Source organism: Rhodobacter sp. NTK016B (genome assembly GCF_017303295.1).
Lineage (GTDB): Bacteria > Pseudomonadota > Alphaproteobacteria > Rhodobacterales > Rhodobacteraceae > Pararhodobacter.
On sequence record NZ_JAFKOK010000001.1, the window covers coordinates 224,965 to 336,118 of the forward strand.

A 111,154-nucleotide genomic window follows, 5' to 3' on the forward strand; every position below is an offset into this window, starting at 1 on the left:
GAACGAGGTCCAGAGCGAGGAACGTGACCTTGCCGCGACAGAGATTGCACTTGAGCTCGATAACCATGCCGCTTCGAGCCGCATCCGCCATGGTCCGGTGCGGGCGTGAAGGATGAGGACGGATGGGGTCGATGCGCTCGGGCATCGCGAGAACATTTCAGGAACATCCTGAGTCTGCAAGGACAAGAATGTGCAATTGTGCGGTCGAGAAGGGCGGGTAGCGGACCTTCGCGGCACGCGCAAAAAAGCAAGCGAGCCGCACTTGTTCAAACAGTCTCAGCTGTCTTCGAAACCTATTTTCCCTTGAGGTTAATGTTTATCGACTGGCAATCGCACCTCAGTTGCACTGAGCTCCCTTTTCGAGGGACGACGTAGGGTAAAGTTCCACATTTCTCGTTCGAGCAACGCATGGATTCGAGTAGAAGCTTGTATGCATTGGCGACTTTCTTGAATTCGCTGCTCTCAAAATTCTCCCATTCGTTGAAATGAACCGATGGATTGATAGCCCATTGTTCAACGTATGTTGCTGCAATCAGCGCATTTGATCTGTCGCGTTTTTCTGTGAGTTTGCACTTTTCTTCGTCGTTACCCCAATGGGCGGCGGCTTTAATCCCTTTTTCGATGCGGTTTTGCCAGCGTTTTAGGACCGGCGGCAGGAGATCGCCAAGGTCGTAATGGCCGTCCCCGCGAAACTCCACTTGAGCGCGGAGATTGTCGGCAAGGACAGTGGCGATGTATTCGAGGTAGCGGCGCAGGAGCCAGGCCGCGCGCGGCACATCGTTCTTGTCGAGCTGGTGGTCGATCTCCGTCCAGATATCCTGATCATCCCAGATGCGTGGCCCGAACTCGACGCTCCAGCCGCCGAATAGCTGGCTCTTCGTGATCAGCTTCTCGGTCTTCATATACTGCAGCCAGACCCGATCATGGGTGGTTAGGATGAACTGCGTGTTTGGGAACTTCGTCTTGAGCATGCGACACACCTCACGGCGATGGCCCGTATCGACGGACATCATCACGTCGTCGAGCACGGCGAAGGTAAACTTGTCTCCGAGCGTGTGCTGCATCAGCGCAAGATAGAGACACAGCCCCATCCCGTCCTGGTGTCCCTCGCTGTGATATGCGCCAGGCGGGAATGTGCCCCTGCCGTAGAAGTCCACATTGAAGCTCAGCTTTGCGGGTTCGGCCTTGAGTTCTCCGACGAACTTGCCCTCATCATCGTTGATGGCCTTGTAAAGCTCTGTGAATTCCTTCGCGACAGTATCGTAAATTTCCTCCAACACATCGTTCGAGGTCTGTACATAGTGGTCATAGACCTTCTCGGCGGCGGTGCTGCGCTGCGCGCATTCGTTGGCGAAGCGGTTCGCTTCGATCAGGCGGTCATAGCGTTCCTGTAGCACCGTCAGGAACTGGATCGCCTTATCTTTGGCGGAACTGTCGGGCAATGCCGCGACGGCTTTGTGTGTCTCTTCAAGCACGGCCTGAACGTCGCCGGGTAACGCCCACCAGGCATCCTGCATGGCGGTGATCGCGGGGGCGACCTGCGCGTGATCGTCGCGGAAGACTTTGATCGAGGTCAGAATCTGTTTCAGCTGCGCCGCATATGTGCCCAGCGTTGCGGTCACGACGGCGGGTTCCAGCGTCTTGGTATAGCCCGCCACTGTGCGCAGATCGGCGATGCGGTCTTTGACAGCTTGCTCGATGGTTTGGAAATCCGCGTCCAGCTTCTTCAGGATCTTGCCGATGGCATCGCTGCTGATGAGCTTTTCTTCAAGATGGGCGCGCAGCGCCTCGGCCTCCCACGGCGTATCGCAAAGCGGACACGCCTCGCTCTCGTCACTAACGAACTCCAGCCCCTTGGCAATGAAGCCATGCTGCCGCGCCAGCAACAGCGCAGCGCTGTCCTCTTTTAGCGTGTTCAGCGCAGTAACCGCATCACTGCGTGCGCCGGACAGTGCCTCGGGCTCGTCTTGCGCGGCACTCTCGGTCAGAGACTTGAGGTCAGCCAGCGCGACGGATTTGACCAGAGCGGACTGCTTGCCCCCTTCCTCCTCTTTCTCATCCTCTAATGCGCCTATGAAGATGGTCTCGCGTGTCAGTTCCGTGAGGTCGGGGAGCCCGAGCACCTTGCGGTGTTCATTGGCCTTCTCCAGCACAGTTTCGCGTTTGAGCGTGTCAACACCAAGAGCAGTTTTGAGGTCTTGTTCCGCTTTGCGCTTCGCGCCTGTCGCGTTTCTCTCCTCCTTGGCAGCATTGTTTTTGAATGTGTTCAGCACTTTACGCAGATCGCCGATGCGATCAAGGCGCAGGAGATTCTGCACATCGGTCGAGCGCTGCGACGGCGGCGTTATGATGTATTTGGCGATTTCGCGCCGCGAAAGCGCAAACTCGGGATGGGCTTGCAGGCTTGAGACGATTTCCTCCTCGGCTCCGCCGGAGGGCGTGACGCTCACCTGCCTCGGCGATTTGACCGACCGCGCGATGATCACGTCCTTGCCCAGCGAGGGAATATGCGCCGTGATCTCGACCTGGGCCTTCTCGGGTGCGGTTCGGCTATCGACATGCGGGCCATGCTTGCTGACGCTGAGTTCTCCCTGACCCTGCCCAGACAGGCGAGTCAAACTCCCCGTGAGGCAGAATTCTATAGCATCGACAACGCCGCTCTTACCCGTTCCGTTCGGTCCGCAAATTCCGAAATTCTTGCCTCCCAGATCAAGGGTGAGGTCTTTGATCCCCCGAAACTCTTCGATGCGGATTGTCTTAAGCCGGATCATGCGCCGTCTCCTGCCGCACCATTCCCCTCATCATCTGGCGACGGAAATAGCGCTGCACTGATCTCGTCCGGCTTAGGGGTTTTGCCACTCCGCAGCAGCGCATCCAGTCGGTCTGCCGCATCGTCTTCGATGGCCTCGTCGGCCTTCATCACCTCAAGAAACTTCTTCAATACCTTCGCAAGTGTGGGTGAAATTGGCGGGGCTTGATCTTGATCCATTGGCAATTGAACTCCTGGTAGAGCTAGCTCCATTCTTGTTGGACCTAGAAATAAAATACAACAATTATTGCCCCCGGCCAAACCAAGCAAAATACTGGCCTGTAGCTATACATATTTGCTCTGCGGCGCAGCATAAGGTGGTCTGACCAAGGTCCGCTCTGGGCTGCTTCCGGTCATCCGCTGCGCCTGACGCGAACGTCCAGAGAGGGCCGGGAGCGACGCCCGCTGCTGTCTGGCCGGCGCACGACCTGCTGCGCCGCCGCATGACCGCTCCGAGCCCAAGGCGGAAGTTCCCTTAAGGCATGCGACGCGAACGCATACTTTTGCCGCATTAAGAAGCTACGAAACCGCTGAGCTTTGTCGGGGCAAGAAACAATGGAAGAAGCAGTAGTAGCGGGCTTGGCGGCATTTGCCTTCATAGCTTTTGTAATTGGCGTGCCTCGATTTATCGCCATCAAATCAGGCTCTCCGCAGATAGACGATAACTTCGGTCGGATTTTCCTACCTAAAGCAACGGCGCTGTTCTTCATTGTTATGTGTCTTGGCGCTGTCGCTTTTGGTATCTTTGGCATGATTGCCGACCCGAAGACGTTTTGGGCGGGTTTTGCTTTGGTTGCCATGTTCGGCTATGGCATCTGGTGTACAGTGCAAGCGACCAAAGAAGGGGGCTCGGTGGCATGGAGCAGCAGCGGGGTAGAGGGTCCTTGCAGGATGTACCCTATCCCGTTCTTGGCAAATCGAAAGCACGTACCTTGGGAAAGGATAAAGTCGTTCCGTGAAGCCGGTCAGGGTCTCATCATCATGGAATCAAACGATGGCGTCAAGCTAGTCTGGTCTAACTACTTCGTCGGAGCGGACTTTCTTAAGGATCTAATCCGTCGAAAATGCCCTCATGTCGAGTTCACCTAAAACTAATTTGCAGGTGACCAAAGGAAGCATTTTGAGAGGCAGGTTCGTCCGCGCTGCCGACCTTCACACTCCGAAAATGCTGCGCGACGCACGAACGAACGCTTTGGGGAAGCTGCGGCGCGGCGACGGTGATCCTAGCCAAGGTCTGCTAAGGGCCGAAAGCAGCCGGCCCTCAACCCCACTTATGCCCTGACCATACTACCTCACCAATCACGCCCAGGCTGATGTCGTTCATGGCCTCGCCTGTCCGATGTTCGGGAGGGTATTTGGGGTTGTCGCTGCGCAGGATGATGGCAGCGTCGGGGATCAGCTCGAGGCGCTTGATGCGCAGGCTGTCGCCCTCGCGGACAGCATAGATGCGACCAGAGCGGATGTGGGTTTTCCGGCGGTCGATCATGACGAGGTCGCCGTCGTAGATGCTCGGCTCCATGCTGTCGCCCCGGACGTTGATCAGGACACTGTCGCCGGCGCTGATGCCGTTCTGCTCAAGCCAGCGTTTCGAGAAAGCGAGGTGGTCGATCGGCGGGCCATCGAAGTTGATCGCTCCGTTCCCGGCGGCGCCTTCGGCTTCGTACCGCGCAACGGTCGAGAACTGTTCTCCTGAAATCGTGGTGGAAGGAGCGGCCGCGTTCTCTCGCTTCGGCCCATAGTAAAGCTCGAGGTCCAGGACTTCCCCCAGCTTTTCTAGGGTTTCAACGCTGTAGCGTTTCCCGCCAGCTTTCGAGGCCTTCATGTTCTTGATCAACGAATAGTGCCCTGCCGCGAGCTTTGACGCCGCAGCAGGGCTCAAACCCTTTTTTTTCAGCGCTCTATCGATTTCATCAAGAATCGGATCCATGCGCCTCCTTAGCCTAGTTAAGCTAAATCGGCAATACTGGCTTAGTTTAGCCTTGTATAGCTGGCTTAGCTTAGCTAGCTTCACGCCATGACCCAACGAACAGCGCTCACCTCCCTCGCCGAGACCATGGCCGCGCATGCTGGCGTTACGCACTACGCGATCTCCATGCGTGCCCTGGGCAAAGGCGACTTCTTCAAGAAGCTGAAAGCGGGCGGCGATTGCCGCACGGCGACTGCCGCCCGCGTCCTCTCGTGGTTCGACGAGAACTGGCCGTCCGATCTCGAATGGCCCTCGGACATCCCCCGCCCCCGCAAGAAGAAGGAGAAGGTCGCATGAGGCGCCCCGCTCTTCTCCGCTTTGACCAGACGAGCGCCCGCGCCTCGTTCGGGTTTCAGGCCATTCAGATCGTTTCCTTTTGGTGTGTGCAGAAGGGAATGAGAGGTGTCGGGGGGCGCGGTAACGTCCTCCGGCACCGCCATCATCGCGACACCGCAGGGGCCGCGATACGCACTACGGTTTGTGGGGTATTTGCGGCGGTAGCCGCCCGTCCCCCTGCCGTTTCCTTGTCAATCAAGCCTGTGAGGTACCGCATGCGGCGGATCATTCGTGCGCTCATAGCGCTCGACGACCATTGGCTGGGCGACCTGATCGGCGCTCTGTGCCTCTTCGGTGCGCTCTGGATCGGCCTCGCGGCCGGGGTGGTGCTGCAATGAAGGACTGGAACCAGCCAGCCCCGGCTCAGGCGCGCTTCCGGGTCGAGTATGTGCCCGGTAAGGGCCACGCAGTCTTTGGCCCTGACGGCGCCATGTCGCATGACCCAACCACGCTGTCGGACGCGCGGTCGGCCTGTCAGGCATTGCAGGCTGAATGGAACCCGGCGCGCAAGATCGGCGAGCGGCCCTGCCTCTGCTGCGGCATGCCTTTCGAGAGCGAGGGCATCCACAATCGCCTCTGCACGCGCTGCCGCAACCGCGACGATGCGCTGGCCTCTTACGGCTATGTGGGCGCGAGCGGCGGTCGCAAACCGCGCCGCTCGTCGGGGGCCTGATCATGGCGGAACCGAGACTTCTCAAGATGGACCGGGTGGCGGTCGCCGAGGTGCAGAGCACCGGTCGTCTGCGCCCTGTGTCGGAGGCGGGCGTCGAAAGCCTGCTCGCGTCGATCGGCGAGATCGGGGTGATGAAGGACGCCATTCATGTGCGCCAGAAGAAGAACGGTCAGCTCTTCCTGATCGCTGGCGGCCACCGGCTGGAAGCCGCGCGGCGTCTGGGCTGGGACGAGATCGAGGCCAAGGTCTGGACGGACGTGACAGACGACTGGGCGCGGCTGATGGAGATCGACGACAACATCGCCGGGGCGGAGCTGAACGCGCTCGACACGGCGCTGTTTCTGGCCGAGCGCAAGCGAGTCTATGAGAAGCTGCATCCTGAGACCAAGGCAGGTGTCGCGGGTGGTCTCGCGCGCCAAGGTTTAGCAAGCGACATCGTGTCGTTTGCTGACGCATCGGCGGAGAAATTCGGCGTTTCCAAGCGTCATATCGAGCGCATGGTGGCGGCGGGCACTCGCCTCGATCCGCGCGACGTGGCCCTGCTGCGCAAGGCCCCGCGTCCAATCACGCTCAAGGATCTGGCCGAGATCGCGAAGATCAGCGAGCCGACCGACCGTTACGAGGTGGTTGAGGCGCTGGCTGAGGGCCGCGCGAAGTCCGCCGCCGATGCGCGGCGGAGCATCGACGCCAGCGAGGGCAGCGGGGCACCTATTGAAGACCCCGTTGAAGCCGCTTTGAAGGCGCTTAAAACCGCGTGGTCTCGCGCCCCGAAAGAGGCTCGTCGCCGGTTCTGCCGCGATCATGGCGACGACCTCGCGGCCCTTCTCTACGAGGGCGCGCCGGAATGACGAACCTCGCCCCCGCTCAGCTCTGGTGGACAGCTCAGGAACTGGCCGACGCGCGCCTGCCGGATCTTCCGCGCACGATGCAGGGCATCGACCGCTGGGTTGCGCGCGTGAACCTGCGCGGCAACCCGGATGTGGCGCGCCGCCGCTCGGGTCGCGGGGGCGGCTGGGAATATCATTGGAGCGCCTTGCCGCTTGCGGCGCGGAAATCGCTTCTGGCGGAGGCCACGGTGCCGGTCAGTCCCAACGCGGTCAGCCGGGGGCAGGCTTGGGAGTGGTTCGAGGCGCTGCCCCAGAGCGTGCAGGACAAGGCACGGATGCGGCTGCGCTGCGTGCAGGCGGTCGAGACGCTGGAAGGGCGGCTCGGTCGGGACCTCGCGGTGCGCGAAGTGGCGCAGATCGAGACGGTCAGCCCTCGGACGCTCTGGAACTGGCTCGGCCTGATCGAAGGTGTGCGCATGGACGACCGGCTGCCGCATCTGGCGCCCAAGCATCGTGCGGTGGTGCGCAAGGTCGCGCGTGCCGAGTTCGACGAGGCCTTCTTCGACTGGCTCAAGGCCGATTACCTGCGTCTCGCCGGGCCGTCCTTCTCGTCGTGCTATCGGCGCGCCGAGCGCGTCGCGCGGAGCAAGGAATGGCAGACGGCGCCCGAGCGCACGATGCGGCGCTATATGGACGCCCGCGTGAGCCAGCCGGTGCAGATCCTCGCGCGGCGCGGCATCGACGCGTTGAAGCGCCTCTATCCCGCGCAGGTCCGCGACAAGACCGCGCTGCATGCGCTGGAAGTGGTCAACGGTGACTTCCACCGCTTCGACGTCTTCGTGCGCTGGCCGGGTATCGACACGCCTGTGCGGCCCCAGATGGTGGCCTTCCAGGACGTGTTCTCCGGGCGCATCCTCGCGTGGCGGCTCGACCTGACCGCCAATTCCAATGCCGTCCTGCTTTGCGCGGGCGACATGATCGAGGACTGGGGCATTCCTGAGCACGTGGTCCTCGACAACGGCCGCGAGTTCGCGGCCAAGATGATCACCGGCGGCACCCAGACGCGGTTCCGCTTCAAGGTCCGCGAAGACGACATTCCCGGCCTGTTCGTGGCCTTGGGCTGTGAAATCCATTGGGCCACGCCCTATGCGGGCCAGTCGAAGCCGATCGAGCGGGCGTTCCGCGATATGTGCGACGCCATCGCCAAGGATCCCCGCTTCGACGGCGCCTGGACCGGCAACAAGCCAGAAGCGAAGCCCGAGGATTACGGCTCGCGCGCGGTGCCCTTCGAGGACTTCCTGCGCGTCGTCGCCGAAGGGATCGAGGAGCACAATCTGCGGCAGGGCCGGCGCTCGGAAGTGGCGTGGGGCCGGTCCTTTGCCGAGGTCTTCGCCGAAAGCTAAGAGAAGGCGCCGATCCGCAAGGCCACCGAGGCGCAGCGGCGGCTCTGGCTTCTGGGAGCCGAGGGCCTCAAGGCCGATGCGCGCAACGGGCGCCTTCGGTTCATGGGCAACGAATACTGGTCCGACTGGATGCACGAGATCGCGGGCCAGAAGGTCGTGTTGCGGTTCGATCCGGCCGATCTTCATGCGCCGGTCCATGTCTACGCCGCCGACAACCGCTATCTCGGCGCGGCCGAATGCCACCAGAAGGCAGGCTTCCTCTCGGTCGAAGAGGCGCGCAGCCATAACCGGGCGCGCAAGGACTGGATGAAGGCCGAGAAGAAGGCGCTCGAAGCGCATCGCAAGCTGAGCGCGCGCGAGCTAGGCGCGCTGCTCGACGAGACCGCGCCGGGCGAGGTCATGCCTGCGCCCGAGGCCAAGGTGGTCCGGATGGTGCAGCCTCACGCCAAGGCCCCGTCGCCGCAGTCGCGCGATCTGTCGCCCGACCTGTCGCCCGAGGTGAAGGCCGCTCAGGCCGCGCTGGTGGTCGAGTTCAGTGCGGCCAAGACCGTGGCTCCGGCCAGCGACGAGACCGCGAAAGACCGCTTTGGCCGGGCGCTCGCGCTGGAACGCGCGATCGAGGCGGGCGGGGCGATCACCGACGAGCAGTCGCGCTGGCTGCGCGTCTACCAATCCACCCCCGAATACCGCGCCGAGCGCATGCTCTGGTCGGACTTCGGGGACGCGTACTTCGGATGAATAACCGCCAGCGGGTGGTTGCAGACCCGCCAGCGGTACGAGGGCTAAGGAGAAAAACCATGGCAGACGGCCAACGCCTTTACAACAGTGTCGCTCCGCTGCGGAACGTCGCTGCTCTGACCGAACTGATCCACCGGGTCCAGAACCGCGCTTACGGGCTGCCCGGCATGGCCTGCTTCTACGGCTTCTCGGGCTACGGCAAGTCGACCGGGGCGATCTACGCGGCCAACAAGTTCCAGGCGGTGCTGGTCCAGTGCAAGAGCGCGTGGACGAAGAAGAGCCTGTGCACCGCCGTGCTGGCCGAGCTTGGTCTGCAGCCCAAGGGCAACACCGCCGACATGGTGGACCGGATCGCGGCCGAGCTGGCGATCCGGGGCGTGCCCCTGATCATCGACGAGGCCGATCACGCCGTGGCGCGGCGCATGGTCGAGATCGTGCGCGACATCTACGAGGGCAGTCAGGCGCCGGTGATCCTGATCGGCGAGGAGCTGCTGCCGCAGAAGCTCAAGGAATGGGAGCGGGTGCATGGCCGGATGCTCGATTGGGTCGCGGCCCAGCCTGCCGATATGGGCGATCTCAATCACCTCGCGCCGATCTACGCGCCGGGGCTGCAGATCGACCAGGCGCTCAAGCGCGACCTGCTCAAGCGCTCGCATGGCTCGACGCGGCGCGTCTGTGTGAACCTCGCCCAGCTCTTCGAGCGCGCGCAGGTGCTGGGGCGTGACCACATGGGGCCGGGTGACTTCGACGCAAAATCTTTCTTCACCGGTACGGCCCCCACGCCGCGCCGTTCGGAAATCGCGGGGCAAGCCTGATGCGTAGCGACAAGACCCCGCTCGAAGCCGTCGCGTGGAACGCGGCCCTCCGCCTCGTGGAGTTTGACTACCGATCGCTCTCGGACGAGGCGCAGGTGGGCTATGAGACCGCCGGCACCTGGGTGCGCCGCTGGATGCGGCTGGGCAAGGTCGAGTGCCTCGGCAAGGGCGACGGGCAGACGATGCGCTACCGGGTCGTCGGCGCGGCGCTGGAGCCGAAGCCCCCGGTCAACCGGATTGGCCCGCAGACGCCCGAGCTGAACATGTGGCGCACGATCCGGGCGATGCGCGTGGCCTTCACGCCCACCGACATTGCCGCGCATGCCACCACCGACACGGTTGAGGTCAGCCAGAAGCAGGCGCGCAATTACTGCCAGATGCTCACCCGCGCGGGCTACCTGCGCGTCGTGCGCAAGGCGCTGCCGCCCCGGCGCGAGGCCGTCTATCAACTGATCCGGGACACCGGCCCGCGCCCTCCGCGCGAGCGGCGCCTGCGCGTCGTCTGGGACGACAATGAGGGCGAGATCGCGCATCTGCCGGGTGGGGACGCATGAGTAATCCCCTCGACATCGCCTACACGCATTGGGGCGCCCCCCTGCCTGACTGGATCGAGGCGCTGGCCAAGGCCTGCGGCGAGACCAGCCAGAACAAGGTCGCGGCGCGTCTCGACCGTTCGCCCGCGCTGGTCTCGAATGTCCTGCGCAATCGCTACACCGGCAGCATGCAGGCCGTCGAAGAACTCGTGCGCGGGCATCTGCTGTCCGAGACCGTCAACTGCCCCTCGCTCGGCGTGCTGCCGCTGCACGAATGCCACGACTGGCGCGTGAAGGCGCGGAGCTTCCAGAACACCAACAGCCTGCGCGTGCGCATGTACCGCGCCTGCCAGATGTGCCCGCGCTTTGCGCGCCCCGATCATGCCCCCAAGAAAGGAGCCACCGATGTCTGAGCATCGTCCTCTTCCCATTCCCGATGGCCGCATCTCGGTCGCGGGCAAGGATTACATGCCCGACGCCAAGGGCAAGCTGGTGCCCGTGGAGCTGATCGAGGCGGCAGCCCTTCTCGAAGACGAGACGGTGCGCAAGATCGCGGGCTATGGCGTGGCGCTGTCCGAGCAGGTCGCGCGCTTCAAGGGCAACACCTTCGCCGATCTCGGCGACTTCGAAGCCGTGCTGGCGCAGGAATACGGCGCGACCAAGGGCGGGGCGAAGGGCAACAAGACCTTCCTGTCCTTCGACGGGCTGTGGAAGGTGACGGTGCAGGTGGCCGATCATATCGACTTCGGCCCGCAACTGCAGATCGCCAAGGAACTGGTCGATGAATGCCTGAACGAATGGGCGGCCGAGGCCCGTGCCGAGATCCGCGCCATCGTCACGCGGGCCTTCAACACCGACAAGGCGGGCCAGATCAACCGCTCGGAGATCTTCATGCTGCTTCGGCTCGAGATTGAGGACGCGCGCTGGAAAGAGGCGATGCGCGCGATCCGCGACGCGATGCGGGTGGTGGGCTCGAAGACCTATGTCCGCCTCTATCGCCGCGAGACGCCCGAGGCGCCGTGGCAGGCCGTCACCATCGACCTGGCGAAAGCGTAAGGGGGCGGTCATGGCGGAACAGATTTCCCTGATCGAGGCCCCGGTCTACGAGGTCACCGGCGCCGAGGTGCCCCGCATCCTGCACGAGCTGGTGCGCTTCGAGATACTCGGCGCCCCCTGCCCCGTCCGCACGAGCGCGGAGGGCGATATCCTCTTCCTCAGGCTCGGCAACCGCGACTTCGCGGTGTCGGTCCTTGATCTCGCCGCAACGGCGGCGCTGGCGATCGAGGGCCATCTCAAGGGCGAGATCCGCACGCGGATCCTCGGCCGCGAGACGCGGGCAGACCCAGCAGACCCCGTGGCCTCCGCGCAGGACTTGCCGGTTCTGGGCACGGTCGCGCCGGACGGGCGTGTGATCCCCATCCCCCGGAGGATCTGATGGCCTCGCCCCTGATCCGCAAGGTGCATGTGGGCTGTCGGCAGCTCGGTCTCGACACCGAGACCCGGCATGCCCTGCAGCGTCAGGTGACCGGCAAGGACAGCCTGACCGCAATGAGCGAGCCCGAATTGAAGGCGGTGTTGAAGGCTCTGGAGAACCGGGGCTTCAAGCCGGCCAAGAAGCCCGGCCACAAGGGCGCGCCCAGCGCCGATCTGCGCTTTGCGCACAAGCTCTGGTCCCTGCTGGGCGAGGCGGGTGCTCTGAAGCATCCCGGGCGCGCGGGCCTCAACGCCTTCATCCGCGCGCGCTTCGGCGCGAGCTGGGGCAGCGTGCCCGCCGATATCGACATGCTGCGCGACTGGAGCCAGATCGCCGACCTGATCGATGCGCTCAAGGCCATGTGCCGCCGCAACGGGATCGAGCTTGACCGGTGAGCAACTGGCCGCGCCCCCCGGCTCATGTCGAGCCCTATGTCCGCATCCTCGGCTATGAGGGTGCGGTCGCCTTCATTCTGGCCTTCGGGGGCTCAGAGGTCTACCTGCCGATGACACCGACAGCTGCCGCGCGCTCCCCCGCTGCGGCCCTCATCGGGGCCGAGTCGGTCATGGCGCTCGGCCTGGCCGGCGTCTCGCGCCGTGTTCCCACCGCCAAGCCGTGGCTCGCGCGGGTGTTTCGGACCGAGGGCCTCCGCGTGCCCGAGATCGCGCGGAAGCTTCACGCGACAGACGTGACGGTCAGGAAGTGGCTGAAGGACGCCCCCGGCCAGCGCTGGGGCGACGACCGGCAGATGCGGTTGTTCTGAGCAAAAGACATCGACGGGAGATGTGCGGCGCAGAGTGGTAAGTAGCTGAACAGATCTGCACTGTCCTGAGGTGTCGTTTGCCGAGAGTATCGATACACACAATCGCAGCGCAGACAGGTGTTTTGTCAGCGATCTCAAGGACTCTCCGCGTAAGCTCAACTTAACGTTTGAGTCCCAAGTCCAAGACTTGGTAGAAAGGTCGGTGACGGAGTAGGGAATTTCAATGAGCGAGCGTGCCAACTTCAGCGTTAGGGTAAAGCAAAGCCTTTCTGAACGTGTCGGGTATAGATGCTCATTTCCTGGATGCGACGCAATCACGATCGGGCCGAGCGCCGAGACACCGACCAGTTCATCAAAATCCGGGATGGCTTGTCACATCTATGCCGCCACGGATGGTCCATCAGCACGCCGTGTCAGTCCTGACATGACTCCTGCACAGCTAAGCGCGTTCGATAACGGTATCTGGATGTGCTATCGACACGGCAAGATCATCGACGCTGACGAATGCACCTATACGCCGGACCTTCTAAAAGACTGGCGGCGGCTGGCAGAGCGCAAAGCCGAACTACGCCATAAGCTCGGTCGAGAGCTAACTCCAGAGGATTTGGACGCCGAAGCCTTGGCCGCACAAGCCATCGTGGTCACAACCCCGGATTTTGCCAAGACGATTGCAGAGGTCATCGATGAAAGCGGCATGGAAAGCATTTGGGGCAAGGAAGCGTCGTTTGCGGCAAGAGACGCAGCGATTGAGATCGCGCGAAATGCATTGACACATGGATCGGCAACGCATGTCCGGCTCCAGGTGACCGCGCATAGCTTTGAGCTGTTGGACGACGGTATACCATTCTCGTTGTCGGACCTTGAGATGGCACGGAACCCGCGCGGTGGCGCGCATGCAGTGGCGCAATTGCGAAGGCATGCACCAGGCGTCATCCTGTCACACACTCGCCAGGACACCCACAACCGCTTCATAATGGTATCGTCGCACGCCCTCGATGAGTCACTCGAAACACACCCCTGCTCGACAATGGTCAATGGCGGGCCTTCGTCTGTGAAATCCGCAATGATCTTCATTGAAGAGCGGCCGGAGTGCGACACGATCTTTCTACGCCCCAGTTCCGGCATCCTATCCTATAGTGATTTATATAACTTGAAATCCGGCCTAACCACGCACGGCCTTACCAAACGGGACATTGCATTGGTGCTGGGGCCACACTCGGAAGGGATCCGGGACTTCTTGGCGAAGGAAATGCCCTACGTTCGGCTGATCGAGAAATGACGAGCCTTTCCGTGCCCGTGCGACGTTGGGCGCAACGGGCTAGTGGTCCACATCCGCAAAGCAATCCTGACTGACCAAGACTGATTGCAATCCTGCGTCCCCCTCTATTCCCCCACAAACCGTAGTGCGTATTTCCCGGGCTCTTAACCCGTCATCGTGTCGTTGTATCGACAGGAGACGAGCATGCGCACGAGCGAGCGGGGAATTGCGTTCAACGAGCGGTTCGAGGGCGTGGTGCTACGCGCGTACCGGGATCCGGTCGGGATCTGGACGATCGGCGCCGGGCTGACGGCCGCGTCGGGCGTGGTGGATCCCGGGCCGGGGATGGTGATCACCGCCGAGGAGGCCTCGCGGCTCATGGCCGAGGCGCTGCGGACGCGCTACGAGCCTGTGGTCAACCGGGCCATGCCGGGCGCCGCGCAGCATGAGTTCGACGGCGCGATCTCGTTTCACTGGAACACCGGGGCCATTGAGCGCGCGAGCTGGGTGCCGGCCTGGGCGAGCGGCAACATGGCCGCGATGCGCGAACGGCTGGCGCGGTGGAACAAGGGCGGGGGCAAGGTGCTGCCGGGCCTCGTGCGGCGCCGCAAGGCCGAGGCCGATCTCATCCAGTACCGCGACTATGGTGTGCCCTTGCGCGCGAAGGCCCCGCGCGGGCTGGCGCGCGTGACGCTCGATCTGTCGCGCGACGAGGTGAGGGCCGCCCGCGATGCCCTGAAGGCGCGCGGCTATGCGGTCGGCGAGGATACGCGCGGCATTGCCATTGACGCGGTCCGCGCCTTCCAGACCGATCACGACCTGACCGTGGACGGCATCCTGGGCCGCGCGACGCTGTCCACGCTGCAGCGCTCGATCGACGCGCGGGGCAAGTCGCTGGTGGGCGGCGGGCTCGTCGCCGGCGGTGGCGCGGAGACCGCCACCAATGTCCTGCCGCACGATCTGCCGCTCGCCTGGACCGGTCCCGTGGCGCTCGCGCTCGGGGGGCTTCTCGTTGCCTATCTCGCCTGGACCTACCGCGACATCCTCGCGGCCAAGCTTCAGGCCCGCCTGCCGCGCGTCGCGGCTTTCCTCAGGAGTATCAAATGAGCAGCAGCCTGACGGCCCTTGCCCTGCAGATCGGCGTCCCGCTCGTCGGCCGGGTCCTTACGCAACGCCTCGGCTCGGGCAATGCCCGGCTGATCACCGAAGTGATCGACGCCGTCGCCCGCAGGCTGGGCGTCTCGCCCGCCGAGGCCGAGGTGCTGGCCCAGACCGATGAGGGCCGCGTCATCGACGCGCTGCGCGAGACGGAAGCCGACATGCCCGAGCTGATCGCGCTCCATGCCTCGGCGCTCGAAGCGCAGACCGCGCTTTTGATGGCCGAGCAGCGCGGCCCGTGGTGGGGCTGGGCGTGGCGGCCGGCCTTCATGTGGCTGCTCGCCTTCCTGTGGCTGTGGAACGTGGTGCTGTTGCATATTGCGAACGCCGTCTGGCGCATTGCGCTGCCGCCGATCGATCCGGGCGTGCTGCTCTCGGTGACCGGGATCTATGCCGCGCTCTACATGGGCGGGCACACCGTCAAGGACTGGGTGCGCGTCACCCGAGGGGGCACGCCGTGACCGAGACCCTGACGCTCTCGCCGCTCATCGCCTGGGTGGGCGCGCTCTCGCTTCTGTTGAACTTCGGCCTGTCGGTCTACGGGCTGATCGCCTCGGGATCGCGCGCCAACAAGGTGCGGCTCGACGAGCACGAGGCCCGCCTTGCGCGCCATGACAGCCGGATCAGCGGCGCCGAGCAGACCCTGCGGACGCTGCCCTCGACGGGCGATCTGCACAAGATCGAGCTGTCGCTGTCTCGCATGGAAGGCGAGCTGGGGATCATGGGCCAGCGGCTTCAGCCCGTCGCCGCCATCGCCGAGCGGATGCAGGAGCTGCTGTTGCAGCAATCGAAGAGGTAAGCCATGGATATGGCCCAGCTGATCCGCGAACAGGCGCGGCTCATCATCCTGAAGGCGCTGGCCGAGCAGATCGACGAGACCCTCAACAGCGACTTTCTGGTTCTGGAACTGCAGCGCTTCGGGATCCGCAAGGACCGGGCGTGGGTGCATGACGAGCTGCGCTGGCTCGACGAGATGGGGGCGGTCGTCACCACGCAGGCCGGCACGCTTCTCGTGGCGACGCTCAGCGCCAAGGGCGCGCGGCACGTCCTGCGCGAGATCGCCATCGAAGGCGTCCAGCGCCCCTCCCGACCGGGCGCGTGACATGACCCAATCCCCGCGCGGCCGTGGCCGCCTGTCGTCGTTCGACCTGATGCCGCCCGAGGCCGATGGGATCATCGCCTGGGCCGCGCAGGAGCTCTCGGACCGCGAGCGCACGCAAACCGATATCTACGCCGAGTTCGTGACCCGCTGCGAGGCGCTGATGCGCGAGCATAGGGGCGAGCTCGAGTTCTCCATCCCGGCCTTCAGCTCGTTCAACCGCTACTCGATGCGGCTCGCGCGCCTCACGCGGCGGCTCGATCAGACGAAGGCCATCGTCTCGACGCTGGCGGAGAAGTTCGACCCGGCCGATGCCGACAATCTGACGGTGATGACGGCCGAGACGGTGAAGGCGCTGGTGCTGACCATGCTGTCGGAGACCGACGAGGACGGGATCGACGCCAAGAGCGTCATGCAGCTGGCCGCCGCATTCAAGCAAGCGGTGCAGGCGCAATCGATCTCGACCGACCGGCGCCGCAAGGCCGAAGCCGACTTCCAGACCCGCGTCGAGGATGCCGTCCAGACCGTGGCGAAGGCCAAGGGCCTCACCGCCGAGACCACGGAAGCGATCAAATCGCAGATCCTCGGGGTGGGCGCATGACGACCTACGACACGGCCATGCTGATCCTCGTGGCGAACGCGCACTTCAAAGGCGCCCGGTGGTGGACCCTTGCGGCCGCGTGGGTGTTCGGGCGCCACCGGATCGTGATCCATCTCGGGCGTGAGGGCCGCGTCGCCTTCTGGCGGGGCACGCCTTACCTGCTCACCTTCCGCGAGGTGGGCGCATGACGGCCCCGATCACCGAAGAGGAATGGGCGCGCCAGCGCCGGGAAGCGAGCGCGGCGATGCCGGGCGTGATCGACGCCGTGGGCCTGCCAAAGGTGCTGTTGCCGTATCAGGCGCAGGCCGTCTCGCTTCTCGACAGCGTGCGCGACTGCTCGGCGCTCTTCATCGAGAAGTCGCGCCGGATCGGCCTGACCTGGGGCCTTGCCGCCTATGCCGTCCTGCGCGCCGCGCGCCAGCGGGTCGCGGGCGGGATGGACGTCATGTACATCTCGTACTCGCGCGAGATGACCCGCGAGTTCATCGATGCCTGCGCCATGTGGGCGCGCGCCTTCAACCTCGCGGCCGGAGAGGCCGAGGAGTTCCTGTTCGATCAGGGCGACGAGGACGGCGACAAATCGATCCAGGCCTTCCGCATCCGCTTTGCCTCGGGCTTCGAGGTGCTGGCGCTGTCCTCGGCCCCGCGCGGCCTGCGCGGCAAGCAGGGCGTGGTGATCATCGACGAGGCGGCCTTCGTCGACAGCCTCGCCGAACTCATCAAGGCGGCGATGGCGTTCCTGATGTGGGGCGGTCAGGTCGTCGTCTGCTCGACCCATGACGGCGTGGACAACCCGTTCAACCAGACGATCCAGGAGATCCTCGCCGGGCGCGTGCCCTACAAACATCTGCGCATCGACTTCGACGCGGCGCTGCGCGACGGGCTCTATCAGCGCATCTGTCTGGTGAAGGGCGAGGACTGGACGCCTGAGGGCGAGGCGGAATGGCGCGCGAAGATCGTCGCCTTCTATGGCGAGGGCGCGGATGAGGAGCTGTTCTGCATCCCGTCGGCCTCGTCGGGCGCGTGGCTGGCCGGTCCGCTCATCGAGGCGCGCATGACAGTGGACCGCCCTGTGCTGCGCCTTGAGCTGCCGCCCGATTACATGCAGCGGCCCGAGGCCGATCAGTCGGCTCTTATGGCGCCCTTCCTGGAGGAACTCGAAGAGGCGCTCGGTGGCATCGATCTTGACCCACATTATGCCTTCGGCTTCGACTTCGGCCGGGTAGCGGACCTTTCCGTTTGCTCGCTTCTGGCCATTGAAGCCCGTCTTAAACGGGTTGAGAAACTCGCCGTTGAAATGCGCAACGTGCCGGGCGCCGAACAAAAGCTGGTGGTGGGCCTGATCCTTGACCGGGTGCGTACACGACTGGTGGGCGCAGCCTTCGATGCCACCGGCATGGGCTGGACGGTGGCCGAGGATATGGGGCGCAAGTTCGGCCTGCGCGAGAGCGAGGACAGCTCGGGTCTCGTCTGGGCGATCAAGTTCACCGAGGACTGGTACCGCCTGCAGATGCCGCCGCTCAAATCCGCGTTCGAGGACGCCCAGATCGCCATCCACCGCGACGAGCAGCTCCTGAGCGACCTGCGCGCCGTAAAGCTGATCCGGGGCATCCCCCGCGTGCCGCCCGTGCGCCAGGGCGAGACCGGCAAGCGGCGGCACGGCGACTATGCCATCGCGCTGGCGCTCGCGCATTTTGCCAGCCGCATGCGCTGGGTGGAGACGGATTACCGCGCTGTGCCCGACAGGATGCGGGCCGATCCGTCGCGATTGCAGGACACCGCGCCCGAAGACACCGGTGAGCGCGGCTGGTGGAAACCCCCGCTCGGGGCGGGGCTCAAGGGAGGCATTCTGTAATGGCGGGGCAAACCACGCTGCTCGACCGCTGGGGCCGGCCGATCCTGCGCAAGACGCTGACCGAAGAGGTCGCGGCGGCCACGCTGGGCGGTGTCCGCTCGCCGCTGGCGGGCTACCCCGCCGATGGTCTGAACCCGGTGCGTCTGGCGCAGATCCTGCGCGAGGCCGATGCCGGCGACCCGCTGCGCTATCTGGAGCTCGCCGAAACCATTGAGGAACGCGATCCGCATTATCTGGGCGTGATCTCGACGCGGAAACGCTCGGTCAGCCAGATCGACGTCACGGTAGAAGCGGCCAGCGATGCCCCGAAGGACGCGGAGATCGCCGAGATGATCCGTGACTGGCTGTCGCGCGACGAACTCACCGACGAGCTCTTCGACGTCCTCGACGCGGTCGGCAAAGGCGTGAGCTTCACCGAGATCCTGTGGGACACGTCCGAGGGGCAATGGCGGCCGGCACGGCTCGAATGGCGGGATCCGCGCTGGTTCCGGCCCGGGCGCGTCGATCTGCGCAGCCCGATGATGATTGACGATGCGGGACAGGATGTGCCGCTGCCGGCGGGCAAGTTCATCCATGGCCTGATCCGCGCGAAGTCCGGCCTGCCGATCCGGGCGGGGCTCGCGCGGATCGCGGCGTGGAGCTGGATGTTCAAGGCGTTCACGCAACGCGACTGGGCGATCTTCACGCAGACCTATGGCCAGCCGCTGCGGCTGGGCAAATGGGCGCCCGGCGCGTCCGAGGCCGACAAGGAAACGCTGTTCCGCGCTGTCGCGAACATCGCGGGCGACTGCGCCGCGATCATTCCCGAGAGCATGTCGATCGACTTCGTCGAGACCCAATCCGTGGGCTCGTCGATGGACCTTTACGAGCGCCGCGCCGACTGGCTCGACCGGCAGATCTCGAAAGCGGTGCTGGGGCAGACCACGACCACCGACGCGGTCTCGGGCGGGCATGCCGTCTCGAAGGAACACCGGCAGGTGCAGGAGGATATCGAGCGCGCGGACGCGAAGGCGCTCGCGGGCTCCCTGAACCAGGACTTGATCCGGACCTGGGTGCAGCTCGAATACGGCCCGCAAGAGCGCTATCCCCGCCTGATCATCGCACGCCCCGAGGCCGAGGACCTCAAGCAGCTTGCAGAAAGCCTCGGCGTGCTGGTGCCGCTGGGGCTGCGCGTGGCCGAGAGCGAGGTTCGCGACCGGTTCGGGCTGAGCGATCCGAAGCCCAGCGAGCGGCTGCTGGGCCAGACTACGGCACCGACCGGGGAGCCTCCGGAAGACAAGGACAAGCCCAAACCCGAAGAGCCGGAAGCGCGTGCGCCCGAGGATGCCAAGGATAAGGAAGGCGTGGACCTGCAGCAGGCGAGCCTGGGCGCTCCCGATCCGGGCCGCGACCTTGGCGACCGGCTGGGACAAAGCGCCGGGGCCGATATCGCGCCGATGATCGACACGCTCGGAACGATGCTCGACGCGGCCGGGTCCCTTGAGGAGCTGCGCGCCATGATCCTGACCGCCTGGCCGGCGCTCGATGTCAGCGCGCTTGCCGGGCATCTGGAACAGGGCCTGCTCACGGCAGATCTCGCGGGCCGGGTTGCGGTGGCGGACGAGGCTGATGACGACACCTGACGCGCCCCTTCGCGCGTTTCTGCGGCGCCCGTTTCCCGAGCAGATCGCGGCTTACCGGTTGCGGCTCGGCAATCTCGTGCCGACCCGGGCCTGGGATGAGCTGACACAGGCCGCGCATGATCGCGCCTTTGCCGTCGCAGGCGCCACCAAGGCCGATCTGCTGGCCGATCTCGCGCTGGCCATCGACAAGGCCGTGACCCGGGGCACCGGGCTCGAGGAGTTCCGCCGCGACTTCCGTGCCCTCGTGGTTCGGCATGGCTGGCACGGCTGGACCGGGGAAGGCACCCGCTCGGGCGAGGCCTGGCGCACGCGGGTGATCTACCAGACCAACATGCGCACGAGCTACGCGGCCGGGCGGATGGCGCAGCTGCGTGCGGCGGGGTTCCGCTACTGGATCTACCGCCATGGCGGATCGCTTGAGCCGCGTCAGCACCACCTTGCCCTCGACGGTCTGATCCTGCCCTCGGACCATCCCTTCTGGGATGTCTGGGCGCCGCCGAACGGCTGGGGCTGCAGTTGCTGGATCGCCGGCGCTCATACGATGCGCGCGGCCGTGCGCAGAGGCGGCAAACCCGACGTGGCGCTGCCCGATGGCTGGGACGCGATCAACCCGCGAACGGGCGCGCCGGAAGGGATCGACGCGGGCTGGGGCTATGCGCCCGGTGCGCGTGCGAGCGATACGATCACCATGGCGGCACGCAAGATTGCCGCGCTGCCCCCGGCCATCGGTGCGGATTACGGACGCTCCCTGCACGCGGTCATCGACCGGCACTGGCCGCTATGGGTCGCGCAGACGCGCGCCGGGCTCAGCCACGAACCCGCGCTGGCCGGCATCCTCGCCCCCCAACTCATCGAGGCGCTCAGGGCGCGCGGCCTTGCGCCCGCATCGAGCGAGATCGTCATGCGCCCGGGGGTGCTGCGCGGGCCGAAGGCGACCCGGCACGAGGCTGCAGGCGATGCGCTCACGCCCGAGCAATGGGAGGCGCTGCCCCGGCTCCTGAGAAACCCTGCGGCTGTGTTCGTCGACAACCGGACGGGAAGTCTGGTCTACGTGCTGAATGACGCGCAGGACGCCCGCCCGCAGCTCGCGATCCGGATCGACTACAAGTTCCGGCAAAACCGTGACACGCGCGTGCTCAACGCGATCGTCTCCGCGTACCGGGCGAACCCATCCAGTCTGGCCGCCCGCCTTGCCGGCGGCGTTCTCGAGCTGATCTTCGGGGCGTTCGGGTGATGGAGGGCCGGGATACCCCTCATGTGCTAGCGCTCCGCTCGCGCGGTTTACGGCATCTTGGAACCCGAATTTCCAAGGTCATCACCTGAAGGAAATGTAACCATGATCGCACTCGACTTCAACGATACCGAGATCCAGAGCGGGCTGGACCGGCTCGCCCGGGCGGTCACGGACATGACGCCGGTCATGGCGGATATCGGGGAGGCGCAGGTGGTCTCGACCCGCGATCGCTTCATGGCCGGCACGGCACCCGACGGCACGCCCTGGGCGCCGAAATCTCCGACCACCGTCGCCGCCTATGAGCGCCGCCGGGATCCGGTCGATCCGCGCCCGCTCTTCGGTCCCAGCCGGCGCCTGTCGTCCGAGATCACGTCTTACGCCAGCGCCTCCAGCGTCGAGTGGGGCACGAACGTGATCTATGCGGCGGTCATGCAGTTCGGCGCGGCGCAGGGGGAGTTCGGCGCCCGGATGGGCCGCACGAAACCCAGCGAGAAGCGCCCGCAGAGCCAGGACTACTTCTTCCCCATCCCCTGGGGGCCGATCCCGGCGCGTCCCTTCCTCGGGCTGTCCGATGAGGGCCGAAACGGCATCCTAGAGGCGCTGGAAGACTGGCTGACGCGGGCATGGGACGGCAAGTGAGCCCCAACCGCCCCGGAGAGCGCCGTTAAATACCTATTTAATACCCAACTCGCTCTCGCGGGCGGAATGGGCCGCCAGAAGTAAGGAGGCCGCTCAGCGGCGCGCTCAGCGGCTGGTGGGAATCCGGCTAAGACGGAGATTCCGGCGGTATGTACGCCGGGGCGGGTGTCAGAGGAAGACAGCAGTAGTTCATGCACTTCGCGGCGAAGATCGGCTTCGAGCGCAATCTGACCGATGCTGCACTGCCCCGAAAGCCTGTTGTGGAGACGCCGCTCAAAACGACCGTTTGGACACACCAAGCCGATGCCGCCTATGATCTATGCTACTACGACGTTGCTAGTGGGGTGCGAATCTTGCAAAAGCTAAGGGCCGCCCTAAAGGCGGCCCAGCTATAGCGTCGGGGGTCCGTCACGAACAAAAGCGCGCTGCCGACCGATTCCCGACGTTTCAAGGCAGAAAATAGTTAGAGGGACTACAAATGTCAAGATACTTGGGGGCGGCTGACGTAGAGGCGATACAGAACCTGCTCTCAACTGAAAGGCTAGCAACGTTCCAAGGTCTTACGTCTTCAGGCACGTCCGAGGATGCGATTGAACTCCATCAAACGACCATGAGCTTGGGGGTATCAATCATGGCTGTCACAGGCTTGATTGAGGTTTCCCTACGTAACGCAGTCTGCCACGCCATGAACAACAGCTTTGGCGGAAATCACTGGTTGCGAACACCTCCACCGAACACATTCAAGTGGGCGTACCTAGAAACTTCGTCCATCGCTAAGGCCACGAAGCAAGCCCAGAGGGCAGCATACTCGAAAATGCCTGGCGCGCAGAAGAACGCTTTGGATCATCTAGCTTACCCCAATGGTGTGCCGCCAAATGCAAATCACAGAGTGATTGCCCAAAAGCGGCAATCCACCATCAGCGTGCCGGACAGTCAGGTGATCGCTCAGCTAACAATACATTTTTGGAAACGCTTGTTTTCGGAGAACTACGAGCAGACCCTTTGGAAACCGGCTCTGAAAACCGTTTTCCCCAATAAAACGATCAATCGTTCAGATGTCGCAGATCATCTTGAAGTGATCTACGAAGTGCGAAACCGGCTAGCTCACCATGAACCGGTGTATGGAGCAAGGCTTGAGAGAATCCTTGAATCAATCGATTTTGTCACGCTCAATCTCTGCAGTCGGAAACCTACGCCAGAGAACCCTTTCGCCAAGCTAATCATGCCTCAACGTGATTTGCTGCACGGGCAGGTGGCAATTTTTAGGGCCACGTTCGGACGTCTTACACCTTCGTGAAGCAAACATAGAGCAGCAACTGAGGAGCTCCTCCGCGTTAGTTGGCCCGCATTAAAAAGGCCATTCTTGACGTTGCGAGATCCTCAATGCCGTCACTGGAGCACCCGCGGCGAAAGCCAGCTCCGCCACGCTGAGCGTGCGCTCCTAATCTAGCCTCGCTGCCCCGCGCCATCCCCACAAACCGTAGTGCCTATTTTGACACGGCGCTTCGGGCGATTCTGGGGATATGAACACCGCCCCCGCCATCGCCCTTCTTCAGGCTGCCACGCTTCCCGCCGATCCGATCGGTGACTGGGTGCACCTTCTGCCTGCCGGCGCCATCACGACGCAGGACGGGCGCGGCCCGTACCGCGTCGAGAATGCCGAGGCGCTGATCGCAGCGAGCCTGCAGAGCACCTCGAAACTCCCCATCGACGAGAACCACGCGATCGACCTCGCAGCGCCCCGCGGCGAAGCCTCGCCGGCGCGGGGCTGGATCGTGGCGCTGCAGGCGCGCGACGACGGGATCTGGGGTCAGGTCGAATGGACCGACACCGGCAAGTCGCTGCTCGCGGACCGCGCCTATCTCGCGCTCTCGCCCGCCATTGCCCACGACAAGTCCGGCCGCGTGCTGCGCATCCTGCGCGCCTCACTCGTCAATCGCCCCAATCTGCGCGGGCTGACCGCGCTTCACCAGGAGGACCCGATGTCCCTGCTGCACCGTCTGGCCGCTCTGCTTGGCCTCGATGAGACCACGACCGAGGACGCGCTGATCGAGCGTGTGACCTCCCTTCACCAGCAGGCGCCCGAGGCGGTCGCCCTGCAAGCACAGCTCGCGCAGATCGGCACGGCGCTCGGTCTTGCGCAAGACGCGCCGGCGGAGACCAGCCCCCTATGCTATTCGAGTTTTCGCTCATTGCTGCCCGTCCGCCACGCTTAGCCAACGCACACGGGCTCAACGGAAAGCACGTCAGCGCGCCCTGCCCCGGACAGCGGAACGAAGGCCCGGCGACCGGGGCTTTCAGACGATTTCGTCCGTCCAGACCTTGAAGTCGACCAGCGTATTGGCGCCAAACGTGTGGGTCAGGGGGACATCCGCCGCATCACGGCCAATGGCGATCAGCACCCTGCCCCGCCGGCGCGTGTTGTTGCGCGGGTCGAACAACCACCAGCGACCGCCCAGATAGACTTCCATCCAAGCGGCGAAGTCTCCGGGTCCGTAGGGTTCCGGCTCGCCGATATCGCTCACATAGCCGGTGCAATAGCGCGCCGGGATGTTCATGCAGCGGCAGAACGCGATGGCGAGATGGGTAAAATCGCGACAGACGCCATAGCCTTCGGCATAGGCCTGAGACGCGGTTCGGGTCGCGCTGGCCTTCATGTAGTCGAACACAAGCGCTTGGTGCACATAATCGCAGATGGCCTGCACGCGCGCCCAGCCCGCAGGCGTGCCTTCGAACAGCGACCAGGCCATGTCGGACAGAAGGTCGGTATCGCAATACCGGCTGCCCAGCAGGTAGACGAGCGTTTCCGACGGCAGATCCTGAACCGCGTGCTGAAACGCGTCGTGCGCCACCGGGTCGAGATCGCCACTGTCGCGGCAGATCACGTCGGTGCCCAGCTCGAACGTACCCGGCGGGGCGACGAACCGGGTGCACCAGTTGCCGAAGCTGTCGCGATAGCTTTCCAGCGGAACGGCCGGGATCGAGCGCAGGAAATCGGCCTGTTCGAGGTCGGCATAGCGCGAATAGTGCACGTTCAGCATGGCGATCATGGGGGTGGCTTGCGGCAGCTCGTAGCGCAGGCGGCAACCGAGATGGAGTCTCATCGGGCAATGTCCTTGTGGCTCAGGCGCTGTGCCCGAAAATATGGGGCGAGAAGCGTCCGGGGATCCGGTGGACCCGCAGGCCACTCTCACCGCTCAGAAAACGTGACCGTGTCAGCTGTTGGACGTTTCGTCTGCCGTGGCCGCATCGGTCTCGTCTTCGGCTGTCTCTTCGGCTTCGGCGACGACGGGCAAGGGTTTGGAATGGCGATAGCCGAATTGACGACGCGCCGAGGTCTTTGCCGGCTGGCTGAGGAATTCTTTCAGATCCAGCGGCTTCTTTGGTACGGAATAACCCATTATGTCTTCTCCCAGTTCTTTGTTGTTATCATTGAAAAGAGGCGGCAAAGCTCTGCCTCGCCGCCTCTCTCTTCCAGCAATCTGCAAGCGCACCGCGATCGGTGGTTGGGGTCTCGACCGCAATTCACGAGTTCACTGAAATGCGGATCAGGTTAGCGGACGGGCTCAAGATCCCCGCGTTGCATGTCTTTGTTGCCCGCGCCGCTGTGGGCCGGAAGCGTACCATTGCCCAGACGCACGAAGAACTCGCGCCACGAAAGGCCCCCGGCAGCCGCCATGCCGGTTGTCCGGCTTGTGTCGGTTTCGGGGCGGGCGTGATCTTGGGTCGGGTGGTGCATGGTCAATTCGCTTTCTTTCAGGCTGCTCGCAGCAGGGGCGCGGGTTCGACGTCGCTGACGCGATACCCGGCGGCGATTGCGGCAGTGACAAAGGCGCGCCGCGCGCTCTTTGCCGGCATCAGGCAATCCATCGCGGCGTCAATGGCGCCAAGGGCTGCCCGACGCGTCTCGTCATCGGCGGGCCATTTGCGCTGCAGCCAATATTGCGCTTTTTCAAACGTGCTGAAGCTCTGGCACTCGCCAGCCTTCGACACGAGGGAGACAGGGTCTCCCCAGTAAATCTCGATCAATTCTTCTTCTTTCAGGTAACGACCGACAGCCTTTGCGAACATCGGCTGCCGGCGCAGGAGCGGCCGACGAGGGATCGGCCGCTTTATCAGGCAGCGGCAGCTGCTTCAGGCGAGCGCGAGGCTCGTCGCCGAAGTCCGGCCGTTGCGATCGGTCTCAAGGTCGAACGTCACAGCCTGACCGTCATCGAGGCGTTGGATACCGCCCCGCTCGACAGCCGAGATATGCACGAACACATCCTTCTCGCCGCCCTCGGGGGCGATAAATCCGAAACCTTTGGTCTGGTTGAACCATTTCACGGTGCCTTTGGCCATCGTGATATTCCTTTTCTTGGTGCCACCCGCGATATGCAGCGGCCCGGCAAAGCTGCAGATCGAAAGCTGAGCCGAAAGGAACAGGTCCGAAAATAAACGAATGCTCTTTCTATATGGGTTCAATATCGGCGGATTGTGAGTGGCTATTTCCGTATTCCTCGCGTTCGGCCAGTTAGTGGTTGATAACGCACGGAAGTATTTTTCCGGCGCCGCTTTTTCCCCGGCAAAACAGCCACCAGAGGCCCGGCCAGACCCCTTGCGCCCAGCTGTACGTTCCCTGCCGACTTCCGTTCGCCCTCGTGTTCGTTGCGCCTGTGCAGCCTGACCCGACGCGGCCAGGACGGCAGGCGAGGCGGCGGGCGGGCCAGATCACCAGCCGCGCGGATGGCGTAATTTCATCTGTTAAAATAATTTCGCGGCGCGCCAAACACGGCCAGACAGCGTTCACGACTTCGGCATGATCCCAAGTCAATTTCATTGATTGTGGCTTTGTACGCTGGCTGACGATAGGTTGCGCCCAAGACACTGCACGGACTGTTCATGACTTTCGCACTACCGCCGCGACGCATCGTTGATACAAAATTCACTTCGAACCGACGAAATGGCGGAGACTTCGTGAAATCAAGCAATTGCAGTCTCGGGAGCACGAATTGCGCCGGATCCTTCGCTTAACCAGCCTTCCCGCCGTGGTCGCTTTGGCGGTGGTCGGCGTGATCTGGGTCACCGCCGAGTGGCACTACCGCAGCTTCTCCGAACAGAATGTGCGCCACGCCGTCCAGGACGACGTGAGCGTTCTGCGTGCCGATATCGAAGGGACGGTGTCGGCCAACATCCAGCTTATCCGCGGGCTGATCGCGACCCTCAGCACCGAGCCCGACATGGATGCCGCGCGCTTCGCCGAGCTTGCCGCCGTACTGGAAGATCAGAATTCGCTGATCCGCAACCTCGCCGCCGCACCGGATATGGTGATCCGCTTCATCTATCCGATGGAAGGCAACAGCGCGGCGATCGGACTGAACTATCTGGAAACCCCGCGCCAACGCGACGCCGCCATCTTGGCGCGCGACAGCGGCAGGCTGGTGCTCGACGGCCCTGTGGATCTTGTGCAGGGCGGGGTCGGGTATATCGGCCGCTTTCCGGTCTTTATTCCCGACGGCACGGAACAGGGCCGTTTCTGGGGGCTGGTGTCGGCCGTGATCGATGCCGAGCAGTTCTATGCCGCGACCGGGCTGAATGACGAGACGTCGCCCATCGAGGTCGCACTTCGCGACGTGGATCAAGACGGGGCTGCGGGCGCGGTGTTCTACGGCGACCCCGCGCTCGTGGACCGGAACCCGGTCGTGACGGCGGTCTCCCTGCCCTTCGGCAACTGGGAAATCCTGGCGGTCCCGCGCATCGGGTGGGATTACAGACACCCCGAGATCTGGGTCCTGCGGATGTGGCTGTTTATCGGCGCCATCCTGATCGTCGTTCCCAGCTTCACGATGGGTCGCCTTCTGGAAGAGCGCGCGGATTACGTCGAGCGGCTGCAACTGGCGCTGCGACGCCGGGGCGAGACGAATGACCGCTATCTCAGCGTCTCGCGCATCAGCCGGACATTCGTGTGGGAGCAGGATCCCCAAGGCCATCTGACCTATCTCTCGACCAGCTATCGCCACATCACCGGGCTTCAGCGCGAACCGATGATGGGCCGACCGCTCAGGGATCTGGCCGCTGTCGAGCCCCCTTTCGTGCCCGCAGCCGATTGGGACGGGATCGAAGAGCGCATTCGCAACCGCGAGACGTTCAGCGAATTCATCTGCCTTGCCGAAACCGAGACGGGCGAGGAGCTGTGGCTGCAGATCGCGGGCGCGCCTGTTTTCGACGAACACGACAACCTGCTGGGCTATCGCGGTGCGGGGATGGATGTCACCTCGGTTCAGCGCGCGCGGCAGGCCGCCGACGAATCCAGCCGGGCAAAGTCGATCTTTCTGGCCAATATGAGCCACGAGATCCGCACGCCGCTGAACGGCGTTCTGGGCATGGCGCAGGTTCTCGAAACCCAGATGAACGACCCCGACAAGCGCGCGATGGTGACGACGATCCGCGAGAGTGGGCAGAGCCTGAACAACATCCTCAACGACATTCTGGACCTCTCGAAGATCGAGGCCAACAAGCTCGGCCTTGAAAGCACCCCGTTCCAGCCCGAAGAGACGCTGCAGCGCATCGTCGCCCTGCATCAGGTCCGGGCCGAGGAAAAGGGCCTGCTGCTGAGCGTATCGGGCCTGACACCGAAAGGGGCCGCGCGCGAGGGCGACGTGCACCGTTTCGGCCAGATCCTGCACAACCTCATCAACAACGCGATCAAGTTCACCGAAAGCGGTTCGGTCTCGGTCGATGTGTCCAACAAACCCGGCCAATCGCTGATCGTGCGCATCGCCGATAGCGGCCCCGGCATGTCGGAAGATCAGCTGAAAACGCTGTTCGAGGCTTTCGTACAGGGCGATGGCTCGATCTCGCGGCGCCACGGCGGGACCGGGCTGGGCATGTCCATCGTGAACCATCTGGTCACGCTGATGGGTGGCACGATCGATGTCCGATCGGTGCCGGGCGAAGGGACCAATATCACCATCGACCTGCCCTTCCCCGAGCGGGAAATGCAGCGCGAGGCCGTCGGCGATGCGCCGGTCGCATCGGAACTGGCAGGCTTGCGCCTGCTGGCCGCCGACGACAACGCAACCAACCGGCATGTGCTGGAAGCGATGCTGCGCGGGTCGGGGGTCGATCTGACGCTGGTCACCAACGGCGAGCAGGCGATCGAGGCCTGGCGTAAGGACACGTACGACGTGATGATGCTCGACATCTCGATGCCGGTGCTCGGCGGTATCGCGGCGCGTCACCAGATGGCGCAGGAGGCGCTTGAAACCGGGCGCCCGCTTCCCCCCGCCATCGCCTTCACCGCGAATGTGATGTCACATCAGATCAAGGAATATCTCGACGAGGGGTTTGTCAGCTGCGTGGCAAAACCTCTCAAGAAGGTCCTGTTGCTCGAAGCGATCAAGGTGGCCAGCCGCTGACGCTCTGCTGGCCCCGCGGGGTCTCACGCCCGCGGGGCCAGCAGAAGGCGCGCCCGGTCTTTATTCGGCGTCGCTGGCATTCCCGGCGCTGCCAAAGGCGTTCCAGCCGCCATCCACGTTCAGAAGCGTGCCGTTGACTTAGCTCGCGCCCGGCGAGGCCACGAAATGCACGGCCTCGGCGATATCCTCAGGACGGCCAAGGTCGCCCATCGGGATCCGCCGCCGGATTTGCGTGCCGTCGACGCGCCCGTCGGCGTCAAGCGCCGCCACGCCGGGGGGCGGATATAGCCCGGCGCGACGGTGGCCGTGCGGAGGCGCTTGTCTGATTGGCCTCCCCCGCGGGACATGGGTCCACGCGCTCCGTCTACAGGAGGCGGGTTCGGCAGGATTTTGTCTAAACCCATCGCATGCTGTGCAAACAGTTTCACAAGTGTGAAACAGCGCATTTTTGAACCGCTCCTGCGCGGCCACGCGGCAGGCATCGGCCAGTGCGTCAGTCTTCGTCATCAAGCTTGGCCTCGGGCCGCCGGAGGGCCGCTGCGGCATGACCCGCTCAAAATGGAAAGCGAGCCGCCGCGCCCGTGGCCCGCGTCCCAAACGCCGCGCCCCGCGATTTCCCCTTGTTTTGCTTGGCCGCACGGCGCGTCCCGCCCCCTGCCGCAACGCGGGTTGAGAAGCTGAGCATTTGCTCGACACTTTGCACCCATACACAGCCCCAACGGAAAGGCCGCCGGATGTCTAACACCCCAATGAACCCCCTCGCGCCTGTCATCGTCACCGGGGCCAGCCGGGGGATCGGCCGCGAGTTAGTGTCACAATTGCTCGCACAGGGTCACAGCGTCATCGGCGTCGCCCGGACAGGCCCTGACCTGCCGGAAAGCCCGACCTTCCGTTTCATCCCCTACGACCTGTTCGACCGCGCAGAGGTGGCGCGGCTGGTGGACACGTTGCGCCCGTTGCGCCCCCGGGGGCTGATCAACAATGCCGGGCTGCAAACCTCAACAGACCTCGCGCGCCTCAGCCCCGGCGCGGCAGCCGAGCTTGTCGGCACCGAGATCGCCGCGCATGCCAAATGCGCGGCCAAGGCGGGGCTGGCGAATATGAGCATCGCGCTGCGCGGTCAGGCCAGAGCCGCGCCCGGCCTGCTGGTCTGCGAGGCGAACCTGCCTCTGGTCGAAACCGACATGACGCGCGGACGCGGGACGGGCAAGATCACGCCTGCGGCCGCCGCCGAAGCCATTCTGCGGGCGCTGGCGCACCGCCGGACGCGGGTCTGGATCGGCAAGACCCGCATCCTTGCCCTGCTGGGCCGGTTGGCACCGGGGATCGCCTCACGCCTGCTGCTGGGCCGCGTCGCCGAGCCCAACTAACGGTTGTGGCTCTTCGCCTCGCGGTGCTACGCATGCAATTGGCGTGATCTTTCAAGGCGAAACGCCGTGGCAGCAGCGAAAGACGATCCCCATGGCCAAGACATCCGCTTCTGCCCCTAGGGGCCGCGGCAGACCGCAAAAGGGCGAGCCCGAGCTGTCCAAGGCGCAGATCGTCGAAATCGCGTTGCGGCTGATCGATGACGAGGGGTTGCAGGCCTTCTCGATCCGCAGCGTCGCCAAGAAGCTGGGCTGCTACCCCACCGCGATCTACTGGTACACGCCCAGCCGCCACTTCCTGATCGCCGAGATCATCACCGTGGTGTTGCGCGATGTCGTGCCGACCGCGGATCTGACATGGCAGGACTGGCTGCGCGCTTTGTTCACCCGTTACCGCGAGGCCATCGCGCGGCACCCCAACGTGGCGCCGCTGATCGGGGTTAACCTTGTGTCGAACGCTTCGGTCGATCTGGATCTGGTCGAGGGGATCCTTTCCAAGCTGCATGACGCCGGGTTCGAGGGGACGCCGCTGATCAACGCCTATAACGCGGTGATCGGCGGGATGGTCGGCTTTACCACGCAGGAATTCGCGATGGTGCCGCCCGATGCCGAGGATCTGCAGGGCTATCTGAGCGACTTCCCCGACAGCATCGACGCGGCCCGCTATCCGCAGATTGCGCAACTGGCGGAGCAGATGGTCGGATCGGCCTTCATTCTGAGATGGCAAAACGGCGCGACACGACCGATGAGCGGCGCTTTCGAGATGTATGTGGATGCCTTCGTGAGCGGGCTGGAAAGCCAGTTGCACGTCAAGAAGGGCTGAAAAACAAGGCAATATTTGATGCTAGACGCCGGGCGAGCCCTCTCGCGCGGCGTTTTGCTGTTCAGTGTACAATAAATTGTTTGGCAGATGCGCCACCGCTATTGTACGGTGAACAACAGAGGTGATTCCGGCCCGCCGGTGCCACCCTGAAAGACGACAAGAGGACGACCCCATGACAGCCCCGCAAGACCCGTCTTCCGGCACCGACAGCCCCTTTCACGAACGCGGCGGCCCGATTCAGGTCTTCTACACGCCGCTCGACGCCCCGCGCCGGCCAATGATCTCGCATGCCGAGGGCATCTATATGTGGGACACGAACGGCAAGCGGTATCTCGACGCGACCTCGGGGCCGGTGGTCAGCAATATCGGCCATGGCAACAAGCGCGTTCTTGCGGCGATGGCCGAACAGGCGGGCAAGGTCTGCTACGCCTCGCGCGCGCTGTTCGAGAACGAGGCGAATATCGCGCTGGCCGAGCGCGTGGCCGGGCTGGCCGGACCGGGGCTGGAGCGTGTCTTCGTCGTCTCGGGCGGCTCGGAAGCGACCGAGGCCGCGATCAAGCTGGCCCGCCAGCACGCCGTCGCGCGCGGAGAGACCGGACGCTGGAAGGTTCTGGCGCGTAATCCCGGCTATCACGGCGCCACGCTGGGGGCTGCCGCCGTCACCGGCGACCCCGAAACCGACGCGGTGTTCGAGCCGGTGATGCGGATCATGCCCCGCGTGCCTGCGCCCTTCACCTATCGCACGCCGGGCAATATCGACGCCGACACTCATGCCCGCGCCTGCGCGCAAGCGCTCGAGACCGCCATTCTGGAAGAAGGGCCCGACAGCGTTCTGGCCTTCATCGTCGAGCCGGTCGGCGGGCTGGCCACGGGCGCGCTTGTGGCCCCCGATCACTATTACAAGGCCGTGCGCGACATCTGCACGCGCCACGGCGTTCTGCTGATCTTCGACGAGGTGATGAGCGGCGCGGGCCGGACCGGGCGCTTTCTTGCCGCCGAACACTGGCCCGAGGCACGGCCCGACATGGTGACCTTGGCCAAGGGCGTGGCCGCCGGCTACACGCCGCTGGGCATGGTGCTGGCCTCGCGCGAGATGGTGCAGACCGTGGTTGACGCGGGCGGCTTCATGCACGGCCATACCTACAGCGCCAACCCGCTTTCCTGCGCGGTCGGCGACGCGGTGCTGGCCGAGGTGATGGAGCGCGACCTGATCGGCAATGCCGAGCGGATGGGCGAGCTACTGGGCGAACGGCTGAACGCGCTGGCCGAGCATTCGGGCATCGTCGGTGACGTGCGCGGTCTTGGCATGCTGCGCGCCATCGAGATCGTTGCCGACAAAACGACGAAGGCCCCCTTCCCGCCCGCGCGCAAAACCATCGCCCGGATCGTCGAGCTTGGGCTCGAACGCGGGCTGTTGCTGTATTCGCGCAGTACGGCGGGCGGGCGCTATGGCGAATGGCTGATGATCACCCCGCCGCTGATCCTTACCGAGCCGCAGCTTGACGAGATGATGGCGCTCCTGACCGAGGTTCTGGACGCTTTCGAAGCCGAGGCGCGCGGCTGAGCAAGCACCGCGCGCCAATCACAAGAGCGCCCGGATAAAGGGCGCCGATGCCGACGACCAACATCCACCAACAAGGGGACTCCCATGCCCAGACGCCTTTCCATCCGGACGCTCGCAGCTGCGGGCGTGATCGTATCCTGCGCCGCACCGGCGCTGGCCGACACGCTGCGCTTTTCGCATTTCCTGCCGCCGGGCCATTACTTCGACAACGACGTCCACGCCTGGGGCGACGCGCTGTCCGAGGCCTCGGACGGGGCGCTGACACTGCAGGTCTTTCCCGCCGGTCAGATGGGCGCGCCCGCCGACCATTATGCCATGGTGCGCGACGGGATCGTCGATGCGGCCTGGGTCAATTTCGGCTACACGCCCGGCGCCTTCCCGATCGCGGACCTGATCGACCTGCCCTATTCGCTGGAAATCGACCGCGATGTCGCCTCGGTCGCCGTGCATAACTGGTACAGCGCCTATGCCCCGCAAGAGATGCCCGACGTGCATTTCTGCATCGCCCATGTCGGCGCCCCCGGCGCGCTGCATTCAGCCCAGCCCATCGCCACGCCGTCGGATGTGGCCGGGCTTCAGGTACGTCCGGCAAGCGGCGCCATGGCGCGCTTCATTGCCGATCTCGGCGGCTCGGCGGTGCAGGTCCCGGCCACCGAAGCCCGGCAGGCCATCGAGCGCGGCGTTGCCAACGCGATCACCTTCCCCTGGGGCTCGATCGACTTCTTCGGCATCTCGGACGCCGTGCCCTATCACATCGCCAACACGCTTTATTACGTCGGCGCGGGCATCGTCATCAACAAGGCCCGCTACGACGGTCTCTCGCCCGAGATGCAGGCCGCCGTGGACAGCGTCTGCACCCCCGAATGGGCGGTGAATGTCGGCGCCAGCTGGGTCGAGTTCGAAAATAACGGCCGTCAGGTTCTGGCCGATATGGGCCACACGATCCACGAACTGACCGAGGACGAGCTGACCGCGTGGCACGAAGCGGCGCAGCCGTCCTATGACCGCTGGGCGGCGGCGATGACCGAAGCCGGGCTTGACCCCGAGGCGATCCGCGCCGACCTCGACGACGCGGTCGCGGCGGCGCAGTGATGGACCGCTTCCTGCGCGCCATCGAAGTCGCGGCGAGCCTCATGTTGGGGGTGGTCACGCTGATCACCTTCACCAACGTGGTGATGCGCTACGGGTTCAACAGCGCGCTGATGGACAGCTTCGACCTGACGCGCATGGCGCAGGGACTGGCGCTGGCCTGGGGCATCGCGGTGGCGACGCATCGGCGCGAGCATATCACCATCGACGGGTTCTGGGGCCTTATGGGGCCGCGCGGTCAGCGGGTGATGGATGCGCTCGCGCGCAGCATCACCGCGCTGTTCCTGCTGGGCCTCACGGTGGCGATGGCGCAGCGCGCGATGCGCAACATGGCGTCGAACCTGTCCACCGCCGAGCTGGGCCTGCCGATCTGGGGTTTTCACGCGGCGATGACGCTGGGCATCGCTCTGGCAAGCTTCGTGGCCTTTCTGGGCGTGTTCGCGCTGCGCAGGCGCCAGACCCCCATTGCATGACCTCACCTGCCCCCTTTGCCGGGAGCGGGCCCTTTTCCCAAGGACCCCATGATGTCCCAGACTGAAATCGCTCTTTCGGGCTTTGCCCTGCTGGTCGGACTGCTGTTGATCCGGGTGCCGGTCGGCATCGCCATGGCGATTGCCGGCTTCGCGGGTTTTGCCATGGTCGTGGGCGTCGATCCCGCGATCAGCATGGTGAGCCAGGTCGCCTTCAATTCGCTGACGGCCTATGAGTTCTCGATCATCCCGATGTTCATCCTGATGGGCACCTTCGCCGCGCGCAGCGATCTGAGCCTTGAGATGTTCCGCGCCAGTCAGGCTTGGCTGGGCCGGTTCCAGGGCGGGATGGCCTATTCCGCGCTGGTGGCCTCGGCGGGCTTCGCGGCGGTGAACGGCTCGAGCATGGCGACAGCGGCCACGATGACCCGCGTGGCGCTGCCCGAGATGGAGCGCAACGGCTACGACAGTGGTCTGGCAGCCGGCGTGATCGCTGCGGGCGGCACGCTGGGGATCATGATCCCGCCCTCGGCCGTCTTCGCGCTTTACGGCTTCATCACCCAGCAGGACGTGGCCGACCTGTTCATCGCCGGGATCCTGCCCGGTCTTCTGGGGCTTGCCTGTTATGCGCTGGTGATCGTCGTCTTCACCCTTCTTCGCCCTGCCAGCCTGCCCGAGGCGCAGCGCAGCACATGGCCCGAGAAACTGCGCGCGCTGCGCAGCGTCTGGGCGATTGCGCTGCTCTTTGCGCTGATCATCGGGGGTATCTATGGCGGCATCTTCACGGTCACCGAGGCCGCCGGGATCGGCGCATTCGGGGCGTGGCTGATCGGCGCGCTGCGCGGGCGGCTGGGTGTGCGCGCCACGCTCGATTGTCTGGCCGAGGCGCTGGCCATGAGCGCCGCGATCTTCACGCTGGTGATCGGCGCGCTGACCTTCGGCTATTTCCTGACCGTGACCGGCACCACAACCGCGCTGATCGGCTGGCTGGCCAATCAGCCCGTCGGCCCCTACGGCGTGCTGGCGCTGATCCTGATGGGCTATATCGTGCTGGGCGCGGTGATGGACGAACTGGCGATCACCCTTCTGACGCTGCCCATCGTCTTTCCCGTTATCGTCTCGCTGGGCTTCGATCCGATCTGGTTCGGCGTGATCTTCGTTATGACCGTCACGCTGGGGGTGAATACTCCGCCTATCGGCATGAATGTCTTCGTGATCAATTCGATGGCGCGCCATATCGGGCTGGGCAAGATCTACCGCGCCGTCATGCCCTTCGTGGGCGTGGATCTTCTGCGCCTGCTGCTGCTGGTTCTGTTCCCGGCCATTTCGCTCTGGCTGGTCCGCTGAATTCCGAGGTTCGACTATGACATCCGACGCCACCGAAACCCTGTCCGCCCGTCTTGACCGCCATGCCGACCGGATCTTCGAGCGCATGATCGCATGGCGGCGCGATTTCCACGCCAACCCCGAGCTGGGCAATCAGGAACACCGCACCGCCGGTATCGTCGCCGAGCATCTGGAACGGCTGGGTTTCGACGAGGTCCGGCGCAATCTGGGCGGCAGCACCGGGGTGATCGGGATCCTCAAAGGCGGTCAGCCCGGCCCCTGCGTGGCGCTGCGCGCGGATATGGATGCCCTGCCGGTGCGCGAGGCGACGGGGCTCGACTTCGCGTCCGTCAAGACCGCCGACTGGGGCGGCGAGACGGTGCCGGTGATGCATGCCTGCGGGCATGACGCGCATACCGCCGTGCAGATGGCGGTGGCCGAGATCCTCGCTACCGAGCGCGACGCCATCAAGGGCAGCGTCATGCTTGTCTTCCAGCCCGCCGAAGAAGGCCCGGCGCCTGACTGGCAGGGGCTGTCGGGCGCGGAGCGGATGGTGGCGGACGGCGCCTTTGATGACCCCAAACCCGATGCGTTCTTCTGTTTCCACGTCCTGCAGGATGAGCGCCCCGGCACGGCGGGCGAGATCCGCGTGCATGAGGGCGACGGCACCTATGCGATGAACCTGATGCGCATCAAGATCCACGGGCGCGGTGGCCATGGTGCCTATCCGTGGCGCACCGTCGACCCGCTGCTGATCGGCGCGCAGATCCTGACCGCGCTGCAGGCGATCCCGGCCAAGAATGTCGATGTGAACGAAAACGCCGTCACCCTGTCGATCGGCATTTTCAAAGGCGGCACCAAGTTCAACGTGATCCCCGAGACTGCCGAGATGGAAGGCGCGCTGCGTTTCACCGATGGTGAGAGCGGCCCCTATCTGGAAAGCCGGGTCGAGGCCGTCGCCAAGGGCATCGCCGAGGCCGCCGGTGGCCGGGCCGAGGTCGATTGGTACATGCGCGTGCCGCTGGTGCATAACGACCCCGAGCTGCTGCGCCGGATGCGCCCCTCGCTTGAGCGCGCCGCACCCGCGGACAAACCCGTGGTCGATGTCGAAAGCTGCTTTCTGGACGATGTATCGAACTTTTCGTCCATCGCGCCGCTGGTCTTCTTCACCGTGGGCGTGGGGCTCGATACGGACGATCCGGCGCGCTCGGGCTTCCACCACGAGCCCAGTTTTCAGGTGAACGAGGCAGGGCTTGCGACCGCGCTCAGGGCGATGGTCAATCTGGCGGTGGATTACGGCTACGACAGCGCCCGCAACGACGGGTAAGGCGGGCGGCCCGGCTCCTCAGAGCGGCAATTGCGTGGTGTATTTCAGCTCGTCCAGAAGGACCGAGCTTTGCATCTCCTGCACGCCGGGCAGCAGCGCCAGCCGGTCGCGCAAAAGGGCGTGGAAATGGTCCATGTCGCGCACCACGACGCGGACATTGAAATCGTACTCGCCCAGCATGAGCTGCACCACCTGCACTTCGGGAATGCGCAAAACCGCGTCCTGAAAGGCGTCAAACGCCGTCCGCCCGTGCGAGGTCAGCTTGATGCGCACCAGAACGATCGCATTGAACCCTAGCTTTTTGCGATCCAGAATCAGCGTCTTGCCCTGAATGATTCCACTTTCGGTGAGCCGCGCGATGCGGCGTGAACAGGGCGATTGCGACAGGCCGATCCGCTCTGCCACCTCGGTCACGGACAGCGTCGCATCGGCCTGCAGAACCCGCAGGATGCGGCGGTCGGTCTCGTCGATCTCGTGCATGATTCCCCTCACTGTTCCGCAACCATAGACTGAACCATGCCGATTTTCCGGTAAAGCCGGGCAAGAACGCAAGACGATGCCCGGAAAACCGGCATAAACTGCCACCAAGGGTGGATGAGGGAGACCAGCATGAACAAAGCAGGCGTCACGCCGTCGGCTCATCCCATGGCCGGTATCGTGCTGATGTGCGTGGGCGTGGCCTCGCTCAGCGTCAATGACGCGATCGCGAAAACCCTGACTGAAAGCTATTCGCCGCTTCAGATCCTGTTCTTGCGCAACGTAATTGCCCTGCCCGTCACAATCCTGATCGCGCTGAGCATGGGCGGGCGGCCGGCGCTGCGCTCGTACCGGCCCGCCGCGCATCTGGTCCGCGGCGTGCTATGGGTGGCGGCAACATTTCTGTTCTTCAGCAGCCTGCGCTTTCTGGGCCTTGCCGAGGCCACCGCGCTGATCTTCGTAGCGCCGGTCTTCATCACCGTGTTGTCGGCCCTGTTCCTGAAGGACGAAATCGGCTGGCGGCGCTGGCTGGCGGTGTTGTTCGGCTTTCTGGGCGTGCTGATCGTCGTGCGCCCCGGAGGCGCCAGCTTCCAGCTTGCGGCGCTGTTGCCGGTGGCGACGGCTCTGGTCTACGCGGTGCTGATGCTCAGCGCACGCTGGGTCGATCCGCGCGAAAGCGTGTGGACGCTGCTGGTCTACCTGACCGGCGCGGGGGCGCTTTTGGGCGGGCTGATCGTGCCGCTGGTCTGGGTGCCTGTCGAGATCGGCGATCTGTGGCTGTTCGGCGCCATCGCAGTGTTTGGCACGGCAGGTATGACGATGATGACGCAGGCCTTTCGCTTGGCCCCGGCGGTCATCGTCGCGCCGCTGGATTATACCGGACTGATCTGGGCCACGTTGCTGGGCTGGCTTATCTGGCGCGAAAGCCCCGACGCGATGACCTGGCTGGGCGCGGCAATCATCATCGCCAGCGGCGTCTTCACCATTTTCCGCGCCCGCAGCGCGGCCCAGTAGCACCACACGAACCCCGAAGGAGACAAGGATGAAGGGCAGATGCGAATGCGGCGCGGTGGCGTTCGAGGTCGATCACGTCCGCGACACGGTGACGGTTTGCCATTGCTCGCAATGCCGCCGGACCAGCGGGCATCTGTGGGCCTCGACCCATGCCTCCTTCGACAGCCTCCGGTTCAGCGCCGACGAAGGCCTGCGCTGGTATGCCTCGTCCGACATCGCCAAACGCGGCTTTTGCGCGCAATGCGGCTCGAGCCTGTTCTACCGGATGAACGATGAAGACGGGATCGGCATCGCGGCGGGCAGCCTTGAGGACACCACCGGCCTGCGGCTCGGCAAGCATATCTTCGTGGCCGACAAGGGCGCCTATTACCCGGTGCCCGACGACGCGCCCGTCCACGAACAGGGCTGAGACCGGCGACAAGAAAAGGCCGGGGCGCTGCGAACGCCCCGGCCCTGTTTGTGCCGTCGCGAAACGCTCAGCCAGCCTTCGACAGCTCGGCCGTGGCCTCGATCTCGACCTTGGCGCGATCCTCGACCAGTTCCGAGACGACCAGCATCGACATCGCCGGGAAATGCTTGCCCAGCACGCGGCGATAGGCCTCTCCCACTTCGCGCTGACGGGCCACGTATTCGGCCTTGTCAGTGACGAACCAGGTCAGGCGCACGATGTCCTCGACCGTGCCGCCCGCCGCTTCGACAATGGCACGGATATTCTTCAGCGCCTGCTCCATCTGCTCGATGAACCCGTCGCCGACGAACTCCTTGTTCGCATCCCAGCCGATCTGGCCGCCGATATGCAAGATCCCCGACGGTGTCAGCATGCCGTTGGCATAGCCCTTGGCCGGGGCCCAGCCATCGGGCTGGATGGTGGTATGGGGCATGGTTGCTCCTCTCAACTGGGGCCTGACGCGCGGGCCCGTTCACGATGGGGCCCGTCGCTTGGCGGGCTGTCAGTCCTGATCGCGCAGGCGGAAACGCTGGATCTTGCCGGTTTCGGTCTTCGGCAGGGTCCGGGTGAAGATGATCGAGCGGGGATACTTATAGGGCGCGATCGTCGATTTGACGAAATCCTGCAGCAGCTTGGCCAGCGCATCCGACGGCACCTCGCCCGAGCCCAGCACGACATGCGCCTGCACGATCATGCCGCGCGCCTCGTCCGGGGCGCCGATTACCGCGCATTCGGCCACCGCCGGATGCGCCAAGAGCGCCGCCTCGACCTCGGGGCCCGCGATGTTGTAGCCCGCCGAGACGATCATGTCGTCATTGCGCGCGGCGAAATGATAATAGCCGTCCTCGTCCATCACGAAGGTGTCGCCGGTGATGTTCCAGCCGTCCTGCACGTATTCGCCTTGCCGGTCCCCAAACAGGTAGCGGCAGCCGGTCGGCCCGCGCACGGCCAGCCGCCCGGGCTCGCCCGCAGGCAGCGTCTCGCCCTCGGGGCCGACGATGCGCGCCTCGTAGCCGGTGACGGGCTTGCCGGTACAGGCCGGGCGGTGATCGTCGAACCGGTTCGAGATGAAGATATGCAGCATCTCGGTGGCGCCGATCCCGTCCAGCATCGGCTTTCCGGTCTTGGCCTTCCATTCGTCATAGACAGGCCCCGGCAGCGTCTCGCCCGCCGAAACCGCCGCCCGCAACGAGGACAGATCCGCCCCCTCATCCATTGCCCGCATCATCGCCCGGTAGGCGGTCGGCGCGGTGAAACAGACGGTCGCGCGGTACTTCTCGATGATCTCGACCATGTTGGGCGGGGTCGCGTTTTCCAGAAGCGTCGCCGCCGCTCCGAAGCGCAGCGGAAAGATCGCCAGTCCCCCCAGCCCGAAGGTAAAGGCCAGAGGCGGCGAGCCCACGAAGACATCCTCGGGCACCACGCCCAGCACTTCTTTCGCATAGCCGTCGGCAATGATCAGCAGGTCGCGGTGGAAATGCAGCGTGGCTTTCGGCTTGCCGGTCGACCCCGAGGTAAAGCCGATCAGCGCCACATCGTCCTGCGCGGTCGCCACCGCTTCGAAATTCACGGGCTTTTCCAGCGCCAGACGGTCGAGTTCGGCATCGTGGTTCGACGTCCCGTCGAACCCCACAACGGTTTTCAGCCAGGCGCTGTCTTTGGCGCAGGCGGTCAGCTCGTCCATCAGCCGCGTGTCGCACAGGGCATGCGTGATCTGCGCGGTCTCGACATATTTCGCCAGTTCCGAAGCGCGCAGCATCGGCATCGTGTTGACCACGACCGCGCCCGCCTTGGTCGCGGCCAGCCAGCAGGCCACCATCGCCGGATTGTTGGCCGAGCGGATCATCACCCGGTTGCCCGGCTTGATGCCCAGATCCTCGACCATCGCCCGCGCCAGCCGGTTGGTCCAGTCGGAAAGCTCCTTGTAGGTCCGCCGCCGCCCGTTGCCGATCAGCGCCGTGCGGTCGCCGTGGCCCTTGGCGACCATCGCATCGGTCAGCTCGACCCCCGCATTCAGCCGGTCGGGATAATCGAAACCGTCGAGCTTCAGCTCGGGCCAGCTATCCGGGGGCGGAAGATTGTCGCGCGTGAAGCTGTCGATATGAGAGGACGCACTGAGCATCTCGCATCTCCTGTTGGTGTTATGCCGCCGGGTGGGCCCGGTCTTTGGCTGGTTCCTGATGGGCCGCCAGGGCCTGCCGCGCGATCACAACGCGCTGCACGTCCGAGGCGCCCTCGTAGATTCTGAGCGCGCGGATCTCGCGATACAGGCTTTCGACGATCTCGCCCGAGCGCACGCCGTCCCCGCCATGCAACTGCACCGCGCGGTCGATCACCTTCTGCGCCTGATCGGTGGCGAAAAGCTTGGCCATCGCGGCCTCACGCGTGACCCTCGGCGCGCCCGAATCCTTGGTCCAGGCGGCGCGGTAGACCAGCAAGGCGGCGGCGTCGACGTCCAGCGCCATATCGGCGATATGACCCTGCACCATCTGCAGATCGAAAAGCGGCGCGCCCTGCACCTCGCGTGCGGTGACGCGATCAAGCGCCTCGTCGAGCGCCCGGCGCGCAAAACCCAAAGCGGCAGCGGCGACCGAGGAACGGAAGACATCGAGCACCGACATGGCGATGCGGAATCCCTGCCCCGGCGCGCCGATCATGGCGCTTGCAGGCACCCGGCAGCCGGTGAAGCGCAGCCGCGCCAGCGGGTGCGGCGCGATGGTGTTCAGCCGCTCGACAACCTCGAAACCCGGCAGATCCGGCGTGACGATGAAACACGACAACCCCTTCGCCCCCGGCGCCTCGCCGCTCCGCGCGAATAGCGTGTAGACATCGGCGATGCCACCATTCGAAATCCATGTCTTCTCGCCATCAAGGACATAGTCGTCACCGTCGCGCGTGGCCGTCATGGTCGAATTGGCCACATCCGACCCCGATCGCGGCTCGGTCAGCGCAAAGGCCGAGATCGCCTTGCCACCGCGCGTCAGCGGCAGCCATTCGGCGCGCTGCGCCTCGGTCCCGAACAGCGAAATCGCCCCGGTTCCCAGCCCCTGCATGGCAAAGGCGAAATCCGCCAGCCCGTCATGACGCGCCAGCGTCTCGCGGATCAGGCACAGGCTGCACACGTCAAGCCGCCCGTCCAATGCCCCCGAATGCGCCGCCACCCCGGCCTCGCCCATCGCCGTCACCAACGCCCGGCAGGCCGCATCGGTATCGCCGTGATCGATATCCAGCCCCGCCGCGAAGGCCTCGACCTCCGCCGCCAGCGCGCGGTGCCTGTCCTCAAAAAACGGCCAGTCCAGAAAGCTGCGATCCGCCATTTCATTCTGCTCCAAATACTCGCGGGGGTGCAGGGGGCCGCCAGCCCCCTGCTTCCTCGTTCTCCGGCCTCAGTCCCCTTGGAAAACCGGCTTTTCCTTCTTCACGAAAGCCTCATAGGCGCGCGTGAAGTCCTGGCCCTGCATGCAGATCGCCTGCGCCTGCGCCTCGGCCTCGATCGCCTGTTCCAGACCCATCGACCATTCCTGAGCCAGCATGGTCTTGGTCATCATATTGGCGAAATTCGGCCCCTCGGCGATGCGCGCGGCGAACTCGCCCGCCGTGGCCATCAGCTGATCGGGTTCCACCACGCGGTTGAAGAAACCCCAGCTAAGCCCCTCTTCCGCCGACATCGAGCGGCCCAGATACAAGAGTTCCGCCGCCCGGCCCTGCCCGATGATGCGCGGCAGGATCGCGCAGGCCCCCATATCGCAGCCCGCAAGGCCCACGCGGTTGAACAGGAAAGCGGTCTTCGCGCCCGGCGTCGCGACCCGCAGGTCCGAGGCCATCGCGACAATCGCGCCCGCGCCCGCGCAGACCCCGTCCACCGCTGCGATGATCGGCTTGCCGCAGCCGATCATGGCTTTCACCAGATCCCCGGTCATGCGGGTGAAGGCCAAAAGCTCCTTCATGTTCATCCGCGTCAGCGGGCCGATGATGTCATGCACATCGCCGCCCGAGCTGAAATTGCCGCCATTGGGCGCGAAGATGACAGCCTTGATGCTGTCGTCATAGACCAGCCCCCGGAACCAGTCGCGCAGTTCGGCATAGCTGTCGAAGGTCAGCGGGTTCTTGCGGTCGGGCCGGTCCAGCAAGACGGTCGCGATGCCGTTCTCGGTGTTCAGAAGAAAGTGCTGCGGCATGGTGCCTCCTGTCAGATTTCGCCGCCCGAAAGGCTCAGCGCATGGCCGTTGATCATGCGCGCCTCGGGCGAAGCGAGGTAGAGGGCGGCGCTGGCCACCTCGTCGGGGCGGATCAGCCCGCCGACCGGATTGCCACCGGCGACCATCGCCTCGGCTTTCGCCCGGTCGAGACCCTTTTTTTCCATCAGCCCCTCGATGGCGCCCTGCGCCAGCGGGGTATCGACGAAGCCGGGGCAGATCGCGTTGCAGGTGATGCCCTGTTTCGCCACTTCCTGCGCGACCGACCGCACCAGCCCCAGCACCCCGTGCTTGGCCGAGGCATAGGCGGCGATATTCGCGCCGCCCTTGAGGCTGGCAGTCGAGGCAATGGCAATCAGCCGCCCGCCCTGCCCCATCCCGTCCAGCGCGGCGCGGAAGGTCAGGAACGTGCCGGTCAGCGTCACCGCCAGCGTGCCGTTCCACTGCTCAAGCGAGGTGTTGCGCAGCTTGGCGGCGGGGCCGCCCCCGGCATTGGCGACAACCACGTCATAGGGCTGATCGAACAAAGCGGCGACCTGCGCCTCGTCCGTCACATCGGCCTGCCGCAGGGTCATCGTGAAACCCTGCGCGGTCTCTTCCAGCGCGTCCATCCGGCGGCCGCAAATCGTCACGGCGTCGCCAGCCCCGGCAAAGGCGCGGGCGATGGCGCGCCCGATGCCTGAGCCGCCGCCGGTGACCAGAACCCGCCTCACGCCCGGCCCGGTCATGCGCGGATCGCCTCGGCTTCCCGGTCCGCAAGCCGCCACGACTGATCGCGCCCGGCCAGATAGGGCACCGGCCAGTCTTGCGCGGCGCGGTCGCCGATCCGGGTGGCCTCGTGCAGGGTCCAGTAGGGATCGGACAGATGCGGGCGACCCACCGCCACCAGATCCGCGCGCCCCGCCATCAGGATCGAATTCGCGTGGTCGGCTTCCGAGATATTGCCCACCGCCATCGTGCGGATGCCCGCCTCGTTGCGGATCCGGTCCGAGAAAGGGGTCTGGAACATGCGGCCGTAGATCGGGCGCGCCTCGACCGAGGTCTGGCCCGCCGAGACGTCGATCAGATCGGCGCCCGCCTCGGTGAAGAGTTTGGCGATTTCCACCGCTTCCTCGGGCGTGACGCCCGCATCGCCGACCCAGTCATTGGCCGAGATGCGCACCGACATCGGCGTGCCCTCGGGCACCACGGCGCGCATCACGGCGAAGACTTCCAGCGGCCAGCGCATCCGGTTTTCCAGCGACCCGCCGTATTCGTCCGAGCGCTGGTTCGAGGTGGGCGAGATGAAGGACGACACCAGATAACCATGCGCCGCGTGCAGCTCGATCATGTCGAAACCCGCGCGCACCGCCATTTCGGTCGAGGCCACGAATTCGGCCTTGATCTGATCCATTTCGGCGCGCGTGATTTCGCGCGGCGTGGCATTGCGCTTGGACCATGGCAGGGCCGAGGCCGAGACCAGATCCCAGTTCCCGTCCTTGAGCGGCAGGTCCATGCCCTCCCAGCCGATATTCGTCGAGCCCTTGCGACCCGAATGGCCGATCTGGCAGCAGATCTTGGCATCGGTCTGGCTGTGGACGAAGTCGGTCAGGCGCGCCCATGCGGCCTCGTGCTCGGGGGTATAGAGACCGGGGCAGCCCGGCGTGATCCGGCCTTCGGGCGAGACGCAGGTCATTTCCGTATAGACCAGCCCGGCGCCGCCCTTTGCGCGCTCGCCATAATGGATGAGGTGCCAGTCGGTCGGGCAGCCATCGACTGCCTTGTATTGCGCCATGGGCGACACGACGATGCGGTTCTTGAGCGCCATGTCGCGCAGCTTGAACGGCGCGAACATCGGCGCGCGCAAGGGGGCGTCCGGCGCGGCGCCGGCGGTGTTCTGAAACCAGCGCTCGGCACTTTCCAGCCATTCGGGATCGCGCAGGCGCAGGTTTTCATGGCTGATGCGCTGCGAGCGGGTCAGCAGCGAATAGTTGAACTGCACCGGGTCCAGATCGAGATAGCGCTCGACTTCCTCGAACCATTCCAAGGAGTTACGCGCGGCGGATTGCAACCGCAGCACTTCCAGACGACGCTCGGCCTGATAGCGCTCGAACGCGGCTTCCATGGTCGGTTCGGAATGCAGGTAATCGGCCAGCGCGATGGCGCTGTCGAAGGCCAGACGCGAGCCCGAACCGATCGAGAAATGCGCGGTGGCCGAGGAATCGCCCAGAAGCACGACATTCTCGTGATACCATTTCTCGCACAAGACGCGCGGGAAGTTCATCCACACTGCCGAGCCGCGCAGATGGGCCGCGTTCGACATCAGTTCGTGGCCGCCCAGGTGCGACGCGAAGACCTCGCGGCATTTCTCGACGATTTCTTCCTTGGACATGCCCTCGAAGCCGAACTTCTCCCACGTATCCTGCGCGCATTCGACGATGAACGTCGCGGTATCGGCGTCGAACTGGTAGACATGCGCCCAGATCCAGCCGTGTTCGGTCTTCTCGAAAATGAAGGTGAAGGCGTCGTCGAATTTCTGATGCGTGCCCAGCCAGATGAACTTGCAGGCGCGCATTTCGACATCGGGCTTGAAGACATCGGCATATTCCTCGCGGACGCGGGAATTGATGCCGTCAGCGCCGACCACCAGATCATAATCCTTGCGGTATTCCTCGGCGGTCTTGAACTCGGTCTCGAAGCGCAGCTCGACCCCCAGTTCGCGGGCGCGCTGCTGCAGCAGGATCAGCATCTGCTTGCGGCCGATCCCCGCGAAACCGTGCCCGCCCGAGACGGTGCGCACGCCGTCATGGACGACGGCGATGTCGTCCCAATAGGCGAAATGCGAGCGGATCGCTTCTGCGCTTGGGGGATCGTTGCGCGCCAGATTGCCCAGCGCATCGTCCGACAGGACCACGCCCCAGCCGAACGTGTCGTTGGCGCGGTTGCGCTCGATCACGACGACCTCGTGCGCCGGGTCGCGCAGCTTCATCGAAATTCCGAAATACAGGCCGGCGGGGCCGCCGCCAAGACAGGCTACACGCATCGTTCGTTCCTTGCTGAACGCGGGGCCCTACCGGACCCGATCCGAACGAAGACGTGGTGTCGCCCCCGGGATCGCAGCCCTTGCCCCAGCCGCTTCGAGACTCAGGAAAGCACCATTTCGCCAACATTTCAACATTAAAGTTTTAAACTTGAAATTACGTCTGCGACGTCCCTTTTCCGCTTCTGACTTGAGCAAAGATGCCTTAAGCTTGAACTTTCAGGCTTGAAACGTTCCCGTGGGCATCCCCTTCCCTGCCAACGCGACAGACCCCGCAACCGGAGCCGCAGGATGACAGAGACGCTCAAGGACCCGCTCAGCAAGCGCCGGCTCAAGGCATGGCTGCGCCTGCTCAACGTGACGCGGCAATCCGAGAATCACCTGCGCGAATTCCTGCGCGTGAACCACGCCACCACCCTGCCCCGTTTCGATGTCATGGCCGCGCTGTGGCGGCGGCGCGACGGGCTGACCATGTCGGAACTCAGCCGCGCACTGCTGGTCTCGAACGGTAACGCGACAGCGGTGGTCGACCGGCTGGAGCGCGAGGGGCTGGTCCTGCGCACGCCGGTGGCGAATGACCGCCGGACCGTGCGCGCGACCCTGACAGCCGAGGGCGTCAAGCAATTCGACTCGATGGCCTCGGCGCATGAGAACGAGGTGAACACCCTGTTCCAGCGGCTCGAGGCCGAAGACCTCGATCAGCTGCGCGCCATCTTGCAAAAAGCCGTGGCCGAGCCGGAATAGGCCGCACGTCACCAAATCGGGGCTGCGGATATGCCCGCAATCGAAAAGGAAATGTCCGATCGCCGAAACCGGTCGGCTGGCTCTGTGTTCTGTCGTCGCGTCTAATCGCCTCGAAAGACACTTAGCCAACCGGAGTTCCGCGCCCATGCACACCCTGCTCAAGCATCTCGAAGCCACGGGCGAGCTGCGCCGCGTCACCAAGCCGGTCGATCCCCGCCACCAGCTTGCCGCCGTGACCCGCGCCGTGCAGCGCGAGGGCGGTGAGGCGGTGCTGTTCGAGTCCGTTAACGGCAGTACGATGCCGGTGGTGTCGAACCTCTTTGGCAGCCATGCGCGGCTATGCGACATGATCGGCACCGGCGACAAGACGTTCTGCGAGCGCTGGATCGAGCTGACCGAGGCCTGCATCGCCGCCGCCCCCGGCAGCACCACCCGCCCCGCCACGCCCGAAGAAGAGGCAGGGTTCATCAGCGGCAAGCTGTCGGACCTGCCCGCGGTCACATGGCACGGGCGCGATGGCGGTCCCTATTTCACCAGCGCGATCTTCTTGGCCAACGATCCCGAAACCGGCGTCGCCAACCTCTCCTTCCACCGCTCGCAGCAGATCTCGGACGACGAGCTGCGCGTGCGGCTGGGCGGTACGCATGATCTTGCCCGCTATCAGCTTGCCGCCGAGGAAAAGGGCGAGCCGCTGGAAGCCGCGCTGATCCTCTCGGCCCCGCCCGAGATCTTCCTGTCGGCCTGCGCCTCGCTGCCCTACGAGGCGTCCGAGCTGTCGATGGCCGCGCAGATCCGGGGCGAGCCTCTGGCGATGCGCAAATGCGTGTCCATCGACCTTGAGGTTCCGGCAAGCGCCGATATCGTCGTTGAAGGCCGCTTCCTGCCGCATGAGCGCCGCCCTGAGGGCCCGTTCGGCGAGTTCATGGGCAATTACGTCGAGGTCGGCCCGAACCACGTTTTCGAGGTCACGCATGTCAGCTACCGCAGGGACGCCGTTCTGCACGGGCTGCTCTGCGGCTCGCCCGAGGATCTGCGCCCGCTCGAAGCCGTGACGGCTGCGCGCGTCTACCGGGCCGTCAATGCCTCGGTCCGCGGCGTGATCGATGTCAGCTGCCGGCCCAATGTGATGATCTCGATCATCAAGATCAGGAAAGCCTATGAGGGGCACGCGCAGCACGTCTTCCTCGCTGCGCTGGCCTCGCATCTCGATTACAACAAGGTGGTGATCGTCGTGGACGAGGATGTCGATATCCACGATCTGGATGACGTGATGTGGGCCTATCTGACACGCGGCCGGGCCGATACGCGGGCGATGATTCTGAACGACATTCCGGGGTTCTACCGCGATCCGAAAAAGGACCATTGGGGCCGTCTGTGCATCGACGCGACCATGCCGTGGGGCCGTGAAGAGGAATTCGCGCGCAAATCGATCCCCGGTCAGGACGATATCGACCTGAAGGACTGGCTGGCATGAGCGCGCCCGACCGGCTGATCATCGGCATTTCCGGCGCGTCGGGCGTGATCTTCGGCGTGCGGCTGCTCGAAATCCTCAGCGACACGCCGATCGAGACGCATCTGGTCATGTCGCAGGCTGCAGAGATCACGCTGGCGCATGAAACCGACATGAAGGTCGCGCAGGTGCACGATCTGGCCGACCGGGTCCACGGCGCGCGCGATATCGCGGCGGGGATCTCCAGCGGATCGTTCCGGACGATGGGGATGATCGTCGCGCCCTGCTCGGTCCGCTCGATGTCGGAAATCGCCTGTGGCGTGACCTCGGGCCTGCTGACGCGGGCGGCGGATGTGGTGCTCAAGGAGCGGCGCAAGCTGGTGCTGATGGTCCGCGAGACGCCGCTGCATACCGGGCATCTGCGCACGATGACGCAGCTATCCGAACTGGGCGCGATCATCGCCCCGCCTGTGCCCGCCTTCTACAATCGTCCTGCGAGCCTAGAGGATATGGTCGATCACAGCCTTGGCCGCGTGCTGGACCTGTTCGGGATCGAGACGACGCTCGTCCGGCGCTGGAAGGAATGAGGTGACACGACGGGCGGGACAACGGGCTCCGCCCCTAGTAATCCCACGACTGGTAGTCTTCGCTTTGCGACTTCATCATGTCATAGAGCCACACCATGCGATCAAGATACCAGCTCTTGCCAAGATAGGCCAAAGCGACCCCCAGCACGGCCCCCCAGACCGAGTAATAGACGATTGCCCAGATCGCGATCAGCATCCCGATGGACGAAATCGCGTTGAGAATGCCATAGAGCGGGGTCTTGTGGATGTCCGGAATGTCGACCTTGTCGCGGTTGAGGTAAACGCGCTCGCCCAGAACCGATCGTGAGGCCCAGTTGCGCGTCGATCTGGGCTTGGGAAAGAAGATCGGGTTCAGAAAGACCCAGAGCAGCGACGCAATGCCCGGGATCAGGCACCACCAGCCGATCCAGATCCGGCTCCAGAATGCCAGCACGATCAGCGGCAACACCGAATACCGGGTCCACACGCTCCATGGATTGGCGTGCTTCATCCAGTTATCATCCGTCAGACGGAAGACTTGGGCGACCCGTCTTTCCAGTGTCATCGCGTCCCCTTTCCCGCGCCTTCAGACCGCCTGCCGGAACCCGGTGATGCGGCGCAACAGCCAGAGGATCCGTTGCCGCAATCCGGCTGGACCGGCCATCTCGACATGCCAGAACGCGCGCGACAGGCGGTCTTTCACATCACCGAGAAAAGCCCGCCATTTCGGTGAGGCGTGCCGATATGTCCACGGCTTTGGCATGGGTCGCGTGTTCCTGCGGCGGCGTCGTGCCAAAGTTTAGGGCCCCGGCACCAACGTGTCGAGGCGCCCGCGCCGGCCACGCCCGGCAAGGTCACGCCGGGTCTTCGCCCTTCAGAACCGCCTCGAAAGCGGAAAGCGTTACCTGCGACACGTGGTGTTCGATGCCTTCGGCGTCGAGTTCGGCGATCTCTTCGGGCACGCCCATCCGGACTAGGAATGCCACAACGGTGCGATGCCGCGCGCGAACGCGGTCGGCCAGACGCGCGCCCTCGTCGGTCAGGAAGACCCCGCGATAGGGGCGCGAGGTCGCAAGCCCCTCGCGCTTTAGCCGTGCAATCGACTTGGTCGCCGTGGGCTGAGAGACATTCATGCGCTCGGCGATATCGGCCACACGCGCCTCGCCCAGTTCCGCGGTCAGATCGCCGATCATCTCGACATAATCCTCAAGCAGCGCCGCCGCCTGCGCTTCGCGCGCGCGGGCGAAGCGGTTGGCGGGCGTATCCTTGTCGAGGAAGGTGTCAGGCATGCACGCGCGTCTTTCCTGCCGGATCTCACGGATGTCGGAAATCAAGGTGTATGCCGGTTCGGGCGGCGGGACAAGTTCAGGCAATGACAGTTTGCCTATTGTGATAAGTATAGCTATGGCTATATTTCGTGGCATAGCCCCGAGGAACCTCGCATGCAGACCCTGACCGAGCGCACCCAGGCCGGAATGGCCGCCGTTCTGAGCGGCGATGCCCGGGGCTGGCGCAGTCGCCTACTGTTCGCCGGGCCCGCGATCATCGCCTCGGTCGCGTATATCGACCCGGGCAATTACGCGACGAATATCCAGGCCGGGGCGGGTTACGGCTACCGGCTGCTTTGGGTCGTGGTGCTGGCCAACCTGATCGCCATGCTGTTTCAGGCGCTTTCCGCGCGGCTGGGGATCGTCACCGGCCGGAACCTTGCCGAGATATCGCGCGACCACCTGCCCCGCCCGCTGGTCTGGGTGATGTGGGGCATATCCGAGGTCGCGGCGATGGCCACCGATCTGGCCGAGTTCCTCGGCGGGGCGATCGGCTTGTCGCTGCTTTTCGGCCTGCCGCTGATGGTCGGCATGGCGATCACCGCGATCGTGACCTACGCGATCCTGATCTTCGAAGGGCGCGGCTTTCGCCCGATGGAGCTGATCATCGGCGCGATGGTCGGCGTGATCGGCCTTTGCTATCTTGCCGAGGTCCTGATCGCGCCGGTCGACTGGGCGGCGGCGGGCATCGGCATGATGACCCCTTCGCTGCCCGACAGCGCGGCGCTGACCATCGCGGTGGGCATCATCGGCGCCACCGTCATGCCGCACGCCATCTACCTGCATTCCGGTCTGACGCAATCGCGCGCGGCCGTGCGCGGCGATGCCGACCGCCGGAAACTGCTGCGTTTCTCGAATACCGAGGTGGTGCTGGCGCTGGCCGTGGCGGGCATGGTCAATTTGGCGATGGTGATGATGGCGGCCAGCGCCTTTCATCAGGGCCATTCCGATGTCGCCGAGATCGAGACCGCCTATCACACGCTGACGCCACTACTGGGCGCGGCGGCGGCGGGGATCTTTCTGACCTCGCTGATCGCCTCGGGCATCTCAAGCTCGGTGGTGGGCACCATGGCGGGGCAGATGATCATGCAGGGCTTCCTGCATTTCCGCGTGCCGATCTGGCTGCGCCGCCTTGTCACCATGGTGCCGGCCTTCGCGGTGATCGCCGCCGGTGTGAACGCCACCGACGCGCTGGTGATGTCGCAGGTGGTGCTGTCCATCGCGCTGCCGGTGCCGATGCTGGCGCTGCTCTACTTCTCGTCCCGGCGCGACGTGATGGGCGATTTCCGTATCGGGCCGGTGCTGCGCGTGCTGGCCACGCTGGGCGCCTGCACGGTGCTGAGCCTGAACTTCGTGCTGCTGGCCGACACGTTCGGCGTGCCGATACCGTTTCTTCCGTGACACTCGGTCCGCCCTGCCAATGACAGGACGGACCGGAGGCCGTCGGTTACTCCGCCGCGATGGCGCCGGGAAGGTCGGGCCGGGTGTCGAACGGCGTCCAGTTCAGATCGCCATCGTAACGCCAGCCCAGCCGACCTGCATCGTCCATGGCGATCAGGTGAAGCCAGCCATTGTCGAACAAGGCCCGCACCCCGGGATGACGCCTGAGGATCTCGGACATCGCCTCGCGCGGGGCTTCGACGATCACCGAGAGCCGTAGCGGTTCGTGCTGGAAGCCTGTGCCGTCATGCACCGATTGCCACGGCAGACCCGGACGCGGGGCGCCGTTATTGCCCTCCAGCACGCCGATGCCCCCGACCACATTGTGCAACAGCTTGTTGCCGCCACCGAACAGACCCGGCGCGACGGTCGAGCCGTAATATTGCAGGCTGATCCAGCTGGCCACGACCACGGGCGCGGTCAGGATGAGTTCGAGCACCGCAAAATCCTGGTCACGGCGCCAGTCGTAATCATGCAGGAAGGCCTGCCCCGACAGATCCGCCCCATCGGTCCGCTGACGCGGCGCGACGACGAAAGCGCGGCAGCCCGCCAGACCCCATTCGGGGCGGGTTTCTGCCCAGTTGCGCGCCCGCCCGGCGACCGAGGCCGCGCCTGAGGCGCCCGGCAACCGCTGCGCGCGCTCGGCCCTCGCCAGCGTCCCGGCATTGGCCAGCCACGTCTTCAGCCGCGCGATCGCCTCGGCCGGGGCTGAGGACGGCAGGTCCTGTTCAAACAGGGTGACAGCGTCGGTGGTCGTGTGGTGAAGCGCAGGCAGGAAGACCGTGTCCGCAGGAATGTCGATGCCGCTGTCACGCAGGCCAAGCCGGACCTCGGCATCGTTCAGCAGCCCCGCCAGAAGCCGGGCATTCACATCCCCCGCGAACCCGCCGCAGGCCCCGCATTGCAGCGCGCTTTCATGCGGGTTGTTGGTCACATCGGCGCCGTGACCCGCGACCATCACGATCCGCGCGAAATTCTGCGTCAGCGACATCGCGCCCAGCACCGATTTCGCCATGCCGATCCGGGTGGCAAGGTCGATCGACGGGTCGAGCGCGGGCGCGGGCTCGGCATGGGGTTTCGCACCGAAGCCCAGCGCGTCGCGCACCAGCTTGCCTGCATAAAGCGGCCCCGTCGCCTCGACAAAGGCAAACGACGACACGGCGGCCAGCTTGAACCGGCCCCACGCACGCCGCGCCCGCGCGGTATAGCGCCGCGAAAGGTCGGCGCTTTGCGGCTCGGCTGCCCGCGAGGTCACGCCAGGCCGCAACAGAACCGGCCCCCGCGCTTCGGTCAGGTCCGAACCCGCGGCCCGGTGCGCGCAGGCAAGGCCGAAGAAGCCCGCGAAACCGATCGTCTCGATGCCCTCATCCTGCGCCTCCAGCGCGCGGCGGAAGACCTCGGAACGGACATCGATGCAGAATGCCGCCTGTACTTCGGGCCGGCCCTGCCGCTTGCGGGGCGTGCCCCCGGGCAGCGTTTCTGCGAGCTTGCGCTGCTGGGCGCGCTCGGCGGCCTCTTGCAGCACGGCGTCGATGATCTGGTCGCGCGACGGGGCCAGCGGGGCCTCATGCGCGGCGATGGTTTCGGCCCAGCGTGCGGCGATCCGGTCTTCGTAGCGCGCGAAAAGCGCCTCGTCGAAGACCATGCGGATCGCCAGAAGCTCGGTCACGGCGGTGTCGCGCTCATCCTTCAGCTCGGCCTGCCACAGCAGGTAGCGCGCGTATTGCGCCCAGCCGCCCAGCGTCGTCAGCCAGCGGTGGAACGCGGTCGGCGCGGCGCCGGGCGTTACGCCCAGTGTCTCGGAGGCCCGCCCGATGGCGCGCCAATGCGCCCGGTTGGTATCGGCCACGAAGGCGCAAAAGCCACTCAGGCCAAGGATCTCGGGCGTCAGATCGCGCGCGGCGAAATCCCGCCATGCGCTGAACGCGCCACCAGTTCTGGCCTGCTGCCACAGCGCCTGCCCCTCGTCGAAATGCCCCGCCGCCCAGGCACCGATCCGGTCCTCGATCAAGGCGGGCCAGTCGATGCCCGACACCTCTGCCGCCAGCTCGGCCACGGTGGGCAGAGCCTTGGGTTCGGGCGTGTCGTGGCTCAGCGCGGCCCTGACCTCGGCCAGATCGGGCACATCGCCCTTCATCGCGGCCAGCGTGTCGAGAATATCGGCCTCGATGATCTCGCCCGCCGCGACCCGCGCCGCCCAGTACGAGCGCAGCGGCGTCACGCGGGTGCCGCCGACGCGTGCCAGCCGCGCGGCGGTCAGCGCAAGCGGTTCCGTGGTCTGGCCAAGGAACGGATTGACCGCGACATTCGCCGAGAGCGGGAACAGCGGCGGGATCGCCCTGGCCGCTTCGTTGGCCACGCCCACGAGTTCCAGAAGCCCGCCGGAATAGGTTTCGAGTGTTGCAAACATGGGTCTGCTCCTTTCAGGCTGCAGAACGCCTGGACCAACCGTCCAGAAGCTTGTCGAAGAGCGCGTTGGCATACAGGCCGTTGCTCAGATGGACGCGCAAACCCGCCGCCGCCGGATGCGCGGCCCAGAGCGGGAAGGTCGATTGCGCGACGGCGACGAGGCCGAAACTAGCCAAGGCCAGAACCATCAGCGCCCATTCCAGCGGGCCGGGGCTTGGCGTGGCGGGCAGGCTTCCGGCGGTCAGGGTCAGTGCCACGACCTGCAGCGCGAAATAGCTGACCGACGTCACCAGCGCATAGACCACCATGCGCCGCATCAGCGCGCGGGGGGCGGTATCGGCAAAGCCCTGCGCCAGCAGATAGGCCACCCCGAAGATCAGGATCACGCCCAGCACGATGGCCTGAATGGATTTGCCCTCGAACCCCAGCACCGTCCCCACGGCGGCATAGATCGCGATGGCGATGACGAAAGCCTGCAGCACGTTGCGCACGCTGGGCACGGCGATCGGACCGGGGCGGCGGATCGCGGCGACATTGCGCACGGCCTCGCCCGAGCCGAGGAAGGCATGCGCCTTGTAGAGCGAATGCGCCACGATATGCAGCAGCGCCAGCGGGAACAGCGCCAGCCCGCATTGCATGATCATGAAGGCCATCTGCGCGATGGTCGACCAGGCCAGCGAGGTCTTGACCGCGGACTGGGTCAGCATCACCAGCCCGCCGAACAGCGCCGTGAACCCGCCCAGCATGACCAGAAGCGCCATCACGCCCGGGGCCAGCAGCATCACATCGGCGAACCGGATCAGCAGGAAGCCGCCCGCATTGATGACGCCCGCATGCAGCAGGGCCGAGACCGGCGTGGGGGCCTCCATCACCTCGGTCAGCCAGCCATGGGCCGGGAACTGCGCCGAGGCCAGCACCGCGGCAACGGCGATCAGCAGCGCGGCACCGATGGTCAGCCAGTCGGCCTGAGCGGTGGCAAGGATGGTGCCGATATCGCTGGTCCCGGTCGCCACCGCCAGCGCGATCAGCGCCAGCGCCAGCGCGCCCTCGCTTGACCGCGCGACGAAAGCCTTCTTGCGCGCCGCGCGGCGCGCCGTGGCGCGCCCGGGATAGAACAGAAGGAGCCGGTTCAGCGACAGGCTGGTCAGCGTCCACGCCGCGAAGAGCTGCACCAGATTGCCCGACATCACCAGAAGCAGCACAGCCGCCAGAGTTGCCGCCATCCAGCCCGTAAACGCGCCCTGCCGCGCCTCGCCGTCCATGTAGGTCTTGGTGTAGCGCAGCACGATCCAGCCGATGAAGCTGACCAGCACCAGCATCACCGCACTGACCGCATCCAGCCGCACCGAGAGGCCAATCCCGAAGGCCCCGAGCAGCGCCGACGTGCCGGGCTCATGCGCCACCAGAAGTGCCGCCGACACAACCGACACCCCGAAGGCAAGGAAAGCGGCGGCTTCGGCCAGTGCGGGCAACCGGCCGGGACGCTGCCCCGGATGTCGCGCCGCGAACAGCGCCACCAGCACAAGAATGAGCGGGCTTAACAGGGGCACAAGAAGATAGGGCATGGTCGGTTCCTCTGATTGGCGCGGCCCGAGACCGTCAGGCATCAGCTAGAACAGAAGCCAGAGCATGAAAAATTCATTGTTCTCGGCTTTTCATTCTATTATTTCGAACGACATGCCGCTGAACTATCACCATCTCCGCTATTTCTGGGCCGTCGCGCATGACGGGAACCTGACGCGCACGGCGCAGCGGCTGAACCTGTCGCAATCCGCGCTTTCGGTGCAGATCAAGCAGTTGGAAGACCGGCTGGGCCATGCCCTGTTCGAGCGGCGCGGACGGCAATTGCATCTGACCGAAGCCGGGCGCATCGCGCTGGACCACGCGGATGCGATTTTCTCGACGGGCCAAGAGCTTGTCGCCACGCTTGCCGGTACGGTACGCGACCGCAAGGCGCTGCGGGTGGGGGCGCTTGCGACGCTGTCACGCAACTTCCAGATCGGTTTTCTGCGGCCGATCCTGTCGCGCCGGGATGTCGAGGTGATCTTGCGTTCCGGCAGCCCGGCAGAGCTGCTCGAGGGGCTGGCCACGCTCAATCTGGATCTGGTGCTGATGAACCGCCCGCCACCCGACGACAACCTGACCCCCTACGAGACGCACCAGATCGGCGAGCAGGATATCAGCATCGTCGGCACACCCGAACGGCTGGACACGGACCGTCCGATCCGGGAGCTGCTGGTCGATCAGCCCTTCATCCTGCCCACCACCGACAACAGCGCGCGTACGGCGTTCGACGCCATGGCGAGCCGGCTGTCCGTGCGCCCGCAGATCGCCGCCGAGGTGGACGACATGGCGATGATGCGCCTGCTTGCGCGCGAGGATATCGGGCTGGCGCTGGTGGCGCCGATCGTGGTGAAGGACGAACTGACCTCGGGGCGGCTGAAAGAGGCCAGCGAGCATCCGCGCATCAAGGAAACCTTCTACGCCATCACCTTGCGGCGGCGGTTCCCGAACCCGGTGGTTCAGGAACTTCTCGACCGCAATGCGGGTTCGGCCTTTCTGGGCTGAGCCGCTCGCGGCGACGCCTCAGGGATAGCGCAGACCCGTCGTCTCTTCGGCCCAGTGCCACAACCGCTCGGCCTTCGCGTCATCGAGCGCGGCGTCATCGACGAGGGCGAGGCCCGGTTTGCCCGTGCGCTCTTCGGCGCCGTCCGGCCCCCAAAATTGCCCGCCCGCGATACCCGGCGCGGTCGCCGCCACCAGCGCGGGGGCAGCACCGTCTGCGGCGCTCATCATCTCGATCCCCGCAGGAACGGGGCCAAGATTGCGCGTAAGGTCCGTCTGGCTGACGCCGGGATGCGCGGCAACCGACGTCACCGGGCTGCCCGCGCGACGAAGGCGGCGGTCGAATTCCAGCGCGAAGATCAGATCGGCCAGCTTGCTCTGCCCGTATTCGCGCCACGGATCATAGGGTTTCTCAAGACGGAAATTGCCGAAATCCAGCACCGCCCCGCGATGTCCGATGCTGGACATCGTCACAACGCGGGCGGCGGGCGCGGCGGTGAGCGTCTTGAAAAGCCCTCCGGTCAGCGCGAAATGCGCGACGAAATTGACGCCGAACTGTGTTTCGAACCCGTCCTGCGTCGTGCCCTCAGGGGGCACCATCACGCCCGCATTGTTGATCAGGACATCAAGCGAAGGCTGCATCGCGGCGACGGCCTGTGCAAAGTCGCGCACCGAGGCGAGGGAATTCAGATCGACCACCCCCGGTGCCAGCGATGCCTCGGGCGTCTCGGCCCGGATCCGCGCGATGGCGGCATCGAGCTTGGCCGCGCTGCGCCCGGCGACGATGACATGTGCCCCGCGCGCCGCCAGCGCGCGCGCCATCTCGAAGCCCAGCCCCGTATTCGCGCCGGTAATCAGGGCGGTTTTGCCGGTCATATCCATGTCGTCGTCTCCTCATCGGCCGAGGCGTTCTGCGCGGCCCTTGCGGCTGCAGCGCCGTGTTGACAGAGGGAAACGTGTTGCTAAGGCTTTCGGGACGCAAGTAGGGACATCTTTGGTTCCTAGGGGCCAAAACGTAAGTAATGCAGGAAAACAAGGCAGACATGGCGGAGAAATCTTTGGAAGACTATGTCCACTGCCCCTTTCATCTGGCGATGAACCTGCTCGAAGGGCGGTGGAAATTCGGCATCCTCTACGTGTTGCGCCGCGAAGGCACGATGCGCTTCAAGGAGCTTGAGCGCGCCGTACCCGGCATCTCGACGCGGATGCTGACCAAGGAGCTGAAGCATCTGGAGAGCCACGGCATCGTGCGCCGCGTGGCCTATGCGACGGTGCCGCCCAAGGTGGAGTATTCGTTGACCGAGATCGGTGAAAGCACCGCCCCGGTGATCGATGAAATCAGCAGATGGGGCGAGCGCTATCTAGCAGAAACGACCGCGATTCCGGGCTGACGCGACCGCGCGCGATCAGGCGAGATCCTCGATCAGAACAAAGCGCTCCCACAGGATCTGCATGTCCGGGGAAAAGCCGCCATTGCGCTCGAAATAGGCGCTGTGGCCGTCGCGCCAGCCCTGCAGGCTGTCGTCTTCGCCCTCGGCCAGCGCCATGGCCTCGGTGACGTCGTCGAACCGGCACTGGATCAGTTCGACCGTCTCGATCACCAGCGCGGGCGTGTCGTCCCAGTTCAGCGCGATGTCCTGCCGCCCGATCGCGGGCATCGGCTCGCCGTTCTCGAAATCGCGCAAGGCGCCGCAGGTCGCGACCTTCTTTCCCGACCGCACCAGCGCGATCAGGGCGTCGGAGATGGCAGCGGAATCGCCAAATTTGAAGGGTTCGGCCTTCGGGTAGCGGCGCTTCAGCGCCTCCAGCGTCTCAGTCATGCAGCCCTGCCCTGTTCGCTTCCGGGTTGTGCCGGGCGATCCCTACACGAAACCCGAAGCGAATGACCAGAGCGGGCGGCGGGACCTCCTCCACCGCCCTGCCCTTTCCTTTAGTGCGGGACCGTCAGGGCCATCGGCGGGGTCTGCGCGAAGGCTTCCCACCATTGCGCCAGCTTCGGCGCGGCACTGCGCCAGTCGTGATCGGGGAAGCGGAAATCCAGGTAGCCCAGCGCACAGCCCGCCGTGATCGAGCCGATATCCTCACGGCCCTGAAGCTGATCGACCGAGGCCTCGAGCGCCGCGACAGCGGCGTCAATCTTGCCCATCTGGCCCGCGAGCCAGTCGTTCCAGCGCAACGCTTCGGGGCGCATCGCCACCTCGTAGCGGGCCAGCAGCGCGGCATCGAGCAGCCCGTCGGCGATGGCGTGCAGGCGCAGCGCCTCCCAACGGGCTTGGCCTGCCGGGAACAGCCCCTTCTGCGGCGCCTGTTCGTGCAGGTATTCGCAGATTGTGCGGCTGTCGATCAGCGCGGTGCCGTCCTCGAGATAAGCGGTCGGCACCTTGCCCAGCGGGTTGGTGGGCGCGATGGTCATGTCGCGCGCGACCGGGCTTGCGGCCGACGGCAGCAGCTCGATCGTATCGAAGAGACCCAGCAGATGCGCCGACGCCAGCGTTTTGCGGACATAGGGCGAAGCGGGCGAGAAGTAGAGTTTCATGGCGTTTCCGTGTCTTTGGACTGAAAGGTGACCGGCGCCTGCCGGTCGGTGATCTTGGGCGCGACATGCTCGACCAGCACGTCGCCGGCATTGGTGACATGCTCCCACATCAGCGCCTCGGCCCGCATCGCCTGCCCTTCGCGCAGGGCCTTCAGGATACGGTGATGGTCATTGTGCGAGCGGAAGATGATCGCGTGGTCTTCCCAGTGGAACACCCGGTCCGAGGCCAGCGGCACGTTATGAGTCCGGCTGACGAAATCGGCGATCCACGGATTGGCGCTGGCGGCGATGATCGTCTCGTGGAACTCGACATTCAGGCGGCGATAGGGGGCAAGATCGTCTGGATCCAATATCCCCTTATCGAGGATCGCGTCGCCCTCGGTCACGCAGCGTTGCAGGCGGTCGAGCTGCGCCTCGGTAATGCGCGGGGCCGCCAGACGACAGGCCAGCCCTTCGAGATTGGCGCGCACCTCGAACGCGGCGCGGATGTCGTCGACATTGAAGCCGCGCACGGTGTAGCCGCGATTGGCCTCGTAGGTGACCAGCCCGTCGCGGGCCAGCTCTGCCAGCGCCGTGCGCAAGGGCGTGCGTGAGACGCCAAGCAAATGCGCCAGCGCGTCCTGACGCAGAATCGTGCCCGGCGGAAAAGACCCTTCAAGGATCCTTTCGCGCAGGATTTCCGCTGTACTCTGGGTTGATGTGGTCGCCACGCGCTCCCCCAACTTGGATACAATATCGTTCTAATCATCAAAAGATGCGTTGACAACTCCTCTTTGATTGCGTGAATTGGATGCAAATCGGGAGAGGACACCCATGGAATCGACGAATCAAACGTCGCCGCATTCGCTTGCGGCGGTGCTTACGGGCGCATGCGGCGGTATCGGTCGCGGCGTGGCCGAAAGGCTGGCGGAAGACGGGTGGCGGCTGGTCGTTACCGATCTGGACGGCGCGAAGGCCGAGGCACTGGCGGCTGAGCTGCCCGGTGAAGGTCATCGCGGGCTGGGCTGCGACGTCGCGTCCGAAACGTCCGTCACCCAGCTTTTCGACATGATTTCCAAGGATTACGGCATCGTTGACGGGTTGGTCACGGCGGCGGGCATCCTGCGGTTGGGCGAAGGCGGGGCGCGCACCCCGCTGGCCGAGATGGAGGTCGAGGATTTCGACGACCATCTGGCGGTGAATGCGCGGGGCACCTTCCTGTGCATCCGCGCCTATCTGCGCCAATGGCAAGGCGCTGCCAGACCGGCGCGCGGACGCATCGTGACCTTCGGATCTGTGGCCGCGCAATTGGGCGGCTATCGGTCTTCGGCCAGCTATATTGCATCCAAAGGCGCCGTCATGGCCCTGACCAAGGCCGCCGCGCGCGAAGCCGCGCCGCTGGGGGTCACGGTCAACGGCGTCGCCCCCGGCCTGATCGACGCGCCGATGCTGCGCCTGTCGCTGGCCCCGGGGCAGGAACAGGCCGCCGCCGAAGCGATACCGCTCGGACGCATCGGCACGCCCGAGGATGTGGCGGCGGCGATTTCGTATCTGATGAGTGAGGGCGGCGGCTACATGACCGGCGGGATGCTGGACATCAATGGCGGCTACCGGATGCAATGAGGAGGACGTGATGGGACGCACCCCGATCACATGGCTGGCGAACCGGCTGCTCGATATCTCGGCCATCCTGCTTCTGGTCATGATGCTGCATGTCTGCGCGGATGTGGGCATGAAATACCTCTTCAACCGGCCCATTCAGGGCACGCTGGAAGTGGTGTCCTATTACTACATGGTCTGGGCGGTGTTCCTGCCGCTGGCTCTGGTCGAGATGACGCGCTCGGCGGTCTCGGTCGAGCTGTTCTTCAACATGTTCCCGCGCCCGATGCAGGTTCTGTGCATCGCACTGGTGCTGCTGTTGTGCGTGGCGGCCTATGCCGGTCTCGCGCGGATCACGTGGCTGGACGCGCTGCGCTCGTTTGATCGCGGCGAGGTCGTGATGGGCCCGGTCACCGTGGTGATCTGGCCCAGCCGCTTCATCCTGCCGATCAGCTTCACGCTCGCCGGTCTCGTCTGCCTGTGGCACCTCGCCCGGCTGGTGGTCAGCCGCGACGCGCGCGCCGAACTGATCGCGCCCCCCAACCCTGACGAAGGAACGGTCTGATGGATCGCCTTGAAATCGGTTTCACCGGGCTTGCCGCCGTGCTTGCGCTGATCGCGCTGCGGGTTCCCATCGGGCTTGTGCTGGTGATCGTCTCATTCTGCGGCATCTGGGCCGCGACCAATCTCACCGCCGCCTGGGGCCTCGTGCGGGCCGTGCCGTTCCAGTTCATCGCCAACTGGTCGTTCTCGGCAGTGCCGATGTTCCTGCTGATGGGCTTCGTCGCCTCGAATGCGGGGCTAACGAGCGGCCTGTTCAAGGCGATGCGCATCCTGCTGCGCAAGCTGCCCGGCGGGCTGGCCTGTTCGACGGTGGGCGCCTCGGCTCTGTTCGCGGCGGCGTCGGGATCATCGGTGGCGACAGCGGCTGCGATGTCGCGCATCGCCGTGCCGGAAATGGTGCGCGCGGGCTATGACAAGGCGCTGGCCACCGGCTCGGTCGCGGCCTCGGGCACGCTGGGTTCGCTCATCCCGCCGTCGATCCTGATGATCCTGTTCGGCATCTTCACTCAGACCTCGATCGGCGCGCTGTTCATGGCGGGCTTCATTCCCGGCATCCTGTCGGCATTGGTCTATATGGCGATGATCGTCATCCGCTCGAAGCTGAACCCCAGCCTTGCGCCACCGATGACCGAAACCCCGGCGCCCGGCGAACTGGCCGCCGCCCTGCGCGAGGTCTGGCCGCTGCCGCTGCTGATCCTCGGCGTGCTGGGCGGGATCATGACGGGCGTCATGACCCCCACCGAAGCGGGCGCCGTCGGCGCAAGCCTGGCCGTGCTGATCGCGTTGGCGCGCGGAAGCCTGACCTTCTCGATTATGCGCACCGCGCTGCGCGAAGCGGCGAGCGGCACCAGCATCGTGTTCGTGATCGCCATGGGCGCCAGCATGTTCACCAGCTTCATGGGCCTGACCGGCCTGCCCCGCGTGATCGCCGACACGATGCTCGGTATCAGCACCAACCCGCTGATCCTGATTCTGATGATCGCCGTGGTCTACATCCTGATGGGCATGTTCATCGACTCGATCGGGCTGATGCTGCTGACCCTGCCGGTGCTGATCCCGCTTCTCGGCGGCGCGGATGTGAACATGATCTGGTTCGGGATCATCATCATCAAGCTGCTGGAAATCGGCCTGATCACACCGCCTGTCGGGCTCAACGTCTATGTCATCAACTCGGCGCTCAAGGGCGCGGTGCCCCTGACGACCGTGTTCCGCGGCGCAATGTGGTTCCTCGCCATGGATGTGGTCACGCTGATCCTGCTGGTCGCGTTCCCGTCGCTGGTGCTGTGGCTGCCCGGCCTGATGGCGAACTGATTTCACCCCTTCACCACGCAACTCATCGTCCAGGGAGGAAACGGACATGAAAGCACTCTTTACCATGGCCCTTGCGGGCACCACCGCGCTGACCATCGGCACTGCCGCCGACGCGCAATACCTGTTCTCGTCGTGGCTGGAACCCAACCACGTCATCACCCGCGAAGCCCATATGCAATGGGCCGAGGATCTGGCCGAGGCCACCGATGGCGAGGTCGCCTTCGAAGTGATCGTCGGCGGGGCGCTGATCCCCGCGCAATCGACCATGCAAGGCGTGGCCGACGGGCTGGCGCAGGCGGGCTTCCACACCGCGACCTACACGCCGTCGGATCTGCCGGTGTCTAACGCCGTGGCCGATATGGGCTTCATCACGCCCGACCCCTTCGTCATGGCCTTCGCGTGGAGCGATTTCATGATGAACGAGCCTGCGGGCTTCAACGACTGGCGTGATAACGGCGTGCTGTTCGGTGGCGGCTACGCGGTACCGGAATACAACTTCATCTGCCGCGAACCGCTGAGCACGCTGGCCGATTTCGAAGGCAAGCGCGTGCGGATGCCGGGCGGCGGCTGGGCGCGGTTCGGTCAGGCGATCGGCGTCGTCGGCGTCAACGTCCCCTCGAACGAGATCTACACCGCCTTCGAGCGTGGCTCGGTCGATTGCACGGCGTCGGACACCTCGCACCTGACCGGCGGCGCGACGCTGATGGAAGTGGCAGGCGGCGTCACCACGCTGGCCATGAGCCCGTTCTATGCCGGTGTGACCTGGGCCTATAACCCCGAATTCTGGGCCGGTCTGACGCCCGAACAGCGCCGCACCGTGTTCGACGTCTCGGCGGAATCGCTGGCGCGTCTGCAGGTGGCCTATGCCCGCGAAGCGAGCGAAGCGCGCGAAGCGGCGGCCGAGCGTGGCATCCCGATCGTCGAGCCCGACGCCTCGCTGCAGGAAGCCTATGACGCCTGGGTCGCGGACGGCGTGGGCGACATGGCGGGCATCGCCGCCTCGGCCCACGGGATCGAGGATCCGCAGGCGCTGTTCGATAGCTTCCAGGGATATGTCGACAAGTGGGTCGACCTGCTGGGCGGGCTGGAACAGCCCTACACGGTCGAGGATCTGACGGCCCTGCTGCAAGACAACCTCTATGGCCCGATCGACGTCAACACCTGGGGTCTCGAGTAACCCTTATCCCGGGGGCGGGCCGACCCGCCCCCGGACGACCCGGCCCCGTGCCACCCGGCCTTTGTAAGGCCCAAGGAGTTTTCCATGACCTCTGAACAGGATCTGCCGGTTGCCGTGGTCACCGGCGCGGCGGGAGGCATCGGCCTCGCATCCGCCACAAGGCTTGCCGAGGACGGGTTCGCCGTCCGCATGCTGGATCTGTCCGCCGAGCGCATCAGCGCCGCCGCCGCCCCGCTGGCCGAACGCGGCCTGAACGTCACCGCCGCCGGGATCGACCTGCGCGACGAAGACGCGGTGCGTGCCGAGATCGACGCCCTGCCCCGGCTCGATGTGCTGGTCAACAATGCCGGCATCTTCGACGTGATCGAGTTCGACGCCCTGACAGCCGCCGATCTGCGCCGCATGACCGAGGTCAATTACATCCCCGTCTTCACCGTATCGCAGGCAGCCTCGCGCCGGATGCCGGAAGACGGACGCATCATCAACATCGCCTCGCGCTCGTGGCTGGGGGCGAAATCCATCGCCCATTACGCCGCGTCGAAAGCCGCCGTGGTGGGCCTGACGCGCGCCATGGCGCTGGACCTTGCGCCCAAGCGCATCCTGGTCAACGCGATCGCGCCGGGCGTGATCGAGACCGCGATCCTCGACGCCTGGGACGACGAGGCCCGCGCCGCGCTGGCCGCACGCCAGCCGATCGGGCGGCTCGGCCGCCCCGAAGACATCGCCGCCGTGGTGGGCTTCCTTGCCGACCGCCGCACCGGGTTCATCACCGGCCAGACGCTGATCGTGGATGGCGGCGCGTCGGTCGGCACGCTGGGAGGGGCCTGATATGGCCAGATTGTCCAATAAATGCATCGTCCTGACCGGCGCCGGAAGCGGCATCGGTCAAGGCATGGCCGAAGGCTTCGTGCGCGAGGGCGCGCAGGTTCTGGGGGTCGATCTGTCCGAAGCCGGACTAGCCGAGACCGCCGCCCGCGTCTCTGGTCCGGGCCGGTTTGAGACGCTTGTGGGCAATGTCACCGACAAAGGCCTGCCCGACGCGATCCGCACGAAGCTAGCCGCACTGGGATGGCAGTGGAACGTGCTGTGCAACAATGCGGGCATCGGCGGCGGCGGCATGGCGGGCGAGACCGATGACGAGACGCTGAACCGCTATCTCGACGTCAATGTCACCGGCCTGTTCCGACTGTCACGCGCGGCGGTGAACGACTGGAAAGGCAAGGGCGGCGTCATCCTGAACACCGCCTCGATCTATTCCTTCATCGGCGCCACCGGATCGGCGGCTTACTCGACCTCAAAAGCTGCGGTCGCGGGGCTGACACGCCAGATGGCCACCGATTACGGCGTCGAGGGCATCCGCGTCGTCGCCGTGGCGCCGGGCCTGATCGAGACCGCGCTGACCGCCGAGCGCATCCGCACCGAGGCGTGGCGGCGCCATATCTATATCGACCAGAGCCCGCTGCGCCGCGTGGGCAAGCCCGAGGATATCGCCAACGGTGCGATCTTCCTCATTTCGGACGAAGCCAGCTTCATCACCGGCGAAACGCTGCGCATCGATGGCGGCTGGACTTTGGGCCGATACCCGCGCCCCGACGAGGACTGAGCGATGCAGGACAGTTACGATCTGGTCGTCGTCGGATCGGGCGCGGCGGGGATGGCCGCTGCGCTGACGGCGCATCATCTGGGCCTTTCTGCCCTGATCGTCGAGAAGACCGAGTATATCGGCGGATCGACCGCCTATTCGGGCGGCGCGACATGGATCCCCAACAACCCGCATCAGCTTGAGGCGGGCGCGGCCGAGCCCAAAAGCAAGGCCATGACCTATCTGCAGGCCGAGGTGGGCAATCACGGCCAGCCCGATTTGTGGGAGAGCTTCCTCGATGCCGGGCCGAAGATGGTTCGCTTCATGGAAGAGAACACGCATCTGAAATTCTCGATGCGCTCCGTCGCGCCCGATTACCACCCCGACCAGCCCGGCGGCACGCTGGGGCACCGGGTGCTGGACCCGCTCGATTTCGATGCACAGGTGATGGGCGAGAAACTGGCGCTGATCCGCCCGCCGATCCGGGAATTCACCGTGTTCGGCGGCATGATGGTGGGGCGCAAGGACATCCCGCACATGTTCTCGATGCTGCGCAAACCGGCCTCGGCCCTGCACGCGGCGGGCATCCTTGCGCGTCACGCCAAAGACAAGCTGACGCGCGGACGCGCGACGCGGCTGGTGCTGGGTTCGGCCATGGCCGGGCGGCTGGCGCATTCGGTGTTCGAAGCCGGGATCGACCTGCAGACACGCAGCGCAGCCAAGAAGTTGCTGATCGAAGGGGGCCGCGTGACCGGCCTGCTGCTGGACACGCCCGAAGGCGACAAGCGCGTCACCGCGCGGCTGGGCGTCGTGCTGGCGGGCGGCGGGGCGGCGCGGGCCAAGGTGCTGGATGACGTTCTGCATCCGCATGGCCAGCATTACTCGATGTCGCCCGAGGGCTCGACCGGCGACAGCATCGCGCTGACCGCGCCGCTGGGCGTGCGCCCGGCCGAAGGCAATGCCGCGCCGCTTTTCTACGCGCCCGTTTCGCTCATCCCGCAGGCCGATGGCAGTGTCCGGCCCTTCCCGCACCTGTTCCTCGACCGCGCGAAGCCCGGCATTTACGCCGTCGACGGCACCGGACAGCGCTTCGTGAACGAGGCTGCGAGCTATCACGATTTCGTCCGCGCCATGCTGGGCAACGGGCCCGGACGCGCGCCCGAGGGGCCGGTCTGGCTGCTGGCCGATCACGCGACGATCCGACGCTACGGGCTGGGCGCGGTGCGCCCCTTCCCCGCACCGATGGGCGGGCATCTGCGCTCGGGCTACCTGAAGCGCGGGCGGACGCTGGCGGATCTGGCTGCCCGGATCGGCGTGCCGGCTCAGGCGCTGGCCGAGACCGCCGCGCGCGTCACAGGCTTCGCACAAAAAGGCGAGGATCCCGATCACGGCAAGGGCAGCACGGCCTATAACCGCTATCTGGGCGATCCCGAACTGGGCGGGGCCAATCCCTGCCTTGGGCCGCTGGCGCGCGGGCCGTTCTATGCGATCCGGCTCTATCCCGGCGATATCGGCGCCTCGGTCGGGCTGCCCATCGACCCGCAGGCACGGGTGGTCACGCCCGAAGGCCAGCCGGTCCCGGGCCTCTTTGCCTGTGGCAACGATGCCAATTCGATCATGGGCGGCACTTATCCCGGCGCGGGCATCACGCTGGGCCCGGCGCTGACCTTTGGCTTCATCGCCGCGCATAGCGCCGCAGGAAAACCGCTGCCCGCGACCTGAGGGCCGGATAGGCGGCAGGCCCCGCTTGCCGTCCCGGCCCGGAAACGGGAACCCGCATTCGCGGTCGCGCGTTGATCCGGCATTCATCCCCAATGGGAGAGCCGGGATGCTCAAGCGGCTTGTCGATCAGGCGCAGACGCCATGCGGTGCCGCTTCGGATGCCGGGCTGCGCTATGTGGGCGAGGACGAACCCGGCTGGACGCGTCGCGGCGCGGGCAAGGGTTTCTACTATCTCGATCTCGACGGCCAGCGCATCGCCGACAGGGATTGCGTGAAGCGCCTGCGCGCGCTCGCCATCCCGCCCGCTTGGCGCGATATCTGGATCTGCCCCGATCCAAGGGGCCATATTCAGGCAACCGGGCGTGACGCGCGGGGGCGCAAGCAATACCGCTATCATCCGCTCTGGGCACAGGCGCAGGAAGAACAGAAATTCGCAAGCCTCGGGGAATTCGGCCACGCCCTGCCCGCCTTGCGGGCGCAGGTCGATGCCGATCTGCGCCGCCATGGTGTGCCGCGTGCTCGGGTGATGGCAACCGTTGTGCGGCTTCTCGATATCGGGCTGATCCGCATCGGCAATGACCGCTACGCGGCCGAGAACCGCAGCTATGGCGTGACCACGCTACGCGCGCGCCATGTCACGCTGGACGGGTCGAACCTGCGCTTTGCCTTTACCGGCAAGTCAGGCAAGGAATGGAAGCTCAGGGTCCATGACCGCCGCATCGCCACCGCCTTGCGCTCGATACAGGATCTGCCGGGCCAGCGGCTGTTTCGCTATCTCGACGAGGACGGCAAGGCGCAGGACCTGCTGTCGCAGGACGTGAATGCCTATATCCGCGCGGCGGCGGGCGAGGCGTTTTCCTCGAAGCATTTCCGCCCGTGGGGCGGCAGCGTGCAGGCGCTGGGGCTGCTGGCCGATCTGGAACGCCCCGAGGGGAAGAATGCCCGCGCCCGCGCGCTCAACACAATGGTGGCCGAGGTGGCGACACAATTGCGCAACACCCGCGCGGTGTGCCGACGCAGCTATATCCACCCCGCGATCGTCGCCGCGTGGGAGGACGGCGCGCTGGCCTCGGCCCTGACCACGCTCAGGCGACGCACGCCCCGCCCCCTGAAAGGGCTGGATGCTGAGGAATCGCTGTTCCTGCGCTGGCTGGACCGCAACGGCTGAGCGCGTTGCGCCCCGCCCCCCTACCCGTCGATCCGGAAGGCAGGCGGCGTCGCCAGCGTCACGTCGGGCACCGGGATCGCGTCGATCATGCGGCGGGTAAAGGCGTGCTGCGGGTCGGACCAGACCTGACGCGCGGGGCCGGTCTCGACGATCTCGCCCTTGTACATCATCGCCACCCTGTCGGCGAAGGTTTCGACCAGCATCAGATCGTGACTGATGAACAGAAAGCTCAGCCCCATGTCGCGCTTGAGTTCCCACAGCAGGTTGATGATCTGCGCCTGAATGGACACGTCGAGCGCCGAGACCGGCTCGTCGCAGATCAAGAGGTCCGGCTGCATAACGAGCGCCCGCGCGATGCCGATCCGCTGACGCTGCCCGCCCGAGAATTCATGCGGGAAGCGCCGGCCCCAGTCGGTGGGCAGACCCACCCGCTCCATCATCTCATGCGCACGTGCCAGCCTTGTGCCCGGCGCGCCAATGGCGTGGATATCGAGCGGCTCGCGGATCAACTGCTCGACCCGCTTGCGCGGGTTGAGCGAGGAAAACGGGTCCTGAAACACGCATTGGATATGCGGCCGGTAGCGTTTGAGCGCAAAGCGGTCGAGACCGGCGATATCGTTGCCCTCGTATTCGATCCGCCCCGAACTGGGCGCCTGCAGGCCAAGAATGGTGCGCGCCAGCGTGGTCTTGCCGCAACCGGATTCGCCCACCAGCGCCAAGGTCTCGCCGCGTTCGAGGTGAAGCGAGATGCCACGCACCGGGTGGATCATCTGTTTGCCCACCCGGAAGGAAACATGCAGATCGTCGATGCGCAAAAGCGGGGTGGCCATGTCAGGTCCTCGCGTCGGAAACGGGGTTGAAGCAGGCATATCCATGCGTGCCCTCGAAGATCGGACCGGGAACCTGCGCGCGGCAGGCATCCCCGGCATTGGGGCAGCGCGGCGCGAAGCGGCATCCGGGCATCGGATCGACAATCGACGGGACGGTGCCCGGGATCTCGCGCAGCACGCCGCCGCCCTCGGCCACGCGTCGGGGATTGGGCGTCGCGTCCAGCAGGCCGCGCGTATAGGGATGGCGCGGCGACAGGAACAGATCGCGGGTCTCGGCCTCTTCGGCCTTGTAGCCCGCATACATCACCATCACCCGGTCGGCGCTATGCGCGACCAGCCCCAGATTATGGGTGATGAGCACGATCGCCACGCCGGTTTCACGCTGCAGCCGCTTGAGCAGGCGGATGATCTGCGCCTGCACGGTCACATCCAGCGCGGTGGTGGGCTCGTCCGCGATAAGCAGCTCGGGATTGCACGCCAGCGCCATGGCGATCACCACGCGCTGCAATTGCCCGCCCGACAGCTTGTGCGGATAGGACCATGCCAGCGCTTCGGGATTGGGCAGGTCAACCTTGGTCAACAGGTCGATCACCCGCGCCCAGGCGTCCTCTTTCGAGATCGCCTCGTGTTCGTTGATAACTTCGAGCACCTGCTTGCCGACCGGATAGAGCGGATCGAGCGCGGCCATGGGTTCCTGAAACACCATGCCGATCTTGACCGCGCGCACCTTTCGCATGGCCTCGTTATCGGTGATCGGCAGCTCGGTACCCTTGAACCGGACCGAGCCCGCCTGACGCTCGACCGCGTCGGGCAGAAGGCCCATCACGGCCAGCGAGGTCATCGACTTGCCACAGCCGGATTCGCCGACGATGGCCAGCGTCTCGCCCGCGTTGACGGTAAACGACACGCCACGCAGGATCAGCACATCGGGTTTCTTGCGGACGCTGATCCGCAGGTCTTCGACCGCAAGGACGGGGGTTGTCGAGGTCATCACTGCCCCCTCTGGCTGCGCAGCCGCGGATTGAGATAATCGTTCAGCCCGTCGCCCACGAGATTGAGCGCAAGCGCCGTCAGCAAAAGCGCGATGCCGGGAATCGTCATAATGTACCACGCATCGCGCAGGTTGTTCTTGCCCATCCCGATCATCGTGCCCCAGCTCATCACATTGGGATCGCCAAAGCCCAGAAAGCTGAGCGCGCTTTCCATCAGGATCGCGGTGGCGATCATGATCGTCGCCATCACGGTGACGCCGGACATCGCGTTGGGCAGGATCTGGGTGAAGATGATGCGCATGTCGCTCATCCCCACGACGATGCAGCCCTGCACATAGGCCTTTTCGCGCAGCACCATGAACTCGCCCCGCACCAGACGGGCGATGGCGGGCCAGCTGACGATGGCCAGCGACAGGATGATGACCTCGATCGACGGGCCCAGAACGGCGACGACGACGATGGCCAGCATGAATTGCGGGATGGTCTGGAACAGCTCGGTCGTGCGCATCAGCAGATTGTCGATCCATCCACCGTAATAGCCCGCAAAGGCGCCGACGAGGATGCCGAAGACCAGCGCCACGATGACCGAGGCAAATCCGACCAACAGCGAGATCCGCGCGCCATAGAACAGGCCCGCAAGGATGTTGCGCCCAAGCCCGTCGGTGCCCAGCGGCGCGCCCGTGTAGGTGCCGGGCCATTGCAGCGGCGGCCCCATCATCGTGTCGGGCGGATCGGGAAAGAACAGGCCGGCGGTGGCGGCCATGAAGACGACGGTGAGCAGCAACAGCAGCCCCACCAGCATCATCCAGTCGCGGCCAAGCGCGGAGAGGAAGGTTTTCACACGGTCCATCACTTCAGCTCCACGGTCGGATTGATGATCGCATAGAGCAGATCCACCACGAGATTGGCGAGGATGACGAAGAACGAGCTGAGCACGAGGATACTGAGCAGCAGGTTCAGGTCACGCTGGAACATCGCGTCGAACATCAGCCGTCCGACGCCCGGCCATGAAAAGACCGTTTCGGTCAGCACCGCCCCGCCAAGGAAATTGCCGACATTGGTGCCGACCACCGTCACCAGCGGTAGCACCGCGTTGCGAAGCGCGTGGCGATACGACAGGCGGCGCTCCGAGATGCCCTTGGCCCGCGCGACGCGGATGAAGTCGAGCGACAGCACCTCGAGCATGCCTGCGCGCACCAGACGGATATAGATCGCAAGGTAGAAGATCGACTGCGCCAGCGCGGGCAGGATCAGGTGATGGGCGATGTCCAACACCCGGTCCCAGCCGGTATTGAAGGCCAGCACGTTCTCCATCCCCGAGGTCGGGGTCCAGCCCAGCATGACCGAGAAGACGAGGATCATCATCAGCCCGATCCAGTAGGGCGGCGTGCCATAGAGCAGAAGCGCCCCGAACGAGATCGTGCGGTCGGGCCAGCGGTTGGCATAGCGCGCGGCGGTCACGCCCAGCACGATGCCGCCGACAATCGCTATCAGCAGCGCGGTGCCCATCAGCATCAACGTCGCGGGCAGTCGGTCGAAGATCAGCACCGAAACGCGCTCGTTGAAGACATGCGAATAGCCCAGATCCAGCGTCGCCAGTCGCGCGATGAAGGCCCAGAGCTGTTGCAGCAGCGGCTGGTCCAGCCCGAATTGCGCACGTAGCTGGGCTATGTATTCGGGATCGGCGGTGCCCGCCTGCCCTGCCAGCGCCTCGGCCGCGTCGCCGGGGGCGAGCTTGAGCAGGAAGAAGTTGATGATCGCGATGGCAAGCATTGCCAGCACGGCATAGGCCACCCGCTTGGCCAGAAAGGCCCAGGGAAAGCGGCGTCGGATCGGTTTCATTGAGCAATTTCCGTAGTGCGTGCGTCCGGCAGGCGGCCATCGGGCCGCGCAAGCCCCTGATCCACTGCGCCGAGCCAGTCGAGGAACCCGTAGACCGGCAAGCCCAGCGCGCGCGTCAGCGCCGGCCCATAGGGCGGCAGGTTGGTGCATTCGAGCACGATGGCCCGCAAATCGGGACGGCGCGCCGTCAGACGCCGGCCCGCCGCGATGAGGTCGGCCTCGGCCAGAGCAGGGTCGATGGCACGGTCGGGATCGTCGGCGCGCAGCACGTCAAGCAGATGCGCGTCATCGGCCAGCGCCCCCACCGGCGTATCAGCCGGGATGCCGGCGGCAGCGAGGTGATCCTGGGTGATCGATCCGTCCAGCAGCCCCACGATCCCCACCTTGCCATGCTGCGCGATGCGCAGCGGCACCTGAAACAGCGACGAGGTGGTGACGGGCACCGGGCAACCGGTTTCCAGCTGGTGTTGCTGGAACACCAGAAGTCCGCAAGAGGTGGTGATCATCCCCGCACCGCGCGCAACCAGTCGGTCACGCGCGGCGCGAAAAGCAACGCCCAGCGCCGGATCACGGGGATCGCCCCGCAACACCCGGTCGATGCTTGCCGCCTGCACGGTTTCGAAAAGCACCCTTCCGCCAAAGGTCTCGGCATTGCCGATATCGCCCGCAGGCCGCTTGAAGCGGGTGTCGAGCAGCATCACGCCCATGCGCGGCCGGGTGTTTCCGGTATCGGCCATCAGGTGAAGGCAAGCGAGCCGTAGGGCGCGCGGATCCCTTCGGGACCGGTCAGGAAGTTCTCGACATTCGCCGCCGCGATGGTGACGTAGATCGGCCGCGCGATCGGCAGGATCGGCAGGTCGGTCATGGCAATCTGCTGGAACTCGACGAACAGCTGACGACGCACTTCGGTGTCGGGTTCGACCGCCGCCGCTTCCAGCACCGCGTCCATTTCCTCGCTCGCATAGCCCGTCGAGTTGACAAACGGCGTCCCCGGCGAAACGGCTTCCGACCACCAGAAGCGCTGCGAGCCGATGGTGGGATCGGCGGTGACCGAGCCCGGATACATCGTCAGGTCATAGTCGTAATCGCCAAAGACCGAGCGGATGAAGGTCGGGATATCCGCGATATTGAGGTCCAGATCGATCCCCACCGCGCGGAAGTTCTGCTTCAGGAACTGGCCCATCCTCTCATAGGTGTCGCCCACCGCCGGCGCGATCAGGCGCAGGCTGAAGCGCATCCCGTCCTCGCCCGCCGGATAGCCCGCCTCGTCCAGAAGCTGGTTCGCGCGGTCGGGGTCGTAGTCGTAGCTGGGCACGTCGTCGGTATAGAAGGCGGGCAGCGTTTCGGGGATTGGCCCGGTCAGCATCTCGGCCAGACCGTAATAGACCACGTCGAGCATCTGCGCGCGGTTCATCGCGTACATCAGCGCCTGCCGCACTTCCAGCTTCGCCAGATGCTCGTTGCGCATGTTAGTGTGGATCATGTCGAGCGAGTTGTTCATCTCGGTGCCGCGGGTATCGACCTGGAAATCCGGGCTGTCCATGAAGCGCTGCACCTGATTGACCGGGATCGGGCCATCACCGGCCAGATGCAGCTCGCCCGCATCCAGCGCGGCGGCGCGGGCCGAGGGGTCGGTGATGATGCGGATCACCAGACGCTCGAGCTTCGGCTCGCCCTCGCCCCAGTAATCGGGGTTGGCGCCCATGATGATATGCGACCCGCGCTCCCACGACTGGAACACGAAGGGGCCGGTGCCCACGGGCGCGTTGTTCGCGGGGTTCTGCAGCACGTCGGTGCCTTCGTAGACATGCTTGGGCAGCATCGGCGATTCCCAGCCCGCCAGCGCATACATCAGCGCGGGCGCGGGCTGGCTCAGGCGGAAGATCGCGGTGTGATCGTCGGGCGTTTCCACCGCTGTGACGCTGGCCAGCGTCGAGCGACCGCGCGGGTGATGCTGTTTGAGGATCTCCATGATCGAGTATTGCACATCGGCCGAGGTGAAGGGCTCGCCGTCATGCCACTTCACGCCCTCGCGCAGGGTGAAGGTGATGGACAGACCGTCCTCGGCCACCTCCCAAGCGGTGGCGAGCGCGGGCATCGGCTGGATGTCGAAATCGTAGCTCAGCAGGCCTTCGAGCATCTTGCCCGACACGACCGCCACGGGCGATGCGGTGTTGAAGGCCGCGCACATCGCGTTGGGTTCGGGCGTGACGCACATCGCCAGCGTTCCCGTCCCTTGTGCGTGCGCCGTGCCGAAGGGCAGCAGGCTGGCCGCAAGGCCCGCGCCGCTGGCCATGAGCAGGCCGCGGCGGCTCATGGCGAAGGTCGGGTTGGTCGGAGTTTTGATCATGGCATTTCCCTTTTGCGCTGGTCGAGTTGGCCGGAAGGCCATGGCCCCCGAAAGGACCGTCGGCATTGTTGTGCTCTTCTTGTGGCGCCTGAGACGCAGTGATCCGAGTATTCCGAGCCGCCTGCCTTCTCGCCAGTAGGCAGGTTTCCGATTCCAGTTCTGATTTTTCTGTTATCGGTCATTTCCGGGAATCCCCCCACAATCAGAGCGCGAAGCCCGTTGCAACCGCCCTGTCTGAGGTGAAAAACCTCTTGGAAATCAACAATCGGGATTGGCGACATGGATCACGCAACAGGCGCTCAGGCGCTGGCCCACATGATCCGCGACTGGACCGGCGGACCCGTCTTTCACGTCCCCGGCGAGGGCATTCTGGAAATCCTCGACGCGCTCGATACGGCGGGCGTGCCGCTGATCTCGTGCCGACACGAAGCCGGGGCGGCGGTGGCCGCGCAGGCGGCGGGGCATGTCACCGACAGGCCTGGGATCTGTCTGGTGGGGCGCGCGCCCGGGGCGCTGAACGCGGCGCTGGCCCTTCACACGGCGCGCACCGATGCGGCCCCGATGATCATGATCCTCGGGCAGCCGTCGGGCGCCATTGCCGGGCGCGATCCCTATCTGGCGAATGAGGATTTCGCACAGGCCTTTGCGCCCTCGGCCAAATGGGTCGGCAGTTGCGACCGCGCCGGGCGGCTGCCCGAACTCTTCTCGCGCGCGTGGTCCGAGGCGATGGGCGGCCAGCGCGGGCCGGTCGTGCTGGCGCTGCATGAAGAGGTCTGGGCGGGCCCGATCGACAGCCCGTTGCCCGCAACGCCCCCCGCCCTGCCCCGTCCGCAGCCCGAGGCTATGCAGCTCGACCGCATCGCCGAGGCGCTGCGCCGGGCCAAACGTCCGCTCATCATCGCGGGCGGTACGGGCTGGCGCGCCGAGGACCGCGCGCGGCTGGTCTGGCTGGCCGACGAAACCGGCGTGCCGGTCGCCACCGCCTATCGCCGCCGCGACCTGATGCCCGCCAGCCATCCGCTGATGGTGGGCGAGCTGGGCATCGGCGCCGATCCGGCTCTGTCGCGGCGCGTGGGCGACAGCGACTGCCTGTTGGTGCTGGGGATGCGGCTGGGCGAGATCAACACGTTCGGCGCGAATGTGTTCGAAGGGTTCCGGCTGATCGACGCGCCGGTCCCCGCGATGCCGGTCTTTCACGTCCATCCCGATCCCGCCGAGCTGAACGCCGTCTACCGGGTGAGCGAGGCCGTGCTGGCCCATCCCGCCGATGCGCTGCCCGGCCTTCTGGACCGCGTCCGCGCCCCCCGCGAGCCGGGGGAATGGGCCAGGGAACTGCGCACCGCGCGCGAGGTCTTCACCACCGGCAAGCCCTGCCCCGGCCCCGTCGACCTGAACGCGGTGTTCCGTGCCCTGCGCGCGGCGCTGCCGGCGGATGCGATGCTGACCGTGGGCGCAGGCGCCTATGCGCATTGGCCGCAACGCTATTTCCCGCACGAGGAATTCGGCACCCAGCTTGGCCCCAAGAGCGGCGCAATGGGCTACGGCCTGCCTGCCGCCATCGGCGTTCAGGCGACGCAACCCGACCGGCGCGTGGTCGCGGTGGCGGGCGATGGCTGTTTCATGATGCAGGGCGAAGAGCTGGCGACGGCGGCGCTGTACAACCTGCCGATCCTGACAATCGTGGTGAATAATAGCCTCTATGGGGCCATCGCAGCCTCGCAAAGCCGGATGTTCGGGCGGCGCAGCGGGACCGCGCTGGCGCCTGTCGATTTCACCGCGCTCGCGGGGGCGATGGGCGTCCGAAGCTGGAAGGTCACGACGACCGCCGATTTCGGCCCGGCTCTGGCGGCGGCTTTGGGCGAGGACGGGCCCACGCTGATCGAACTCATCACCGGCGAAGAGGCCCTGAAACCATGAGCGATATCATTGTCATCGGCGCCGGCATTGCCGGTCTGACCGCCGCCTACCGGCTGTCGAAGGCAGGCCATTCGGTCACCGTACTGGAAGCGGGCGCGGTGCCCGGCGGGCGCGTGGGCGACCGCGAGACGCGCGGCATTCGCTACAATGCCGGCGCGCGGCTGATCTATCCGTTTTCCAAACCCTTCAACGCGCTGCTCGACGAACTGGGACTGCGCGACCAGATGGTGCCGGTGCGCAAGCTCTCGGCGCAATGCATCGGCCCGGATGACGACTGGTTGATCGAGTTGATGCCCGGGCCGCGCAGCCTGTTGACGCCGGGCCTGTCGCTGGCCGAGCGGATGGGATTCATCGCGTTGGGCGCGAAGATGCTTCTGGCCCGGCGGCGCAGCGATCCCGACGACGCGGCAAGCGCGCTCGCCGCCGATGCCCAAAGCCTTGCCGCCTATACCCGCCGCCACGCCGGGCCGAACGTGCTGGCACGGATGGTCGATCCGGTGTTTCGCGGCACAAGAGCCTGGAATGCCGAGGATATCTCGGCCGCCTTCTTTGCCTCGACCACGCCGCATCTGATCGGGCAGGACAGCGTCTATGTCTTCAAACAGGGCATGGCGACGCTGCCGGAAGCGCTCGCACACGGTCTGGATCTGCGCTGCAACACGCGGGTGGTGTCGGTGACGATATCGGGCGATGGCTACGCCGTCGAAACCGAGACCGGGACGCTGCGCGCAGCGCGGGTGGTGATGGCGGTCGAAGGGTCGCTGGTGGCAGGCCTGATGCCCGATATGGCCGCCGAAGACCGGGCGTTTTTCGACGGCGTTCGCTACAATTCGCTGGGCATCGTGCATTACCGGCTGAAGGGCGATGTGGCGCCCAAGATGAATTTCTTCGCGCGCGAGGCCGCGGGCCCCATCGCCACCTATCAGCAGGTTCCGGCAAACCCCGCCAAGGGACAGGCCGCCCAGCTTTACGCGCAGCTTTCCCCCGAAGCGAATGCGCAAGCCAAGGCCGAAGGCCGCACCGGCGCCCTGCACGGGCTGATCGAAGAGCGCGTCTTGCAGCTTTACCCGACGCTGAACGCCGATTGCGACGACCGGGTCGAGCAGTGGATCGAGCGCAAATTGCCGACCTTCTATCCCGGCTATGCGCGCGCGATGGCGGCCTTTCGCGACCGGCAATCGGGCGGTCTGGCCTTTTGCGGGGATTATCTGGCGCAATCGCTGCTGACCGGGGCCTCTGCCAGCGGCGAGCGGGCAGCGCGGCAGATCATGGCCACGCTCTGACCGGGCGTTACGCCTCGTCGTCGCGGCCCCGGTTTTGCCCCGGGGCCGCGCCGGGATTGGCCGATTGCCGGGCGCTCGACGGCAGGACGCCGAAATGCAGCTTGAAGGCCGAGGTGAAGCTGGCCTGCCGCTTGTAGCCCGCCGTCTGCGAAATCTCGGCGATCGACAGCTCGCCTTCCTCCAAAAGCGTCAGCGCGTAATCCATGCGGTATTTCTTGCGGTATTCGAAAATCGTCGTGCCGTAGAAGAACTTGAACCCGGCCTTGAGCTTGGTGGCATTGGTGCCCAGCTCGCGCGCCAGATTGGTGGCAGAGTAGTTTTTCGAGAAATCCGTGGCCAGCATCTCGCGCGCGCGCTCGAACATCGCGAAGTCACGATGCGAGAAATTCTGCGCCCCCTCATCCGAGCCGTCCGACAACGCGTCGGCAACAAGGCAGATGATCTCGGTCAGCTTGGCCGAGGCACGCATCAGGTCGCGCGGGCCGTCGAAGGGGATGTCCCACAGGCCCTGAAGCGCGCGCACGAAGGCACTGCTGATCTTGCGCTCGACCAGAGGGATTTCGCCGGGCGGCGGGTGAAAGAACCGCTCGACCAGCTCGGAATCGAGCCCCATCGAGTCGCGCAGCATCCGCGGCGTGACATAGATCCCCAGCAGCCGGTAGCTGCCCGGCGGGACGCGCACGGTATAGGTCATGTCGGGCGCGCAGCGCAGCGCCACCATGGTCGCTTCGTGGACCGGGTGGCCGCGGTCGTCCACCGGCGGCACGCTGCCCTCTTCCACATCCCAGCTCAGCCGCACCGGCCCTTCGATCTGGAAATGCAGCTCGACCATTCCCTCGTCGCGCACCTCTTCGTGGCGCTCGTCAAGGATCGTGCAATTGGTGATGCCGCAGAAAATCTCGTCGCGGATCGACAGGAAGCGGTAGAAACCGCTGCCCGCCTCGGCAGGCAGATCGACGCGCGCGCTGAACAGGCCCTGCACCGGATCCACCAGCGGCGGATAGGCGTCGGGGCGGGCATCCAGCGCGCGGAACACGCCCCGCAAAGTGCCCGTGCCGTCACCGAATTCGCGACGCCACAGGCTTTTCGCCGCAGGTTGCGTATCGGGCTGGCCGGGCATTGCGGGCGGTCCCTTTCGTCGTCGCGCGTTGCCGCTCAGGATAGCCTGCGCGAGGCCGAAACCTCAATCTCGACTTTGGCGCCCGGCGCGGGAAGCTGGCAGACCAGCAGGGTGTTGGTCGGGCGCACGGCGTCGAAATGCGCCTTGAGCACCCCCGCCACGCCCTTCGCGAACCCGGCTTCGGTGATATAGACGCGCACGGTCTTCACATCGGCCAGCGACGCGCCGGCCTGCCCGAGCGCTTTCGCGACCGAGGCCAGCGCGTTCTCAAGCTGCGCCTCGACGCTGTCGGGAAAGCCGCCATCGGCATCGGGGCCAAGACTCCCCGAGACATGGATCACCGGGCCGTCGATCACCGCCTTGGCGAAGCCTGCGAAATCTTCAGCGGGAGAGCCGGAAAAGATACGGTCCTTCATTGCGCGGCCTCCTCGGGCTTGCGGACGATCAGGGCTTTCTTGAGCAGGAAGCGGTGGAACCCGCCATGCCCGTAGCGGCTGCCGCCGAGGCCCGAGGCCCCGAAGGCGGTTTTCTCGGCGCGGTCGCCGACCCCGCCCATCGTGTCGAAATCGTTGATCCAGACGCCGCCCGCATGGATCCGCTCGCCCACAGCGACGGCTTCGTCCTCGTCCCCGATGACGGTGGCGGACAGGCCGAAAACGGTGTCATTGGCAAGGCGGATTGCCTCGTCGGGCTCGTCGAAACGGGCGATGGGGATGATCGGGCCGAAGGTTTCGGCCTGCATGATCTCCATCTCTTGCGTGACATCGACCAGAACGGTCGGCTCGCACCAGATCCCGCCATCCTTCTCGATCAGCTTCCCGCCGGTCAGGATGCGCGCGCCCTTGGCGACGGCATCGTCGAGCTGCGCCTTCAGGATCTGCGCCTGCTTGCGGAAGATGACGGGGCCCAGCTCGCCCGATTGCAAGCCCTCGGTATTCAGCGTCAGCGCCTTGGTCCGGGCGACGACGCGGTCGACGAAGGTGGGATAGATGTCGCGCCCGGCATAGACGCGCTCGATCGAACAGCACAGCTGGCCCGAATTCTCCATCGCTCCGCGCACGACGATCTCGGCGGCCTCATCGGCATCGGCGCTGTCGAGCACCACCGCCGGGTCGTTCCCGCCCAGTTCAAGGAACGCCATCTTGAATTGCGCTGCGGCCCGTTCATGGACCTTGCGGCCCGTGGGGACCGATCCCGTAAAGACCACCATGTCGGTCACGTCGATCACCGCGCCGCCGGTCTCGCCGTCGCCGGCCACGTAATCCAGCACGTCACGCAGATACTCGACCTCGGCCACCGCATTCAGGAAGGGGGCGATGAAACGGGGGGTGACTTCGGAGGGTTTGATCAGCACCGCCGAGCCCGCCAGAAGCGCGGTGATCGCGTCGATCATCGACAGGATCAGCGGGTAGTTCCACGGCGAGATGATCCCGACCAGCGGTCTGGGCACATACTGCTGGCGGAAGCTGAGCGAGCCGTCGCCCGAGCCGCCGGTCGCGGCGGCAAGCGCCTGTTCGGCGGTGGCGACGCGCATCTGGGTAATCCCCTTGACGCCTTCGACCTCGGCCACCGACATCTCGTAACGCCCTGTATCGACGGACAAAGCATCCACGATGGCCGTGTAATGGCGGTCGACCGCCTCGCAAAGCTGAAGCATCGCGGCCTTGCGGCCTTCGAGCCCGATCTCGAGCCATTTGGTCTGCCCGTCGCGCAGCCGCGCGGCCTTGGCCGTCACGGCGGCGAGGTCGGGAACCTCGATTTTGAAGTCGACGACCCCGGATCGCGGGTTCGGCACGTCGATGGCACGGCTCATGTGAACTGGTCTCCCTCGTGGGTAATGCGGCGCGTTTGGCGCAGCATGAGGGGAGCGGCGAGAAGCTGGAAGCGCGGCGCGGCCGATGCTTCCGATATCGAAAAACATCCGCCGGATATCCGCAGGCCCGAAGGGGTGGACCGGCAGGGTCTCAGGCCTTCGTCCATTCCATCAGGTGGAAATAGGGGCAATCGTGATAGCGCCGGGCCAGATCGGGGTCGCCCCCATGGGGCGCGGGTTCGTCGAAATGCACCAGCCGCAGGTCGTGAGAGAGAAACGCCTGCATGTAGACATGCAGGGGACGGTGCCAGTTGCGGATCTCGATCCCGCGCCAGCGGACCCATCCGGCGCGCGATGTCATGTAGTCGCGGATCTGCATATGCGTCTCGCCGCGCGCATCCCCGACCCAGCCGCCCGCCGTGCTGAACGGGTTCAGGTTCGCCACCAGCAGCGCGCCGCCGGGCTTCAGAACGCGGGCCATCTCGGCGATGGCGGTGTCGATATCGGCAATGTCGATCAGCGTCAGATAGCTGACCACAAGGTCGAAGCTCTGATCGGCGAAGGGCAGCGCCTCGGCCCGGGCGTGTTCGTAATGCCCCTCGGGGTCGCGGGCACGGGCCATGGCCAGCAGCGACGGTGTGGGGTCGATGCCGGTGGCCGCAATGCCCTCGGCGCGCAGCATTCGGCAAAAGCGCCCTTCGCCGCAGCCCACATCCAGCGCCGTCGCAGGACTTCCCTGCCGTGCGCGGGCCAGCATCGGCGCGTCGAGGATCTGGTAGCGCGAATAATCGCCCGTATCGCCCATATCGGCGATCCACGCTTGCGCCGAGGCTTCCCAGCCATTCGCGTCGTCGGTCATGTCCGGCCTTTCTCCGCCACTACCGCATAAGCCGCCTGCGCCCGGTCCAGCGTCTCGAGATAGAGCCGCGCGGCCCCGTCGCGGTCGCGCTGAGCCAGCGCCTCGACCACCTCGGCATGGGCCTGCGCCACCGCCGCTCGGTTCGCGGCTTCGGCCAGCGTCACGCTGCGATAGGCCTGCATGCGGTCGTTGCAGTGATCGGCCAGTTCGGTGAGGAAACGGTTGGGGCACAGATCGAACAGCGCGCGGCGGAAGCGGGTATTGGCGGCAATGAAATCGCGCGGCGCATCGGCGCGGATCGCGTCGTGTTCCTCGCGCGACGCCTGTTTCAGTGCCCTGACATCCGGCGTCGCGGGGAGGTGGCGCAGGATATCGCTTTCGACCAGCAGGCGGGTGTGGAACATGTCCGCCACCTCGTCGCGGCTGAGCAGCGGCAGGCAATAGCCGCGTCCGCGCTCGGTCAGGATGCCGTTGCCAACCAGCCGGAACAGCGCCTCGCGGATCGGCGTGCGCGAGGTTTCAAGCGCGGTTGCCAGGGACGGTTCGGTTATCAGGTCGTCGGGGCCATAGACCCCGCCGCGAATGCTCTCAAGCACCCAGTCGAAGACCTGATCGCTGAGCCGCGCGCGGCGCAGGACACGGGGTTTCTCGGCGGGGGGATCTGTGCGCATGGGCGGCGGGGTCCTGTCTTGGGGGTCCGAGTTTACGGGGCCGCGTCGGGGGCGACAATATCGCCCGAGCCCGTCTTGCCGTCCTTCCTCGTCTCGCCGTCCTTCCCGGTCTCAAGTCCCGCGCGAATGTCCTGCGCCCGCGCTTGCGGATCGCGCCCGCCCGGATCGCCGAAGCCCGCACCGCCCGGCACCTCGAAGCACAGCCGCTCGCCGGGGGCGATGGTCTGGAACCCCTTGGGCTGCAGCCCCGCGCCCGAGGCCAGCGCCAGCGCCCCCATCGCCCCCGGCGTGCCGCCCTGCCGGCCCTGCGCCTGCACCGTTGTGCGGTCGAACATCGCAAACAGCGCCACCGGGCTGCCGTCGCGGGTGGCAAGCTCAATCGACTGGCCATAGCCGCCGCGATAAGTCCCGTCGCCCGCGGAATCGGGCCGCAGTTCCTTTTTCCACAACACGATGGGCGCGTGGCTTTCGACCACTTCGACCGGCATGGCGCGCACGCCCGAGGGGAAGGCCGTGGTCGACAGCCCGTCCGCCATCGGTCGCGCCCCGCCACCGCCCGCGTTGAAAAACAGCGTCTCCCAGGCCGGGCCGGTCCAGTCGCCGGGGAATTGCCGCGCGATCTCGGGGCCCCCGCGCAGCTGAATACCCCACAGGCCGGCCGAGCCTTCGGCCGGCACCTTGTCAGGCAGGATCTGTGCCAGACAGCCCAGCACCGCCTCGGGCAGGAACTGGCCGATGATATGGCGCGCGCTGACCGGGTTGGGGCGCTGGACGTTCAGGATCGAGCCTTCGGGCGCGACCACGCGCACCGTCGACAGCGACCCCGAATTGTTGGGCACCGCCGCGCCGATGATGCAGCGCGCCCCGAACGAGGCATAGGCGTTGGTGTAGTTATAGACGAGGTTGATACCCTTGGGATGTGAGGGGCTGGTGCCGTCGAAATCCAGCACGACCTCGTCTTCGCGGATGGTCAGGGTGCAGGTGATGGTGATCGGCGTGCCGAACGCGTCCAGCGTGATCGTGTTGGTGGCCGAGGTCTTCGGCAATTTGCGGATCTCGGCGATCATCGCGTCCCGCGAGCGCGCAAGGATCTCGGCGCCGACCTCTTCCAGATCGTCAAGGCCCAGCAGCGCGACGGCATCGACCAGCACCTGCGCGCTGGCTTCATTGGCGGCGACATAGGACAGGATGTCGGCCTCGACCTCGTCAGGGGTGCGGACATTCGAGCGGATCATCCGCATGAGATCGTCGTTCACCACGCCCCGCCGCATGAGCTTCATCACCGGGATCGCCAGCCCTTCCTCGAAGACCGAGGCGCCATCCGGCCCCTGCCCCCGCCCGCCGATATCGAGCTGATGGCAGGTGCAGGCGAAGAAGCCGATGACGCGCCCGTCCCGGAACACGGGCGAGGTGACGGTGATGTCGTGCACATGCCCCGAGGCGATCCACGGGTCGTTGGTGATCAGGTGATCGCCCTCTTCCAGTGTCTCGGCCGGGTAGACGGCCAGCATCTGCGGCACGGCGGCGACGGTCGAGTTGACGTGGCCCGGCGTGCCGGTCTGCGCCTGCGCCAGCATGTTGCCCGCGCGGTCGAACAGCGCGGCGGACAGATCGCCCGAATCGCGCACCACCGGGCTGAAGGCGGTGCGCATCAGCGTGCGGGCCTGTTCCTCGACAATGGCGATGAGGTTCGACCAGATGACCTGAAAGCGGATTTCGTCGCGAGCCTGGGTCATTGTGCGGTCTCCTGCATCGTGTCGGTAAGCAGCACATGGCCGCCCGCGATGACCCGCGCATCGAACCCGCGCGGGACGTGGATGGTGGTGCCCTTGTCCTTGATCAGCGCGGGGCCGGGCAGCGGCGCGGCGCCCAGCTGGCTGCGCAGGATCTGCGCGGCGGGGACCATGGCATCGGTGTCGAGATCGTAAAGCGGGGCCTCGGGCGGCAGATCCCGCTCAAGCGGGTCAATGACGGCAATCTGGCGCCCTCCCCCGTCTTGCGCTGCAACCCGAAGGCTGAGCGCGACGATTTCCACCGGAATCCGGTCGAGCGCTCGCTTGTAAAGGCTGGCATAATGGCGCTGGAACAGGCTGTGCAGCGCGCTGGCATCGGCCTCTTGCAGGTCGCGGTCCTCGACATCGATCTGCAGCGTCTGGCCTTGCCCCTTGTAGCGCATGAAGAGCGTGCGCTGTGCGCGCTGCGGCGTGCCGGGCGAGGCGGCCTCGACAAAGGCGCCCGCCTCGCTCGCCATCTCGGCATAAAGCCGGTTGTAGAGCGCGGCGTCAAACCGGGCGAGCGGCATCGACACGGTACGCGACAGCTCGAAAACCGCTTCGGCCTGCAGAAAGCCAATGGCCGAGCCGATGCCCGCACCCTGCGGCACGATGATGCGCGACACACCCAGCTTGCGGGCGATGCGCGCGGCATGGATGCCGCCGCCGCCGCCAAAGGCGATCATCGCCCGGGCGCGCAGATCGACGCCCTTCTCGCGGGCATGTTCGCGCGCGGCGCCGGCCATCTGTTCCTCGACCACCTCGGCCAGAGCCGCCGCCGCGCCCTGCGGGCCAAGGCCCAGCGGACGGCCCACGCCGGCCTCAAGCGCCTGCGTGGCCAGCGCCGGGTCGATGACGATGCCCGAGCCGTCGAAATCCCCGGGCGACAGGCGGCCCAGTTGCAGATTGGCATCGGTCACGGCGGCGTCGGTCCCGCCGCGGGCATAACAGGCCGGACCGGGATCCGCACCCGCGCTGTCGGGGCCGACCTGCAGGCGGCGCTGCGCATCGACGCGGGCGATCGAGCCGCCCCCTGCGCCGATTTCGACAAGGTCGATGACCGGGATACGCGCGGGCAGACCGCTGCCCTGCCGGTGCATATGTTCGCGCGCCATCTCGAAAGACGGGCTGCGGCGCGGCACGCCATTCTCGATCAGGCAGACCTTGGCGGTCGTGCCGCCCATGTCGAAGGCGAGGATCTCGCGCTCATCCAGCGTGCGGGCCAGATGCGCGGCGAAAACCGCACCGCCTGCGGGGCCGGATTCGACCAGCCGGATCGGATAGCGCCGCGCGGTGTCGAGATGGCACAACCCGCCATTCGACAGGAACATGAAGACCGGTGCGAACAGGCCCAGCGTCGCCAGCCCGACCTCGAGCCGGTCGAGATAACGGGCAACCTGCGGCTGGACGAAGGCATTGGCAGCGGTGGTCGAGAAGCGCGCGTATTCGCCGATCTCGGGCGAGACGTCGCTCGACAGGCTGAACAGCACGCCGGGCAGCAGCGGCTGCAGGATGTCCAGCGCGCGGCGCTCATGGTCGGGGTTTACATGCGCATGCAGAAAACAGAGGGCGACGCTTTCGATCCGCTCGGCTTTCAGCGTCGCAGCCAGATCGCGCAGCCCCTCTTCATCAAGCGGCAACAGCACCGCGCCGTCAGACGCCATGCGTTCGGGCACGGGAAAGCGCCACCAGCGGGGGATCAGCGGCTCGGGCTTGACGATGGTGATGTCGTACTGGTCGAAGCGCCCCTCATCCCCCATCGCCAGCACGTCGCGAAACCCCTGCGTCGTGATCATCGCGGTGCGCGCGCCCTTGCGGGCGATGATCGCGTTGGTGGCCAGCGTGGTGCCATGGACAATGCCTGTCACCTGCCCTGGCGCGATGCCGGCCCGCGACAGGATCTGCGCCACGCCGTCAAGGATCGCGCGTTCCGGCGCGCGCGGCGTGGTGGGCAGCTTGAGCGTGGTCAGCCCCCCGGGCGTCGCGAGCGCAAAATCGGTGAAGGTGCCCCCCACATCGATCCCGATCCGAATGTCTGTCATGGGCGTGTCTCCGTATCCGAGGGGCGCATTCCGATTGCCGTTGCACTGCGCTCGGGTGAGGGCGCGGGCGTGCCTTCGGACTCTTTACTCATAACTCATTATTCATTATTTCATGTAGCCATGCCAGACCGGCCTGCGCGCTGTCAATTGCCGATGCGGCGGGAGCGGTCATATTTTAAACTTGAAACTTAACCGGCGCGGCACTAGCGTTGGGGCGTTTCTGCCATCGCTCACCCGCCCGAGGATTGCCCTGTGCCGACCGATTTCTCTGCCACCCGCGCTCTGTTCGACCTGCCCGAGGGGGTGATCTATCTCGACGGCAACTCGCTGGGCCCGCTGCCCAGCGCCGTGCCCGCACGCCTGCAACAGGCCGCGACCGACGAATGGGGCCAGATGCTGATCACCGGCTGGAACAAGGCCGGATGGATGGAACTGCCCACGAAGATCGGCGACCGCATCGCACGCATCATCGGCGCCGAGCCGGGCCATGTGGTGCTGGGCGACACGCTGTCGATCAAGGTCTATCAGGCGCTGGCATCGTCGCTGGAAATGAACCCGAAGCGCCGGGTGATCCTGTCGGATACCGGCAATTTCCCCTCGGACCTGTACATGGCCGAGGGGCTGTGCCGCACGCTGGGCCCGGAATACAGCCTGAAGACCGTGGCCCCCGAAGACGTGCTCGACGCCATCGACGACAGCGTCGCCGTGCTGATGATCACCGAGGTCGATTACCGCACCGGACGCCGCCACGACATGGCCGCGCTGACCGCCAAGGCGCATTCGGTGGGCGCGCTGGCGGTCTGGGATCTGGCGCATTCGGCCGGGGCCACGGATGTGAAAGTGGCCGAGGGCAACGCGGATTTCGCGGTCGGCTGCAGCTATAAGTACCTCAATTCCGGCCCGGGTGGCCCGGCCTTCATCTATGTCGCGCCCCGCCATGCCGAAATCGCACGCCCGGCCCTGTCGGGCTGGCTGGGCCACGAGGCGCCCTTCGCCTTCGACCTCGATTACCGGCCCGGGCGTGGCATCGAGCGGATGCGCGTGGGCACACCGCCGGTGCTGCAACTTGCGGCCCTCGACGCCGCGCTCGACGTCTGGGACGGGGTCGAAATCGCCGATCTGCGCGCCCGCTCGATTGAATTGTGCGAGGCCTTCATCGAACAGGTCGAAGCCGCCTGCCCGATGCTGGAACTGGCCACCCCGCGCGATCCGGCGATGCGCGGCAGCCAGGTGAGTTTCCGCCATCCAGAGGGCTACGCGATCATGCAGGCGCTGATCGCGCGCGGCGTGATCGGCGATTTCCGCGCGCCCGACATCCTGCGCTTCGGCTTCACGCCGCTCTATATCGGCATGGAAGAGGTCGAAGGCGCGGTGAAGATCCTGGCCGAGATCATGGAAACCAGCGCCTGGGACAAGCCCGAATACAAAACCCGCGCGAGGGTGACGTGAGGCCGCGCCTTAGGGCGGCGACGCTGGGGGGCTCTGCCCCCCGCCTGCGGCTCCCCCCGGGATATTTATGGATTAAAGATGGGGCGGGCGCGGATCCGCTCTGCCGTCCGGCGGGCTGGGTGGCGTTGTGGAAGCGGCTGGCGATGGTGGGGAAGTTGAACGCGCGGGCGGCGGGCTGACCCCGCCTTGCCTGACGATTTTCAACGGAGACCCCGATGACCGACGCTTACGATCCCGCCAAAGACGGCGCGCAGATGGCCTTTGACGGCCGCATGTCCTATACCGATTACCTGTCGCTGGACGCGATCCTGACAGCGCAGCATCCGCGCTCGGACGCGCATGACGAGATGCTGTTCATCATCCAGCACCAGACCAGCGAGCTGTGGATGCGGCTGGCCCTGCACGAGATCGGCGCGGCGCGCGATCAGCTTGAGAGGGGCGCGGCGCGGCCCGCCTTCAAGATGCTGACCCGCGTGGCGCGGATTTTCGAGCAGCTCAATTCCGCCTGGGACGTGCTGCGCACGATGACGCCGTCGGAATACACCACCTTCCGCGACGATCTGGGGGAATCCTCAGGCTTTCAGTCGTGGCAATACCGGCTGATCGAATACGCGGTCGGTAACCGCAACGCGGCGCTGCTGAAGCCCCATGCGCACCGCCCCGATCTGCTGGCCGCTTTGGAGGCCGAGCTGGCGAAACCCTCGCTTTACGACGTGGCGGTGGGGCAGCTGGCCAAGGCGGGGTTCGAGATCCCCGATTCGGTGTTGTCGCGCGATCTGCGCCAGCCGTGGCAGGCGAGCCCCGAGGTCGAAACGGCGTGGCGCGGCGTCTATGCCGATCCCGCGCGGCACTGGGAGCTTTATGAGCTTGCCGAAAAGCTGGTGGATTTCGAGGATTACTTCCGCCGCTGGCGTTTCAACCATGTCACCACGGTCGAGCGTGTGATCGGCTTCAAGCGCGGCACCGGCGGCACGGCAGGGGTCAGCTATCTGCGGCGGATGCTGGAGGTCGAGCTGTTCCCCGAATTGTGGGCGCTGCGCACGACGCTCTGACGGTGCCTGCCACGCTGCGGTCTTCCCGTCCGGTATGGGAAGATCGCTCCGAACGGGCGCATCGGGCCAGGATCACGCGCCGGGCCGGGCCTCGCCGGTTTCGGCCATGATCGCGATGAATTCGCGCGCGGCGGGCGACAGTGAGCCCTTGTCGCGCCGATAAAGAAACAGCGCGCGGTGCCATGCGAGCGGCTCGAAGGGCAGCTTGACGAGACGGCCCAGCGCGACCTCGCTTTCCAGCAGACTGTCGGGCATCATGGTGATGTAATCCGACCCGACCAGCGTCGCCGCCGCGACGGTGATTGAGCGCGTCTGCATCACGCAATCGGGCGGCGGCAGCGATTGGGTGCCGAAAACCGCGCGCAGGTGATCGCGGGCGATGCTGTCCTCGGGCACCATCACCCAGCGATAGGTCAGAAGATCCGACAGCGACGGTTTGGTTAGCGCACAAAGGGGGTGGTCGGGGGCCACGAAGAGGTTCCAGCTATCGCTGGCGTAATAGCTCTGGCGCAGTCCGTAACGGGCCCAGCCTTCGATCTCGCCGGCGACAGCTAGGTCGATCTGCCCGGCCACCAGCGCGTCGGTGAGCTTGTCCTCGATCGCCTCGGTGGCGATGATGCGCAGGCCCGGATGGCGCTTCAGCATGATCTGCAGCGCGCGGTTCAGATGCGGCTTCACCGCCCCCGCGACGCAGCCGATGCGCAGCGTGCCGGTGGTCAGCGCCGAGATGTGGCGCTGTTCTTCGATCGCCGCGGACCAGTCGGCCAGCAACAGCTCGGCGCGCGGTAGGAAGGCCTGACCATGCGCGGTCAGCGTCATGCCCAGAGGATGACGTTCGAACAGGCGCACGCCCAGTGTCTCTTCGAGATTGCGGATGATCCGGCTCAGCGCGGGCTGGGTGATATGCATCTGTTCGGCGGCGCGGCCAAGGCTGTGCAACGCAGAGACCGTGACGAAGGCGGTCAGGTGGCGATGGCTGAAGCTCATAACAATTCCGCATGGGTTTGGATCGCATAAGCATTGGCATAATGACGAGGTTACTGGAAGTCTGTTCCTCAGCAGGTCGCGAAACCACTTGTTTGCAACGCGATCCGTGCATGACCCAATCGCGATTCTGAGGCTTGGAGGGGAGCCACCTCAGTATTTTTCGTGATGGGAGACCAAAGGGAGGATTACCTTGAACAAGACGCTCGCCTTGGCGATGGCGTCGTGCCTGATCGGCGCGCCGGCCCTCGCCCAGACCACGCTGCGCGTGGTGACCGCGTTCCCGCAGGGGACGATGCAGAACATTCCGCTGACCGCCTTCATCGACCACGTGAACGAGACCTGCGCCGACAGCGTCTCGCTCAATTTCGTCGGCGGTCCCGAGGCGATCCCAACCTTCGAGCTGGGCGAAGCCGTGCGCCGGGGCGTGGTGGACGTGGGCTTCAGCTCGCAGTCCTTCTACACCTCGATCGTGCCCGACGCCTCGGCGATCCGGCTGTCGACCAACACCGCCGCCGAGCAGCGCGAGAATGGCGGCTGGGAGTTGCTGAACCGGATCCATAACGAGCGTATGAACGCCTATTATCTGGCGCGCACCTCGGACGGGATTCCGTTCCATCTGTACCTGACAGAAGAGGCCGATCCGCTGGATCTGTCGGGGGTGACGCTGCGCATCGCGCCGGTCTATCGCGCCTTCTTCGAAGATCTGGGAGCCACCGTGGTGCAGATCCCCCCCGCCGAGGTCTATCCCGCGCTGGAACGCGGCGTGGTGCAGGGGCTGGGCTGGACCAGTCTGGGCCTGTTCGATCAGGGCTGGGATCAGCATATCCGCTACCGCGTCGATCCGGGCTTCTACGTCTCGGACAGCAACATCCTGGTCAATCTGGACCGCTGGAACGGCCTCGATACGGCCGCGCAGGAATGCCTTAGCGAGGCGGCTCTGTGGGTCGAGGGCGAGGACCATATCCTGCTCGACCTGCAGGACGAGGAACTTCAGCGTCAGGCCGATGCCGGGGTGCAGGTGATCGAACTGGAAGGCGACCAGCGCGAGGAATTCCTTCGCCGCGCCAGCGATGCCGGTTGGGCCGAGCTGGAACGTCTGCAGCCCGAATACGTGACAGAACTGCGTGAGTTGCTGGCGCCCGAAGGCGCGGAGTGACGATGCAGACCCTGTTGCGCATCTTTGATGCCATCGTGAAATGCGCCGCCATGCTCGGCGCATTTCTTCTCGCGATGAGCGTGGCGGTGACGGTGGGGGACGTGATCCTGCGCCCCTTCGGGCTGCGCTATTTCAGCTGGCATGTCGATGCGGTCGAACTGGGGCTGGTGATCGCCACCTTCCTGCTGGCGCCGTGGATTCTGACCGTCGGCGCGCATGTCCGGGTCGATATCGTGCTGCAGATCCTGCCCGCGCGGCTGGCCAAAGGGGTCGAGCGGCTCGCCTGGGGCTGGGGCGCGGTTCTGTGCGGGTGGCTGGGCTGGCTGGCAATCGGCGAATTGCTGAGCGCGGCGCAGCGCGGGACGCTGTTCATCCGCAGCTTCGTGATCCCGGAATGGTGGATCCTGACCGTGGTGCCCTACTGCTTCGCGGCCCTGTGCGTCGAGCTTGTCCTGCGCGCCGCAGGGCTGCGCAGCCGCGAAGAACGCGCGGCGATCTGAGGACAAAGACAATGGAATGGTACTGGGCACTGACGATCCTGCTGGGTCTGGCCACGCTGCTGATGATGACCGGCCTGCCCGTGGCCCTGGTTTTCCTGAGCGTGAATATCGCGGGCGGCCTGTTGTTTCTGGGCGGGCCTGCCGGGCTGGGCCTGATGGTGCGCAACGGCGTGCAATCCCTGCAGAATTATTCGCTCGCACCGATCCCGATGTTCATCATCATGGGCGAGTTGATGCTGCATACCGGCATGGCGGCCGCCGCGATATCGGCAGTCGAGCGGCTCATTCGCCGGGTGCCGGGGCGGATGCCGATCGTGTCGGTCGTCTCGGGCACGATGTTCGCGGCGCTTTCGGGTTCGTCGATGGCGAATACCGCGATGCTGGGCAGCACGCTGCTGCCGCAGATGCTGCGGCAGGGCTACGCGCCGCAACTGGCGATCGGCCCCATCGTCGCGGTGGGCGGCATCGCCATCCTGATCCCGCCCTCGGCTCTGGCGGTGCTGCTGGGCAGCCTTGCGAAACTGTCGATCTCCGAACTGCTGATCGCCGGCATCATGCCTGCGCTGATCATGGCGGTGCTGTTCGTGGCTTATATCATCGCCCGCTCGCTGATCGTGGGCGACGCGAAAGAGCCCGATGCACCGGCATCGGGCGAAACCTTCCTGCAGCGCGCGTGGCCCTTCCTGCGCGACGTGGTGCCGCTTTTCGCGATCTTCCTTGCCGTGGTCGGCAGCCTGCTGGGTGGCTTTGCCACGCCGACGGAATCGGCGGCAGTGGGTGTGGCGGCCACGCTGGTTGCAGCCCTGCTCTATGGCCGGCTGTCCTTCGGCAATCTGGGGCACGCGATGATGCAGGCCGCGAAGATCTCGGGGATGCTGCTGTTCATCATCGTGGGCTCGACCACCTTCTCGCAGATCCTTGCCTTTTCCGGCGCGGCGTCGGGGCTGTTGCGGCTGCTCACGGCGATGGAGCTGACCCAGCTGCAAGTGATCCTGATCGTGGTCGCGGTGTTGCTGATACTCGGCTGCTTCATCGATCAGGTGTCGATGATGATGATCACCCTGCCCTTCTTCATCCCAATGGCCGAAGCGGTCGGCGTCGACATGATCTGGCTGGGGCTGGTCTATCTGCTCTGCCTTGAGGTCGCGCTGATCACCCCGCCCTTCGGCCTTTTGCTCTTCGTGATGAAGGGCGTAGCCCCGCCCGAGATCACGCTGGGACGGATCACCACCGCCGTGGTGCCCTTCCTGCTGATCCAGCTGGGCGTTCTGGCGCTGATCATCGGCTGGCCGCAGGTCGCGCTGTTCCTGCCCGACATGCTCTTCGCGCGCTGAAACCCCTTACCCGAAAGGAGACACCATGGCCGAGAGGTCTTTCGCCAAGGAAGTCGAACAACTCAGGATCGGCGCCGGACAGGAGTTTCGCGGCGAGGGGATTCTGGCGATCACCAAGGCGCTGCTGGAATGCGGCGTGGGCTATGTCGGCGGCTATCAGGGCGCGCCCATCAGCCACCTGATGGACGTGCTGGCCGACGCGCAGGAGATCCTGAGCGAGCTGGGCGTCCGGTTCGAGGCGAACGCCTCGGAAGCCGCGGCGACGGCGATGCTGGCCGCGTCGGTTCATTACCCGATCCGCGGTGCCGTGGCCTTTAAGGGGCCGGTCGGCGTGAACGTGGCCTCTGATGCGCTGGCCAATCTGGCCTCGGGCGGGGTGACCGGCGGGGCGATGATGATCGTCGGCGAAGATTACGGCGAAGGCTCGGCCATCATGCAGGAACGCACGCATGCCTTCGCGATGAAATCTCAGGTCTGGCTGCTGGACCCGCGCCCGAACCTGACCTCGATGACCAAGGCCGTGCGCGACGGGTTCGAGCTGTCCGAGGCCACCGAAACGCCGGTCATTCTGGAACTGCGCATCCGCGCCTGCCATGTCCATGGCGCCTTCGAGGCCCGCGACAACCAGCGCCCGCCCCTGTCGGTGAAGGACGCGCTGTCGGCGCCGCGCCGTTCGACCGAGCGACTGGCGATGCCGCCCTTCGCTTTCCGGCACGAGCAGGAGAAGGTCTCGAAACGCTGGCCGCGCGCGGTCGAGTTCATCATGGAAAACGGCCTGAACGAATTCATGGGGCCCAAGGCGGGCAAGGTCGGCATCGTGCTGCAGGGCGGGATGTATAACACCGTGATGCGCAGCCTGCGGCGGCTGGGGCTGGCCGATCTGAACGGCAACAGCCAGATCCCGCTCTACGTCCTCAACGTGACCTATCCGCTGGCCGAGGCCGAATTCCTGTCCTTCTGCGACGGCAAGGACGCGGTGTTGGTGGTCGAAGAAGGCCAGCCCAATTACATAGAACAGGCCTTTGGCAGCATGGTCCACCGCAAGGGCCTGCCCACGCGCGTGCAGGGCAAGGGCTATCTGCCGATGGCGGGCGAATACCAGCCGGACGTGATGCTGGACGCATTGTCGGGCTTTCTGGCCGATAACGGCGTCCCCGCCGCCGATCCGCGCCAGCGCGCGCCCAACGACACCGCCGCACCGCCAGTGCCCGATCTCAGCGCGGCAGTCCCCGTGCGCACGCCGGGTTTCTGCGTCGGCTGCCCTGAGCGACCGATTTTCGCGGCGATGAAGCTGGTCGATCAGAAGATCGGCCCGCACCAGATCGCCTGCGATATCGGCTGTCACTTGTTCTCTATTCTGCCGCCCTTCGATCTGGGCGGCACCACGATGGGCTTCGGGTTGGGACCGGCCTCGAACGGGGCTTTTGATGGCGGGGGCGAACGACGACCCATCTCGGTCATCGGCGATGGCGGTTTCTGGCATAACGGCCTCGCGACCTCGATCGGCAACGCGGTTCTGAACCAGTCAGACGGGGTAATCGTTGTCGTCGACAATTACTACACCGCCGCCACGGGAGGGCAGGACATCATGTCCTCGCGCGCCGAGAATCCGACGCGCGCCACCAACAACTCGATTGCCGGCGCGGTGAAAGGCGTGGGCGTCAAATGGGTGCGCGAAATCGACCGGACCTATGACGTAACCAAGGTCCGCGACACCCTGACCGAGGCGCTGACCACGTCCGTGAAAGGCCCGAAGGTCATCGTCGCTTCGTCGGAATGCATGCTGAACCGCCAGCGCCGCGAACGCCCGCAACGCGCCGCCGCCATCGGTGACGGCAAGCGGGTCGTGGTGCCGAAATTCGGCGTGGACGAAGACATCTGCACCGGCGACCACGCCTGCATGCGGTTGTCAGGCTGCCCGTCGCTGACGATGAAGACGCTCGACGACCCGCTGCGCGACGATCCCGTCGCCGCCATCGATGACGGCTGCGTGGGATGCGGCAATTGCGGCGAGGTGGCCGATGCCGCCGTGCTGTGCCCATCCTTCTTTCAGGTCGACACGGTCCACAATCCCGGTTGGTTTGAGCGCTGGTATGCCCGCGTCTCGACCCGCGCGATCGCAGCCCTGCAACGCCGCCGCGCGAAAAAGCGGCTGACTTTCGAGAAGGCCGAGATGGCATGAGCGAACATCCCCGACATTTCACCCCTGCCCGTACCGATGACGACGGACTGATCACGCTGGCCATTCTTGCCGTCGGCGGTCAGGGCTGCGGTCAGCTGACCGACTGGATCGTCGCCATCGCCGAGGCCAATGGCTACCGCGCGCAAAGCACCTCGGTGCCGGGCGTGGCGCAACGCACGGGCGCCACGATCTATTATATCGAGATGGCGCCCGATACCGGGGCCGAGGCGGTCTTTTCGCTGATGCCCGCGCCGGGGGATATCGACATCGTCGTCTCGGGCGAGATCATGGAAGCCGGGCGCGGGATCGAGCGGGGCTTCGTGACCCCCCTGCGCACGACCCTCGTGACCTCGACCCACCGCGTTCTGGCGATTTCCGAAAAGCTGGTGCCGGGCGACGGGCGTGCCGACAGCGCGGTGGTGCTGGCGGCGCTGGATCAGGCGGCAAACCATCTGGTGGCGATGGATATGGAGCGGGTGGCCGCCGAGAATGGCAGCCATATCACCAATTGCTTGCTGGGGGCGCTGGCAGGCTCGGGCGCGCTGCCTTTTGAGCGTGCGGCATTCGAGGCCGCGATCCGTGCCTCGGGCCGGGGTGTCGGGGCGGCTTTGCGCGCCTTCGGCGACGCCTATGCCCGCGCGCAAAACGGCGCCGAGGCCGAGATGCCAGCCGTGGCCGAAACGCCCGAACCCGGCATCGCCGGACCGGAGCTGTTGCGCAGGGAATGGGCGGCGCTGGCGGCCCGGCTCGACGCCCTGCCCGATCCCGCCCGCGCAATGGCCGGGGCAGGATTGCGCAAGGTGGTGGATTTTCAGGACCTTCGCTATGGCGCGCTCTATGTCGATTGCGTGCTGCGCGGGGCCGAGGCCGATCGCGCCGCCGGAGGCGAGGCGCAGGGCTGGACCTATGCCACCGCGCTGGCCAAGCATCTGGCGAATGCGCTGTGCTATGACGACATCATCCGCGTGGCCGATCTGAAAACGCGCGGCACCCGGTTCGCGCGGGTGCGCGCGCATGTTCAGGCCGATGACGCGGCGGTTCTGGCGGTGACCGAATACATGCATCCGCGCGCCGAAGAGATCTGCGGCCTCATGCCCGCCGCTCTGGGCCGCCGGATCGAGGCCTCGCCGCGTCTGTTCCGCCTGCTCGACCGGATGGTGAACAAGGGCCGCAGATTGCGCAGCGGCCGCCTGCCCGCTTTCGTGCTGCTTTATGGCTTGGGCGGTTTGCGCCGCTTCCGCCGCAGCCTGTGGCGCGACCGGGTGGAAAGCGCGCATCGCGAGGCATGGCTGACGCTGGCCGAGTCGCGACTGAATCGCGATTACGCGATGGCGATCGCGACGCTGGAAGCGCGGCGGCTGATCAAGGGCTATTCCGACACCCATAGCCGCGGACACAGCAAGTTCGACGTCGTGCTTGCCGGGCTGGCGCTGGTCGAAGGGCGCAGGGACGCCGCAGACTGGGCACGGCGGCTGATGGACTCGGCGCTGAACACGCCTGAGCTATCGGCGGTCGAAGGCACGCTCGCCACGATCCGCAGCTTCGCCGACGACAAAGCGCCCGCCTGACCGGGAAACACTTGCGTCCGATACTTAAGAGAAATGGTCGGGGCGATAGGATTCGAACCTACGACCTACGGTACCCAAAACCGTCGCGCTACCAAGCTGCGCCACGCCCCGACAGGCGCGTCATAGACCACTGAAAGGTGACAAGGAAGAGCGAAACGTCACCCTATCCACTGTGGAAAAGGGTGACGCGTCGGGGTTTATTCGCCGCAGGGCCAGGCGGCGCCTTCGCCCGCTCCGGCCGCGATCGCGGGATGGCGTAATTCGGCGCCCTCTTCGATGCCCAGGCGGCTGGCCATGCCGCCATTGATCTCAAGCACGTATTGAATCCCCATGCCGCCATCAATTGGCGTGCGGTCCATCGGCACGGCATTTTCGTGCACATGCTGGACCACGCCCTGATCATCGATGAACAGCATGTCGAGGGGGATGAGCGTGTTCTCCATCCAGAACACCGCGCGCTGCGGACGCTCGAAAACGAAGAGCATACCGGCAAACCGGCCCATGCTTTCGCGGTGCATCAGGCCCTGCGCACGCTCGGCATCGTCATCGGCGATTTCGACCGAGAAAGCCGCTGTGCCAAAATCGCCGCGCAGCTGTACCTGATCGGGGCGGCATTCGGCCATGGCAGGAACCGCCATCGACAACACAACCAGCCAGCTCGCCAGCACGGCACCGGCCCACGTTTTTCCCTGCATCGCGATCATCCCTTCTTGTGCAGCGCGGTCTCCCACGACGCGATGGACACGGCCATACGGCCCCGTTCGCCATCGACGATCCGCAAACCGACCGCTTCGCCCGGTTGTAACTCGGCAAAGCCCGATTTGCGCAGCACTTCCATGTGAATGAACACGTCTTCGTTACGACCGAAGACATTGGCGAAGCCGAACCCCTTCACCTTGTCGAACCATTTGATCCGCGCGGGTTCGAGCGGCACGTCCGGATCGACGGGAATCTCCGTCTCGGCATCCGGCGTGGCATCCTCGGGCGGCGTGATTTCGAAGACCTCGACGGCCTGCAATCCCCGCTGTGTCTGCTGCACGGTCACTTCGATTCCCGCGCGATCACAGACCGAGCTTTGACCGAAATTCCGCAACGCATTGACATGCAACAGAATGTCCGGCCCGCCACTATCGGCCACGATGAACCCGAAGCCTTTTCCGGGATCGAACCACTTAACGCTCCCGCGAACACGCGGAAGACCTCGCTCAACCTCAACCATTCGTAGAGTCCCAACCATACAATCACCAACCAATGGTCAGCATCCACGTAAAATGTACGGAACACAAGGCTTGGTCGTTTCACGAAGCGTGAATTTCACGGGTTGAGACGCTGGGTCAGCCACCTGTCTGAACCGGCAACGCGCGTAAAGCGGAAGCGGTCATGCAACCGGAAGGCGCCATCGGCCCAGAACTCGATTTCAACCGGAGCGATGCGGAATCCGCCCCAGAATTCGGGCCGCGGCGGATGGGTGCCGTGGCGCAAACTCATCTTCGCCACCTCTGCCATCAGCGCCCCGCGCGAGGCCAGCGGCTGAGACTGCCGCGACGCCCAGGCGCCGAGCCGTGACTGTAAAGACCGACTTTGGTAGTAAGCATCTGCTTTTTCACCATTTTCCCGTGTCACGAGGCCACGCACACGGATCTGCCGCCGCAGCGATTTCCAATGCATGACGAAGGCGGCTTTTCCTGCCTGTTCGATCTCTCGCGCCTTCACGCTTTCGTAGTTCGTATAGAAGACGAAAGCCCCCTGCCCCGCGCCATGGCTTTCGATGTCTTTGAGCAGGACCATCCGCGCATTCGGCAGCCCGTCCGAATCAACCGTCGAGAGAGCAATCGCGTTAGGGTCGTTCACCTCCGAGGACTCAGCTTCAGCGAGCCATCGTTTCGCGATCAGAAACGGATCTTCGCCGGAAAAGATACCGTCACGCGCCACATCCTGCCCGGCCTCTTCGTCGGTCTGCGGCCCGTTCGGGCGGTCATTGTGGGGGGCGTCGCTCATGGCACTGACTCCGGGTCTCGATTGCAACCGTGCCGACACTCGCAGCTTTCCATATCCACTGGCAAGAGCACGAACCCTTGATGCGCCAAGGCCTTCGGCCTATAGCTGCACTTTACGCAAGATCAGGATCCGGAGACCGCGATGTCAGCAGGGCTAATGGCGGGCAAGAAGGGCCTTATTATGGGCCTCGCCAACGACAAATCCATTGCCTGGGGGATCGCTCAGGCGCTGGCCTCGCAGGGTGCGGAACTCGCCTTCAGTTATCAGGGCGAAGCGCTGAAGAAGCGCGTGGTGCCGCTGGCCGAACAACTGGGCGTGCCGCGGCTCTTCGAATGCGATGTGTCCAAGATGGATTCGGTCGACGCGATGTTCGAGTCGCTAAAGGCCGAATGGCCCGAGATCGACTTCCTCGTCCACGCGATCGGCTTTTCCGACAAGAACGAGCTGCGCGGGCGCTATGTCGACACGTCGCACGCGAACTTCCTGACGACGATGGACATTTCCGTCTATTCCTTCACCGCCGTAGCCAAGCGCGCAGCCGCGATGATGCCCAATGGCGGCTCGATGCTGACGCTCACCTATTACGGCGCCGAGCAGGTCATGCCGCATTACAACGTGATGGGCGTGGCCAAGGCGGCGCTGGAAGCCTCGGTCATGTATATCGCCGAGGATCTGGGCAAGGACGGCATCCGCTGCAACGCCATCTCGGCCGGGCCGATCAAGACGCTGGCCGCTTCGGGGATCGGCGATTTCCGCTACATCATGAAGTGGAACGAGCTGAACGCGCCGCTGCGCCGCAACGTGACGCAGGAAGAGGTCGGCAAGGCCGCGCTCTACCTGCTGTCCGATCTGGGCTCGGGCACCACGGGCGAGACGCTTCATGTCGATGCGGGCTATCACATCGTCGGCATGAAAGCCGTCGACGCGCCCGATATCGACGCGGGCAAGAAGCCCGACTGACGGGCGCCCCGCGATGACCGGCGCGCAGCTTCTCACCTTCGTTCTGACCCTCGGGGCCGCCTTTGCGGTGCCGGGGCCCGCCATGCTGCTGGCCATGCGCAACACGCTGACCGGAGGTCTGGGCACGGGCATTGCCACCGGGGCCGGTCTGGGCCTGATCGCGGCCTGCTGGACGCTGGCTGCTCTGACCGGGCTGAGCGCGCTTTTCGCACTGGTGCCCTGGGCCTTCGGGGCGATGAAGCTTGCGGGCGCGCTTTACCTGATCTGGATCTCGATCCAGCTCTGGCGCGAAGCCGGTGCGCCGCTTGGCGAAGGGCAGACCGGGCGTCGCCGCTGGGGCCGGGCCTTCGTGTCGGGGATGCTGGTCAATCTGGGCAATCCGAAATCGGTCCTGTTCGCGGGCGCGGTGCTGGTGGTGATCTTTCCCGCCGGGCTGAGCCTGCGCGACGGCGCACTGGTGATCGGCGCGCATTTCATGCTCGAGCTTCTGGGCTATGCGCTGATTGCGCTGACCCTCTCGCATCCCGCCGCGCGCGGCGCCTATCTGCGCGCCAAGCTCTGGATCGACCGCACCGCCGGTGCTGTTCTGGGCGCGCTGGGGCTGCGCCTGCTGCTATCCCGCTGAAGGAGACATAGATGAACGACCGTCTGCCGCACGAAAAAGGCTTCCATGTCAGCTGGGACCAGCTCCATCGCGACGCACGCGCGCTGGCCTGGCGCCTGCAGGGCCGTGGCCCCGAAGATGGCAACTGGCGCGCCGTGGTCGCCATCACCCGCGGCGGCATGGCGCCCGCGATGATCGTCTCGCGTGAACTCGATATCCGCACGGTCGATACGATCAGCGTGAAGTCCTATCATTCCGGCGGCGGCAAGGAAGACATGCGCCGCGAAGCGCAGGTCATCAAATCGCCTGATGCCGAGATGATGGGCGACGGCGAAGGCATCCTGATCGTCGACGACCTCGTCGATACCGGCAAGACGCTGGAACTGGTGCGCAAGCTTTACCCCAAGGCGCATTTCGCCTGCGTCTATGCCAAGCCCGAGGGCGAGAAGCAGACCGACACCTTCATCACCGGCGTGAGCCAGGACACGTGGATCTTCTTCCCGTGGGACATGGCGCTGCAATATGTCGAGCCCTATCGCGGGCGCGACTGAACCGCTCTCGGCTTGCAGCCCCCTGACGAACCCCGGCCCCGCGCCGGGGTTTTCCGTTGCACGACGGGCCTTTGAGGGCGAGGATGCGCTCGGAGGTGCCCGCATGACGTTCCCCACCCTGACCTTCCACGGCGCCGCGCGCGCGGTAACCGGTTCGTGCTTCCGGCTCGAAACCGCGACCGGGACGCTGCTGATAGATTGCGGCATGGTGCAGGGCTCGAAGACCGAGAAAGAGCTGAACTACCGCCCCTTCCCTTTCGACGCCGCCAAGATCGACGCGGTGCTGCTGACCCATGCCCATATCGACCATTCCGGGCTGCTGCCCAAACTGGTGCGCGCGGGCTTCGCCGGGCCGATCCACGCGACGCGGGCCTGCGCCGATCTGTGCGGCGTCATGCTGCCCGATTCCGCGCATATTCAGGCGCTCGAGGTCAAGCAGCTCAACCGCCGCCGCGCGCGCTGGAACCGTGACACGGTGACGCCAATCTACGACGGCGAGGATGTCGCGCGCACCATGGCCCAGTTCCGGGGCGCCGATTACGGCGAGTGGATCGCGGTCCTGCCCGGCACCCGCGCACGGTTCTGGAATGCGGGGCATATGCTGGGCTCGGCCTCAATCGAGATCGAGGTGATGATCCCCGGCCACCGCGACCCGATGCGGCTGTTGTTCTCGGGCGATATCGGCCCGGCCTTCAAGCTTTTGCATCCCGATCCCGAAGGCCCGTCCGGGCTGGACTACGTGATCTGCGAAAGCACCTATGGCGGCACCGACCGGCTCTCGGCCTCGGACGAGGTCCGCCGCGCGCTTCTGGGCGAAGAGATCCGCGCGGCGATGCGGCCCGATGGCGTGCTGCTGATCCCCTCTTTCGCCGTCGAGCGCGCGCAGGAACTGATCGCCGATCTGGCACGGCTGTTCGAGGACGGCACGCTGCCCGAAATCCCGGTCTATCTCGACAGCCCACTGGCCGCCCGCGCGACCGAGATCTTCGACCGCCACCACCGTATCCTTGAAAGCGGCGGCGCGCTCAGCCGGGCGGTGCATGCGTCTTGGCTGCATATCACGCAGGATGTCGAAGAGTCGAAACGGCTCGACGCGATCGACGGCTTCCACATCGTCATCGCCGCCTCGGGCATGTGCGAGGCCGGGCGCATCCGTCACCGGCTGAAGCGCTGGCTGTGGTCCGAGGCCGCGACGGTGATGATGGCAGGCTATCAGGCGCAGGGCACGCTGGGACGCATTCTGCTCGACGGGGCGAAACGCGTACGCATCCATGGCGAACCGATCGAGGTGCGCGCCCGCATCCGGGCGATGGACCTCTATTCCGGCCACGCGGACGGGCCGGAACTGCAAGCCTGGATCGCCGCCCGCGCGCCAATCCGGCAGGCACTGTTCCTGACCCACGGCGAAGCGCCCGCGATGGACGCGCTGGCGCAGGCCGAAGCCGAGGCTCTGTCGCCCTTGCCGGTGCTGCGCCCGGTGCTGGACGAAGGCTTCACGCTGACCCCGGCGGGCCCCAAAGCCCTGCCCGACAACCCGCGCCGCCCCCCGCCCCGGCTGCGGCCCGACGCGGTGGCAAGCCTCGACTGGCACAACGATGTGTCGAAACTGTTCCTCGACCTCAACGAAGCCCTGAGCGGCGCGAGTGACGAAAAAAACCGTGCCGTGCTGATCCGCCACCTGCGCGCGGCGCTTGAGGAGTGGCAGGGCAGCCACCCGGATTGAGACATGGCCGGCTTCTGGCAGGCCGGGGCCAAGGGGGACTGTCTGCCCCCCTTGGAACCCCCCGAGGATATTTGTGGATTAAAGATGGGCCTTCAGAGTTTGTTAACCCTGCGCATCTTTGATCCATAAATATCCTCGGGGGTGAATTGGCCGCAGGCCAAGAGGGGGCAGACAGCCCCCTCTCATCGCCCCGCGCTTATGCCGTCGGCAGTTTGTAATCCTTGAACTCTTCGCGCAGCTTGTTCTTCTGCATCTTGCCCGTCGCGCCCAACGGAATCTGGTCGACGAAGACCACGTCATCGGGCGTCCACCACTTAGCGATCTTGCCGTCGAGATGAGCGAGGATGTCGTCCTTCGTTACCTCGGCGCCGGGTTTCTTCATCACCACCAGAAGCGGGCGCTCGTCCCATTTCGGGTGATGGGCGGCGATGCAGGCGGCCATGGCGACGCCGGGATGGCCCATGGCGATGTTCTCGAGATCGATGGACGAGATCCACTCGCCGCCCGATTTGATCACGTCCTTGGTACGGTCGGTGATCTGCATGAAGCCGTCAGGATCGATGACCGAGACGTCGCCCGTCGGGAACCAGCCCAGCCCCGCCTTGTCGAAGCGCAGAATGTCGTCGCCGTGGCGGTTGTAATAGCTATCGACGATCCACGGGCCGCGCACCAGAAGTTCGCCCGAGGTTTCGCCGTCCCAGGGCAGTTCCTCGCCCTCGGGGCCGACGATCTTCATGTCGACGCCAAAGATCGCCCGGCCCTGTTTCGAGAGCACGGCGAAACGCTCTTCGCCTTCGAGGTCTTCCTGCCCGCCTTTCAGCGTGCAGACCGTCCCAAGCGGCGACATTTCGGTCATGCCCCAGGCGTGCAGCACCTCGACCCCGTATGTCTCGTCGAAGGCGCGCAGCATGGCGGGCGGACAGGCCGACCCGCCGATCACCGTGCGTTTCATCGTCGAGAAGCGCGCGCCCTCGGCTTCGACATGCGCGAGCAGCCCCTGCCACACGGTCGGCACGCCCGCCGAGACGGTCACGCCTTCGGTCTCAAACAGCTCGAACAGCGATTTTCCGTCCATGCCCGGCCCCGGAAAGACCAGCTTCGCGCCCACCATCGCCGCCGAATAGGGCAGGCCCCAGGCATTGACGTGGAACATCGGCACCACCGGCAGGACCGAGTCGCGCGACGACAGGTTCAGCGCATCGGGCGCGACGGCCGCATAGGCGTGCAGCACGGTCGAACGGTGGGAATAGAGAACGCCCTTGGGATTGCCGGTCGTGCCCGAGGTGTAGCACAGCGACGAGGCCTGATGTTCGTCGAATTGCGGCCAGTCGTAGTGATCCGAGGCGGCTTCGACCAGCTCTTCATAGCAGATAAGCCCGGGGATCTTTGTCTCGGCGGGCATATGCGCGCGGTCGGACATCAGCACGAAATGCTTGACCGATTCGTAGCGATGCGCCGTCGCCTCGATCAGCGGCAGGAATTGCAGGTCGAAGAAGATCGCCTGATCGCCCGCATTGTCGGCGATCCAGACCAGCTGATCGGGATGCAACCGCGGATTCAGCGTGTGCAGAACCATGCCCGCACCCGAAGCACCGTAATAGAGTTCGAGATGGCGGTCGGTGTTCCATGCCAGCGTGCCGACGCGCTGGGTGGCTTTCAGCCCCAGCCCTTCGAGCGCATTGGCGAGCTGGCGCGAGCGTTTCGAGAGGCCTTTCCAGGTCGTGCGGTGGATATCGCCCTCGGGGCGGCGCGTGACGATCTCGCGGTTGCCGTGGTGGCGTTCGGCATGCACCAGCAGGCTGGAAATCAGCAGCGGCTGGCTCATCATCTGACCAAGCATTCAGGGTCCTCCCTTTGTCTGCCTTATGCCTAACCCCTGCGCCGGGACGGTCAAGATACCAGACGCAGGACGCCACGTCGCAGCTTTTGCTGCCCGCGAGTCACCCGGTGGGTTTGCCATGCAAATCGCCTGTCGGGTAACAGTACGTGGCGCTGCCATGGCGAACTTGTCCCATAGTGGTTCCTTCCATTCCGTCGAATGGATCGCACCAGATGCCGGGACTGAACACGGGATAGGCTTCATCAATCGCAATGGCTTGCGTTGGTCCGATGCGCCGCCAGAGTCTGGTCCAACAAAGACCCTCTACAACCGATGGGAGCGCTGGAGCGACATGGGTGTTTTCGCCCGGATGATGGAAGGGCTTGCTGCCGAGGCCGCCGACCCGAAGACAGTGATGATTGACGTGAGCAGGCGAACGCCATGCGTTCGAAAGAGCCTGCGCAAGTATCTCAAGGCGCGCCGCACGGCTTCGAGCCTGCGGTTGAAAAAAGGGGGCGTGGCAGGCTGATTGGGCGGACAAAGGGTGGCATAAAAACCAAGTTGCATGCCGTCACGGACGCGAAGGGCCGCCCGACCAAGTTCTTCGTGACAGCCGGTCAGGTCAGCGACGACACCGGTGCGGCGGCCCTGCTGAGCAGCCTGCCAGGGGCCGAATGGCTGTTGGCCGATCGGCGCTATGACGCCGACTGGTATCGTGAAGCCCAGCAGGACAAGGGCATCAAGCCTTGCATCCCGGGCCGGAAGTTCCGAAGCAAGCCTGTCAAATACGACAAGCGCCGCTACAAGCGGCGCAACCGCCCCTCTCGGGACATCGCTTTGCGATGCACTGTCGGGCAGTGATGCGAGATCATGCACGGCAAGCTCACGGAGTGGCGCCGCGTTGCGACCCGCTACGACAGGAGCCCGAACGTCTTCCTCTCAGCCATCGCCCTCGCCGCAACTGTCATCTTCTAGTTTTGAAAGACAACGAGGCTGGAGCCTAGCAGTCAAGCGGATTGCCCGCTGCTAAAGAGATTCACGCGAATCCTGACACCAAGCGAAGACGCCTACGAAGGCCGCGCTTCGCCCCAGAAATACGGGGTCGAGCCTGTCGACCCTCAGACATACGCTCTCAGGTCGAAGGCTCAATCGTCTGCTCGCTCTGCCCGTTCACCTCAGCCACCCTAAGTTCCAGGCGCGCCCTGAGCCGGGCGACTCCGCCCTGAACAAAGGCCACGCGGACGACCTTAGGCACTTCCGATTGCCTGGTTTGGATCAGCAGGAACGGTTGTCGGGCATCTCTGACACTCCCGACTCTGCCGAGGGCAAGTTCCCCGTGCATCACGGCAACAATATCGCGGTACCTGATCACTTCCTTGCCGACGCGAAGGTGATCGTCGTAGAGCGCCGCGAACGCATGCCGGGAAAAAGGGATACACGCCAAGCCGATCAGCACACCGACGCCGGCGAAGGACACACCGAGATCATCTGTTATGCCGAGGTAAGTACCGTACAGGATGAAGCAGACCGCGGCGACGGCCAGAATCCTTGGAAATATCGGATCGATGCGGAAGATCTCAGGGGGGCGGTTGCTGACCATGGCTCAAGGTCGCACAGGGCATAACAGCGCGCAACAAACCGATCATCAGGCCCAACCCTTTTCGCAAAGGGGATGAACTTTCAATGCTGGAGCTGCTCCAGATACGTGCTGAGCTAGGAACCGCAGACGCGCTTGTCCGCATTGTGTCAGGCCTGCACCAGGGCCAGCGCCAGCACCGCGACATCGAGCCTGTCTCCGGCGCTGACATCGGCCTGACGCCCGATGGCGCATTCGCGCGGCGGGCTGTCCCCGATGCTCAAAGTATGGCCCAAAGGCAAACCAGAGATCCTTATCTCGCGTCCACCCGACGCAATGCTGTAGATCACCGGTAGACCACCAGCGATCCCTGCCCCATCGGGATCCCCCTGCCGATAGCAGAACGGCAATGGATGCACGAAGAACGAACGCCCCGGTTCCAGCAGCGCCGAGACTTTCGCCTCGACCGCCGTTGCGCCGGGTTCCTGCATGGCCAGCGTCACTTTGCCCGTCCATAGCCGCTCGGCAAAGCGGGCGGTTTTGATGCTGCCCCCGCGTCTCCGGCTCATCGCCAGCGACGCGGACAGATGGAATTCGCATTCCGCCACGGGCAGCCCGGCGAAGAACTCGTCCAGCGCGAGGGGAAAGGTCAGAGCCATCAGCGGCACCTCGGGTTGGACTGGATCTCGCGCACGCGGCCCGGAAGCGCGCGGTCGAAGCGGCTGAGGCCGGTCTTGACGCCTTGGGCCACCAGGTCCATGACGTGCTGGTCCCCATTCGCGCCGTCACCATTCACGTTGATACTGACGCAATCCACGCCCTAGGCCACACGGCCGCCGCGGAATTGGCCGCGCTCGGCTGCAGCGATGAGCTGATCATGTCCGCCAACGGCCATTCCAGCGCCCGCATGGTGGCCCACTTTACGCAGGCGCCACGCGGCAGCGCGCCCGCGCCACCGAAGCCCAATCCCGGCGCGGGAACAGAAAGGGGCCAGAAAACGAATCTTGAAGCACCCGTTAAAACGGCTTCGGATTTCTCTTGCAACCATGCCGTTAACGTGTTGAAAGAAAACGGTTAGGCCGCTTGCTGGAATGGTAGACAGACCGGACTTAAAATCCGTTGCCCGGATGGGCGTGTGGGTTCGAGTCCCACAGCGGCTACCAGCCCTCAAGGTCTTGGCTGTTACGACTTCTCTTTCCCTCGACCCCGCGCAGAAACGTCTGCGGCTGGCACGCAGGTGACGCCTGCGTCCTGATAGCCCTGACAGACGACACTGCCCCGCGCGGCGCCCATTCAGGTTGATGGAGCGCAGCCACGCGAACTCATTCCGCGCCCCGGCGCGCTCAGTCCTCCGCCCGCTCGATCAGGGGCGGGGTGAAGACGCGGATTTCGGGCAGCGGACCAGTATGTTTGTCGACCTGCACCAGGCAGGATTGTGCGGTCGGGCCCATGGCCAGCCGCGAGGTCGGGCGGTCGGCGCATAGCACGTTGGGATTGCCGTGGCGGTCGATGCCGTCCTCGTCGGGGTCGTACCACGCGCCGGTCGGCAATTGCACCACGCCCTGCATCAGGGCGTCGGTCACGCGCACGCCCACAAAGGTCTCGCCGCGATCGTTGTAGACCCGCGCGATATCGCCGTCGGTCAAGCCGCGCTGCGTGGCATCGGTGCAGGACATGATCATCACCTCGCGCCCCTCGATCTTGGCGTCGCGACTGGCGCGGCCGAAATCGAACTGGCTGTGCAGCCGGTTCTGCGGTTGCGGCGACAGCAGGTGCAAGGGAAAGCGATAGGCCAGCGGCGCGCCCAGCCATTCCTTGCGCTCAAGCCAGACGGGATGGCGCGGGCAATCGTCATAGCCGAACGAGGCGAGCCGCTCGGAACTGAGCTCGATACGCCCCGAAGGTGTGCCCAGCGGCGCGCCGAGCGGGTCGTTGTGGAACTCCTCGAGCGGATGCGTCGAGCGGGGCAGCTGGTCTGTCACATCCACCACTTCGAGCGTGCGCAGGGTTTCGAAATCGGGAAGCTGGATCCCCGCCGCCGCCGCGTTGTCGCGGCTTTGCTGATAGATATGGCGGATCCAAGTGGCGCTGTCGCGGCCCTCGGTAAAGGCGTCATGGGTGCCCATCCGCCGCGCGAGATCCGAGAAAATCGCGTAATCGTCGCGCGCCTGCGCATAGGGAGCCGCCGCCTGCGCGCTGAACGAGACCGATTGGCCCAGACCGCAGACCACGTCCTCGCGTTCCAGAAAGGTGGTCGCGGGCAGCACGATATCGGCGCGCCGCGCGCTGGCGGTCCAGACGGAATCCTGCACGATGATCGTCTCGGGACGCTCCCACGCGCGTTCGAGCTTGGCCAGATCCTGATGATGGTGATACGGATTGCCGCCCGCCCAATAGACCAGCCGGATATCGGGATATTGATAGCGCTGGCCATCGTAATCGAAGGGCGCGCCGGGATTGGCCAGCATGTCCGCGATGCGGGCGACGGGGATGAAGGCCTCGACCGGGTTAGAACCCTGCGGCAGCTTCCCCCAGCTGAAATTGACCCGCCGGGTGCCGAAAAGCCCGCGCCCGTTATTGCCCCATGACAGGCCCACGCCCCCGCCCGGCAAGCCGATCTGGCCCAGCATGGCGGCCAGCGCGATCCCCATGAAATAGGGCTGTTCGCCGAATTCGGCGCGCTGCATCGACAGGCTCAGCGCGATCACCGTGCGTCGCCCGACCATCTTGCGCGCGAGCGCCCGGATTTGCCCGGCCTCGACCCCGCACAGCGCCGCCGCCCAGTCAGCGTCACGCACGCATCCGTCTGCCTTGCCGGTGATATAGGCGGCGAGATCGTCGAACCCGACGGTGTGGCTGTTGAGGAAGGTCTGATCGCACAGATCATGCGTGATGAGTTCATGCGCGATGCCCATCATCAGCGCGACATCCGTGCCGGGGCGGATCGGCACCCAGGTCTGATCCATATAGGCCGGCACGTCCTGCCGCATCGGGCTGATATTGACCAACTCGATGCCGCGCTCGCGAAACTGCGACAGCAGCGCGCGGTCGTTGTGGCGCAGCACGCCGCCGGGCACGACCTGATTGTTATGCGGACAGACCCCGCCAAAGGCGACCATCAGGCTGCCATGGGCCAGGATTTCCTCGTAGCTGGGCTCGATGACGGTATAGGGCGAAAGGCCCAGAACATGCGGCACGATCACCTCCGCCGCGGCGGCGGAATAGGAATTGCGCGAACTGACATAGCCGCCGATCCCATTGAGAAATCGGTGGACCTGACTTTGGGCGTGGTGAAAGCGGCCGGCGCTGGCCCAGCCATAGCTGCCGCCATAGATCGCCTCGTTCCCCATGGTGCTGCGGACGCGCTCAAGCTCGCCTGCGACAAGGTCGAGCGCGGTGTCCCACGACACCGGCACGAACGGGCCCTGCCCCTTGCTGCGCCCGGTGCCATCGCGGGTTTCCAGCCAGCCCTTGCGTACCATCGGCTGCGCGATCCGCACCGAGGTGTCGAAGCCGTCAGCCAGCGAAGCGCCATAGCACGACGGGTTGTCGTCGCCCTCGTAGGGCTGCACGTCGCGGATGCCCGAGGCATCGGCGGAAACCCGGAAATGGCCCCAATGCGTGCCAACGAGGGGGGTGCGCGCGTGTCCGTCCATGCTGTCTCCTCTCTGTCTCGTCCCATGCGGTTCTGCGCCGCTTGTCAATGACATAGTCGCGCTTGCCGCCGGGACCGGCGGCGGTGGCAGCCTTAACCGGGCCCGGGCGGCGCGGCCACCATCGCCAGCGCGTGATCGGTCAGCGCGGGCAGATCCAGCGCGCCGCCGGGCTGGTACCAGAAGCTGGTCCAAGCCAGCGCACCATGCAGCAATTGGCGCAAAACCGCAGGGTCGACGCGGGTGAGACCCTCGTCGCGCGCGCTTTGCAGCACCGAATGCCAGAGCGCGAAATAGGCGTCCCGTCCCGACAGCAGCACCGCCTGCCGCTCGGGCGACAGCGCGCGCCATTCGTGGAATAACACCGCCGTCGCATCCGCGCAGGGGCCGTGCAGATAGCTCAGCTCGACCGCAATCAGCGCGCGCAGACGGGCGCGGGTATCCGGCGCCCCGGCCAGTTCGGCGCGAAGATCCTCAAGCATCGCCGCGATCACCCGCTCCATCACGCCAAACAGGATCTCTTCCTTCGAGCGGACGTGATGGAACAGACTGCCCGACAACAGCCCCATCTCGGCTCCGATCCCGCGCACCGTCGTCGCGCGGTAGCCCTGCTGCCGGAACAGCCGCGCGGCGGCAGCCAGAAGCCGGTCACGGGAATTCTCGGGATCGAAAAGTTGCGCGCGCATGATCTTTGTTAGCGCAAGTTCCCGGCTGAAACAACCAAGCGCTTGCTTGGTCGCTGATGACTCGCTAGCCTGCCCCCGAGGGAGGACCTTATGGCCGATGCCGCAATCATCACCTGTGCGCTGACGGGCGTCTTGACCGATCCGCGCCTCCACCATGTTCCGGTGACGCCCGCCGAACTGGCCGCCAGCGCGCGGGAGGCATGGGAAGCGGGCGCGGTCTGCATGCATGTGCATTTCCGCGATCAGGCCGAGGGGCGCGGTCACCTGCCAAGCTGGGACCCGGCGCTTGCCGCCGAAATCGCCGCTGCGATCCGCGAGGCCTGCCCCGGCGTGATCCTGAACTTTACCACCGGGGTGACGGGCCGTGACCAGTCGGGCCCGATCGCCTGCCTGCGCGCAGGTCGCCCAGAGATCGCCGCCTGCAATGCAGGCTCGCTCAATTACCTGAAAACCCGCTCGGACGGCAGCTGGGCCTGGCCGCCGATGCTGTTCGATAATCCCGTCGAGAAAGTCGCCGAGATCGTCGAGGCGATGGCCGAAACCGGGACGAAGCCGGAATTCGAGTGCTTCGATACCGGCATCGTCCGCTCGGTCGGGATGTTCGCCGAAACCGGCATGGTCCGCCGCCCGCAGGTAAATTTCGTGATGGGCGTGGCCTCGGGCATGCCCGCCGATCCCGACCTGCTGCCGCTCTTGCTGCGCTATCGGCCCGAAGGCTGTCCGTGGCAGGCCACGGTGATCGGCCGGGCCGAAATCTGGCCGCTTCACGCCCGCGTGGCCGAACTGGGCGGGCATTTGCGCACCGGGCTCGAAGACACGTTCTATCTGCCCGATGGCAGCCGGGCTGCGGGCAACGGCGCACTGATCTCGGCACTGGCCGATACCGCGCGCGCGGCAGGGCGCAAGCTGGCCTCGGCGGACGAGGCGCGCCGGATCTGGGGGCTGGGATGAGCGGAGAATGCGGAGCGGGGGGCCGTCTGCCCCCCGCGCCCCCCGAGGATATTTGGAGATTAAAGATGGGGGCGCGATCGTGGCGGTTCTGACATCCCTGCTGGACGAAGGCGCGCGCGCGGCCAATGCGGCGGCGATGGCGGACGCCATGGCGCCCGTCACGGCGGTGCGCGATGCGGTCGAGGCGGCGGCGGAAGGCGCGCGTGCACGGGCGGAATCGCGCGGGCAATTGCTGCCGCGCGAAAGGCTGGCGCTGCTTCTGGACCCCGGCGCGCCTTGGCTGGAGCTGTGCCCCTATGCCGGATGGAAACGCTATGGCGACCGAGACGGGACCGGGGCGGGGGCCGGGGCGATCGGCGGGATCGGGCGGATCTGCGGGCGGTCCTGCGTGGTGGTGGTCGACAATTCCGCGGTCAAGGGCGGAACGGTAACGCCCGACGGGCTGGCCAAGAAG

At 65.5% G+C, this 111,154-nt stretch carries 114 protein-coding genes, 2 tRNA genes and 1 pseudogene (2 of these 117 running past the window's edge); 70 read left to right on the forward strand and 47 right to left on the reverse strand.

Annotated features, from left to right (window positions below; all coding sequences use genetic code 11):
- Positions 1-109, forward strand: the 3' portion of a protein-coding gene (locus tag JI664_RS23840; protein WP_286173734.1) for a hypothetical protein. Its footprint begins 20 nt before the window's first position; the window shows 109 of its 129 coding nt (coding positions 21-129); its start codon lies beyond the left edge, outside the window; its stop codon occupies positions 107-109.
- A gap of 184 nt (positions 110-293) precedes the next feature.
- On the opposite strand, the gene JI664_RS01110 is transcribed toward JI664_RS23840, so the two are convergent.
- Together JI664_RS01110 and JI664_RS01115 are read right to left on the reverse strand one after the other, a co-directional pair.
- The gene (locus JI664_RS01110; RefSeq protein ID WP_207011862.1) at positions 294-2,771 is read right to left on the reverse strand and encodes an AAA family ATPase; all 2,478 of its coding nucleotides are present in this window, start codon (positions 2,769-2,771) and stop codon (positions 294-296) included.
- Positions 2,768-2,989, reverse strand: a complete 222-nt coding sequence (locus JI664_RS01115; RefSeq protein ID WP_207011863.1) for a hypothetical protein — start codon at positions 2,987-2,989, stop codon at positions 2,768-2,770. The genes JI664_RS01110 and JI664_RS01115 overlap by 4 nt, the downstream gene beginning before the upstream one ends.
- Before the next feature lie 375 nt (positions 2,990-3,364).
- Between JI664_RS01115 and JI664_RS01120 the strand changes: the two genes are divergently transcribed.
- Positions 3,365-3,898 carry a hypothetical protein gene (locus tag JI664_RS01120; RefSeq protein WP_207011864.1) on the forward strand — a complete coding sequence of 178 codons (534 nt, stop codon included), beginning with the start codon at positions 3,365-3,367 and terminating at the stop codon, positions 3,896-3,898.
- 172 nt (positions 3,899-4,070) lie between these two features.
- Here the strand turns inward: JI664_RS01120 and JI664_RS01125 are convergent, their stop codons facing one another.
- A complete protein-coding gene (locus JI664_RS01125) occupies positions 4,071-4,736 on the reverse strand; it encodes a S24 family peptidase (protein ID WP_207011865.1) in 666 nt (221 codons plus the stop codon).
- A gap of 87 nt (positions 4,737-4,823) precedes the next feature.
- Here JI664_RS01125 and JI664_RS01130 point away from each other — a divergent pair, with 87 nt between their 5' ends.
- From JI664_RS01130 to JI664_RS01245, 26 genes are all read left to right on the forward strand, one after another.
- Positions 4,824-5,072 (forward strand): hypothetical protein, encoded by a 249-nt coding sequence (locus JI664_RS01130; protein ID WP_207011866.1) that lies wholly within the window; start codon positions 4,824-4,826, stop codon positions 5,070-5,072.
- Between the two features lie 254 nt (positions 5,073-5,326).
- The gene (locus JI664_RS23845; RefSeq protein ID WP_286173735.1) at positions 5,327-5,449 is read left to right on the forward strand and encodes a hypothetical protein; all 123 of its coding nucleotides are present in this window, start codon (positions 5,327-5,329) and stop codon (positions 5,447-5,449) included.
- Positions 5,446-5,784, forward strand: a complete 339-nt coding sequence (locus tag JI664_RS01135; RefSeq protein WP_207011867.1) for a hypothetical protein — start codon at positions 5,446-5,448, stop codon at positions 5,782-5,784. Before JI664_RS23845 ends, JI664_RS01135 begins: the two co-directional genes overlap by 4 nt.
- Positions 5,785-5,786: 2 nt before the next feature.
- Positions 5,787-6,632: a ParB/RepB/Spo0J family partition protein gene (locus tag JI664_RS01140; protein ID WP_207011868.1), complete on the forward strand. Its 846-nt coding sequence runs from the start codon at positions 5,787-5,789 to the stop codon at positions 6,630-6,632.
- Positions 6,629-8,014, forward strand: a complete 1,386-nt coding sequence (locus JI664_RS01145) for a transposase domain-containing protein (protein WP_286173736.1) — start codon at positions 6,629-6,631, stop codon at positions 8,012-8,014. Before JI664_RS01140 ends, JI664_RS01145 begins: the two co-directional genes overlap by 4 nt.
- 51 nt (positions 8,015-8,065) lie before the next feature.
- Positions 8,066-8,752, forward strand: a complete 687-nt coding sequence (locus JI664_RS23850) for a Mu transposase C-terminal domain-containing protein (protein ID WP_286173782.1) — start codon at positions 8,066-8,068, stop codon at positions 8,750-8,752.
- Positions 8,753-8,811: 59 nt separating this feature from the next.
- Positions 8,812-9,567 carry an AAA family ATPase gene (locus tag JI664_RS01150; RefSeq protein ID WP_207011869.1) on the forward strand — a complete coding sequence of 252 codons (756 nt, stop codon included), beginning with the start codon at positions 8,812-8,814 and terminating at the stop codon, positions 9,565-9,567.
- The gene (locus JI664_RS01155) at positions 9,567-10,121 is read left to right on the forward strand and encodes a hypothetical protein (protein WP_207011870.1); all 555 of its coding nucleotides are present in this window, start codon (positions 9,567-9,569) and stop codon (positions 10,119-10,121) included. Before JI664_RS01150 ends, JI664_RS01155 begins: the two co-directional genes overlap by 1 nt.
- Positions 10,118-10,513, forward strand: a complete 396-nt coding sequence (locus JI664_RS01160; RefSeq protein WP_207011871.1) for a hypothetical protein — start codon at positions 10,118-10,120, stop codon at positions 10,511-10,513. The genes JI664_RS01155 and JI664_RS01160 overlap by 4 nt, the downstream gene beginning before the upstream one ends.
- A complete protein-coding gene (locus JI664_RS01165) occupies positions 10,506-11,156 on the forward strand; it encodes a DUF3164 family protein (RefSeq protein ID WP_207011872.1) in 651 nt (216 codons plus the stop codon). Before JI664_RS01160 ends, JI664_RS01165 begins: the two co-directional genes overlap by 8 nt.
- A 10-nt stretch (positions 11,157-11,166) precedes the next feature.
- Positions 11,167-11,535 carry a hypothetical protein gene (locus tag JI664_RS01170; RefSeq protein ID WP_207011873.1) on the forward strand — a complete coding sequence of 123 codons (369 nt, stop codon included), beginning with the start codon at positions 11,167-11,169 and terminating at the stop codon, positions 11,533-11,535.
- Positions 11,535-11,969: a gp16 family protein gene (locus JI664_RS01175; protein WP_207011874.1), complete on the forward strand. Its 435-nt coding sequence runs from the start codon at positions 11,535-11,537 to the stop codon at positions 11,967-11,969. The genes JI664_RS01170 and JI664_RS01175 overlap by 1 nt, the downstream gene beginning before the upstream one ends.
- Complete coding sequence (locus JI664_RS01180; protein WP_207011875.1) at positions 11,966-12,337, forward strand: helix-turn-helix domain-containing protein; 372 nt, start codon at positions 11,966-11,968, stop codon at positions 12,335-12,337. The genes JI664_RS01175 and JI664_RS01180 overlap by 4 nt, the downstream gene beginning before the upstream one ends.
- A gap of 223 nt (positions 12,338-12,560) precedes the next feature.
- Positions 12,561-13,616 carry a hypothetical protein gene (locus tag JI664_RS01185; RefSeq protein ID WP_207011876.1) on the forward strand — a complete coding sequence of 352 codons (1,056 nt, stop codon included), beginning with the start codon at positions 12,561-12,563 and terminating at the stop codon, positions 13,614-13,616.
- 183 nt (positions 13,617-13,799) lie between these two features.
- Positions 13,800-14,702: a glycoside hydrolase family protein gene (locus JI664_RS01190; RefSeq protein ID WP_207011877.1), complete on the forward strand. Its 903-nt coding sequence runs from the start codon at positions 13,800-13,802 to the stop codon at positions 14,700-14,702.
- Positions 14,699-15,214: a hypothetical protein gene (locus JI664_RS01195; protein ID WP_207011878.1), complete on the forward strand. Its 516-nt coding sequence runs from the start codon at positions 14,699-14,701 to the stop codon at positions 15,212-15,214. Before JI664_RS01190 ends, JI664_RS01195 begins: the two co-directional genes overlap by 4 nt.
- A complete protein-coding gene (locus JI664_RS01200) occupies positions 15,211-15,552 on the forward strand; it encodes a DUF2730 family protein (RefSeq protein ID WP_207011879.1) in 342 nt (113 codons plus the stop codon). Before JI664_RS01195 ends, JI664_RS01200 begins: the two co-directional genes overlap by 4 nt.
- Positions 15,553-15,555: 3 nt before the next feature.
- Entirely contained in the window at positions 15,556-15,855 is a 300-nt protein-coding gene (locus tag JI664_RS01205; RefSeq protein WP_286173737.1) for a hypothetical protein, read from the forward strand.
- A gap of 1 nt (position 15,856) precedes the next feature.
- The gene (locus JI664_RS01210; RefSeq protein WP_207011880.1) at positions 15,857-16,453 is read left to right on the forward strand and encodes a DUF3486 family protein; all 597 of its coding nucleotides are present in this window, start codon (positions 15,857-15,859) and stop codon (positions 16,451-16,453) included.
- Positions 16,450-16,641, forward strand: coding sequence for a hypothetical protein (locus JI664_RS01215; RefSeq protein ID WP_207011881.1), 192 nt, complete (start codon positions 16,450-16,452; stop codon positions 16,639-16,641). Before JI664_RS01210 ends, JI664_RS01215 begins: the two co-directional genes overlap by 4 nt.
- Positions 16,638-18,308 carry a hypothetical protein gene (locus JI664_RS01220; protein WP_207011882.1) on the forward strand — a complete coding sequence of 557 codons (1,671 nt, stop codon included), beginning with the start codon at positions 16,638-16,640 and terminating at the stop codon, positions 18,306-18,308. The genes JI664_RS01215 and JI664_RS01220 overlap by 4 nt, the downstream gene beginning before the upstream one ends.
- The gene (locus tag JI664_RS01225) at positions 18,308-19,930 is read left to right on the forward strand and encodes a DUF935 domain-containing protein (protein WP_207011883.1); all 1,623 of its coding nucleotides are present in this window, start codon (positions 18,308-18,310) and stop codon (positions 19,928-19,930) included. The genes JI664_RS01220 and JI664_RS01225 overlap by 1 nt, the downstream gene beginning before the upstream one ends.
- Complete coding sequence (locus JI664_RS01230; protein ID WP_207011884.1) at positions 19,917-21,164, forward strand: phage minor head protein; 1,248 nt, start codon at positions 19,917-19,919, stop codon at positions 21,162-21,164. Before JI664_RS01225 ends, JI664_RS01230 begins: the two co-directional genes overlap by 14 nt.
- 102 nt (positions 21,165-21,266) lie before the next feature.
- Positions 21,267-21,803, forward strand: a complete 537-nt coding sequence (locus JI664_RS01235; protein ID WP_207011885.1) for a phage virion morphogenesis protein — start codon at positions 21,267-21,269, stop codon at positions 21,801-21,803.
- Between the two features lie 478 nt (positions 21,804-22,281).
- A complete protein-coding gene (locus tag JI664_RS01240) occupies positions 22,282-23,100 on the forward strand; it encodes an Abi family protein (protein ID WP_207011886.1) in 819 nt (272 codons plus the stop codon).
- 226 nt (positions 23,101-23,326) lie between these two features.
- On the forward strand, positions 23,327-24,019 hold the full coding sequence (locus JI664_RS01245) for a phage protease (protein ID WP_207011887.1): 693 nt from the start codon (positions 23,327-23,329) through the stop codon (positions 24,017-24,019).
- 81 nt (positions 24,020-24,100) lie between these two features.
- On the opposite strand, the gene JI664_RS01250 is transcribed toward JI664_RS01245, so the two are convergent.
- The 5 genes from JI664_RS01250 to JI664_RS01270 all read right to left on the reverse strand — a co-directional run bounded on the left by JI664_RS01250 (position 24,101) and on the right by JI664_RS01270 (position 26,144).
- Positions 24,101-24,907, reverse strand: a complete 807-nt coding sequence (locus JI664_RS01250) for a transglutaminase-like domain-containing protein (RefSeq protein ID WP_286173738.1) — start codon at positions 24,905-24,907, stop codon at positions 24,101-24,103.
- Between the two features lie 111 nt (positions 24,908-25,018).
- Positions 25,019-25,204 (reverse strand): hypothetical protein, encoded by a 186-nt coding sequence (locus JI664_RS01255; RefSeq protein WP_207011888.1) that lies wholly within the window; start codon positions 25,202-25,204, stop codon positions 25,019-25,021.
- Between the two features lie 152 nt (positions 25,205-25,356).
- Entirely contained in the window at positions 25,357-25,542 is a 186-nt protein-coding gene (locus tag JI664_RS01260; protein ID WP_207011889.1) for a hypothetical protein, read from the reverse strand.
- Positions 25,543-25,559: 17 nt separating this feature from the next.
- The gene (locus tag JI664_RS01265; protein ID WP_286173741.1) at positions 25,560-25,832 is read right to left on the reverse strand and encodes a DUF982 domain-containing protein; all 273 of its coding nucleotides are present in this window, start codon (positions 25,830-25,832) and stop codon (positions 25,560-25,562) included.
- Positions 25,833-25,937: 105 nt separating this feature from the next.
- A complete protein-coding gene (locus JI664_RS01270; protein ID WP_207011891.1) occupies positions 25,938-26,144 on the reverse strand; it encodes a cold-shock protein in 207 nt (68 codons plus the stop codon).
- 650 nt (positions 26,145-26,794) lie between these two features.
- On the opposite strand from JI664_RS01270, the gene JI664_RS01275 reads away from it, so the two are divergent.
- Complete coding sequence (locus JI664_RS01275; protein ID WP_207011892.1) at positions 26,795-29,200, forward strand: ATP-binding protein; 2,406 nt, start codon at positions 26,795-26,797, stop codon at positions 29,198-29,200.
- A gap of 138 nt (positions 29,201-29,338) precedes the next feature.
- Here JI664_RS01275 and JI664_RS23855 read toward each other — a convergent pair whose 3' ends face one another.
- Entirely contained in the window at positions 29,339-29,470 is a 132-nt protein-coding gene (locus JI664_RS23855; protein ID WP_286173742.1) for a hypothetical protein, read from the reverse strand.
- Positions 29,471-29,934: 464 nt separating this feature from the next.
- Between JI664_RS23855 and JI664_RS01280 the strand changes: the two genes are divergently transcribed.
- The 7 genes from JI664_RS01280 (at position 29,935) to JI664_RS01310 (ending at position 37,166) form a co-directional block, all read left to right on the forward strand.
- Positions 29,935-30,570 carry an SDR family NAD(P)-dependent oxidoreductase gene (locus JI664_RS01280; RefSeq protein ID WP_286173743.1) on the forward strand — a complete coding sequence of 212 codons (636 nt, stop codon included), beginning with the start codon at positions 29,935-29,937 and terminating at the stop codon, positions 30,568-30,570.
- Between the two features lie 91 nt (positions 30,571-30,661).
- Positions 30,662-31,390: a TetR/AcrR family transcriptional regulator gene (locus tag JI664_RS01285; protein WP_207011893.1), complete on the forward strand. Its 729-nt coding sequence runs from the start codon at positions 30,662-30,664 to the stop codon at positions 31,388-31,390.
- A gap of 172 nt (positions 31,391-31,562) precedes the next feature.
- Positions 31,563-32,954, forward strand: a complete 1,392-nt coding sequence (locus JI664_RS01290; RefSeq protein ID WP_207011894.1) for an aspartate aminotransferase family protein — start codon at positions 31,563-31,565, stop codon at positions 32,952-32,954.
- 84 nt (positions 32,955-33,038) lie between these two features.
- On the forward strand, positions 33,039-34,046 hold the full coding sequence (locus JI664_RS01295) for a TRAP transporter substrate-binding protein (RefSeq protein WP_207011895.1): 1,008 nt from the start codon (positions 33,039-33,041) through the stop codon (positions 34,044-34,046).
- Positions 34,046-34,516 carry a TRAP transporter small permease gene (locus tag JI664_RS01300; protein WP_207011896.1) on the forward strand — a complete coding sequence of 157 codons (471 nt, stop codon included), beginning with the start codon at positions 34,046-34,048 and terminating at the stop codon, positions 34,514-34,516. Before JI664_RS01295 ends, JI664_RS01300 begins: the two co-directional genes overlap by 1 nt.
- A 51-nt stretch (positions 34,517-34,567) precedes the next feature.
- The gene (locus tag JI664_RS01305; RefSeq protein WP_207011897.1) at positions 34,568-35,860 is read left to right on the forward strand and encodes a TRAP transporter large permease; all 1,293 of its coding nucleotides are present in this window, start codon (positions 34,568-34,570) and stop codon (positions 35,858-35,860) included.
- 16 nt (positions 35,861-35,876) lie between these two features.
- Positions 35,877-37,166 (forward strand): M20 metallopeptidase family protein, encoded by a 1,290-nt coding sequence (locus JI664_RS01310; RefSeq protein ID WP_207011898.1) that lies wholly within the window; start codon positions 35,877-35,879, stop codon positions 37,164-37,166.
- Between the two features lie 18 nt (positions 37,167-37,184).
- Here JI664_RS01310 and JI664_RS01315 read toward each other — a convergent pair whose 3' ends face one another.
- Positions 37,185-37,646: an Lrp/AsnC family transcriptional regulator gene (locus JI664_RS01315; RefSeq protein ID WP_207011899.1), complete on the reverse strand. Its 462-nt coding sequence runs from the start codon at positions 37,644-37,646 to the stop codon at positions 37,185-37,187.
- Positions 37,647-37,775: 129 nt separating this feature from the next.
- Here JI664_RS01315 and JI664_RS01320 point away from each other — a divergent pair, with 129 nt between their 5' ends.
- Positions 37,776-38,657: a DMT family transporter gene (locus JI664_RS01320; protein WP_286173744.1), complete on the forward strand. Its 882-nt coding sequence runs from the start codon at positions 37,776-37,778 to the stop codon at positions 38,655-38,657.
- 28 nt (positions 38,658-38,685) lie between these two features.
- A complete protein-coding gene (locus tag JI664_RS01325) occupies positions 38,686-39,066 on the forward strand; it encodes a GFA family protein (RefSeq protein WP_207011900.1) in 381 nt (126 codons plus the stop codon).
- 67 nt (positions 39,067-39,133) lie between these two features.
- Here JI664_RS01325 and JI664_RS01330 read toward each other — a convergent pair whose 3' ends face one another.
- From JI664_RS01330 to JI664_RS01355, 6 genes are all read right to left on the reverse strand, one after another.
- Complete coding sequence (locus JI664_RS01330; RefSeq protein WP_207011901.1) at positions 39,134-39,538, reverse strand: RidA family protein; 405 nt, start codon at positions 39,536-39,538, stop codon at positions 39,134-39,136.
- A gap of 69 nt (positions 39,539-39,607) precedes the next feature.
- A complete protein-coding gene (locus JI664_RS01335) occupies positions 39,608-41,227 on the reverse strand; it encodes an AMP-binding protein (protein WP_207011902.1) in 1,620 nt (539 codons plus the stop codon).
- Between the two features lie 19 nt (positions 41,228-41,246).
- Positions 41,247-42,422, reverse strand: coding sequence for an acyl-CoA dehydrogenase family protein (locus tag JI664_RS01340; protein ID WP_207011903.1), 1,176 nt, complete (start codon positions 42,420-42,422; stop codon positions 41,247-41,249).
- A 69-nt stretch (positions 42,423-42,491) separates the two neighbouring features.
- Positions 42,492-43,283, reverse strand: a complete 792-nt coding sequence (locus JI664_RS01345; RefSeq protein WP_207011904.1) for an enoyl-CoA hydratase family protein — start codon at positions 43,281-43,283, stop codon at positions 42,492-42,494.
- Between the two features lie 11 nt (positions 43,284-43,294).
- Positions 43,295-44,029 carry an SDR family NAD(P)-dependent oxidoreductase gene (locus JI664_RS01350; RefSeq protein ID WP_207011905.1) on the reverse strand — a complete coding sequence of 245 codons (735 nt, stop codon included), beginning with the start codon at positions 44,027-44,029 and terminating at the stop codon, positions 43,295-43,297.
- Positions 44,026-46,323 carry a bifunctional salicylyl-CoA 5-hydroxylase/oxidoreductase gene (locus JI664_RS01355; protein ID WP_207011906.1) on the reverse strand — a complete coding sequence of 766 codons (2,298 nt, stop codon included), beginning with the start codon at positions 46,321-46,323 and terminating at the stop codon, positions 44,026-44,028. The genes JI664_RS01350 and JI664_RS01355 overlap by 4 nt, the downstream gene beginning before the upstream one ends.
- Before the next feature lie 288 nt (positions 46,324-46,611).
- Between JI664_RS01355 and JI664_RS01360 the strand changes: the two genes are divergently transcribed.
- From JI664_RS01360 to JI664_RS01370, 3 genes are all read left to right on the forward strand, one after another.
- Positions 46,612-47,064 carry a MarR family winged helix-turn-helix transcriptional regulator gene (locus JI664_RS01360; RefSeq protein ID WP_207011907.1) on the forward strand — a complete coding sequence of 151 codons (453 nt, stop codon included), beginning with the start codon at positions 46,612-46,614 and terminating at the stop codon, positions 47,062-47,064.
- 145 nt (positions 47,065-47,209) lie between these two features.
- Complete coding sequence (locus tag JI664_RS01365; protein WP_207011908.1) at positions 47,210-48,538, forward strand: UbiD family decarboxylase; 1,329 nt, start codon at positions 47,210-47,212, stop codon at positions 48,536-48,538.
- Complete coding sequence (locus tag JI664_RS01370) at positions 48,535-49,101, forward strand: UbiX family flavin prenyltransferase (protein WP_207011909.1); 567 nt, start codon at positions 48,535-48,537, stop codon at positions 49,099-49,101. The genes JI664_RS01365 and JI664_RS01370 overlap by 4 nt, the downstream gene beginning before the upstream one ends.
- Before the next feature lie 34 nt (positions 49,102-49,135).
- On the opposite strand, the gene JI664_RS01375 is transcribed toward JI664_RS01370, so the two are convergent.
- Complete coding sequence (locus JI664_RS01375) at positions 49,136-49,645, reverse strand: DUF6653 family protein (protein ID WP_207011910.1); 510 nt, start codon at positions 49,643-49,645, stop codon at positions 49,136-49,138.
- 289 nt (positions 49,646-49,934) lie between these two features.
- Positions 49,935-50,393 (reverse strand): manganese-binding transcriptional regulator MntR, encoded by a 459-nt coding sequence (gene mntR, locus JI664_RS01380; protein WP_414707704.1) that lies wholly within the window; start codon positions 50,391-50,393, stop codon positions 49,935-49,937.
- A gap of 129 nt (positions 50,394-50,522) precedes the next feature.
- Here mntR and JI664_RS01385 point away from each other — a divergent pair, with 129 nt between their 5' ends.
- The gene (locus JI664_RS01385) at positions 50,523-51,809 is read left to right on the forward strand and encodes an Nramp family divalent metal transporter (protein ID WP_207011912.1); all 1,287 of its coding nucleotides are present in this window, start codon (positions 50,523-50,525) and stop codon (positions 51,807-51,809) included.
- A 46-nt stretch (positions 51,810-51,855) separates the two neighbouring features.
- On the opposite strand, the gene JI664_RS01390 is transcribed toward JI664_RS01385, so the two are convergent.
- Both JI664_RS01390 and JI664_RS01395 read right to left on the reverse strand, forming a co-directional pair.
- Positions 51,856-54,258 carry a YbcC family protein gene (locus JI664_RS01390; protein ID WP_207011913.1) on the reverse strand — a complete coding sequence of 801 codons (2,403 nt, stop codon included), beginning with the start codon at positions 54,256-54,258 and terminating at the stop codon, positions 51,856-51,858.
- 13 nt (positions 54,259-54,271) lie between these two features.
- Positions 54,272-55,822: a proton-conducting transporter membrane subunit gene (locus JI664_RS01395; RefSeq protein WP_207011914.1), complete on the reverse strand. Its 1,551-nt coding sequence runs from the start codon at positions 55,820-55,822 to the stop codon at positions 54,272-54,274.
- A 112-nt stretch (positions 55,823-55,934) separates the two neighbouring features.
- Here JI664_RS01395 and JI664_RS01400 point away from each other — a divergent pair, with 112 nt between their 5' ends.
- Complete coding sequence (locus tag JI664_RS01400; protein ID WP_207012093.1) at positions 55,935-56,825, forward strand: LysR family transcriptional regulator; 891 nt, start codon at positions 55,935-55,937, stop codon at positions 56,823-56,825.
- A gap of 18 nt (positions 56,826-56,843) precedes the next feature.
- Here JI664_RS01400 and JI664_RS01405 read toward each other — a convergent pair whose 3' ends face one another.
- Entirely contained in the window at positions 56,844-57,704 is an 861-nt protein-coding gene (locus JI664_RS01405) for an oxidoreductase (RefSeq protein ID WP_207011915.1), read from the reverse strand.
- Positions 57,705-57,844: 140 nt separating this feature from the next.
- Between JI664_RS01405 and JI664_RS01410 the strand changes: the two genes are divergently transcribed.
- Positions 57,845-58,213, forward strand: a complete 369-nt coding sequence (locus tag JI664_RS01410) for a winged helix-turn-helix transcriptional regulator (protein ID WP_207011916.1) — start codon at positions 57,845-57,847, stop codon at positions 58,211-58,213.
- Positions 58,214-58,228: 15 nt separating this feature from the next.
- Here the strand turns inward: JI664_RS01410 and JI664_RS01415 are convergent, their stop codons facing one another.
- From JI664_RS01415 to JI664_RS01425, 3 genes are all read right to left on the reverse strand, one after another.
- On the reverse strand, positions 58,229-58,642 hold the full coding sequence (locus JI664_RS01415) for an ASCH domain-containing protein (RefSeq protein ID WP_207011917.1): 414 nt from the start codon (positions 58,640-58,642) through the stop codon (positions 58,229-58,231).
- 110 nt (positions 58,643-58,752) lie between these two features.
- Positions 58,753-59,358, reverse strand: coding sequence for a glutathione S-transferase family protein (locus tag JI664_RS01420; RefSeq protein ID WP_207011918.1), 606 nt, complete (start codon positions 59,356-59,358; stop codon positions 58,753-58,755).
- The gene (locus JI664_RS01425) at positions 59,355-60,068 is read right to left on the reverse strand and encodes a GntR family transcriptional regulator (RefSeq protein WP_349768665.1); all 714 of its coding nucleotides are present in this window, start codon (positions 60,066-60,068) and stop codon (positions 59,355-59,357) included. Before JI664_RS01425 ends, JI664_RS01420 begins: the two co-directional genes overlap by 4 nt.
- Before the next feature lie 103 nt (positions 60,069-60,171).
- Between JI664_RS01425 and JI664_RS01430 the strand changes: the two genes are divergently transcribed.
- The 8 genes from JI664_RS01430 to JI664_RS01465 all read left to right on the forward strand — a co-directional run bounded on the left by JI664_RS01430 (position 60,172) and on the right by JI664_RS01465 (position 68,460).
- A complete protein-coding gene (locus JI664_RS01430; protein WP_207011920.1) occupies positions 60,172-60,960 on the forward strand; it encodes an SDR family NAD(P)-dependent oxidoreductase in 789 nt (262 codons plus the stop codon).
- A 10-nt stretch (positions 60,961-60,970) separates the two neighbouring features.
- On the forward strand, positions 60,971-61,501 hold the full coding sequence (locus tag JI664_RS01435; protein ID WP_207011921.1) for a TRAP transporter small permease subunit: 531 nt from the start codon (positions 60,971-60,973) through the stop codon (positions 61,499-61,501).
- Complete coding sequence (locus JI664_RS01440; RefSeq protein WP_207011922.1) at positions 61,501-62,811, forward strand: TRAP transporter large permease; 1,311 nt, start codon at positions 61,501-61,503, stop codon at positions 62,809-62,811. Before JI664_RS01435 ends, JI664_RS01440 begins: the two co-directional genes overlap by 1 nt.
- A 46-nt stretch (positions 62,812-62,857) precedes the next feature.
- Positions 62,858-63,988 (forward strand): C4-dicarboxylate TRAP transporter substrate-binding protein, encoded by a 1,131-nt coding sequence (locus tag JI664_RS01445; RefSeq protein ID WP_207011923.1) that lies wholly within the window; start codon positions 62,858-62,860, stop codon positions 63,986-63,988.
- An 84-nt stretch (positions 63,989-64,072) separates the two neighbouring features.
- Entirely contained in the window at positions 64,073-64,816 is a 744-nt protein-coding gene (locus tag JI664_RS01450; protein ID WP_207011924.1) for an SDR family NAD(P)-dependent oxidoreductase, read from the forward strand.
- Position 64,817: 1 nt separating this feature from the next.
- Positions 64,818-65,591, forward strand: a complete 774-nt coding sequence (locus JI664_RS01455) for an SDR family NAD(P)-dependent oxidoreductase (protein ID WP_207011925.1) — start codon at positions 64,818-64,820, stop codon at positions 65,589-65,591.
- 3 nt (positions 65,592-65,594) lie between these two features.
- Entirely contained in the window at positions 65,595-67,292 is a 1,698-nt protein-coding gene (locus tag JI664_RS01460; RefSeq protein ID WP_207011926.1) for an FAD-dependent oxidoreductase, read from the forward strand.
- A gap of 106 nt (positions 67,293-67,398) precedes the next feature.
- Positions 67,399-68,460: a DNA topoisomerase IB gene (locus JI664_RS01465; protein WP_207011927.1), complete on the forward strand. Its 1,062-nt coding sequence runs from the start codon at positions 67,399-67,401 to the stop codon at positions 68,458-68,460.
- 20 nt (positions 68,461-68,480) lie between these two features.
- Here the strand turns inward: JI664_RS01465 and JI664_RS01470 are convergent, their stop codons facing one another.
- From JI664_RS01470 to JI664_RS01495, 6 genes are read right to left on the reverse strand one after another with little or no spacing between them, the layout of a single operon-like run.
- Positions 68,481-69,290 (reverse strand): ATP-binding cassette domain-containing protein, encoded by an 810-nt coding sequence (locus JI664_RS01470; RefSeq protein ID WP_207011928.1) that lies wholly within the window; start codon positions 69,288-69,290, stop codon positions 68,481-68,483.
- A 1-nt stretch (position 69,291) separates the two neighbouring features.
- Positions 69,292-70,281 (reverse strand): ABC transporter ATP-binding protein, encoded by a 990-nt coding sequence (locus JI664_RS01475; protein WP_207011929.1) that lies wholly within the window; start codon positions 70,279-70,281, stop codon positions 69,292-69,294.
- Positions 70,281-71,132, reverse strand: coding sequence for an ABC transporter permease (locus tag JI664_RS01480; RefSeq protein ID WP_286173747.1), 852 nt, complete (start codon positions 71,130-71,132; stop codon positions 70,281-70,283). The genes JI664_RS01475 and JI664_RS01480 overlap by 1 nt, the downstream gene beginning before the upstream one ends.
- Positions 71,132-72,124 carry an ABC transporter permease gene (locus JI664_RS01485; protein WP_207011930.1) on the reverse strand — a complete coding sequence of 331 codons (993 nt, stop codon included), beginning with the start codon at positions 72,122-72,124 and terminating at the stop codon, positions 71,132-71,134. Before JI664_RS01485 ends, JI664_RS01480 begins: the two co-directional genes overlap by 1 nt.
- Positions 72,121-72,861, reverse strand: coding sequence for an aspartate/glutamate racemase family protein (locus JI664_RS01490; protein WP_207011931.1), 741 nt, complete (start codon positions 72,859-72,861; stop codon positions 72,121-72,123). The genes JI664_RS01485 and JI664_RS01490 overlap by 4 nt, the downstream gene beginning before the upstream one ends.
- The gene (locus JI664_RS01495) at positions 72,861-74,474 is read right to left on the reverse strand and encodes an ABC transporter substrate-binding protein (RefSeq protein ID WP_207011932.1); all 1,614 of its coding nucleotides are present in this window, start codon (positions 74,472-74,474) and stop codon (positions 72,861-72,863) included. Before JI664_RS01495 ends, JI664_RS01490 begins: the two co-directional genes overlap by 1 nt.
- A 279-nt stretch (positions 74,475-74,753) precedes the next feature.
- Here JI664_RS01495 and JI664_RS01500 point away from each other — a divergent pair, with 279 nt between their 5' ends.
- Positions 74,754-76,391, forward strand: a complete 1,638-nt coding sequence (locus JI664_RS01500) for a thiamine pyrophosphate-dependent enzyme (protein ID WP_207011933.1) — start codon at positions 74,754-74,756, stop codon at positions 76,389-76,391.
- Positions 76,388-77,674 (forward strand): protoporphyrinogen/coproporphyrinogen oxidase, encoded by a 1,287-nt coding sequence (locus JI664_RS01505; protein WP_207011934.1) that lies wholly within the window; start codon positions 76,388-76,390, stop codon positions 77,672-77,674. Before JI664_RS01500 ends, JI664_RS01505 begins: the two co-directional genes overlap by 4 nt.
- Positions 77,675-77,681: 7 nt before the next feature.
- On the opposite strand, the gene JI664_RS01510 is transcribed toward JI664_RS01505, so the two are convergent.
- From JI664_RS01510 to JI664_RS01540, 7 genes are all read right to left on the reverse strand, one after another.
- Entirely contained in the window at positions 77,682-78,794 is a 1,113-nt protein-coding gene (locus JI664_RS01510) for a helix-turn-helix transcriptional regulator (RefSeq protein WP_207011935.1), read from the reverse strand.
- Positions 78,795-78,829: 35 nt separating this feature from the next.
- A complete protein-coding gene (locus JI664_RS01515; RefSeq protein WP_207011936.1) occupies positions 78,830-79,210 on the reverse strand; it encodes a Rid family hydrolase in 381 nt (126 codons plus the stop codon).
- A complete protein-coding gene (locus tag JI664_RS01520) occupies positions 79,207-80,607 on the reverse strand; it encodes an aldehyde dehydrogenase family protein (protein ID WP_207011937.1) in 1,401 nt (466 codons plus the stop codon). The genes JI664_RS01515 and JI664_RS01520 overlap by 4 nt, the downstream gene beginning before the upstream one ends.
- Positions 80,608-80,758: 151 nt before the next feature.
- On the reverse strand, positions 80,759-81,466 hold the full coding sequence (locus tag JI664_RS01525) for a class I SAM-dependent methyltransferase (protein ID WP_207011938.1): 708 nt from the start codon (positions 81,464-81,466) through the stop codon (positions 80,759-80,761).
- Positions 81,463-82,137 (reverse strand): GntR family transcriptional regulator, encoded by a 675-nt coding sequence (locus JI664_RS01530; protein ID WP_207011939.1) that lies wholly within the window; start codon positions 82,135-82,137, stop codon positions 81,463-81,465. The genes JI664_RS01525 and JI664_RS01530 overlap by 4 nt, the downstream gene beginning before the upstream one ends.
- Positions 82,138-82,169: 32 nt before the next feature.
- Positions 82,170-83,873, reverse strand: coding sequence for a hydantoinase B/oxoprolinase family protein (locus JI664_RS01535; protein ID WP_207011940.1), 1,704 nt, complete (start codon positions 83,871-83,873; stop codon positions 82,170-82,172).
- Positions 83,870-85,951, reverse strand: coding sequence for a hydantoinase/oxoprolinase family protein (locus JI664_RS01540; RefSeq protein ID WP_207011941.1), 2,082 nt, complete (start codon positions 85,949-85,951; stop codon positions 83,870-83,872). Before JI664_RS01540 ends, JI664_RS01535 begins: the two co-directional genes overlap by 4 nt.
- Before the next feature lie 252 nt (positions 85,952-86,203).
- On the opposite strand from JI664_RS01540, the gene kynU reads away from it, so the two are divergent.
- Both kynU and kynA read left to right on the forward strand, forming a co-directional pair.
- Entirely contained in the window at positions 86,204-87,400 is a 1,197-nt protein-coding gene (gene kynU, locus JI664_RS01545) for a kynureninase (protein WP_207011942.1), read from the forward strand.
- Positions 87,401-87,615: 215 nt separating this feature from the next.
- Positions 87,616-88,452, forward strand: a complete 837-nt coding sequence (gene kynA, locus JI664_RS01550; RefSeq protein WP_207011943.1) for a tryptophan 2,3-dioxygenase — start codon at positions 87,616-87,618, stop codon at positions 88,450-88,452.
- 72 nt (positions 88,453-88,524) lie between these two features.
- Here kynA and JI664_RS01555 read toward each other — a convergent pair whose 3' ends face one another.
- On the reverse strand, positions 88,525-89,439 hold the full coding sequence (locus tag JI664_RS01555; RefSeq protein WP_207011944.1) for a LysR family transcriptional regulator: 915 nt from the start codon (positions 89,437-89,439) through the stop codon (positions 88,525-88,527).
- 190 nt (positions 89,440-89,629) lie between these two features.
- Here JI664_RS01555 and dctP point away from each other — a divergent pair, with 190 nt between their 5' ends.
- From dctP to JI664_RS01580, 5 genes are read left to right on the forward strand one after another with little or no spacing between them, the layout of a single operon-like run.
- Positions 89,630-90,595 carry a TRAP transporter substrate-binding protein DctP gene (dctP, locus tag JI664_RS01560; RefSeq protein WP_207011945.1) on the forward strand — a complete coding sequence of 322 codons (966 nt, stop codon included), beginning with the start codon at positions 89,630-89,632 and terminating at the stop codon, positions 90,593-90,595.
- A gap of 2 nt (positions 90,596-90,597) precedes the next feature.
- Entirely contained in the window at positions 90,598-91,095 is a 498-nt protein-coding gene (locus JI664_RS01565; RefSeq protein ID WP_207011946.1) for a TRAP transporter small permease, read from the forward strand.
- An 11-nt stretch (positions 91,096-91,106) separates the two neighbouring features.
- Positions 91,107-92,429: a TRAP transporter large permease gene (locus JI664_RS01570; protein ID WP_286173750.1), complete on the forward strand. Its 1,323-nt coding sequence runs from the start codon at positions 91,107-91,109 to the stop codon at positions 92,427-92,429.
- A 25-nt stretch (positions 92,430-92,454) separates the two neighbouring features.
- Positions 92,455-94,611, forward strand: coding sequence for an indolepyruvate ferredoxin oxidoreductase subunit alpha (locus JI664_RS01575; protein ID WP_207011947.1), 2,157 nt, complete (start codon positions 92,455-92,457; stop codon positions 94,609-94,611).
- On the forward strand, positions 94,608-96,179 hold the full coding sequence (locus JI664_RS01580) for an indolepyruvate oxidoreductase subunit beta family protein (protein ID WP_207011948.1): 1,572 nt from the start codon (positions 94,608-94,610) through the stop codon (positions 96,177-96,179). The genes JI664_RS01575 and JI664_RS01580 overlap by 4 nt, the downstream gene beginning before the upstream one ends.
- Before the next feature lie 34 nt (positions 96,180-96,213).
- On the opposite strand, the gene JI664_RS01585 is transcribed toward JI664_RS01580, so the two are convergent.
- The 4 genes from JI664_RS01585 to pdxH all read right to left on the reverse strand — a co-directional run bounded on the left by JI664_RS01585 (position 96,214) and on the right by pdxH (position 98,177).
- Positions 96,214-96,290: transfer RNA gene (locus tag JI664_RS01585), tRNA-Pro, on the reverse strand.
- A gap of 86 nt (positions 96,291-96,376) precedes the next feature.
- On the reverse strand, positions 96,377-96,874 hold the full coding sequence (locus JI664_RS01590; protein ID WP_286173751.1) for a DUF192 domain-containing protein: 498 nt from the start codon (positions 96,872-96,874) through the stop codon (positions 96,377-96,379).
- 5 nt (positions 96,875-96,879) lie between these two features.
- On the reverse strand, positions 96,880-97,398 hold the full coding sequence (locus JI664_RS01595) for a cold-shock protein (RefSeq protein WP_207011949.1): 519 nt from the start codon (positions 97,396-97,398) through the stop codon (positions 96,880-96,882).
- 95 nt (positions 97,399-97,493) lie between these two features.
- Entirely contained in the window at positions 97,494-98,177 is a 684-nt protein-coding gene (pdxH, locus tag JI664_RS01600; protein ID WP_207011950.1) for a pyridoxamine 5'-phosphate oxidase, read from the reverse strand.
- 141 nt (positions 98,178-98,318) lie between these two features.
- On the opposite strand from pdxH, the gene fabI reads away from it, so the two are divergent.
- From fabI to JI664_RS01620, 4 genes are all read left to right on the forward strand, one after another.
- The gene (fabI, locus tag JI664_RS01605) at positions 98,319-99,137 is read left to right on the forward strand and encodes an enoyl-ACP reductase FabI (RefSeq protein ID WP_207011951.1); all 819 of its coding nucleotides are present in this window, start codon (positions 98,319-98,321) and stop codon (positions 99,135-99,137) included.
- Positions 99,138-99,150: 13 nt separating this feature from the next.
- Entirely contained in the window at positions 99,151-99,762 is a 612-nt protein-coding gene (locus JI664_RS01610) for a LysE family translocator (protein WP_207011952.1), read from the forward strand.
- A gap of 11 nt (positions 99,763-99,773) precedes the next feature.
- The gene (gene gpt / locus JI664_RS01615) at positions 99,774-100,292 is read left to right on the forward strand and encodes a xanthine phosphoribosyltransferase (protein WP_109535237.1); all 519 of its coding nucleotides are present in this window, start codon (positions 99,774-99,776) and stop codon (positions 100,290-100,292) included.
- A 103-nt stretch (positions 100,293-100,395) separates the two neighbouring features.
- Positions 100,396-102,015 (forward strand): MBL fold metallo-hydrolase, encoded by a 1,620-nt coding sequence (locus tag JI664_RS01620; RefSeq protein ID WP_207011953.1) that lies wholly within the window; start codon positions 100,396-100,398, stop codon positions 102,013-102,015.
- A gap of 196 nt (positions 102,016-102,211) precedes the next feature.
- Here the strand turns inward: JI664_RS01620 and JI664_RS01625 are convergent, their stop codons facing one another.
- Complete coding sequence (locus tag JI664_RS01625) at positions 102,212-103,855, reverse strand: 3-(methylthio)propionyl-CoA ligase (RefSeq protein WP_207011954.1); 1,644 nt, start codon at positions 103,853-103,855, stop codon at positions 102,212-102,214.
- Between the two features lie 229 nt (positions 103,856-104,084).
- Here JI664_RS01625 and JI664_RS01630 point away from each other — a divergent pair.
- Positions 104,085-104,809 (forward strand): annotated as a pseudogene (locus JI664_RS01630) (IS5 family transposase); the annotation flags it as partial.
- A 157-nt stretch (positions 104,810-104,966) separates the two neighbouring features.
- Here JI664_RS01630 and JI664_RS01635 read toward each other — a convergent pair.
- Positions 104,967-105,434 carry a hypothetical protein gene (locus JI664_RS01635; protein WP_207011955.1) on the reverse strand — a complete coding sequence of 156 codons (468 nt, stop codon included), beginning with the start codon at positions 105,432-105,434 and terminating at the stop codon, positions 104,967-104,969.
- A 146-nt stretch (positions 105,435-105,580) separates the two neighbouring features.
- Positions 105,581-106,069, reverse strand: coding sequence for a hypothetical protein (locus JI664_RS01640; RefSeq protein ID WP_207011956.1), 489 nt, complete (start codon positions 106,067-106,069; stop codon positions 105,581-105,583).
- A 104-nt stretch (positions 106,070-106,173) separates the two neighbouring features.
- On the opposite strand from JI664_RS01640, the gene JI664_RS01645 reads away from it, so the two are divergent.
- Entirely contained in the window at positions 106,174-106,488 is a 315-nt protein-coding gene (locus tag JI664_RS01645) for a hypothetical protein (protein WP_207011957.1), read from the forward strand.
- Positions 106,488-106,573: transfer RNA gene (locus tag JI664_RS01650), tRNA-Leu, on the forward strand. Before JI664_RS01645 ends, JI664_RS01650 begins: the two co-directional genes overlap by 1 nt.
- 180 nt (positions 106,574-106,753) lie before the next feature.
- On the opposite strand, the gene JI664_RS01655 is transcribed toward JI664_RS01650, so the two are convergent.
- Together JI664_RS01655 and JI664_RS01660 are read right to left on the reverse strand one after the other, a co-directional pair.
- Entirely contained in the window at positions 106,754-109,066 is a 2,313-nt protein-coding gene (locus JI664_RS01655) for a molybdopterin-dependent oxidoreductase (RefSeq protein WP_207011958.1), read from the reverse strand.
- A 92-nt stretch (positions 109,067-109,158) separates the two neighbouring features.
- Positions 109,159-109,749, reverse strand: a complete 591-nt coding sequence (locus JI664_RS01660; protein ID WP_207011959.1) for a TetR/AcrR family transcriptional regulator — start codon at positions 109,747-109,749, stop codon at positions 109,159-109,161.
- A 90-nt stretch (positions 109,750-109,839) separates the two neighbouring features.
- Between JI664_RS01660 and JI664_RS01665 the strand changes: the two genes are divergently transcribed.
- Both JI664_RS01665 and JI664_RS01670 read left to right on the forward strand, forming a co-directional pair.
- The gene (locus JI664_RS01665) at positions 109,840-110,700 is read left to right on the forward strand and encodes a 3-keto-5-aminohexanoate cleavage protein (protein ID WP_207011960.1); all 861 of its coding nucleotides are present in this window, start codon (positions 109,840-109,842) and stop codon (positions 110,698-110,700) included.
- 136 nt (positions 110,701-110,836) lie between these two features.
- Positions 110,837-111,154, forward strand: partial view of an acyl-CoA carboxylase subunit beta gene (locus JI664_RS01670; RefSeq protein ID WP_207012097.1) — the 5' portion only. 1,224 nt of this gene lie beyond the right edge of the window; the window shows 318 of its 1,542 coding nt (coding positions 1-318); its start codon is at positions 110,837-110,839; its stop codon lies off the right edge, out of view.

What these genes read in the sequence shown, in the direction of transcription:
- JI664_RS01215 (WP_207011881.1), top strand. Translation starts at nt 16,450, where the DNA reads ATGACGACCTACGACACGGCCATGCTGATCCTCGTGGCGAACGCGCAC.
- JI664_RS01355 (WP_207011906.1), bottom strand. Translation starts at nt 46,323, where the DNA reads ATGCGTGTAGCCTGTCTTGGCGGCGGCCCCGCCGGCCTGTATTTCGGA.
- JI664_RS01430 (WP_207011920.1), top strand. Translation starts at nt 60,172, where the DNA reads ATGGAATCGACGAATCAAACGTCGCCGCATTCGCTTGCGGCGGTGCTT.
- JI664_RS01660 (WP_207011959.1), bottom strand. Translation starts at nt 109,749, where the DNA reads ATGCGCGCGCAACTTTTCGATCCCGAGAATTCCCGTGACCGGCTTCTG.
- JI664_RS01145 (WP_286173736.1), top strand. Translation starts at nt 6,629, where the DNA reads ATGACGAACCTCGCCCCCGCTCAGCTCTGGTGGACAGCTCAGGAACTG.
- fabI (WP_207011951.1), top strand. Translation starts at nt 98,319, where the DNA reads ATGTCAGCAGGGCTAATGGCGGGCAAGAAGGGCCTTATTATGGGCCTC.
- JI664_RS01500 (WP_207011933.1), top strand. Translation starts at nt 74,754, where the DNA reads ATGGATCACGCAACAGGCGCTCAGGCGCTGGCCCACATGATCCGCGAC.
- JI664_RS01325 (WP_207011900.1), top strand. Translation starts at nt 38,686, where the DNA reads ATGAAGGGCAGATGCGAATGCGGCGCGGTGGCGTTCGAGGTCGATCAC.
- JI664_RS01115 (WP_207011863.1), bottom strand. Translation starts at nt 2,989, where the DNA reads ATGGATCAAGATCAAGCCCCGCCAATTTCACCCACACTTGCGAAGGTA.
- JI664_RS01480 (WP_286173747.1), bottom strand. Translation starts at nt 71,132, where the DNA reads ATGGACCGTGTGAAAACCTTCCTCTCCGCGCTTGGCCGCGACTGGATG.
- JI664_RS01210 (WP_207011880.1), top strand. Translation starts at nt 15,857, where the DNA reads ATGACCCAATCCCCGCGCGGCCGTGGCCGCCTGTCGTCGTTCGACCTG.
- JI664_RS01345 (WP_207011904.1), bottom strand. Translation starts at nt 43,283, where the DNA reads ATGCCGCAGCACTTTCTTCTGAACACCGAGAACGGCATCGCGACCGTC.
- JI664_RS01450 (WP_207011924.1), top strand. Translation starts at nt 64,073, where the DNA reads ATGACCTCTGAACAGGATCTGCCGGTTGCCGTGGTCACCGGCGCGGCG.
- JI664_RS01290 (WP_207011894.1), top strand. Translation starts at nt 31,563, where the DNA reads ATGACAGCCCCGCAAGACCCGTCTTCCGGCACCGACAGCCCCTTTCAC.
- JI664_RS01580 (WP_207011948.1), top strand. Translation starts at nt 94,608, where the DNA reads ATGAGCGAACATCCCCGACATTTCACCCCTGCCCGTACCGATGACGAC.
- JI664_RS01590 (WP_286173751.1), bottom strand. Translation starts at nt 96,874, where the DNA reads ATGCAGGGAAAAACGTGGGCCGGTGCCGTGCTGGCGAGCTGGCTGGTT.
- JI664_RS01465 (WP_207011927.1), top strand. Translation starts at nt 67,399, where the DNA reads ATGCTCAAGCGGCTTGTCGATCAGGCGCAGACGCCATGCGGTGCCGCT.
- JI664_RS01655 (WP_207011958.1), bottom strand. Translation starts at nt 109,066, where the DNA reads ATGGACGGACACGCGCGCACCCCCCTCGTTGGCACGCATTGGGGCCAT.
- JI664_RS01575 (WP_207011947.1), top strand. Translation starts at nt 92,455, where the DNA reads ATGGCCGAGAGGTCTTTCGCCAAGGAAGTCGAACAACTCAGGATCGGC.
- JI664_RS01155 (WP_207011870.1), top strand. Translation starts at nt 9,567, where the DNA reads ATGCGTAGCGACAAGACCCCGCTCGAAGCCGTCGCGTGGAACGCGGCC.
- JI664_RS01205 (WP_286173737.1), top strand. Translation starts at nt 15,556, where the DNA reads ATGGATATGGCCCAGCTGATCCGCGAACAGGCGCGGCTCATCATCCTG.
- JI664_RS01220 (WP_207011882.1), top strand. Translation starts at nt 16,638, where the DNA reads ATGACGGCCCCGATCACCGAAGAGGAATGGGCGCGCCAGCGCCGGGAA.
- JI664_RS01390 (WP_207011913.1), bottom strand. Translation starts at nt 54,258, where the DNA reads ATGTTTGCAACACTCGAAACCTATTCCGGCGGGCTTCTGGAACTCGTG.
- JI664_RS01140 (WP_207011868.1), top strand. Translation starts at nt 5,787, where the DNA reads ATGGCGGAACCGAGACTTCTCAAGATGGACCGGGTGGCGGTCGCCGAG.
- JI664_RS01185 (WP_207011876.1), top strand. Translation starts at nt 12,561, where the DNA reads ATGAGCGAGCGTGCCAACTTCAGCGTTAGGGTAAAGCAAAGCCTTTCT.
- JI664_RS01125 (WP_207011865.1), bottom strand. Translation starts at nt 4,736, where the DNA reads ATGGATCCGATTCTTGATGAAATCGATAGAGCGCTGAAAAAAAAGGGT.
- JI664_RS01240 (WP_207011886.1), top strand. Translation starts at nt 22,282, where the DNA reads ATGTCAAGATACTTGGGGGCGGCTGACGTAGAGGCGATACAGAACCTG.
- JI664_RS01445 (WP_207011923.1), top strand. Translation starts at nt 62,858, where the DNA reads ATGAAAGCACTCTTTACCATGGCCCTTGCGGGCACCACCGCGCTGACC.
- JI664_RS01195 (WP_207011878.1), top strand. Translation starts at nt 14,699, where the DNA reads ATGAGCAGCAGCCTGACGGCCCTTGCCCTGCAGATCGGCGTCCCGCTC.
- JI664_RS01360 (WP_207011907.1), top strand. Translation starts at nt 46,612, where the DNA reads ATGACAGAGACGCTCAAGGACCCGCTCAGCAAGCGCCGGCTCAAGGCA.
- JI664_RS01565 (WP_207011946.1), top strand. Translation starts at nt 90,598, where the DNA reads ATGCAGACCCTGTTGCGCATCTTTGATGCCATCGTGAAATGCGCCGCC.
- JI664_RS01225 (WP_207011883.1), top strand. Translation starts at nt 18,308, where the DNA reads ATGGCGGGGCAAACCACGCTGCTCGACCGCTGGGGCCGGCCGATCCTG.
- JI664_RS01440 (WP_207011922.1), top strand. Translation starts at nt 61,501, where the DNA reads ATGGATCGCCTTGAAATCGGTTTCACCGGGCTTGCCGCCGTGCTTGCG.
- JI664_RS23845 (WP_286173735.1), top strand. Translation starts at nt 5,327, where the DNA reads ATGCGGCGGATCATTCGTGCGCTCATAGCGCTCGACGACCATTGGCTG.
- JI664_RS01460 (WP_207011926.1), top strand. Translation starts at nt 65,595, where the DNA reads ATGCAGGACAGTTACGATCTGGTCGTCGTCGGATCGGGCGCGGCGGGG.
- JI664_RS01420 (WP_207011918.1), bottom strand. Translation starts at nt 59,358, where the DNA reads ATGAAACTCTACTTCTCGCCCGCTTCGCCCTATGTCCGCAAAACGCTG.
- JI664_RS01625 (WP_207011954.1), bottom strand. Translation starts at nt 103,855, where the DNA reads ATGCTTGGTCAGATGATGAGCCAGCCGCTGCTGATTTCCAGCCTGCTG.
- JI664_RS01495 (WP_207011932.1), bottom strand. Translation starts at nt 74,474, where the DNA reads ATGATCAAAACTCCGACCAACCCGACCTTCGCCATGAGCCGCCGCGGC.
- JI664_RS01295 (WP_207011895.1), top strand. Translation starts at nt 33,039, where the DNA reads ATGCCCAGACGCCTTTCCATCCGGACGCTCGCAGCTGCGGGCGTGATC.
- JI664_RS01270 (WP_207011891.1), bottom strand. Translation starts at nt 26,144, where the DNA reads ATGGCCAAAGGCACCGTGAAATGGTTCAACCAGACCAAAGGTTTCGGA.
- JI664_RS01165 (WP_207011872.1), top strand. Translation starts at nt 10,506, where the DNA reads ATGTCTGAGCATCGTCCTCTTCCCATTCCCGATGGCCGCATCTCGGTC.
- JI664_RS01405 (WP_207011915.1), bottom strand. Translation starts at nt 57,704, where the DNA reads ATGGATATGACCGGCAAAACCGCCCTGATTACCGGCGCGAATACGGGG.
- JI664_RS01370 (WP_207011909.1), top strand. Translation starts at nt 48,535, where the DNA reads ATGAGCGCGCCCGACCGGCTGATCATCGGCATTTCCGGCGCGTCGGGC.
- JI664_RS01280 (WP_286173743.1), top strand. Translation starts at nt 29,935, where the DNA reads ATGTCTAACACCCCAATGAACCCCCTCGCGCCTGTCATCGTCACCGGG.
- JI664_RS01620 (WP_207011953.1), top strand. Translation starts at nt 100,396, where the DNA reads ATGACGTTCCCCACCCTGACCTTCCACGGCGCCGCGCGCGCGGTAACC.
- JI664_RS01340 (WP_207011903.1), bottom strand. Translation starts at nt 42,422, where the DNA reads ATGGCGGATCGCAGCTTTCTGGACTGGCCGTTTTTTGAGGACAGGCAC.
- JI664_RS01160 (WP_207011871.1), top strand. Translation starts at nt 10,118, where the DNA reads ATGAGTAATCCCCTCGACATCGCCTACACGCATTGGGGCGCCCCCCTG.
- JI664_RS01285 (WP_207011893.1), top strand. Translation starts at nt 30,662, where the DNA reads ATGGCCAAGACATCCGCTTCTGCCCCTAGGGGCCGCGGCAGACCGCAA.
- JI664_RS01415 (WP_207011917.1), bottom strand. Translation starts at nt 58,642, where the DNA reads ATGACTGAGACGCTGGAGGCGCTGAAGCGCCGCTACCCGAAGGCCGAA.
- JI664_RS01435 (WP_207011921.1), top strand. Translation starts at nt 60,971, where the DNA reads ATGGGACGCACCCCGATCACATGGCTGGCGAACCGGCTGCTCGATATC.
- JI664_RS01190 (WP_207011877.1), top strand. Translation starts at nt 13,800, where the DNA reads ATGCGCACGAGCGAGCGGGGAATTGCGTTCAACGAGCGGTTCGAGGGC.
- JI664_RS01150 (WP_207011869.1), top strand. Translation starts at nt 8,812, where the DNA reads ATGGCAGACGGCCAACGCCTTTACAACAGTGTCGCTCCGCTGCGGAAC.
- JI664_RS01130 (WP_207011866.1), top strand. Translation starts at nt 4,824, where the DNA reads ATGACCCAACGAACAGCGCTCACCTCCCTCGCCGAGACCATGGCCGCG.
- JI664_RS01530 (WP_207011939.1), bottom strand. Translation starts at nt 82,137, where the DNA reads ATGCGCACAGATCCCCCCGCCGAGAAACCCCGTGTCCTGCGCCGCGCG.
- JI664_RS01595 (WP_207011949.1), bottom strand. Translation starts at nt 97,398, where the DNA reads ATGGTTGAGGTTGAGCGAGGTCTTCCGCGTGTTCGCGGGAGCGTTAAG.
- JI664_RS01385 (WP_207011912.1), top strand. Translation starts at nt 50,523, where the DNA reads ATGCAGACCCTGACCGAGCGCACCCAGGCCGGAATGGCCGCCGTTCTG.
- JI664_RS01260 (WP_207011889.1), bottom strand. Translation starts at nt 25,542, where the DNA reads ATGCACCACCCGACCCAAGATCACGCCCGCCCCGAAACCGACACAAGC.
- JI664_RS01170 (WP_207011873.1), top strand. Translation starts at nt 11,167, where the DNA reads ATGGCGGAACAGATTTCCCTGATCGAGGCCCCGGTCTACGAGGTCACC.
- JI664_RS01315 (WP_207011899.1), bottom strand. Translation starts at nt 37,646, where the DNA reads ATGCACGAGATCGACGAGACCGACCGCCGCATCCTGCGGGTTCTGCAG.
- JI664_RS01455 (WP_207011925.1), top strand. Translation starts at nt 64,818, where the DNA reads ATGGCCAGATTGTCCAATAAATGCATCGTCCTGACCGGCGCCGGAAGC.
- JI664_RS01320 (WP_286173744.1), top strand. Translation starts at nt 37,776, where the DNA reads ATGAACAAAGCAGGCGTCACGCCGTCGGCTCATCCCATGGCCGGTATC.
- JI664_RS01520 (WP_207011937.1), bottom strand. Translation starts at nt 80,607, where the DNA reads ATGAGCCGTGCCATCGACGTGCCGAACCCGCGATCCGGGGTCGTCGAC.
- JI664_RS01120 (WP_207011864.1), top strand. Translation starts at nt 3,365, where the DNA reads ATGGAAGAAGCAGTAGTAGCGGGCTTGGCGGCATTTGCCTTCATAGCT.
- gpt (WP_109535237.1), top strand. Translation starts at nt 99,774, where the DNA reads ATGAACGACCGTCTGCCGCACGAAAAAGGCTTCCATGTCAGCTGGGAC.
- JI664_RS01555 (WP_207011944.1), bottom strand. Translation starts at nt 89,439, where the DNA reads ATGAGCTTCAGCCATCGCCACCTGACCGCCTTCGTCACGGTCTCTGCG.
- JI664_RS01230 (WP_207011884.1), top strand. Translation starts at nt 19,917, where the DNA reads ATGACGACACCTGACGCGCCCCTTCGCGCGTTTCTGCGGCGCCCGTTT.
- JI664_RS01610 (WP_207011952.1), top strand. Translation starts at nt 99,151, where the DNA reads ATGACCGGCGCGCAGCTTCTCACCTTCGTTCTGACCCTCGGGGCCGCC.
- JI664_RS01175 (WP_207011874.1), top strand. Translation starts at nt 11,535, where the DNA reads ATGGCCTCGCCCCTGATCCGCAAGGTGCATGTGGGCTGTCGGCAGCTC.
- JI664_RS01305 (WP_207011897.1), top strand. Translation starts at nt 34,568, where the DNA reads ATGTCCCAGACTGAAATCGCTCTTTCGGGCTTTGCCCTGCTGGTCGGA.
- JI664_RS01255 (WP_207011888.1), bottom strand. Translation starts at nt 25,204, where the DNA reads ATGGGTTATTCCGTACCAAAGAAGCCGCTGGATCTGAAAGAATTCCTC.
- JI664_RS01570 (WP_286173750.1), top strand. Translation starts at nt 91,107, where the DNA reads ATGGAATGGTACTGGGCACTGACGATCCTGCTGGGTCTGGCCACGCTG.
- JI664_RS01400 (WP_207012093.1), top strand. Translation starts at nt 55,935, where the DNA reads ATGCCGCTGAACTATCACCATCTCCGCTATTTCTGGGCCGTCGCGCAT.
- pdxH (WP_207011950.1), bottom strand. Translation starts at nt 98,177, where the DNA reads ATGAGCGACGCCCCCCACAATGACCGCCCGAACGGGCCGCAGACCGAC.
- JI664_RS01375 (WP_207011910.1), bottom strand. Translation starts at nt 49,645, where the DNA reads ATGACACTGGAAAGACGGGTCGCCCAAGTCTTCCGTCTGACGGATGAT.
- JI664_RS01510 (WP_207011935.1), bottom strand. Translation starts at nt 78,794, where the DNA reads ATGCCCGGCCAGCCCGATACGCAACCTGCGGCGAAAAGCCTGTGGCGT.
- JI664_RS01665 (WP_207011960.1), top strand. Translation starts at nt 109,840, where the DNA reads ATGGCCGATGCCGCAATCATCACCTGTGCGCTGACGGGCGTCTTGACC.
- JI664_RS01300 (WP_207011896.1), top strand. Translation starts at nt 34,046, where the DNA reads ATGGACCGCTTCCTGCGCGCCATCGAAGTCGCGGCGAGCCTCATGTTG.
- JI664_RS01525 (WP_207011938.1), bottom strand. Translation starts at nt 81,466, where the DNA reads ATGACCGACGACGCGAATGGCTGGGAAGCCTCGGCGCAAGCGTGGATC.
- JI664_RS01330 (WP_207011901.1), bottom strand. Translation starts at nt 39,538, where the DNA reads ATGCCCCATACCACCATCCAGCCCGATGGCTGGGCCCCGGCCAAGGGC.
- JI664_RS01540 (WP_207011941.1), bottom strand. Translation starts at nt 85,951, where the DNA reads ATGACAGACATTCGGATCGGGATCGATGTGGGGGGCACCTTCACCGAT.
- JI664_RS01335 (WP_207011902.1), bottom strand. Translation starts at nt 41,227, where the DNA reads ATGCTCAGTGCGTCCTCTCATATCGACAGCTTCACGCGCGACAATCTT.
- JI664_RS01505 (WP_207011934.1), top strand. Translation starts at nt 76,388, where the DNA reads ATGAGCGATATCATTGTCATCGGCGCCGGCATTGCCGGTCTGACCGCC.
- JI664_RS01110 (WP_207011862.1), bottom strand. Translation starts at nt 2,771, where the DNA reads ATGATCCGGCTTAAGACAATCCGCATCGAAGAGTTTCGGGGGATCAAA.
- JI664_RS01235 (WP_207011885.1), top strand. Translation starts at nt 21,267, where the DNA reads ATGATCGCACTCGACTTCAACGATACCGAGATCCAGAGCGGGCTGGAC.
- JI664_RS01490 (WP_207011931.1), bottom strand. Translation starts at nt 72,861, where the DNA reads ATGGCCGATACCGGAAACACCCGGCCGCGCATGGGCGTGATGCTGCTC.
- JI664_RS01640 (WP_207011956.1), bottom strand. Translation starts at nt 106,069, where the DNA reads ATGGCTCTGACCTTTCCCCTCGCGCTGGACGAGTTCTTCGCCGGGCTG.
- JI664_RS01635 (WP_207011955.1), bottom strand. Translation starts at nt 105,434, where the DNA reads ATGGTCAGCAACCGCCCCCCTGAGATCTTCCGCATCGATCCGATATTT.
- JI664_RS01410 (WP_207011916.1), top strand. Translation starts at nt 57,845, where the DNA reads ATGCAGGAAAACAAGGCAGACATGGCGGAGAAATCTTTGGAAGACTAT.
- JI664_RS01470 (WP_207011928.1), bottom strand. Translation starts at nt 69,290, where the DNA reads ATGGCCACCCCGCTTTTGCGCATCGACGATCTGCATGTTTCCTTCCGG.
- JI664_RS01245 (WP_207011887.1), top strand. Translation starts at nt 23,327, where the DNA reads ATGAACACCGCCCCCGCCATCGCCCTTCTTCAGGCTGCCACGCTTCCC.
- JI664_RS01535 (WP_207011940.1), bottom strand. Translation starts at nt 83,873, where the DNA reads ATGACCCAGGCTCGCGACGAAATCCGCTTTCAGGTCATCTGGTCGAAC.
- kynA (WP_207011943.1), top strand. Translation starts at nt 87,616, where the DNA reads ATGACCGACGCTTACGATCCCGCCAAAGACGGCGCGCAGATGGCCTTT.
- JI664_RS01350 (WP_207011905.1), bottom strand. Translation starts at nt 44,029, where the DNA reads ATGACCGGGCCGGGCGTGAGGCGGGTTCTGGTCACCGGCGGCGGCTCA.
- JI664_RS01250 (WP_286173738.1), bottom strand. Translation starts at nt 24,907, where the DNA reads ATGAGACTCCATCTCGGTTGCCGCCTGCGCTACGAGCTGCCGCAAGCC.
- JI664_RS01135 (WP_207011867.1), top strand. Translation starts at nt 5,446, where the DNA reads ATGAAGGACTGGAACCAGCCAGCCCCGGCTCAGGCGCGCTTCCGGGTC.
- JI664_RS01475 (WP_207011929.1), bottom strand. Translation starts at nt 70,281, where the DNA reads ATGACCTCGACAACCCCCGTCCTTGCGGTCGAAGACCTGCGGATCAGC.
- JI664_RS01365 (WP_207011908.1), top strand. Translation starts at nt 47,210, where the DNA reads ATGCACACCCTGCTCAAGCATCTCGAAGCCACGGGCGAGCTGCGCCGC.
- JI664_RS01485 (WP_207011930.1), bottom strand. Translation starts at nt 72,124, where the DNA reads ATGAAACCGATCCGACGCCGCTTTCCCTGGGCCTTTCTGGCCAAGCGG.
- JI664_RS01515 (WP_207011936.1), bottom strand. Translation starts at nt 79,210, where the DNA reads ATGAAGGACCGTATCTTTTCCGGCTCTCCCGCTGAAGATTTCGCAGGC.
- JI664_RS01310 (WP_207011898.1), top strand. Translation starts at nt 35,877, where the DNA reads ATGACATCCGACGCCACCGAAACCCTGTCCGCCCGTCTTGACCGCCAT.
- JI664_RS01395 (WP_207011914.1), bottom strand. Translation starts at nt 55,822, where the DNA reads ATGCCCTATCTTCTTGTGCCCCTGTTAAGCCCGCTCATTCTTGTGCTG.